The following is a 112,986-nucleotide window of genomic DNA, read 5'->3' on the forward strand; positions in this document are numbered from 1 at the left end:
ATTGGCTACAATGTGATTGAGGAACTGGCCAAGGAGACCTCCAGCATCAGGGTCGTCGACAGGGACGAGAAGAGGGTCAAGGATCTGCTCGATCAGAAATATGAGGCTGAAGTTCGGGATCTGAAGGGCCCGGGACTGCTCGACGGGTTGCCGGTCCCTGACGTGGTCTTTGTCCTCTCGAACGAAAAAGATGCCAACCTTGCGGCGGTTCAGGCCATCAAGGCACGCTATCCTGGCACTGAGATCATTGCGCGGGCGATGGATCCGACCTCGGTCGGGGTGCTTCAGAACGCCGGCGCCGAGTTCGTCCTCTACCCGCAGGAGGTGGTGGCCAAGGCGGCGGTGCACCAGATCCGCAGGCTCCATGCGACGCGGATCGCACAGCGGTTGCAGCATCTCTTTGTGGGCTGGGAGGGGACGCTTGGGATCGTCACCCATAACAATCCGGACCCGGATGCGATCTCCAGTGCGATGGCGCTCGCAGCGATCGCGCGGGTCTCCAGCGATAAGAAGGTGACCTGTCGGATCCTGTACGAGGGGAACATCGGTCATCAGGAGAACCGGGCGTTTGTGAACCTGCTCGACATCAAGATGGAGCGGCTCACCCCGGAGGTGCTTCGGGAGTGCAAGTATCTGGCGCTGGTCGACTCGTCCATCCCCGGGGTCAACAACAGTCTCCCCAAGGGGACGCACGTGCACATTATCATCGATCACCACCGGGCCGAGGAGAGTGAATCGGTACATGCCGACTTCATCGATATCCGTCCAGGTATGGGGGCCACCGCCTCGATGATGACCCAGTACCTGCAGGAGATGGATATCACCATCGATAAGAAGCTCGCCACCGGGCTGCTCTATGGGATCCGAGCCGATACTCGTGATTTCCGTAGGAATGTGACTCCACAGGACCTCAACTATGTCGCTTTTCTCCTTCCCCTGACCGATTCCGATCTGCTCGACCGGATCATGTCCCCGTCTCTCTCCAAGGAGACGCTGGACATCCTCGGCAATGCGATCATGAACCGGGTGATCCGGAGCGGGTACCTCTTCTCCAATGTCGGGTATATCCGGAACCGCGATGCCCTTCCCCAGGCCGCCGACTATCTGATCAACCTCGAAGGGGTGAACACGGCGCTGATCTACGGTATCGGGGATACCGGTATCCTCGTATCAGCGCGGAGCCGGGATGTCCGGATCAACCTAGGAAACGTGATCAGCGAGGCGTTCGGTGAGATCGGGGATGCCGGCGGGCATCCGAACATGGCCGCAGCTGTCATTCCGCTCACCTACTTTGCGATGGTCGAGAACAAGGAGGCGCTCCTGGCGTTGATCATCGATCCGATCCTGAAGAGGTTCGAGAACATTGTCGGGCTGGAGAAGCAAGAGGGGAGAAATGATCTTTAGGGACTGGGAACCCCTGTACCTGGAGATCCTGGACTATTTTTCATTTTCACGCGAAGAGGACGAAGAGGCCGCCCGACTGCTCGCCTCGCTGGTCGCCGTCGACGCCCTCCCTGACTTAAAAAAACTGATCCTGGGGCGGACCGTCACCGTCTGTGGGAACGCCCCGTGCCTGCTCGATCAGATCGATCAGGTGGAGGGGACGATCCTTGCCGCCGATGCCGCCGCCGAGGTGCTGTACACGCATGGAATCCGGCCTGACGCGGTCTTCACCGACCTGGACGGTGCGACCGACTGTTTCCTCTCGATGAACGAGGAGGGGACCGTGATGGTCGTCCATGCGCATGGCGACAACATGCCGCTCCTCTCCCACTGGGTTCCCCGGTTCAGAGGGCCTATGGTGACCACTACCCAGGCGACGCCCTTCGCCGCGGTCCACAACTTCGGAGGATTCAGCGACGGCGACCGGGCGGTCTTCACCGCCGATGCACTCGGGGCGACGAGCATCCGGATCCTCGGGTTCGACCTCGACGATCCCTCCGTCGACCCGGTCAAGCGGGGGAAACTCTTCTGGGCACGCAGGCTGCTCGCCATCCTTGGGTACAACCTCTGATCATGACCTCAAAGGCCGTGCTGCTGGACGGGTACGTGGACGAGCCGGCCTGTCTAGGTGTACCGCCGTACCTCTCTCCCGATGTCAGGGCCGCTGCAGGGGTGCTCTCTCAGCACGGCTACCAGGTCCGGTACCTGACGATCGACCAGCTCCGGACCGACCCGGCCATGGCCAGGGTCCTGACCAGCGCCGATCTGCTCGTGATGATCGCGGGAGTGACGGTGCCCGGGAAGTACCTGGGCGGAACGCCGGCGACCCTGAACGAGATTCAGCAGATCGGGGCGATGACCGGTGCGGCCGAGAAGGTGATCGCCGGACCGATCGGGTTCGGGTTCTCCGGGCAGGGAGGGGAGCGGGCCGTGAAGGCCACGGTCAGGGGGTTCGATACCCTGCTGCCGGGATCGCCCTCAGCCGCGCTTGATGCCCATCTGCAGGGGCTGACCCCCGACGGGACGATGCATTACCTGGATTATGATCGATGGGCTGCTGCAGGGGCTGGCATCATCCCCCAGCACCCGTCGTTCCCAAACCTGGTCTGCGAACTCGAGACGGCCAGGGGGTGTGCTCGGCAGGTGACCGGCGGGTGCTCGTTCTGTACCGAGCCGTTCTACGGGCCCCCCCAGTACCGGTCCGTCGCCGGGGTGCAGGCAGAGGTTGCGGCCCTCGCGAAGGCCGGCGCCCGCCACTTCCGGCTCGGCAGGCAGCCCGACCTGCTGGCCTATCAGAGCGGTAGCGGGGAGTACCCTGAGCCGGATCCCGCGGCGATCGAGGCCCTCTTCTCTGCGATTCGGGAGGCGGCCCCCGACCTGGCCACCCTCCATATCGACAATATGAACCCAGGGACCATCGCCCGTCACCCGGAGGCGTCGGCCGCGGCTCTGGCAGCGATCATCAGCCGTCACACCCCCGGGGACGTGGCCGCGTTCGGGATGGAGACGGCCGATCCGGCGGTGGTCAGGGCCAACAACCTCAAGGCAGCGCCTGAGGAGGTGCTGGAGGCGATCAGGATTGTAAACGCTCTCGGAGCGGTCAGGAACCAGGGGATCCCGGAACTGCTCCCTGGACTGAACTTCGTCTTCGGTCTGGCCGGGGAGACGGCCGCGACCTTCGACCTGGACCGCCGGTTTCTGCGGCAGGTGCTCGACGAGGGGCTGCTCGTGCGGAGGATCAACATCAGGCAGCTGATGCCGTTCGAAGGGACCAGGGCCTATGCCGAGAACACGCTCGGCCTCCACCAGCCCCTCTTCAAAAAGTTCAAGGAGGAGGTCCGGACGACGATCGATCTGCCGATACTCGAAGGGGTCTTCCCACTAGGAACCATCCTCTCAAACCTGATCATCGAGCAGTCGGGCTCCCCCTCGTTCGGGCGGCAGATGGGGACCTATCCGATCCTCGCCGGCGTCCCGCTGCCGTTGCCGGTCGGGACTGTGCTGGACGTGGTGGTGGTCGGCCATGGGATGCGGTCGCTGACGGTTCTGCCCTGCCCGGTTCCGGTGAACACGTTGCCGGCTTCGGCGCTGGTCTCGATCCCCGGGATCGGCAGGAAGCGGGCCCGATCGATCGCCGGGATGAGACCGTTTCGGGACCTCGCCGCCTTCTCAGCGGTGGCCGGCTCGACCCCGATCGATCACCTGCTCCTCTTTTAGAATCAGAGCCCCGGGTCAGACTTCACGGAGCTGCATCACTTTGATGATATCGGTCCTGGTTACAAGCCCGACCAGTTCGGTGTTCTCCAGCACCGGGATCCGCCCGATGTTCCGCTCGGACATCACTCTGAGCGCCTCTGCCACTGGTGCCTGTGGCGGCAGTGAGACCACCTCCCTGGTCATCAGGTCCCGCACCTGCAGGGCGTCCCGGTCGATCGGCGAGGCCCGGTGCAGGTCGGAGAGGGTGATCATCCCGACCACGATCCCCCGGTCGACCACCGGGAACCCGAGATGCTTGGTGGCATACATCTGGTCGAGCATCTCCAGGACCGGGGTCTGTGGAGAGACCGTCATCACTGCAGTGGACATCACGGCCCCGAGGGTCAGGTCCTGCAGCAGGGAGGTGTAGCGGACGGCTGACGACTCCTGGCTGGCTCCGATATAGATGAAGAACGCGATGATGATCAGGATCGGGTTGAATGCCAGAAACCCGAAGATCCCGAAGAAGACCGCAAAACCTTTGCCGACCTCGCTGGCGATCCTGGTCGCCCTGGTCGCCGGCATCCGCTGGGCAAGGAAGGCCCGCAGTACCCGGCCGCCGTCCATGGGGAAGGCCGGCAGCAGGTTGAACGCGAAGAGGATCACATTGAGCAGCCCGGTGTAAGCGAAGAGGAAGATCAGCACCCCGGCGATCGCCGGCGACTCGACGATCAGCGGGATCAGGTAGATGATCCCGATCGAGAGGATCCCGAGACCGAGGGAGGTGAGTGGCCCGGCCAGGGCCATCGGGAGTTCGACCTTCGGGTCGGGCGTCCCCTCCTCCATCGATGAGACTCCGCCGAAGAGGAAGAGGGTGATGTTGTTGATCCGGATCCCCCGCTTCTTTGCGATCACTGAGTGGGCGACTTCATGGACCAGCACCCCGGCAAAGAGACCGAGGGCGATCAGGGCCCCGAGCAGGTACGGGGCCGGCCCCGTCGTGATCAGGGATGAATCGATCGTGACCGAGAAGATCTGGGCCAGGAGCTGGACGGTCGTTTCGATCTGGCTGCCGATGATCCAGGCGAAGAGGGGGATAACCAGCAGAAATGTGAAGTGAAGATAGATCGGAATTCCTAAAATACGTCCGATTTTGAGCGATCCTTCCATGTGAAAGGATCACCTTTTTTACTTTTATAGTATATACCTTCAACCGATAGTGATGAAGACCCAAGTCACCGAAGTTCTAGGATTGAGCGTATATACCGATAAGGCTGTTTTTGTAGGGGATGTTGATGATGTGGTGATCGATCTCGATGGAAAGAAGATCAAGGCGCTCGCCCTCGGCAATCTGAACCTGGATATCGTCGATATCAAGGGGTACAAGGGGCTTCAGATCCCGTACCGGATGATCCGTTCCATCGGTGACATCATTCTGATCAGACATATGTCAGGGGTCTTCAAACAGACACCGAAATGAACGGGGCCGGGTGGCAGGACTCATCACAGACGACGTTCCTGTTGAACGTACCTTCCCTGACCGATTATAGACTCAAATAGGTCAAAACCGGTCTATTTGGGAAATAACTGCGTTTAACTCTTCGAAGAATCCAGTGGATTCTTCTCATGTCTGCTTCCCTTCAGATGGGTGAACCAGACAGGTATCAATCAGTAGATCTTCGACTTATCTGTGCATTGTTCTATGAATGATAACCGGGAGATCTTCAGTACCCTCGCCGCCATCCCCCCGCTCTGGGTCCGGCTCGACGGACGGGCGTTTCACAGCCTGACGGCAGACCTCGCTCTTGAGCGGCCGTTCGACCTTCGTTTCTCAGAGGCGATGGCGACGACAGCTTCGGCGCTGGTCGGGAGCAGCGGTCTCTCCCCCTGTTTTGCCTATACCTTCTCAGATGAGATCAGCCTCTATTTTACGGGTCTTCCGTTCGGTGGCAGGGTCGAAAAGATCGATTCTGTGGCCGCTTCCTACGCAGCCAGCGCTCTTACGCTGGCCCTCGGGGTGACCTCCCCGCTGTCCTTCGATGCGCGCGTGGTCTTTGCGACCCCGACCTCGGCCCGGGAATACCTGATCAACCGGCAGCAGGAGGCCTGGCGGAACCATATCAATGCCTACTGTCAGCATGCACTGATCAGTGAGGGACTCTCCTCACGGGAGGCGGCATCCCGGCTACGGGGGTTACCGGGGAAGGCCCTGCACGACCTGATGCATGAGCGGGGGGTGAACCTCGCCGAGACGCCGGCCTGGCACCGGCGGGGGCTGATGGCCAGGACTGCGGACGTGACCGTGTCGGGTTATAATCCGATCAAAAAAGAGAAGGTGACGACCATTCGGCATCGGGTCGTCATCGACCGCGACCTGCCGCTCTTCTCGTCACCAGAGGGAGAGGTTTTCCTCTCCTCAGTTCTCGGCCTTTGAGAGGCCCATCGTCATAGTGACCTCTTCGACCTCCCAGGTCTGGGAGGCCAGCCAGGTCTGCTCAGCGAGAGGACCGTCATGGATCATCAGGGCCGTCGCCCGGACGTCATCGCTGATCCGACTGATCCACGGCTGGACCAGGTCGACGACCTGCTGGTCGGCGATGGCGACCTCGGCGGTGATCAGATCTTCGACCTTCAGCCCGGCCTGTCTGCGCATCTCCTGCAGCCGGCGGGTCACCTCCCGTCCATAGCCCTCTCCTTCGAGTTCTGGCGAGAGGGTCACGTCCACGTAGACGGTTGCATCCTGCATCGGGGCAGTGAAGACATTCTCTGGCAGGTGTTCGGCGAAGGTCACCTCTGCGCCGGTGATCGTGTAGGAGTTTCCGGCGGCATCGGTCAGCACCACCTTGCGGCCGGCGTCCATCTCACCCTTCAGCCAGGCCGCGTCCGCCTGCTCGATCAATCCCTTGACAACCGGTCCGTTCCTGCCGTAGGTCGGGCCGATCTTCTTCATCACCGGTTCAGCCTGCCAGCCGATCCGATCCCAGCGACCCCTGGCCACCGCCACGATCCGACTGTTCGCACGGGACCTGCAGATCTTGTTGTTCGCCTCGATGGCTGATGCGACTGTTTCACTTTCCGTCACGACCACGCACTCGGCCACCGGCCACCGGAGCTTCCGCTTGCCGGCCTGCCGGGCGTTGGCGACCCCGTCATCGAACGACCTGATGATCGCCGTCGCCTCCTCGAGGTTCCTGTCGATCAGTCCCTGGTCTCCACTCTCCCAGTCGAGCATATGGACACTCTCCGGATCCCCCTGTTGTTTCAGGTTCTGGTAACAGGTCTCGGCGATATGAGGGGCGAACGGGGCGATCAGCACCAGCAGTTTCCGCATCACGTAATACATCGTCTCATAGGCGTCCTGCTTACCCTGATCCTCCCCTTCCAGCCACATCCTGGGCCTGACCAGCTGCACATACCAGCGGGAGAGGTCCTCGAGGATGAACGAGAGGATCGCCCTGGTCGCCCGATGGAGCGTGCATTCGTTCATCGCCTGGGTCACCGTCACGGCCAGCGAGTTGACCGTCGATATGATCCAGCGGTCCTCTGATGGCATCGCTGCGTATCGCCTGGTGATATACTCCCCGTTCCATATCTCTTCATTAGATTCGGGAACGAACCCATCGAGGCTCATATAGGTGAGTGGGAACCGGTAGACGTTCCAGAGCACATTGATCGTCCGGTGGACCGTCTTGACCCCGTCCCAGTTGAACTTCAGGTCGTCCCAGGGCGCGTTGGCCGAAAGGACATAGAACCTGAGTACATCAACCCCGTACTTCGCGACGACCTCCTCGGGGGTGATCATGTTGCCGAGGCTCTTGCTCATCTTTTTACTGTCCGCGTCCAGGGCGAACCCGTGCATCAGCACTCGTTTGTACGGGGCCTTGTCAAACGCACAGGTCGACGCCCCGAGCTGCGAGTAGAACCATCCGCGGGTCTGGTCCTGCCCCTCAATGATCAGGTCGGCCGGCCAGAGGCGGTCGAACTGATCATGCTCGGCAGGGAAGTCCAGAGTGGCCCAGGATGCCACCGCCGAGTCGAACCAGACATCGAAGATGTCCTTGACCCGGTGCATCGCTCCCCCGCATTCACAGGGGATCGTGATCTGGTCCACGTACGGGCGGTGTGGGTTCGGCACCGGGACGCCGCCGGCCTCCTCGAGTTCATGGATCGTGCCGATAACCCGCCGCTTTCTACAGGAATTGCACTGCCAGACCGGGATAGGGATCCCCCAGTACCGCTGCCGGGAGATACACCAGTCGCGGGCCTCCCCAACCCAGTCTGCGAACCGTGCACTTCCTGCCCAGTCGGGATACCAGGTGACCTGCTTGATCTCCTCGAGCATCTGCTCCTTCACCTGAACGATCTTCAAAAACCACTGTTCGGTGGCCCTGAAGATGATCGGGGTCTTGCAACGCCAGCAGTGGCCGTACCGGTGGACGACCTCCTGCTCGGCGAGCAGGTGATCCCCGAGCGCCTCGAGCACCTGTCCGTTCGCCTCCCTGACCGGGAGCCCGGCGAAGATTCCTGCTTCGGGGGTGAACTGGCCTGCACCGTCCACCGGGCAGAGCATCGCGAGCTTTTCCCGCACCCCGACCAGGTAATCGTCCCAGCCGTGGCCTGGTGCGATATGGACCAGCCCGGTGTTCTCAAGCGCGACATAGTCGGCGGTCACGACCCGGTGTTCGACCGTCGCCTGCACCGGCACCTGCTCGACCAGCGGCGAGGTGTAGGTGAGCCCGACCAGTTCGGTCCCTTTCTGCGTGGAGATGATCGAGAAGTCCTGGTATCGCCCCTTCTTCAACACCGGTTTCACCAGATCCTCGGCGATCCAGAGCACCTCCTCGACCCCGTTCCTGACGGCCCTGACCCGGGCATAGATGATCTCCGGGTGGACGGCGACGGCGACGTTGGCCGGGAGCGTCCAGGGGGTCGTGGTCCAGATCACCAGGTATTCATGCTCCTTTCCGGTCACCGGGAACTTCACAAAGACTGAAGGGTCGTGCTCGTCCCAGTATTCCACCTCTGCGTCGGCTATGGCGGTCCCGCACCGAGGGCACCAGTTCACGACCCTGTGTCCGATCTCCAGCATCCCCCGCTTGTCGGCCTGCTGTAAGGCCCACCAGGCCGCCTCGATGTACGAGGGTTTCAGGGTCTGGTACGGGTTGTCGAAGTCCATCCAGATCCCGAGCTTCTTGAACTGGGCGCTCATCACGTCCCGGTTTGTCTCTGCAAAGCTCCGGCACTCCTCGATGAACCGCTCGATCCCGAACTGCTCGATATCCTTCTTGGAGACGAACCCGAGTTTCTTCTCCACCTGCACCTCGATTGGGAGGCCGTGCATGTCGTAACCTGCCCGGGCGATCACGTTCCTGCCGGTCATCCGGTGGAACCGGAGGAGGCTGTCCTTGATGATCTTGTTCCAGGCGGTACCGAGATGGATATGACCAGTGGTGTACGGCGGACCGTCGACGAAGAAGAACGGCCGGTCACAGGCATGGCGCTGCAACACCTGCCGGAAGGTCTCATGTGTATGCCAGTATCCCTGCACCCGCTCCTCGAGTTCAGCGGGGTTGTAACTCCCGGTGACTTCCTTCACCATGTTCTCTCACGATCCATAGAATGAAGATACGTAGTATCTGAGAGTGAAAGTAGTTTTTTGCCTGCAGGCCTCCTATCACAGCAGGATAGTATGCAGATCGCAGTGATTGGGGCAGCCCAGTGCAGTGACGATGAGGAGGAGGCGGCCGTCCGTGTCGGCCGGGCGATCGCTACAGGCGGGGCCGTCCTCCTCTGCGGTGGGGGCGGGGGCGTGATGGAAGCGGCATCCCGGGGCGCCGCCGGGTGCGGAGGGCTGGTGATCGGGATCCTCCCGGACACCGGTGATGGAAACCCGTATCTCTCGGTGGCGATCAGGACCGGTCTTGGACACGCACGAAACGTGGTGCTGGTCCAGTCGGCCGATGCCGTGGTGGCGATCGGGGGGTCGTACGGCACGCTCAGCGAGATCGCGATCGCGGCCAAGACGAAAAAAGAGGTGTTCGGGTACCGGACCTGGGACCTGCCCTGTGTGATCAGATGCGAGGGTCCGGAAGAGGCTGTGGACGGGGCACTTCGCGCAGCACGCCTGTCTCCGCGGTCCGATATCCCCCCATCCGGGTGAGCACCGAGAGGAAGGCCGGTGACCTGACCGCCCGGATCAGGGTCTGGACACGGGGATCGTCGAGCATCCGCTTCTCGATGGCCAGTTCGTACCGCTCGGTGGCCAGGGGCTGGAACTTCAGGTCCAGGGCTGCGGCGGCACTGTAGACGCAGAGGCCGAGATCGGCCTCGCCTGACCTGACGGCGACTGCAACCGCCAGATGGGTGGTCACCTCATGATCGTAGCCCCGGATCGTGGCCGGATCGATCTGATGTTCGTGCAGGTAGTGGTCGAGGAGCATCCTGGTCCCTGACCCCTGCTGACGGTTCACAAAAGTATACTTCCCGATATCCTCGATCGAGAGGCCAGTCGTCGAGACGAACCCCTGCTCCCGCTCCGCCACGCAGAGGAGGACCAGGTCGTCCTCTGGCAGGTACTGCTGCAGGTAGGGGATGTTGTAGGTCCCGTCCGGGGCCAGGAGGTGCATCGGAGCGGCATGGCACTGGTGCTGCCGCAGGGTCAACAGGCCGCCCATCGAGCCGACATGGGTAGAGTGGATGATCACCCCCTCGCCGCTGACCAGCGAGGCCAGGTGGTCGATCGCAGGGTCGTGGCTGCCGATGATCAGCAGCGCCCGTTCAGCCAGGGCCTCGGAGACAGTCAGCTGCACCCGAACCTCGTCGCCGGCCATGATCCCTTCCTGGTCGGCGGCGAGCTGCAGATAACCGTTCGAGCGGACCATGCTCATCTGGACGCCCGCACCCCGGGACTGGGGGACGGCCACCCACCGACCATCGATCTCGCCTGCCGAGACGAGCACGAACTCGTCAGATCCGACTTCCTTCTGCACGGTCCTGGTGAGCGAGGCCTGGATCGCCGGGTACTCGGGCGGTTGCAGCCCATAATCCTGCAGGGCAGGGATCACCAGTTCGCGCATCACCGTCAGCGCGGAGAGCGGGTATCCCGGGAGACCGATCACCGGCTTTCCCTGAATACTGCCGATGATCACCGGCTTCCCCGGCTTGATGGCGACCCCATGGACCAGCACCTCCCCCAGGTCCCCAATCACCTCGGCTGTGAAGTCCTTGGTCCCGGCCGATGATCCGGCCGAGATGATCAGGAGGTCGTTCTCGCCAACCCCGCGGACGATCGCCTCCCGGATCAGATCCTGGTCGTCGATCGTGATTGGGTACAGGTGCGTGGAGACCTCCATCGATCGCAGCCAGGCGGCGGCAAAGAAGCAGTTGCTTTCGACCACCTGGCCGGGTTTTGGCCTCTGTCCGTGCTCGATCACCTCACTGCCCGTCGGAATCAATCCGATCTGAAATTCGAGCACCTCGATCCCGGTCACCCCATAGCCTGCCAGAGCCCCCAGGTCGGTCGGGACGATCAGGTGTGCGGCCGGCAGGATCATCTCGGTCTCGCTGATCTCCTCGCCGGCCGGGCGGATGTGCTGCCAGGGCGCCGCCGCTTTTCTGATCGTGTAGGTTTCGCCCTCGATCCAGACGTCCTCGATCATGATCACGGCATCGTACCTCGGGGGGACCACGTTGCCAGTGTTCACCCTGAGAGCATCGGGGAGCGTCACCGGATGCTGTTCGCTCGCTTTGACAGTATCGGCACTCCTGACTGCGATCCCGTCCATCGCTGAAAGGTGGATCTGCGGCACCGAATAGGCGGCCATGATCGGCTCGGCCGTCACCCGTCCGACGGCCTCTTCGAGCGGAACGACCTCGGTCTTTTTGGTGGCCGGCATCAGGGTCGCCAGAACCCTGCGGGCCTCTGCCAGCGAGACCACCTGCAGGTATCGGGTCACCACAGCAGCACCTCCACCGGTGTGCCGGCCTCCATCCCTTCAGCCCCTGCCGGGATCCTGATCAGCCCGTCGGACCTGACCAGCGTGTTCAGCAGCCCGGACTTTCCGAAGAGTGGAGTGGCGACGGTTTTCTTCCCATCATCCCGGTCGAGGCTGACCCTGATATAGTCCTCCCGCCCCCGGGTGGAGGGGATGTTCACATTCAGCACGGCTGTCTCCACCCTGGACGGCCGGGGACCTCCCCCGGTAAGCCCGCCGAAGAGGTGGATACCGAGGACCATCAGCACTACATAGGCCGAGGCCGGGTGGCCGGGGAGGCCGATCACCGGGACGGCGCCGGCCTTCCCGATGATCGTCGGTTTTCCTGGAGCAAGGGCAACCCCATGCACCAGCACCGATCCTGCCCTGGCGATGACCGTCGCGCCATGGTCTCGGGCATCCTTGGAGGATCCTCCTGAGATCAGCACCCCGTCCGTCTCGACGGCTGCCCGGTTCAGCACCTCTGCGAGCGCCTCCTCCTCGTCCCTGACGATTCCGTACGATCGTGTCCTGCATCCACAACTCTCAGCGACCGTCCTGCAGAGATAACTGTTCACGTCCCGCACCTGACTTCCCGAAGGCGTGGTCCCGACCGGTACCACCTCGTTGCCGGTGGAGATGATCCCGATCAGGGGCCTTCTGTAGACCTCGACCCGGGTCCGACCGACCGCGGCCAGGGCACCGACATCCTGCGGTGAGAGGCGTGTCCCGCCAGGGAGAACCTGTTCTCCTGCTTTGAAGTCCTCCCCCTGCAGGATCAGGTTCTCGCCTGGGGCCACCGGCTTCTGAACCAGTACCTGGTCGCCGAGCTCCTCGGTGTACTCGATCATCACCATCGCATCGGCCCCTGGAGGGATCATCCCGCCGGTCGGGACATAGACACACTCCCCGCGCCTGATCGGAGCGGTGGTTCCCTCCCCCATCAGCACGCGGCCGGTGCACCGGAGTATCGTCGGTAATGCTTCGCCCGCTCCGCTCGTCTCCGCCGCGATGACGGCGTATCCATCCATCACGGATCTGGTGAACCCCGGGATGTCCAGGTCAGCCGTCACATCCTCTGCGAGCACCCGGCCTCCGGCCTCTTCCAGGGGGATAGTCTCTGTGGAAACAGGCCTGGCGATCGAGGTTATAGTCTGCACCGCCTCCTGTACGCTGACCACCTGCAGAAATTTTGGCATCAGAAACAGCCCAGCTGGCACCCTCTGATCTTCACCCCGTGTTCGTTGCAGTAGGCCCCCAGGTCCGCCCTGCTGATACCGTACTCTTCGGCGATCCGAAAAGCCTCCGGACACCTGATCTCGGTTGTGATTCCCATCTCTTTGAGGATCTCTTCGATCTTGTTTGCATCCATACTACCAATCGTACAGGCAGTTCAGGAACATAGGTTTTACGGAGGGTCGAGGGTGAAAGGTTCATCATCGCTGAAGATAAATTATTAATAAATAGTATTGGCCGTTTTTCCGGCAGGACGTACAGTATGTTTATTCACACCCATCGTCGCCGCAGTCCCCGGTCCCGGGGGCCAATTGATGATGGTTCAGTCTCCGAGCTTTATCTCTTTGATCAGGCGCCAGCGGCGATGCTGATCGTCGATCTCCTGAACTGGAGGATCGCCCGGGCCAACCGGGCTGCAGCTGTCCTGCTCGGGTACACCAGCGATCATCTCGCCGGCATGCGGGCAGGTCTTCTCTTCACCGTCGATACTACCCAGCTCAAGCGGTTGCTGGCCGGCACCGACGGCAGTACACGCGAGGTATCGGTCATTCGGGGTGACGGTACCCCCGGTCTGCTCTGGCTCTCATCGACCAAGGTCACCCGGGTCGGATTGAATGAGGCAATGGTCGCTCTGAACGCCCCGCTCTGTGACCCCGGGTTCCGGCAGCAGCTCGACCTTGCAGATTTCAAGGAGTTTGCCGCAGGGCTCCCTCAGGGGGTCTATGAGATGGACACCCGGTTCATCTTGACCTTTATCAATCGGGCGGCGCTGGTGATGTTCGGTCTCACTGTCGAGGATGTGAACCAGGGAATCTGCGTGGTAGATTGGTTGGTTCCTGAACAGCGGGAGGAGGTTATCGCGGTGCTGAGTGGGAGTCTTAACGGGATCCGGACCCCTCGACATGACTGGCTGGCCAGGCGGAAGGACGGGTCCACCTTCCCGGTGATGATCTATGCGACGCCCATCGTGCAGCATGGTCGAATCGTCGGCAACCGGGGGCTGGTGATCGACATCTCTGAACTGAAGCAGTCACAGGAGGCGCTTGAGACGGCCAACCGGAAACTGAACCTGCTCTCCCGTGTGACCAGGCATGACATCCAGAATCAGGTGACCTCCCTGCTTGGCTACCTGACCCTCGTCGAGGAGTCGGTCGGCGATCCGGGGCAGATCAGTCACCTTAAAAAAGGGAGAACCGCCGCAGAGGCGATCGGCAGGCAGATCGCGTTCGCCAGGGATTATCAGGAGATCGGGGTGAACGCCCCTGAGTGGCAGCACCTCGGCACCGTCCTCGCCCGAGCCAGAACAGGATGGACATCGGGGGATGTTGCGATCACCATCGAGGACGCCGACCTGCAGGTCTACGCAGATCCGATGCTCGAGAAGATCTTCTCGAACCTGATCGACAATGCGCTTAGATACGGAGGGTCGATCACCAGGATCCGGTTCTCTGCCGCCGTCACTGATGCCGGCTGCCAGATCCTCTGCGCTGACGACGGCCAGGGGGTTCCGGAGGATCAGAAGGAACTGATCTTTCTGGAAGGGGTTGGCCATCACACCGGTTTCGGCCTCTTTCTTGCGCGCGAGATCCTGCAGTTGACTGGGATCACCATCGCCGAGACTGGGACCTTTGGGGAAGGGGCCGTCTTCACCATCAGTGTACCTGATGGGGGATACCGCACAACAGTACAGGAATTATGAAGATAACACTGGTCAACTCGCGGCTGGACCCGGCTGGAGTGACGATACGAGAACAGATTCAGGTGCTGCTGGCCGATCCTGAGTACCAGCGGGAGGGGATAGACTGGGAGTTTCTGGAGATCGATGGGAGGTTGATCCATCAGGAACGGATCGATACGGGCCTCAACAGTGACCTGCTGATCTTTCTCTCGCGCCACACCTCCAGGCGGCCGGTCCCCGTGCTGACAGTCCATCCGACCGGGAATCCGGGCGAGGCGCTGCTCGGGGGTGAAGCGGGATCGTTCGCCCCGGCCGCTCCTGGATGGATGCAGGCGGTCCTTCAAAACCTGGTCCGGCTGGTCCCGGATGGCTATCAGGCTTCGTACGAGGTGACACATCACGGTCCGACCACCCTATCGACACCCTCGTTCTTTGTGGAGATTGGCTCCACTGATCATGAATGGTCAGACCCGGTGGCAGGGGCAGCGGTGGCAGAGGCCGTGCTGACTGCCGCACCGGTCGATCCGATCAGCCTGATCGGGTTTGGGGGGACGCACTATGCCCCCCGGGAGACGGCGGTGGCCCTGGAGACCCGCGGGGCCTTCGGGCATATCCTCCACTCACGAGAGATCGGCGGACTGACCGGATCGCTGCTCGCAAAGATCGCTACGGCCGCAGAAGCGGAGGCGGTCTATATCGACCGGAAGGCGATCGATCGTCCCGCCCTCGATCATCTGTATGCCCTCCTCGAGGAGACCGATCTCCCGGTGCTCGGTGAGAAGGAACTCCATCAGATTGGATCCCTCTCCTGGCAGGAGTACCGTTCCCTCCGACAGATAGCTGGGGATGCAGCGCCTGGTGCACATCTGGTCATCGGCACCCTGCCTGGTGGGGGGACGCCGGTCACCGCGACCGTCCCGGCCGATCTCCTCGCCCAGGCTATCAGTGCAGATCAGGGGAGGGTCATGACCGCGATCGGCAGGATGCCGGTGGTCGGTCTGACTGGGAGAGGGGGTCTTCTCTTACCAATTATTATCACCTATGAACGGTATAGATCTCAGATCATACATGATTTAATAACCCTGTGTGTAAAAACCATACGTGAAGAGCAGCATGCTGTCATCGACGGTGACCGGCTGATCATCAAAAAAGAACGATTTGATCCCGGATTGGCAGCCAGTTTGGGCGTGCCACCCGGGGCCCTGTTTGGGATGCTGAAGGGCGGGCAGGCGGTCAGGGTCGGTGATCAGGTGATCAAGCCTGAAATGGTCCGGTCGTGTACGGTCACAGCGATACATCTGCGGGGGTTGGAGAGGTATACATGAGATCAATTGTTGAAGAGGCGCTTTCTAGAGTGAGAGATAACGACATTACGACGGAATACTCTCAGAATAATGAAGATCTTGAGGAGGTTCTGCGCGACCTCAAGACCGAGGTCGCAGTGATCGGCTGTGGTGGCGGGGGATCGAACACGATCACCCGTATGATGGAGGAGGGTATCCATGGTGCACGGCTGATCGCAATTAACACCGATGCCCAGCACCTGAGCAGGATCCAGGCGGATTCCCGGATTCTGATCGGCAGGCAGCGAACCCGTGGGCTCGGGGCCGGCTCCCTCCCGCAGATCGGTGAGGAAGCGGCGCTTGAGACCGAGGAGGACATCAGGCGTGCTGTCGTGGGCTGCGATATGGTCTTTATCACGGCCGGGCTCGGTGGAGGCACCGGGACCGGCTCTGCACCGGTGGTTGCCAAGGCCGCCCATGAGGAGGGTGCACTGACGATCGCTGTCGTCACCCTTCCGTTCGTTGCAGAGGGTGCGATCAGGATGGAGAATGCAGAGGCCGGGCTTGAGCGGCTCCGCGATGTTGCCGATACGGTGATCGTGGTTCCGAACGACAGGCTGCTTGAGGTAGTTCCCCGTCTTCCCCTCTATGCCGCCTTCAAGGTATCAGACGAGGTGCTGATGCGGGCGGTCAAGGGTATCACTGAACTGATCACGATGCCCGGGCTCGTGAATCTGGACTTTGCCGATGTTCGGACCGTCATGGAGCGCGGAGGCGTGGCCATGATCGGGATGGGCGAGAGTGATTCCGAGGACAAGGCGATCGATTCAGTGAAGAAGGCGCTCCGCTCCCCCCTGCTGGATGTTGAGATATCCGGTGCGACGGCGGCCCTGGTCAATGTGGTCGGTGGCCCGGATATGACGATGGAGGAGGCAGAAGGGGTCGTGCAGGAGGTCTACAACCGGATCGACCCGTCTGCGCGGATCATCTGGGGGGCCCAGGTCGACCCTGACATGGAACACAAGATGCGTACGATGCTGGTTGTGACCGGTGTTCAGTCGGCCCAGATCTACGGTAGAAGTGAGAAGAAGTCACCTGCGATGAACAGGCAGTTCGATATCGATTTCTTAAAGTGAGTCTCTATGGATCTGAATATCAAGGATGTCAATATCAAGGCCCTCAATATCAACGAGGAGCTCTTCAGAAAGTACTGGCGTGTGCTCAAACTCGCCAGAACCCCCTCGCGTGAGGAGTTCATTAAGATCGCCATCGTCGCGGCAGCGGGTGTCGTGATTATTGGACTGATCGGGTTTATCATCTACGAATTGATGCTGGTGTTGCCACAGTGACCGAGTCTGAAGGTGCTGAAGAGGAGACGACGCTCCATTACTTTGCGATCAAGACCACCTCCAAGCAGGAGCGGACTGTCGCCGATAATATCAAGAAGGCGGTGGATCAGACCGATATCAAGGTCTATTCGGTCATGGCCCCGAAGGAACTGCAGGGGTATGTGCTGGTCGAGACCCCTGAGAAACTGAACCGGATGGAGCAGTTGATCGAGCGGGTTCCCCATGCCCGTGCCATTCTGCGCGGTGAGACTGCTCTTGCCGAGGTCGCTCACTTTCTCGTGCCCAAACCGGTGGTCAGCGGTATCGTTGAAGGGACGATCATCGAGCTGATTGCAGGGCCGTTCAAGGGTGAGAAGGCCATCGTTAAACGGGTTGATTCAGGTAAAGAAGAGATCACGGTCGAGCTGTACGAGAGTATGGTTCCAATCCCGATCACGGTCCGCGGAGATAATGTCCGCGTGATCGATCGGGGTGAAGATCGGTAATGACCGTTCCACTCCTATCCTCTTTTCATTGATAGCTTTAAGTCCCCATACCATCAACCCTAGTAAACCCAAGCTTTGTACCCTTTCAGGGACAGCATGGTGATACTATGGCAGAAACGGTCGAGGTATTGGTACCAGGCGGAAGGGCAACCGCAGGACCCCCAATTGGTCCTGCATTGGGACCTCTCGGAATCAACGTGAAGGCAGTCGTCGACGACATCAACAAGAAGACGGCTGAGTTCAATGGCATGCAGGTGCCGGTGAAGATCGAGGTGGACGACAAAAAGAATGTCACCATCTCAGTCGGGATTCCCCCGACCACCGCGCTTGTCATGAAAGAAGTTGGTATCGAGAAGGGATCTGCGGAGCCCAACTCCATAATCGTTGGAGACCTGCCTATTGAGGCCGCTGTGCGCATCGCCCGCATGAAGCTGGATGACATGCTCTCATATGAGCTGAAGACCGCTGTAAAAGAGGTCATCGGCACCTGTGTGAGTGTTGGCGTCACCGTCGACGGCAAGAAACCAAAAGAGATTCTTGCCGCGATCAGCGCGGGGCAGTACGACAGCGTCCTTGAGGCATAGATGTGTATAACAACCCATAGGAGATCCCGGCATGGGGTCGCGAACTATGGAGGTATCAGATGGTTGAAAGGGCAAAAATAATTGAAGCGGTTACCGCGGCAATTGAGAAGGCGCCAGAACGGAAGTTCTCTGAGGGTGTAGATATCACCATCAATCTCAAGAATATCGATATGGCGCAGCCGAAAAATCGTATCGATGAGACAATCCTTCTTCCACAGGGTACAGGCAGAAAAATCGAGATCGCGGTGCTGGGTAAGGGTGAGATCACCACCCAGGCCAAGGAAGCAGGTGCTGACCTGATCATGGGTCCTGAAGAGATTGAACGTCTCGGCGGGGAACCCAGAGAGGCGCGAAAGATCGCGAATCAGTACCGGTTCTTCCTTGCAGAGACCGCGGTGATGCCGCTTGTGGGGCGGTGGCTGGGCCCAAGGCTCGGTCCCCGCGGAAGGATGCCTATGCCGATCCCACAGGGGACTGATATCCGCCCGATCGTCGAGCGGCTCAGAAACTCTGTGAAGATTCGGACAAAGGACAAGAAGGTCTTCCATGCGAAGGTCGGCTCAACAGAGATGAACAACGAGCAGATCGCCGAGAACATCGATGCGGTCCTGAAGAGGATCGAATCCGTGCTCGAGCAGGGTTCGTTGAATGTCAGATCTGTCTATGTCAAGACCTCAATGGGTCCAGCCGTGAGGGTGGTCTGAAGTGTCACTGTACACGCACCACCTTCCAGAATGGAAGCGGGAAGAGGTCGAGGATGTCAAGAAGCATATCGGGCAGTTCACCCTTGTGGGTCTGGTCGACATGCACGGCATCCCGGCGACGCAGCTCCAGCAGATCCGAAGGAATCTGCGTGGAATTGCGACGATCAAGATGACCCGGAACACGCTGGTGCTCCATGCACTGGCTGAGATCGGTGGGGATCTCGAGGCAATCAAGGATTATATCTCTGGCAACAGTGCGATGATCTTTACCAACGAGAACCCCTTCAAGCTCTACAAACTGCTGGCCAAGACGCAGACCAAGATGGCTGCCAAGGCCGGACAGATTGCACCTGAGGACATCGTGGTCCCCAAGGGACCGACCTCGTTCAAGCCAGGCCCCATCGTCGGAGAACTGCAGCAGGCAGGGATCCCGGCAGCGATCGAGGCAGGCAAGGTCAAGATCAAGGAGACCAAGACCGTCGTCAAGGCGGGCGGGGTCATCAATGCCAAGCTCGCGACGGTGCTCGCCAAGCTCGACATCAAGCCGGTGGATGTTGGCCTGATGTTACAGGCCGCCTTCTATCAGGGGTCTATCTTCGAGCCGTCGACGCTGAACATCGATGAGTCGGTCTTCATGGGTCAGATCGCACAGGCAGCCACTGAGGCATTCAACCTGTCAGTGAACGCGGCGTTCCCGACTGCTGATACGATCGGTGCAATCGTCACCAAGGCGGCCAGAGAGGCACGGAGCCTTGGTATCGAAGCACCGGTCTATGAGCAGGATCTGATCGATGCGATCATCGGAAAAGCGTACAGAGAGATGGCAGCCGTGAAGGGCGCCATCGGTGAAAATTGAAATATTGAGATTAAAGGGTGAACTGAAATGGAATATATCTATGCTGCACTCCTGCTTCACAAGGCAGGCAAGGACGTAAGTGAAGAGAACGTAAAGGCAGTCCTGACTGCCGCCGGCATCGCTGCCGACGAGTCCCGGATCAAGGCGCTGGTCGCCTCGCTCGAGGGTGTCGACATCGAGGATGCCATCTCCAAGGCAGCCGCAGCTCCAGTCGCTGTTGCAGCCGCACCGGCAGCAGCCGGCGCAGCACCTGCAGCCGCAGAAGAGGAGCCGGAAGAGGACAAGAAGGAAGAGGAAGAGAGCGGAATGGCAGGGCTCGGTGCCCTGTTCGGGTAATCCCCTCTCATTCTTTCATATCCACGTCAGGTTCATCTCTTCTCATTCATTGTTACGTCTGTTCGCACCGCATCAACTCGGTCGCTCTTTTTCCATTCATCTTCCCGGTCCAATCAGTTCTATCGCCAATTTCTGGTACCATGGTCCCTGAGAACATGTACGAATGCTTCGCTCTTTCATAGGTCAACGTTCAACCGGCGATAGGTATGGAGGACGAAAAAAACTGATTCTCCTGCATTCGGAAGGATAAAATTGAAAAAAAGAGTTCAGATAGTTCCCCCGAACTTCTGAGATCTGGGAGTGAATGCCCCTTCCACCAGGTCACGGTTGAAGACGGGTGGCACCTGACCGGTCTTTGCATAGATATACAATGCCACCACAAAGATTCCCTGCATCGCCGAGGCAAGGATGGCGAGGATTGCTATGAGCACGACATAGATGGCGACTGCTGCAAAGAAGACGAGGATATCGTTCAGCAGCAGAGTGGCGAGCATCAGTAAGAACCCGATAATACCGATGGCAACGAAGACGAGCCCGATGGAGAGGCTGCCGACTGCGCTCTCGCCCCAGGTCTTCTTGAACAACCCGAGCGATCCCTTCATTGCATCGAATACGCCTCTGTCCTCAAAGACCAGCACCGGGACGACGAACATGGTGATGAGGCTCCAGACCCCGCCGACCAGTCCTCCGACGATCTGCCCGATGGTACCTTCACGGTCTTCGATCAGGCGAAGGATCAGACCCACCGTGGCGGCGATGATCGCCCAGGCGAGGATGGAGCCGAGGTGCTTGCCGGCTGCAGCAAGTCCTCCCCCGACGGTCATCGCATTCCCCTGCAGTTTTGCGTAGACGCAACTGATCAGGCCGACATTGAAGAAGATCACCACAAAGTAACTGACGAGGTAGAAGAGGAACAGGAGGATGATCCCGGTGATCGAATTGGTCTCCAGCGAGAATGCGCCTTTCGAGAAGATCAGCGGCAGAATAAACGTGGCGATCACAATCAGCATGACGATCCCTGACAATATCGGAAATACGAGGAGTTTCTTGTCCTCCATCAGGATACGCCAGCTCATTTTTACGAGTTCAATACTGCGCGAAATACGTTCAAACATATTGTTTCGTTTGGATTTGTGGGGGAAATGGTTTTCCAGAATCCGATGGGGCTATCCATCATGAGAGGGGGTATTTCAGCGGCCTCATAGGATAGAACGATGCACCCCAGGGGGACTCTGTCGATCAGAGAGAAGAGATGAAAACCCTGCGAACAGCTGGCGATATCCGCCTTGAGCGAACCGCTGTTCGTGATCGTCGCCTTTTCACCGGTCAGGTCCGGGGTTGTGATCGTAACCGTGCCGGCTGAAGGTGCTGACACTGAATTATCGTCAAGGTTTTCACTCCGACTTGGTGCAGCAAGTATGAGTCCGTCGATAGAAATTGAAATTTAGTCAGTATCCTCGTCTGTGATGGTGCAGTCAGGATTCATGTTTACCTAAAAAACCCGTAATAATTATCGGGTCGTTTTTGCAATTGTTACAGCAATAATGCCTACCTTGAAGGAGTCTGTCTACGACATCCTTGATTACGATCCCGAGTGCGGCCTCGTCGAGAAGATTGTCACTATCGGTCTGATTATTCTCATTATCACCAATGTCATTGCGGTGATCCTCCAGACCGAACCCGGGATCGGCACGGAGTACGCGACCTTTTTTAACGTCTTTGAGGTGTTCTCGGTTGGTATCTTCACCATCGAATATCTTCTCCGGTTGTGGAGCATCACCGTCGATCTGCGCTATCGCGAGCCCGTCCGGGGACGGCTTCGGTTCATGGTCACACCGTTCGCTCTCATCGATGTGCTCGCCGTCCTTCCCTTCTACGTGCCGTTTTTCTTACCGGTGGACCTTCGGACGCTACGTCTCTTCCGCCTGCTCCGTGTCCTCCGTCTTTTCAAGACAGGGCGGTATTCACAGGCCTTTGATATCTTTATCCGGGTCTTTCGAAACAAACAGGCTGAACTTCTCGTCACTGTCGCTGTCGCCCTGGTCCTGCTCATCATCTCCTCGAGCCTGATGTACTCGGTCGAGCACGATGTTCAGCCCGACAAATTCCCGAGTATCATCGGAACCATGTGGTGGGCGATGGCGACCCTCACCACGATCGGATATGGTGATGTCACCCCGATAACTCCACTCGGCAAACTCCTCTCAGGGTGCATCGCGGTCCTCGGAATCGCGCTCTTCGGTCTTCCGGCCGGTATCTTCGCCTCTGGATTTATGGAAGAGATACAGAGGAAAACTCAGCATCCCGTTATCTGCCCGCATTGCGGGAAGTTGATCGACGAACAGAACAGAGAGAGGGAGACCTGACCCACTCAGCCGGTCATCGTGGAGATCACCATGTTGTTCGGTCCCTTCTTGGGGGTATCGCCGGTGATGTGATCCGCGACCCGAGCTCCCAGCAGAGGCTCGTTCCTGTCACCGGGCCGTTGCCCGTCTGTGGTGTCACCATCGACCCGGCGTGAGTATGAATGACGGGAATGTGAAGACTGGATCGAGTCCACCGTGGGGGAACGTCATCACGAACTTCATCCCATCGGGCTTGTATCGGGTCTTCACCAGAATGGACGGTTATGGACTGTGATCAGGAGGTGGGAAGATGTTTACATCCTCCCGATGATAGAAAAATGAAATTTCTGGAAGAGTGGCAGTGGTGTGGTGTGCTCACGCTGGTGTCAGGTTTCCTCCATTGGTCAGGGTGTAGGTCTTTCCGTCGAGGGTGCTGTTCTGGGTGAGGTTCTTGTCATAAGTGACGGTGAACCCGTTTCCGATGATGTTGGTTATGACGTTGCCCGAGATCCCGCTGGAATCAGTCAGGGCGGTCAGGGTCGAGTTGCCGGTCACCGACCAGGTGCTGGTCGAATTGAGGGTCAGGGATGCATTGGTGATGGCGCCGTTCAGGGTCGATCCATTCGTCAGGGTGGCTGCGATCGAGCTGATGTTGTCTGCGACCAGGGAGCCGTTCAGGGTCTCACCGTCTGCGGTGAAGTTGACGATCCCGCCGTTCGTTCCGTTCGTTCCCCACTGGGATCCGCCTGCCGCCTTGACGAGCGTGCCTGATGCAGCGGTGACGTTCACCCCGGTCAGGTTGATGTTCGCGTCGGTGTTGGTGACATAGAAGGCCGGTCCTGCGGTTGCGGTGTAGGTACCGCCGTTGATCGTAACATTCCCGGTTCCGGTCGCCGCATCGCCCGAGGCACTCTGGTAGACCATGATGCCGCCGGTCTTCTCAACGCCGCCCGAGAGAGTGGTGTTCTTCAGATTGATGGAGTTGAACCCTTCGATGACGCCGGCTTCCGTGCCGTTCGAGATGATCGTCGCGTCAGTCACATTGATAACACCGGTGGAGTAGATACCTGGAGAGTCGGTCCCTGAGGAGTTGATCGTTCCCCTGGTCACGTTCACCGTTCCACTCCCCCGGTCGGTGGCGAGGGGTGCTCCGTGCGATCCCGTGGTCGAGATGTTCACGTCGACGAGGTTCAGGGCCGCACCGAGGGTGGCCATCACACCGTGGCCGCCGTCACCGGATGCCGTGATATTGATCCCGAAGAGGTTGATCGTGGTTCCGTTTCCTGTCGGGATGGCGCCGTTCGCACCCGACCCGGTCGTGGTGATGTTCCCGCCGGTGATCGTAACTGTGCTGCCGTTGTTAGCCAGGACAGCCCCGTTGAGGCCATAGAAACTGCTGGCATCGGACGATGACGTGTTGCCGGAGGTCAGGATCGTGGCGTTGGTCAGGGTCAGGTTTCCGTTGTTGGTGACATAGATCGCAGACTGGTTGGTCGTGCTGGCGGTGTAGGTTCCGTTCGATTCTGCGATCGTCTGGTTATCGACGGTGAAGGCTCCACTGAGGGTATAGTCGGCTGTGCCGGTGCTTCCGCCAGGTTGACCCATCATGCCGTCTCCGGTGCTGCCGGGTGGGTTTCCTGGAGGGGTGCCGGAGATGTTGTCTGGCGGGGCTCCTGGCGGCGTCCCTGAGGGAGCCATGGAACTGTTACTCGGAGCTATCGTGGTGTCGGCAACCCCGGTGGTCTTAACCGGGGATGTCGTGTCTGTTGCCGCGGCTGACCCGACCAGTGCTGCAATGAGGAGCATCAGCAGGATGGACGCGGAAAATATCCGTTTTTTTGTCATAGGTGAACGCCTTCTTTACACTTCTTTGTACCGTTCTGTTCTCGATGAATGCTCGATCACCAGAAGATCGGCAGGACCTGCCTTTTCTTCGTGATTCGGGTTTCCTTCTTTGAGACCTCCCCTGGGAGGTTGCTACACCTACCCTGTCCGTGGGGGCGTCTTATATAATTCCGGGATGCCGGCGGGTCTTCTCCTCTGATCGGTGGACTATTATCAGGACCTGATGGTCAAGGGAATCGATCATCCGGTCATACTTCTTTGTCTTACAACCGGTTTAGCCTAAAGAAAGCAAGAGCGGAAGAATGAAAAATGAAGGAAAATTTATGAGTCTCATGCGATAAACCTGTATGTTCCGTGTGGGATGAACATTTCGAATCTGGCTCCTTTCCCATAAATGCCATCCTCCCAGAACCCTATATTCGTTATGCCGAGGATCTCCCGGCTGAGAAAAAGTCCCATGCCGGAATTATTTCCAACGCCATGCTCGAAAATATAACACTTGATATCGTCAGGAATACCCGGGCCGTCATCTTCGCAGATGAGTGACAGCCCGTTATTGGATTTAACAAGGAAGAATTTTATCGTGGTGAGGTTTTTACCATACCTGATTGCGTTGTCCACGAGATTATGGAACACCTTCTCCAGCAATGGGTCTGCATATATTTCAACACTTTCCAGGTCTATGATAAATTGTTTCCCCGATTGTTTGAAGTTTATCAGTATTCGTTGCAGCAGGTCTTCGACATTCTGCCATGCCGGCAGGTTGACGCCCACCTCCTGGTACTCCTTGGTAAACGCAATCTGCCGCTGGATACTTTTTGTAAGATTTTTAATATCCTGGAACAACTGCCTGCGTTCATCTTCAGAATCGGTGACATTTGCCATATCTACACAACCAAGTAACCCGGTAATGGTGTTGAGAATGTCATGTCTGGTGATATTATTCATCAGGTTCAATTTTTTATTGGCGAGTTCGATCGCATCTTCCGCCCGTTTGCGTTCGGAGATGTCCCGTCCGATACTCAGTACACCAATGAGCGCTCCCTGATCATTGTACATTGGTGTTTTAATGGTATCCATCAGGGCACAATGACCTTCGTCTGCGAATGTGATCCAATCTTCATTGCGGATGGGTCTGCCCGACACCATGGCCTTCAGATCCTGTTCATGGAAGGAATCAGCCAGTTTCCGATCTAAAAAGTCGTAATCAGTTTTTCCCACGATCTCAGATTCGTTTGCACCGAAAAAACGCTCGAACATGGGGTTGCAAGAGAGATATGCCCCTTTCGTATCTTTCAGCCAGATCAGGTCCGGGATGGTATCCACCAGCGTATGCAGACGGACTTCACTATTGCGCAGTGCCTCCTCAGTCTGCTTGCGCCCGGTGATATCAATCAGGAAATTCATCGTGGCGGGACGCCCTTCCCAGGTGATAGTAACAGCGCTGATCTCATTCCAGATAGTGCTCCCATCCTTTCCGGTCAGTCGGAATGAATACTTGGAGGGAGTCTCTTCACCCATCATTCGCTTATGGAATCGTTCCACCGTCATAGCACGGTCATCTGGGTGAATGAGCGCGAAAAATGGGATGGAGAGAAGTTCCTGTTCTGAATACCCAGTTCGTTCAACTATTCGATGATTGACCTGCCGTAGCATATCGTCCTGTACCACGACGATTGATTCATTTGAGTGTTCTATCAAATACCGATAATCATCCTCGTTCTCCCGAAACGAATCAACTGACTTCTTCCGGGATGTTGCCTGCTTGATCTTGTTAGCGAGTTCGGCATACTGTGCGCCCGGTTCGCCACCTTTCTGGATATAGAAGTCTCCTCCACAGTTTATCGCCTGGATGACCACTTCTTCCCTGCCCTTACCGGTAAACAGAATGAATGGGATCTGTTCAAAGCGTCTCCGCACCTCAACAAGGAACTGAATGCCATTCATCTCTGGCATCTGGTAATCGGAGATGATGACGTCATACCGCTCCGAGTTCAACTGCTCCAGTGCCACCCTGGCGGACGTAAGCGTATCAACAACAAATCCTCTCTCCCTCTCAAGGAACAGTTTGCCGATCTCAAGAAGACCCGGTTCATCATCCACGTAGAGAACCCGGATTTCCGCCGCCATGACACTCAGCATTGTGTCTCCGGGAACACATACTTTTGTGTTAAAAAGGTACTGTGGTGCATTCTCCCTCCAAGAATACCTTCTATTTTATCACTCGTCTCCTTTCTCAGTCATTGCCTGGATAGGAAAATAACCCCCTGGTAGTTCATCTGTGCTTCGCAGAGTATGCCATTTATCGATGATGCTCTGATGTATTCATACCTATTCTCTGGTACACGAGAAGTTACGTGAGTTCTGTAACACCGCACGGAATATTAATGACGAAGAAGGACAGCGAATATGTGAGGTGACCTGAACAGTCACAAAAGAAAATTTAGGAAGAGTGGTCGGATTGAGATCTCGTTTCTATTCGTCTTCACACTGATCTCCCCTGTTCTCACCAGTGTAATTATGTATCATTTTTTTATTATGGTTACTCTGGAGTCAGTGTCCTCCCTTTTATCCATGTGTACACCTTACCTCCGTGGAGGTGATCCGATCTGGATGATCCCCTCGTCACTGGGTCATCCCGTCCGTGTTGTGGCGGTTGTTCGAGGTGTGAGGTTGTCAGTTCTTCCGTTGCAGCCCTCCTGCGACCGGGCTGTGAAAATAAGGCGTGGCCGGCTGTGATCATCGGCCGCAGCCTGGCCCACCGTCCTGATCCGAAGGTCGCCTAGACTGCAGTGTAGCCGCCGTCGACCAGCAGACTGGGTGCCTGTGATGAAGGGGGCATCGTCGCTGGCCATGAATGTAATCGCCTTAGCCACCTCTTTCGGTCGGCCGAGACGACCTATCGGATGCAGACTCGCCAGGTGCTTCTTGACCTCGTCCGGGATGTTTTTGAGTAGGGGCGTGTCGATGTACCCTGGGCAGACAAAGTTCGCAGGGATCCCCTGTGCAGCCTAACTCACACTGAGCGACCTGGTCAGCAGGTGATCCCACCCTTGCTCCCGCAATATGCCGGAATCCCCGGCAGCGCGACGAAACTGAGAATGGAACCGGTATTGACGATCGCTCCGCCGTGCCCCTGCTTCAGCCTCTGCGTCACTGCATACTTGTCACAGAGGAAGATTTCCTTTAAATTCACGTCGATGACTTGGTTCCGGTCGGCCAGATCCAGTTCGTGGATCTCCCCTCCTGCGTTCATGCCGGAGTTGGCGACGAATACGTCCAGTTTTCCATAGGTCTCAACGGCCTTTGCAATTCAGATTCTTAACCTCGCCGGCACCGGCGATATCGAATCGATCTTCAATACATTCAGAGTACTATCGCTACTGGCCCTTCTTCGCTTCCCGCACGAATGCACGGATCAGTTCCGGGTCCTTGATTCCGGGCGCAATCTCGACTCCGCTGGCCACATCAACCATATATGGGTTTATGCTATCGATCGCCTCCCGAACATTCCCTGGATGCAGCCCGCCGGCGAGGATCACCGGAACGGTCGCGTGGGCGACGGCGTTGGCTGCGACCGCCGGGTCGAAGGGCATCCCCCTCCCCATCGAGGTGTCGACGATCAGGGCGTCGCAGTCATTCTGTAGCGGCATCCCCGGCCCGATCACCCGGATCACCTTTACGCCGGCGTTGGGGGGGACCGTGAGGTCGGCTGAGATCTGCACCGCGTCAGGGCCGATGGCGAGGATCGCTGCCAGGTCTTCGGGCGAGTCGGTGTGCGTCACGACTACGTGGACCACCCCCGGCCCGGCAGCCGAGAAGACCGCCTTTGCCTGTTCTCTGTCGATCGATCGCTTCGAGCTGGGGCTGCACATCACGACTCCGACCGCGTCTGCCCCGGCCTCTGCAGCACACCGGGCGTCCTCTGGGCGTGTCAGCCCGCAGATCTTCACCTTCATGTCAATCCATCTCCGCGTAATCTATCGCCGTATATACTGTTCAATGAGGCTGGCGTACACCATCTCGAGCCGCTCGGCAGACCTGGCTGCACTGTACTCCTCTTCCACATGCCTCCGCGCCTGCTCGCAGAACGTCCGGTACTCGTCCTGGTCCATCCAGTAGAACCGCTCGATCGAGGCGGCTAGTTGATCCACGTCCCGCTCCGGGGTCAGCAGGCCGGTCCTGTCGTTCACGACGACCTCCGGAATATCGCAGTGGTCGGTCGCGATCACTGGCATCCCGGTGGCCTCTGCATCGATCAGCACCACCGGGGCTCCCCCCTCACAGTCACGATCACTGGCATGGCGGCTTGGATGGATGAAGACCTGGTACCTGAGCATGAACTGGTGCAGGGTGGCGAAGTCCACCCAGTCCAGAAACGTCACGGCATCCTCGGCCCCGGCCCTCCGGACCACGGCATCCAACCGTTGCCGGCGTTTCTCCGAGCCGGGGGCTGCTATCGTCAGTGTCATATTGGGGCAGTGTTGGAGAGCCTTGAGAAAGGCCCTGACCGTGTCGATATGCCCCTTCTTCTCGATCAGTCGTGCGATCTGCAGCAGGTGAAGCTCTCCCGCCTGCTTCTTTCGGATCTGCCAGGGGATCGTCTCCACCTCGACTCCAAGGTGGACCACGGTGGCCTTCTCTTCCGGACACCCCATCGCCCTGAGCAGACCGATCCCATGCTCTCCCTCGCAGATGAACAGGTCTGCCTGATCGATCAGATCCTGGTACCGTGGCCTCCACTCCGGTTGCGTGAACGGCAGCCACTCATAGTCGAGTCCGTAGAAGGAGACCACATGTGGGAGGTGGAGCCTTTTTGCGATCGGCAGCGAGTACCACCCGACATTGGCGAAGTGCGAGTGGATCAGTTTGCACCCCTGGTGCCTGGCCTGCTGTTCCAGAAACCAGGGGTAGGTCACCCCTCGCAGTTTCTTAATGTACCGGTTCAACCACTGCACCATCGGCGATCCCGGATGGACGCTGAGCGGGTGAATTGGGGAGAGGATGTAGGTGAACCTGGGATCATAGAGGTCGTTGTGCAGGTAGGTCTCTGCACCGATCACCATCCTTGTTCTGGTGCAGTGCGAAAGGAGCCGGTACACCCAGTTCTCCGATGGGTCGAGGTACTGATGAAAGATCTGCAGGGCGCAGAGTTGCTTATCTGAAGAAGCACGTCGAGATGACATGAGAAAGTCCGTTTTTTTCTTCTGTTCGTTTCAGTGTTTTTTTATATCTGCTGTCCTCTGATACCACGCCAGATTTCATCGACGACCTTCCGCTGGAAGAGGAGGATGAGCACCCCATAGATCAGTACCCCGGCCAGGATCTCAAGCCCGGCAGAGAGGAGCAGCGCTTCATCCGGGAGGATCGATCCGACGATCCAGACCCCGATCGCCATCACCGTGCTCATCATACAGGCCGCCCCCATGCTCTGCAGGTACTCTCTGCAGCAGGGGCCGACGACCCGTCTGATCAGCAGCCAGTAACTGAGCGCAAAGTACAGGATCTGGAGGAGGAGGCAGGCGACGGCGACCCCAACCATCCCCCCGAAGTACGCCCCGAGCACGACCCCCGGCACCTGTGTCACCATCTCGATCAGGTTCCAGACAAACCCGAGCCGTGCATGTCCTTTGGCGTACAGAAGCGATCCCACGGGATTGCCAGTCGAGCGGATCAACCCGACGCCTGCCAGGATCTGTGCGATCAGCACGCTCGGCATCCATTGGGGTCCGAAGAAGGTCGGGATCACCACCGGGGCGGTGACGGCGAAGCCGAAGAAGAGCGGGAAGTTGATCAGTGCGAGGATCTGCATCACCTCCATATATCCCTGCCTGAGCATCCCGATCTCGTTCTGCAGTTTGGCAAAGATTGGATACGAGACCCGGGTGATGATCGGGTTGATGATCGAGATCGGGTAGATGATCAGGTTGAAGGCGAGTGTATAGAAGCCGAGCAGTTCCGGCCCGAGCAGCCGTCCGATCAGGATCTTGTCGATATTCTTATTGAAGTAGTTCAGGGACCGCTCTCCCATCTGATACATCCCGAACGAGAGGTACCCCCGCAGATGTGCAGGGCTGAAGGTGAGGGCTGGCCTCCACCGGCGCCAGCCGATCGCGATCAGTACCGCGGCCCGGACGGTTGCATTGGCCAGTTCCCCGGCCACCAGCGAGAGTACCCCGAAACCGAGCAGGGCTCCCCCGATCGCCACCATCGTTCCAGCCACCGTCGCGATGATCTCCACCTGGGCGAGCCGGTCAAAGATCAGTTCCTTCTGAAGCAGGATCTGAAACTGCTGTCCGAACGGCGTGATCAGAAAGACCAGAGAGGTCAGGAGGATCAGTTGTTCGAGGGAGGGCTGCGCAAAGAACCCGGTGATCAGCGGGGTCAGCAGCACCATCAGGAGATAGAGTCCGATCCCGGCCATCACGTTCAGCCAGTACAGGCTCGACTGCTCCTCCTGGGTGGTGTCCTGCCGGAAGATCAGGGCCTGCGAGACCCCCATGTCGGCATACGAGTTCGCAAACCCAACCACCACCAGCACCATTCCCATCAGTCCGAAGTCGGCAGGGGTGAGCACCCTGGCCAGCACGACCAATTGCACCAGCTGCAGCAGGCTTGCAACTGCCGCTGAGACAGAGGTCCATTTTGCTCCAGATACCGCGACCTGTCGGAATGACATTGAATGTTAATACCCTGCTGTTCTGGCAATCGACCAGTCAACGGTTGAGGATTCGGTGCACTGCGTCGATCACATCGGTCACATCCTGATCGGTCAGCCTTGCAGAGAGTGGCAGCGAGACCGTCTGCCGGCCGATCTCCATCGCAACCGGGAACATCTCTGGATGCCAGCCATACTGTTGCTGATAGAATGGATGTTCCGGGATCGACATGTAGTGAACACCGACACCGATCTTTGCAGCGGTCATCTCATTGAGGAACTGGTCCCTGCTGATGCCGGCCTGCTCCTCATCGATCAGTATGGTGTACAGATGGTAGGCATGGCGTTGATCGACTGGGACTGGAACCGGCAGTGTGATCGGCAGATCTGCTGTCGCCTCAGCCAGTTTTTCTCGACCCGCGCGAGCTGATGAATACCGAGCGCGGCCTGGATGTCCATCATATTATACTTGTATCCATCGGTCACCACCTGGTAGTGCTTGAACCCCTTGTCAGAATACCGCTTCCAGGCGTTCCCGCTCATACCATGGATCGCCATGACCCTGATCCGGTCGAGGGCCGCAGGCTCTCGTGCCAGCACCATCCCCCCTTCCCCGGTTGCGACGTTCTTGGTCACATAGAAACTGAAGCAGCCATAGTCGCCGAAGGTCCCGGCCTTCCTCCCCCGGTACTCCCCTTCGATCGCGTGGGCGCAGTCCTCGATCACCTTCAGATCGTGCTCTTTCGCAATCGTCATCAGGGGATCCATATCGCAGACCCTACCGGCAAAGTGAACCGGCAGGATCGCCCGGGTCTTATCGGTGACCGCAGCCTCGACCGCAACAGGGTCGATGTTCATCGTCTCTGGGTCGACATCCACCAGCACAGGTGTCCCGCCAGCATGGATGATCGCGTTTACGGTTGCACAGAAGGTCATCGCGGTCGTGATCACCTCGTCGCCGGGTCCGATCCCTGCAGCGAGCAGACTCAGATGGAGGGCCGCGGTGCAGGAGTTGACTGCGGCTGCCTGGCCTGTCCCTTTGTAGGTGGCAAAGTCCCGTTCAAAGCGAGTCACCTTCGGTCCTGTGCTGAGCCATCCGGTCTCCAGACAGTCGACGACTTCAGTGATCTCATCGCTCTCAATCTCTGGCGCACCAAAAATGAGGAAAGTATCTCTTGGCATCCATACACCGGTCCAATAATTGATATACACTCTATCAGGGGTTGAAGATATTGAAGGAGCAGTGGTCCGGCACGGACCAACCGCCCCTCCCGGATCTCGGCGAGGTGGATCGCGACCCCGGCAACCTCTGCAGGGTAGTGGGTGACATGGATAATCCTCAGCCCTGCTCGCGGACGATCGTCTGGATCATCGCTGCACACTCCTCCCGGGTCTTCTGGTCGAGGGTCGAGAAGGGCTCGTCGAGGAGGAGCATCCGGGGAGTCGGTCGGCGAGGTGCTCGATCCCGAGCAGCCTGAGCGACTCGTTGGAGTCATCGCTCTGGTGCTGCATCCTGGGGCCGAACCCGACGTTCTCCAGGACCGTCATATGCGGAAAGAGGGCGTCGTCCTGGTACACCAGCCCGACCTTCCGGTCCTGGACCCCGGGCCGGTGGCCATCAGGGCGAAGAGGGCGAGCAGGATCAGCCCAATCACCAGTCCATCGGCGAGGGTGAATGAGATGATCAGGGGATCTGCTCTTCTTCTCTGCATCTGCTAAGGGTTTTTGGGATCGCAGATACAAAAACATAACTGGTTTTTTCTTCCTGGGATCTGTACGTCCGAAGCCTCCCTGGATGAAATAGTAAAATTCTGTTAAATATCGCTTTAAGTTTGGATCTATACTTTATCTATCCTTTTTCAGCCGATCAGAATCATTATATTCTAACCGACAGAAGATCTAAGATGAAATTTCTGAAGGCGATCATAGCACTTGTGCTCTTCACCCTCATCTGCGTCTCATCTGCAGGTGCATCAGGGATTGTGAAGTTTCACATCCCTGCGATCTCGAACGCTGCCGTGGGCGACACGGTGGATGCAACGCTGTACGTGGACAACAATCTGAACCCGCTCAGCAGCGACATCGCGCTGAACTTGGATTGGAACAATGAGGTGATCCAGTATGTGGGCACCGACTTCTCTGCAGGGCATACCACCTCGGCTGAGCCGGTCGGCTCCCACCAGTTAACTCTCAACATCGCCGACAGTACCAACGGCATCGCAGCCGGCGATGTGCCGGCGGCCCATATCAAATTCAAGGTTGTCGGCCCGGGCACCTCTCCGGTCGTGGTCAATATCAATAAGGTCACCGACCTATCAGGCACAGACATCACCAGCAAGGCGGTCGCATCGAACGGAGCAGTGACGGCCACCGGCACCGCCTCCGCGACGACCACACCCCAGACCACAGCCACCGTGACTACGTCGACAACTTCACCCACCACGACCACTTCATCCTCGACGACGGCCACGACCCCGGTCCAGGGTCAGATCATCAGTGCAGGCCCAGCGACGGTTCCGGCCAACACCGGTATCTTTGCGGTATCGAGCGTAGGAAACGTAGCGGTCGGCCAGACCGGCATTGTGACCCTGTACGTCGACAACGCCTGGAACCCTCATTTTGGGGACACTTATGTCGACCTCTACTGGGACGCCTCGGTCGCCCAGTATCTCTCCTCTGAGGTCAAGGTCTCCTCCAACACCACCGCCATAGAGGGAGGGGACGGCCATCTGCGGGTCGCTCTCGGAGACTTCAGGAACGGTTACCCGACCGGCATCTATCCGATCGCGACGATCAACCTGAAGGCTCTCAAGGACGGGACCACGCCCCTGACCATCACGATCGACCATGTCCGGTACTGGTCCTCCGACCTCTCGACCTTCACGGACATCACCTCGAGTGCGAGCGCAGTGAGCGGGGTATTCTCGACCGGCGCCATAGCAACGCCCACCCAGGTGGTCAGCACCGTGACCGGGAATCCGGTGACCACCACAACCCAGTACATCGCCCCATCCGGTCCGGTCTCGTTTGGAGACTCCAGCTCCTCAAGCAGTGGTGACGTCTATACCGGTGTCGGTGGCGAGCCCACCATCAAAACGATCCCCACCACTGTGGTGACTACGGTGCCGACCACCACAGTTGTCACCCCGGTCCCCACCAATCAAACGATCGAGGAGCCCACCATCACCATCGAGACCACCGCCCCGCCGATTGAAGTCCAGACGATCGCTACCACCGTCCCAACCACCCAGAAGTCCGGGGCCGGCTTTGGGATGATCACCCTGCTGGGCCTCACCGCCGCTGGGCTGCTCTTCCTGGCAGCGCGGAAGGACTGAATGGATATATCTTTTTTTAATCTTTCTCATCTTCATTCCAGTTCCTATCCTGTGAAAAAGTCAACCGGATCCACTGTACTTGATTCGCCTGGACGCAGACCAGCATTTTTTTAAAACTCCTGACAGAATGAAGTTGAGTTGGGAGATGGGCGGATGATCAGCAGCAGAGGGGAGAATTCGTATCGATATATCGAGATGGTGGCACTGGTGCTCGGACTCCCGCTTCCGCTGGTTATCTCGGCATCCGCGGTTGCGACCACCGAGGTGCACCTGGTCTCTCCCCCTCTCCGGGGCTGAGGACGAACAGGTATCTGACGAGTACTATGCTGCAGGTGTCGCCTGCGGAAGTCACAGTGCCTCGTATACCGACGCCCAGGGGAGGATCTGGACCGGTAATGCCGCTCTGGCGGCTCGTAGGGCTGGTCGACGATGCAACGACCCATGACGATCTGATCGGGGTCTACAACGACACGCTGGCCGACGCCGGTTATACCGTCTCGGTGATCGCCGGTAATGGCTACACCCAGGACTCCACGAGTCAGGAGATCAAGCGGAGCAAGGGTTATATCCTTGCGAACACGATGAACAGCACACCCCTTCCGATGCAGATCAACGGAAAGAACACCTGGCCGCTGAAGCTGGTCGGGACCAATACAACTGGGGAAGAGAGCATCGGGAATGTCACCATGATCAAACTTACTGGGCTGCCTGCGTCAGAACCGACACCCACCGCGAATGTCACTCCACAGCCGGCCGGCTCGGATGGGGCGACCACCCTCTTTGACGGGACGGTCTCTCTCAGGACCGGCACCTTCAACGCCACAGCCTACAACTCGGGCACCACGTACAGCGTCGATGCGCTGACCCCACAGGGTGCGCTCAATGCGGCAACCCGGGTAGCTGGGTTCACCTACAACGTAACCGACAAGAAGTGGGCGACGATGGGGACGATGCTCCTCGACGGGGTTGGGACCTCCAACAAGGACTCCACCCATGGTTGGGCGTACACCCTCAATGGGGCTGCTATGAACGACTTCTCCTCACCGCAGGGTATCGGTGTGTACCGCCTCCATGACGGGGATAAACTCGTCTTCTATTATGGCGCCACCGGCGGTTCTGTGGAGAGTGCGACAGCCGTGATCCGGATCACCGTTCATATCCCACAGCAGACCGTCATCTATGATGGCGATGTGACGCTGGTCAGCGGGAACTTCTCTGCCCAGGCCTACAACTCGGGTCAGATGCATACCGTGAATGTGCTGACCCCGCATGGGGCCCTCGAAGCGGCTTCACAGCCCGGTGGGTTCACTTACAATGCCTCTGACAAGAAGTGGTCCACCCTCGGGACGATGCTTATCGACAGGATCGGGCAGTTCCCACACGACAAGACCGCCGGCACGGCCTGGGCCTACCAGGTGAACGGCGTGACAAAGAATAACTTCTCTGCAGCAGAGGGGATCAGCACCTACCCCCTCAAGAACGGGGATCTGCTCACCTTCTTCTTCGGAACGAGTGGTGGTAGTCCGGATAGCGCGACCGCGATCGTCAGTATCAGGGTTCATATCAGCACCGGCGGTACCTACTCGCTCAAACTGAATGGAACCACCACCCAGATGATCGACAGGCAAACCTTCGAGAACGCCGTGGCGGCAGGGTATGCGGTCACCTACCAGGATCTCAGCGGAACCTGGCAGGGGCTCCCCCTCCGGTACCTGGCCGGTCTGGTCGACGACACCCAGGCAGACACCTTCAATGAAACCCTGGCATCCCTTGGATACACCGTCAAGGTCTCTTCAGGGGATGGGTACAACACCACCCTTCAGAGTGGACAGATCGCGAACAGCAGTGATTACATCATTGCAAACACCCTGAACGGGCAGCCACTTACTGACCAGCAGTGGCCGCTCCGGCTTGTCGGTGCAGGGATCGTGCCGAGGAGCAGTGTCGCCAAGGTGGCGACGATCGATCTGATCGGGATCCCCTCGGTGACCCCGACCGTCACCTCCCCAATCGTCATCGGCGGGAATTAGGGATGGTATACGATCCACTGTAATGTGGACGGTGCGACAGCCACTTCGACCAGACGACGAAGGGGACGATCACACCAGGGGATCCTGAAGATACAGGTTTACACCTGGAACACCCTACAGAACTTATACTGTTCAGAAGGGTGGATATACCACCGTCTCTGGGGCCATCACTGACTCTCCCAGGAAGGATAATAACGTGGATATAATCGCGAACCTGACCCCTGCCTCAGTACAGACCCCGTACAACGGTCCCCACAACCTCCCTGGCAAGATCGAGGCCGAGGACTATGACCTTGGCGGCGAAGGGGTCGGTTATCACTCCTTATGGACCGTCAACCTCGGGGGGTGTCTATCGGAACGACGGTGTCGGTATCGAGTACAACACTTGGGAGAAGAGCAATAACGTCGGTTGGATCCGGGACGGAGCATGGCTTGCCTACACGGTCAGTGTTGGTCATGCCAGCACCTATACCCTGTAGGCCCGGATCTCAAGCCCCCCCTTGTCCAGCCGGCAGATTAACGTGGCAGTGGACGGCCAACAGGCTGCTGTGATCTATGTTCTGAACACCGATGAATACGACCGTTTCACCACCGTCCAGACCACGATCGCCCTCCCGGCAGGGGTCCCCCTGCGGCGGTCAGACACAGTCGTCCCATCGACCGCCCCGCACCCCGATGCTGCCGCGGCATTTGCTACAGCCCTGATCAACGCCACTGGTGAAGGGCGGCCGAACTGGCCGGCGCTCCCCTCCCTGGTGGAGCATACCTTCTGATCAGTCCATCTTCTTTCCGCCGTACACAACCTGCCCGAACGAGACGCAGCCGTCTCCGGGCGGGTAGCGATCATTCATTCGGAAGGTCAGCCCATGCTTGCAGACGATGGTATGGATCGTCTCGCGGATCATCGCATTGATTGCGACCCCGCCGCTGAGGGCCACCACCGAAAGTCCCTGTTCGTCTGCAGCCCTGACTGCCATCCCGGCGATTCCCCTGGCCAGGTTGAACTGGATCGAGGCCGCCAGGTCAGCCCGCTGCTGCTGCCCGCTCCTCGTCCCTGGCCGGTCGAGGCTTCGGTACTCATTGAAAGCCTTCCTGACCAGTGCCCTCGTGGAGAGGACTTCAGCCCCGTCTTCCGTCCGATACTCGAGATCCCAGGAATGCGGAGTCCCCTCGGCTGCCACCGATTCGAGGACCATCGCCGGCTCGCCATCATAGGTCCGTTCCCTGCAGATCCCGAGGAGCGCAGCCATCGCATCCAGCACCCGGCCGGTGGAGGAGGTGAGCGGGGTGTTGATCTGCTTTGCCACCTGCTGCTGCAGGGCTCTGCGCTCGACCTCTGACCAACCCCGTTCGTCGAGCAGGTCAAGGACTGTGTCGTCCGGCAGCAGCCCGTAGAGCATCCGTTCCGGGAACCGGGTGGCCAGGTCCCCGCCCGGCATCGACACCGACTCCAGGTGACCGACCCTATCCAGATGCAGGGTCTCGCCGGCAAAGATCTCGCCGCCCCAGATCGTCCGGTCGTCCCCGTACCCGACCCCGTCGATGGCGATTCCGACGCAGGGCTCCTGGGTGGTGGCCGCGATATGGGCCCGGTGGTGCTGGACGGCGATCACCTCGGCTCCGAGTTCGTCTCCGAGCCGTTCGGCGAACCTGGTCGAGAGGAACCGGGGGTGGAGGTCATGGACGATCAGATCGTACTCTGCCCCGAGCAGCCCGCCCAGGGTCTCGATGGTCTGCTCCAGGTACTGCAGGGTCTTTGGGTTTCTGACGTTCCCGATATGGGGGGAGGTGATTGCGAACCCATCCCGGTAGATCGTCGCGTTCACGTTCAGCTCGGCCCCGACCCCAAGGATACATCGATCGCCGAGCGGGATCCTAGTTCGCAGCGGTGCATACCCCCGCGAGAGTCTGATCAGGTACCCGTCCCTGATCACCGAGTCGTCGCACCGGTTCACGATCCTCCGGTCATGGGAGAGGAAGCAGTCAGCGACCCCGGAGAGATGGGTGACCGCCTCTGAGAGATCGGTGATCATCGGATATCCGGGCATGTTTGCGCTGGTCATCACCAGCAGGTCGGTTGCATGGTCTGCGAGGGCGGAGAAGAGGAGGTGATGGAGGCCGGTGTACGGGAGCATACATCCGATCGTATGGAGATTGGAGATCCCCTTCAGGGCATTTCTGTCGCGTTTCACCAGCACCACGATCGGGTGTTCGATCCCGGTCAGTGCCTGCTGCTCACCCTCGTTGATCTGCGCGATCCGATCGGCGCGGGCTGGGGTTACCATCACGGCAAACGGTTGTTTGGTTCGTCCGAGCCGCTCCTTTAATTGGGGTGCAGCTGCCTCGGTGCAGGCGATGTGGAATCCTCCGATCCCCTTCAGGGCGACGATCTCTCCTGCTGCAAGCCTGGCGGCGGCCTCGTCGATCGGCTCCTCCTCACCGATCTCATCGCCGTTCCTGTCGTACAGCCTGACGCCGGGGCCACACGTTGGACAGGCGATCGTCTGGGCGTGATGTCGGCGGGAGGCCGGGTTGGAGTACTCGGCTCTGCAGTCCTCGCAGACCGGGAACGTGTCCATCGTGGTCCGCTGCCGGTCATAGGGGAGCTGGTCGAGGATGCTGTACCGCGGCCCGCAGTTCACGCATGAGGTGGCCCAGTATCGATAATATCGGCTCTCCGGGTTCGTGATGTCGGCGAGGCATTCGTCACAGATCGCAATGTCAGGTGGGATCATCCCGGAGCGCGCGCCCTCGCTGCTCGTAAGGATCGAAAAATTGTTGAAAGGGGCTGGCCCGATCAGTGGAGTGACGGTGACACTGTCGATCACTGCCCGTGTCGGTCCATGTCTGATGGCAGCGACGAACTGGTCAAAATGGTCACCTATTGCCAGAATCTCGACTTCACTGCCGATATTTTTGACGGTTCCTCTGATATTAAGCGCGACCGCCGCGGCGTAGACATACGGGCGGAAGCCGACACCCTGCACGATTCCCCGTACCCTGATGGTCCCGCAGTCTTCACTCAAGTCTGAAACCTTTATTGATTTATACGACAATATATACTGAGGGTTTTTGCTTGACAGGCCATATTCGAATAGTCAATGATCCTGTTGAACTGGTTCCGCTTCTCATAACGTTCAATGACTCCAAATATAAACAGATCTATGAGTTACTGAACAAGACCTGGTTATCTGAGGAGGAACTGGAACAGCAACTGCATCATGAAGGCGTCGGAGAGTGCATTCAACTCTTAAAGAAAGGGAACCTGGTTGAGGAGCAATGGCGGATGCCGGCACCGGGCCAGAAGCCTGTACGTGAGTATCGAGCGACGTACAGCAAGTTTCGGGCAAATTTTCAGTGTACAATGGATGACCTATCCGACCTTCTGTATCTGTCTATCTCCAACGATGAAACACTCAGGGCTGTTGTCGAACAGCTCGAGGGCGAGATCGAGCAGGGACAGGGGAATGTCTCGATCAATGATCTGGCGCGCAAGTTCGATGTCAGCCCGATGTTCATCAGGGGCCTCGCCAAGCGGAGCCATAAGATGGATGTAAAAGGGCAGGGACTGGTGCTGCTTGACGGAACCAGATAACGTCCGGTCAACCACTATTTTACGGTCCAAGCGTGAGGTCACACGCTTTCAGATCCTGGTCGAGGTCGCCGAACATCAGCCGGCGGTCAGACAGCTCGAGATCGCCGAGAAACTCGGGGTGACCCCACAGGCGGTATCAGAGTATATTCGCGAACTGGTCGAGGACGGGATGGTCAGCGCCTATGGCCGGGGACGGTACGAGGTGACTCGGACCGGCATCGAGTGGGTGCTGAACAATGCCGAGGAACTTGAGACCTATGCTCGGCATATCAGGCGGGACCTGATCCAGCAGGTCTCGGTCTGGACTGCGATCGCCGACGCCAATCTCCACAAAGGTGAAGTGGTCGGTGTGTACATGAAGGACGGGTGGCTGTATGCTGGCAGAGGGGATCAGTCTGCAAGTGGGCAGGTGATCGAGGAGACTGTCACTGGCGAGGATGTCGGGGTGACCCGGCTGAATGGAATCATCGACCACCATGAAGGAGTGATCCATGTCTGCAAGGTTCCCAGGATCCAGCGGGGGGGCTCCCGCATGGTCAATCCCGATGCCCTGCAGGAGGTGCTCGAGGGTGTCAAGGTCGTTGCAGCAGTCGGACTGGAGGCATATATCGCCCTGAAGACCAGAGGTCGAACGGCGGACATGTTCTTTGGCGCCCGCGAAGGGGTGATCGAGGCGGCATTCCATGGTCTGGACTGCGCGATGTTCATCGTCGACGAGGAGTTCACCGAATTTCTTAAGAGGCTGGAGGACGTCGGGCTGACCTACAGGATCCATGATCTGATCAGAGCATGATCATCATAGTACAACCACAGCGGGCAGATTACCGGCTGATATTCACCGATGGGAGACATGTCAGAGCGGTCGGTGTGGTCGTGCTGGCAGAGACCCCTAAAGGGATCCGGCCGAAGGACTACCGTCTCCGGCGGGCCGGGAGCCGTGAATATCGGAACACCCCGAGCAAGGAACTGGTCGCTCTTCTTCGGTCGTCGACGGTCCACATGACCAGAAACGATCAGGCCTTCGGCTCGTTTCTGCAGGACATCCAGGTGAAGTGGATGCCGGTCCACTGTTGCCGGCTCTGTCTGCTCGAGGACAAGGTGACCCCAATCGATCAGGGGCAGGCGGTGAAGTACGGCAGGGAACTGATCTGCCTCCCCTGCGCCCGCCGTGAGATGCGGCGCGAACTGGTTCATCTGAACCACATGGGGCGTGGAGCCCTCGGCCATCTCGACGACCTGCTCGCCAGGTACCGGGACCTGGACCGGGTGATCGCGACCCTTCTACCTGACAAGAAGCAGGGTAAACAGACCCTCTTCGATCGGATCGAAGCGCAGCCCATCCAGCAAACCACCCGTATTGAGGAACTGCCGCTGCCACGGAAGTTCGTCGATGTCGCACAGGTTGAGTCTCTGATGCCGGCGCAGCAGCTGGCTGTCGAGGCCGGACTGCTCTTTGGTAAGGATCTGCTCGTCGTCTCGGCCACGGCCAGCGGCAAGACCTTCATCGGGGAGATGGCCGGGCTGAAAAACTATCTGGAAGGGCGGGGGAGACTCCTCTTCCTGGTTCCGCTGGTCGCGCTGGCAACACAGAAGTACAGGCGTTTTTCTGAACGCTACAGGGATATCGCACAGACATCGCTGCAGATCGGGCAGTCGAGGATCCACCTCCGCGAGACGAAGGTTGACGCGGTGCGCGATCCCCGGTCCCCTATCCTGGTCGGGACGTACGAGGGGGTCGACCACCAGCTCCGGCTCGGCCGAAACCTCGGCGATATCGGAACTGTGGTAATCGATGAGGTACAGATGCTCGAGGATCAGGATCGGGGCCACCGGCTTGACGGTCTGATCGCACGGCTGAAGTACCAGGCCCCGAACGCCCAATTCCTGTACCTCTCGGCGACGATCGGGTCGCCGAAGGTGCTGGCCAAGAAGTTGAACGCGACGCTGGTCCAGTATGCCGACCGGCCGGTCGCGCTGGACCGGCACCTGATGTTTCTCGAGAAGAAGGAGAAGATCCCGGCGATTAAGCGGTTGATCGAGGAGGAGTACAAGAAGATCTCCTCCAAGGGCTACCACGGCCAGTCGATCGTCTTTACCAACTCCCGGGCTCGTTGTCATCTGATTGCAGATAAGGTTGGCAAGCATGTGGCGGCCTACCATGCCGGGTTGACCTCACAGGAGCGGCGGGAGGTGGAGGATAAGTTCACCCGGGGCAAGCTGGCCGGCGTGATCACCACCGCTGCCCTCGGGGCTGGAGTGGACTTTCCCGCCTCACAGGTGGTCTTCGACGCCCTTGCCATGGGGATCTCCTGGTTGAGCGTGCAGGAGTTCAGCCAGATGTCCGGGCGGGCCGGCAGACCCGACTTCCACGACCAGGGGAGGGTGGTGATCCTTGCGGAGCCCGGGGCTACCTACTCGCGGGAGGCGCAGGGAACTGAGGAGGAGGTGGCGCTCCGGCTGCTGAAGGGTGAGATGGAGGAGGTCGCGCCCGAGTACGATCTCGAAGCCTCGTCCGAGGAGTTCGTGGCGAATGCGATCGTCTGCAGGGGCGATCTTGAGGCGTTACAGCGGATCGAGAGGATGATGGTCGGGTCCACCGAGCCCGTCCTCGACCTGATGCTCGGCAACCGCCTGATCAAACGGGAGAACGGGAAGATCCAGCTGACCGATCTCTCGCGGGTGATGGCCTCGCACTTCATCGGGGTCGAACGGCTGCTCGGGATCCTCAAATTAGTCGAGAAGGTGGACGACCCGATCGAGATCCTCACCGAGCTCCACTGCGAAGAAGTGTGATGTGAAAGAGTGAAGATTAATCTTGTTCGTCTCCAATGAGTACAGTACCTGACCTGAGGTCAGGGGATGAATGCAATGGGAGCAACAATAGCGGAGAAGATATTCTCAACCCGATGCGGAAGGCCGGTCCACGCAGGTGACGTGGTGATGGCTCCGATAGATGCAGCGATGATCCATGATATCACAGGCCCGCTTGCCATTCAGACTTTTTACCAGATGGGTGGCACCAGGGTTTTTGACCCAAAGAAGGTGATCATGCTCTTTGATCATCAGATCCCTGCAGACTCCATTGCAGCAGCAGGAAACCATCAACTGATGCGAAAGTTTGCAGCAGAACAGGGGATCCACAACTATGACCTCCACGAGGGGGTCTGCCATCAGGTGGTTCTTGAAAAGGGAAGGGCTGGGCCTGGTGAGATCGTGGTCGGGTCCGACTCGCACACCTGCATGTATGGTGCCGCAGGGGCGTTTGCAACCGGAATAGGGTCGACCGATATGGGTTTTGTCCTGAAGTTCGGGGCCCTCTACTTCCGGGTGCCCGAGACGATCAGGATGACTATCGACGGTGCCTTCCAGCGCCGGGTCGGTCCCAAGGATCTGATCCTCTCGATCATCGGGGATATCGGTGCTGACGGGGCCACCTATAAGGCGGTGGAGTTTGCAGGGTCGACGATCCGGGGGATGGAGATGCCTGGGCGGATGACTCTTTCGAATATGGCCATCGAGATGGGGGGCAAGGCCGGGATCGTCCCGCCTGATCAGGTGACCTGGGATTACCTGAAGTCAAGGCGGCAGGTCACGCCGTTTGAACTGGACAGTGACGAGGACGCGACCTTTGCCGATCAGCGACGGTATGATGTGACGAACCTTGTACCCAAAGTCGCCGTCCCGCACAACGTGGACCACGTGGTCGACGTGACTGAAGTGGCAGGGACGCACCTCGACCAGGTTTTCATCGGATCGTGCACCAACGGGCGGTTCGAGGATCTTGCAGAGGCCGCGGCCGTCCTCGGCGATCGGAATTTCTCCGAGGATCTCCGTGTGCTCGTCATCCCGGCATCAAGGGATGAATACTTGAAGACGCTGCGGGCCGGGCTGATCGAGCGGTTCGTCGAGGCCGGGGCGATGGTCGAGGCGCCGTGCTGCGGGCCGTGTATGGGCGGATCGTTCGGGCTGATCGGCCCGGGCGAGGCTTCTCTCTCCACCTCGAACCGGAACTTTAGGGGCCGGCAGGGGTCGGCCGAGGGATCGGTGTACCTGGCCTCGGCGGCGACGGCTGCAGCGAGTGCGATCACCGGTGTGATCACCGATCCGAGGGAGGTGTGAGATGAAAGCCTGGAAGTTCGGGGATGACATCGATACCGATGCGATCATCCCGGGACGATATCTGATCATCAATAAACCCGAAGAGCTCGCATTGCATGCGTTCGAGGGGACCCGCGACGAGTTCGCGAAGGAGGTCAAGCCCGGGGATGTTGTGGTCGGGGAGAAGAACTTCGGCTGCGGCTCCTCGCGTGAGCACGCTCCACTAGCCCTCAAAGGGGCTGGTGTCCGGTACGTGATCGCCATCACGTTCGCACGGATCTTCTACCGGAACGCCATCAATGTCGGGTTGCTGCCACTGGTCTGTCCGGATGCAGCGAAGATAACAGATAAGGCGGAGATCAGCGTCGACCTGGCGGCCGGCACGATCACCGCCGACGGGGTTGCGTACCGGCTTGAACCGGTACCGGCCTTCATGCAGGAGATCGTCGATGCCGGCGGTCTCGTCGAATACGGAAAAAATCTTAAGGAGGTGCAGGTATGTACAGAGTCGCATCAATAGGCGGGGATGGGATCGGTCCCGAGATCCTCGTCGAAGGAAGGAAAGTGCTGGATGCCGCTGGAGAGCGGTTCGGATTTGATATCCAGTGGGATGAATACGACCTTGGGGCAGAGCGGTATCTGGCCGACGGCACGCTGCTGACCGAGGATGATCTCAAGGAGATCGGTAAACATAAGGCCATCTACTTTGGTTCGATCGGGGACCCGCGGGTCCAGCCCGGGGTGCTCGAGAAGGGGATCCTCCTCGCACTCAGGTTCTACTTCGACCAGTATGTGAACCTCCGCCCGATCAAGCTCCTTCCCGGGGTCTCGACCCCGCTGGCAGGGAAGGGACCGGAGGATATCGACTTTGTCGTGGTCAGGGAGAACACCGAGGACTTCTATGTCGGTCTCGGCGGCCGGGTGAAGGGGCCGGGGATCTCCAGACAGGAACTGGTTCTGGCCAGGGAACTCTATAATGTGAAGTTCGGGCTGGATATCGAGTCGGATGCCGATGAGATTGCCTACCAGGTTGGGGTCGTCTCCAAACAGGGATCCCGCCGGGTGATCTCGTACGCCTTTGATATGGCTGAGCGGCGGAACAAGAAGCTCGCGTCGGTGGACAAGGCGAATGTCCTCTCTGATGTCTATGGACTCTGGAGAGAGGTCTTCACCTCGGTCGGTGCTGATCATCCCTCGGTCGCGACCGAGTTCATGTTCGTCGACGCGGTTACGATGTGGTTCGTCAAGAACCCAGAATGGTTCGATGTGGTCGTGACCCCGAACATGTTCGGGGATATCATCACCGACCTCGGGGCGATGATCCAGGGCGGCCTCGGCCTCGCCCCTGGCGGGAATATCAATCCGGTGGGGACCTCGATGTTCGAGCCGATCCATGGGTCTGCACCTAAATATAAGGGTCAGAACCGTGCGAACCCGATCGCCACCATCTGGGCCGGTTCGCTCCTCCTCGATCACCTCGGGGAGCAGGAGGCCGCTGCAGCCGTGGTCAGTGCCATCGCCACCTCGATCACCGATGGTGTGGTGACGAAGGATATGAGCGGCTCGACAGGTACCAGCGGTGTCGGCGATCATATCGCCGCCCTGGTCCGGGATGGGAACCAGTGATCCCCCTCTTCCTGTGCAGCAGAAGGTGCCATGTCTGAGATGGTGAACTGGCTTGCCGCACACTTTGCGACATGCCCGGTGACCCCGGCCATGGTGATGGACGCGACCGTCCATATGCGCAAGGCTGAGCGGAAGAAACTCTTCTCCCCGGACATCCCGTCCATGCGGACCGCCGAAGGGCGGTGGTATGAAGCGGTGATCTACGAGACGATGCTTCACCTTGCCGAGCAGACACCCCTGATCAGCGGTATCGCCCGCAAAGGGGCTGATGCTCCGCCGGTCAGGTCGAATGTCAGACTCGGACAGAACGGACTCTTCTACTCGAACATTGGAGATATCAAGATCAGGGGGAACGGGCAGGACCTGGCTGAGTTCGATCTTCTCTTTCTCGATCAGAATAACCAGATCGCGTTCGGGGAGATTGTCACCTCCCCGACCGATATGAAGGACTTTGAGATCGAGATCCAGTTCAAGAAACGGTTGATCGGGTATATCTACGGTCAGGTCTCGGTCCCGTTCATCCTTGTCTCGTCGGTGGACGTCTCCAACCATCCAATTATCAAGAGGCTCTGTAAAGAGCCGGACAATGTGGTGATCTGCACCGACTCCTGCGAATCGATCAAGACACTCTTCGACAAGCGGCCGGTCGGGAAACAGGCCCCGCGGAAGGCGCCGGCCAGCACCAAACTCTTCCGGGCTGACCAGATCCCGGTGAAGCGACCGTTCGACTATAAGATGCTTCATGACGAGCGGCGACAGCGTGTGCTGGAACTGGTTCGGACCCATGCCCCCCGGGAGGCCTATACCGCCCCAGATGACCTGCCTCAGATCGTCAAGAAGGTCCTCTTTGGTGGGCTGTACCCGTCGGCAGCACGGGCACTCTGTAAATCCTACCCGCTCAGCATCAAGGGGAAGGAGATGATCTGTTCAGAACTCGCCGGCAAGTACGCCAAGGTGGTGCTGGCTGTGGACCTGCCGGAGCTGGCTCCGATACTCTATCTTCGGACCCGGCAGCGACGGGAGTATCTGAAGATGATCCCTGACAAGACCGGTGGGTTTCGGTTCGAGAGTATCCGGACCCCGCACATGGCAGGGTTCTTCCTCTGGCTGGAGTCGATCCAGCCAACCCTCGGCGCCCAACTCGCAGGGGAGATCGCTGAGGCCTTCATCGGTCAGAACAGGGAGAAGACGTTGGTCAAATCTGGTGTCAAGTCTCCGGGTAGATCCCAGGCCAAGGCGCCGGTCAAGACCCCAGTAAGGGCGCCGGTTCGGCATCCCCCCCGGGAGAAGGTTCTCCCGATCCATGGATAAAAATGAGAGTCCAGGGGTTCTCTCAGGACCCCTCGATCAGTTCTTCGACAATACCATGCACTTCGTCCTATTCGTTCGCGAGCGTAGCGTTCACTGCGCTGATCGCTTTCAGATCGCCGATTTGCTGAAAGACTGCAGCCGTCATCCATCTGCAGCATTCGTACTCGTCGCTGAGGCCCTCGATCTGGGGTTCCACTCACGGGATATCTCCGATCTTCTGAAGTGTCCAGATGGCTGGCATCTTCGCCTCATTGGGACCCTCTGAAATGATGGTGATCAGCGGTTCGACTGCGGGGGTGTTCACCTCCCCAAGGGCCACGACGGTCTTCCATCTGGTCTCCCGGTCCCGGATTTGTAGCACCATGTTTCACGGCAACATCGGCGAGCGACCTCACTCGATCAGCACCAGCCCGACCGACTGGAGGTCACCATGCAGGATCTTCCCGTACTCGAGGTTTCCTGAGCGGGATCGTGTGGGGGTATCGGGCCGCTGTTGTTGTGAAGACGTCGATGCTGGCGGTCTCTGTGCTCGGCCTGACCTCGCAGGCTCTCTCGACCGATCCGGTCTGCTCCTCTGCCACGGCAGGTCTTGCAGTAACTGTATTGGGTATGCCCCGAACTCGAAGACCTTGATACCAACCGTCATAGGAGGTGGTCTTCTCAATAGTCCAGACTGTGATGTTCACCCCATCAGATCAGATCAGCGTAAAACAGGTGAACGTCGTCCGGGATATCATCCGGCCCAATCGCCGGATGCCCCGGCACCCCATCGAACCGAAGGAGCAGTCCCCCTGAGGAGCTGTCGACCAATCCTCTGCACCCATACCGACTCTGAACCCGGCCCACTTGGACCACCACGTCCCTGGCACTGATCTCGGCGCCACTGCTCTGATGGAGGACGTGACCTTCTTGTGACCTTCTTCAGTGCTTCACTCTCTCTGTTTCAGTTCATTCTGTTGTTCTACCGTCGCTCAGGTGGTGGAAGGAGATGAAAGTGCCTCGTCTCAATTTCAGGTTTTTCCTCTCGTGTCCTTTTTGTTCTTCTGCCCTTCTTCGGCTTTTGCAGGATCCAGACTGCAGGATCTGCCTCAAATTGATGAGGCGGCCATATTGTGGCTCAAAGAAATGTCTTCCAATATTGCTCTAAAATCTGTGATCGAAGGGATTGGTAGGATTTATATGATTATTGCGAATACTGATATCACTGTTCTGCAATTTGTGAGTGGGAGGCCGCTGGCAATGATTGAACCATTTGCATGAAGAGGAGCACACAGTCGGTTTTTTCTCATGAACCGGAAAACCAAACAACATTTTGAGGTTTTCTATCCATGCAGCAAACAATTCCTCTCTTTTTACACCAAGCATGATCTGCAACCTCATTCCATTAAAGAGTGCAATCACTGCGATCGAGAGTCTCCGTGGATCAATATCAGAATCGATTAGACCTTTCTCCTGCCAATCTGTAATTTTTCGAGCTGTTTTAATGATCTCCTCTTCCATCCTCTGGATGGAGAAGGCTCTGAACTCTTCCTTGCGATAGGTCATCGAGATGATGTCGAAGTATAGGGATTGAACACAGGGATCGGGAACAATGACCATCTCGAAGATTGATAACCATGCATCCAATGGGCAATTCTCATGGTCAGGTTCATAGATCATGCTATGGAATTTTGTATGATTCTCCTTTGCACTTTCAATGATCAACTCATCCTTTGTTTTAAAATATCTATATAAAGCTGGTTTTGTAACACCAAGTCTCCGGGCGATCTCATCCATTGTTGTATTGCAATAGCCTTTCTCATAAAGCACCTCCAGACCTGCCAGTAATATTTTTTTTCTGGCTTCTTCCCGATATTCTGATACAATCTTAGTCATATATTCCTCAGTACCTTATGCCTCGGAGGGTCATAGAAGTATTTATTATTCGTTTTAGTTACCTTGTAGTAACTTTAATAACCAAAGGAAACATAATCTACCAAAATTCCCGAACGTAAACTACTGAAAACAAAGATCTGGACAAACTGAACGTTTGAGGAATGGGAGAATGATCATATGCAATTTAAAAGCACTCAACAGGACGAGAGATGTGTGGCATTTACTGGAGGCAGAATCCTCACTATGGGCTCACCAGAAGAGGTGGACTCTGTTATCTTTCAATCGGGAAAGATCATCAAGACTGGACCTTCAAAGATACTTGATGAATTTATTCCGGAAGATATAATCAATCTCCATGGAAGAACGCTGGTTCCGGGTTTTATCGATGCTCATCTTCATCTCTCATTCGGATGTTTCCTTCCAGAATGGGCTGATCTGAATGGGTGTGCGAGCAAAGAAGAGATCCTGGCAAGAATGAAGAAATATGCGGAAACTTATCCTCAAAAGGAATGGATTGTCGGGTTCCCATGGCTTAATTCATTATATGATGGTACTGGTCTCTCTCGTGCGGATCTGGATGCCATTTTTCCTGATAGATCTGTTGTACTGATACATACTACATTTCACTCAATGCTGGTAAATTCACAGGCTCTTAAACACGCGGAGATCACTCGTGAATCTCCTGATCCAAGATCTGGCTTCATAGAAAGGGATAAAAATGGCGAATTATCAGGTACTTTGATTGAATCAGCCTGTATTCCACTTTATATTCAAATATTAGCGTTCGATTCCACGACATATGCGGATCTGATCGAAAGAAGTGGTAGGGAACTACATCAGTTTGGAATTACAGCTATTCATGATCCCGGCGTGACTCCTGATGCGGAATCTGCATATTCACAACTGAATGCAGAAAAACGACTCCCCGTTTCGGTTCTTATGATGCCCCATGGGATGACTCTCTTGGATAACCAGGTTGGTGAGCGGCTGCAGGGACCCATTTCTGGAGAAGGTGATGAATGGTTACGGACCGGCCCGGTAAAAGTATTTGGAGATGGAGTTCTCATGGAATCAACTGCGATTTCAGTAACGATCAATGGAGAGAAGATAGCAAGTGGAACGTATCGGAATGATTTTCAGGATGTTCTCATCGATGCTGTCTCCCATGGATTTCAGGTCTGTGTGCATTGTCTTGGAAATCTGACAGTCGACGCTTCATTAGATTGTTTTGAATCTGCAAGGAAACATGCCCCGCCAGGCTTCGTTATCCGACCCCGGCTTGAACATCTCAACATCCTCAGTCAGGATCAGATTGATCGACTTGCTTCCCTAAATGGATGCGCCTGTGTCCAGCCTCAATTTCTTATGCGGGCCGGACATTTGAATAAAACTCGATTTGAGGGGACGAAGTGGTTTGCTTATGCTGATATGAGAGATGCGGGAGTGGTTCTCGCTGCTGGCAGTGATTATCCGGGAGGATTTATGGATGCCCGGGATGTGATTGCGTGCTGCAGGATGGGAGCAACGATGAATGATGGGCAAGGAAATACGATCTCCCCCGAACAGGCTCTCCCATTTGAACAGTGGCTGTGGATGTACACTGCTGGAAGTGCGTATGTCGGAGGTCAGGAATGTGAACGGGGAATGATTCAAGAAGGATTGGTTGCAGATTTTGTAATTCTTGAGGGAGATCTGAACCCTGATAACCCGCCGGTTGTTGCTGAAACCTGGATAGCAGGCAGACGGGTCTATCTCCGGACTAGAAATGAGAACAAAACGCCCGTTCCAGGTTTTGATCATGAATAAAGAGGGAACTATTCATCTTGTTAGGTTGGTGTGCAGGGGATCGTTATGACTTTTCCCAACGGTGAACGCCACCTCCGGCTCCGGGGATTCTTCTTCGGCCTTATCCCCATAATTCTCATGGGTGCTGTCCTCTTCATTGGGGCAGGCACCTTCGCGTGGCTCGCAGCGTGGGCGATCCTCGGTGTCCTACTGGTAACGACGGCTATCATCTCCTTCACATGCAGCACAGATCTCATCCAAGAACGCACGCTGGAGCAGGAAGGGGTAAAAGAGTATGACAGAAAAATGCTCTGGCTCCTGAACCTTGTCGGGTTTCTGACGCTCTTCATTGCCGGCCTCGATCTTCGGTTCGGTTGGACCGGGCAGATCAGTTTTTCTCTCCAGGTCGTGGGATTTATTCTGTTTCTCCTTGGATACTGCCTCTTCTCTTGGGCGATGCTCTCGAATAGGTTCTTCTCGCGGATCGTCCGGATACAGGACGAAAAAGGGCATAATCCCGTCACCACCGGCCCTTATCGCTTCGTGAGGCATCCCAGTTACCTGGGATTCATCGTCATCGTACTTGTACAGCCAATCGTTCTCGGCTCTCTCTTGGCGTTGATCCCGGCCCTTGTCACGGCAGCAGTGATCGTATGGCGGACCAGTCTTGAGGACAGGACGCTGGTGCTCGAACTCAAAGGCTACGAAGCCTATGCGCGGCAGGTTCGGTACCGGCTCGTCCCGGGGGTGTGGTGAAAAGGATCATGGCACAGGATTCTCAGGAAACAAGCGGGGGGCAGGCGGTCTCATGACTCACACCAATGGGATAACCACGACGAATTGTTCATAAAACAGCGCGGAGTCGGTAGCATTACTGATATGAGCAGTAGATAATCCGGATCAGAGCGGTTTTTTGATGATAGATGCAGCAGAAGGTCCCGGGTGGGCTGGTCCGGTCGTCATTATCCCGGCCAGTTAATATTCCCGAACCTCCTGTATCAATGGCATTATCCGGACTTGTTGGGTCTTTGAGATAGATCAGAAGAGACACAATAGGAGAAGGAAGTGGTCATCACAGGTTTGTCGACAGGCTGTCCCTGCATGTCACTCATATTCCACTCACCTCAGGACTGGTGGTCCCTTTTATCTGCTTGTCGGGGGGTTGGTTTTGATCGCACACAGCAGCGTGACCGCAATCTTTATCTGTAATTTCCTCAATCAGTGGAGGTACTGGTATGAAATCACTGATCGTAACATCTATGGCGTTTAACGAGGGAGCGATGATCCCGATTGCCTATACCTGCGATGGAGAGGACATCTCCCCTGAACTGGTGTGGGCCGACACCCCCTTGGGAACCATCAGTATCGCGGTGATCGTTGAGGACCCCGACGCCCCGGGCGGGGTCTTCATCCACTGGGTGCTGTACAACCTCCCCGGGGGTACTGCCAGCCTCATGACCGGTGTCCCAAAAGTCCCGCACCTCCCCGACGGGTCAGAGCAGGGGATGAACAGTTTCGGCCGCTCTTCATATCGGGGGCCCTGCCCGCCGAAGGGGCAACGGCATCGCTACTTCTTCCGGGTTTTTGCCCTGGACCAAAAGGTGAACATCCGGGGCAGTACGACGGCCGAACACCTCAAGACTGCCATGAAGGGGCATGTTCTTGCAGAGGGATACTTGATGGGGACCTACCAGCGGGTTGATCGATGAACATGGAATCCTCACCATCGAAAAATTCCCGGCATCCATTCAGACAGGTCAATATATTTTAGATTTAGTTAACTTGCTGATTAATCATATCAGAATAAAACATATTATATGGTGGTTGGTCATCACCGGAGATGCCGCTCAAACTGCACTCTGTGGGGAGAGGTAGTTCTGAAAGGCTTTTGGTGAATGGCTCTCTGACAGCACAGATTCCATGGGTATCTGCAGAGTCTTCTCATTAAGAAGGCACTGTTCAGATAGACTCCGGCCACCGGAAAAGATACGTACCCTTGTCACTGCTCGCTACAGTGATTGTAAGATACATAAATCAGGTTATTGGTTTTGTCACTGAGGGAGGGATTGATCCTTCTATATCAATCTCTCTTCAACCAGAAACTTCTGATAGCAGATTGTCTCTTCTTCTCATATCCTGTCTCTGGTACGGAGCAACCCCCGATTAAGCCCTTGTTTCATCAAGAGTTGAAATATTTCTGGAGAAGTATCAACGAACTTGGTCGAGATCTTTCCATCATCGGTATCTTTCAATAAGTAATTTGGGCAAAAAAGAGAGACGAACTCTGCCAAAGCAGATCAGTCGCCTTCTGTTCGAGGATCATTGTACCCAAAAAAGGGAGGATCCATCTCCTGTTTGAATCTGTGCCTGGATCAGGCCTTATCTGCTGGTGTGAAGACGTTCAGATAGATCTGATCGCTGCCGGTCTTACCAAGTCTGGCTCGTTCGCTCTTCTCGTCGACGAGGGCAAGGAGAGGCAGGGACATGTCTGCACCTGGCTTGTAACCGAAGAGATCCTCGAGCTCGACCTGTTGAGCGTGCATGAAGAGGGAGTTTGGTATCTCCATGGGGCAGATCTCCTCGCACTGGCCGCAGTTCACACAGGAATCGGCGATATGTGCGAACCGGATCAAGTGGAACATGAATGGCACCGGCAGTACTCCCGGCGCGACCAGTTCCGGCTTCTTGGTGGAGCATTCCACACAGTAACATATCGGACACTGATCGATGCACTGGTAGCACTTGATGCAGCGTGACGTCTCCTTCAGGATCTTATCGAGCCGCTCCTTTCCCGTACCGAGGTTTCCAAAGTCCTTGGCCCGCCACTTGTCACCGAGCTTCAGCATGGCACCTTCGATCTTGCCACGGATCGCGATACCCTTCGGTTCTGCCGCCTGCACGTTCATAACACCGGCTTTCTGGGCTGCATTGAGCAGTTCTGCACCTTTCTCACTGCAGACCTCGACGAAGGTCGCCTTGCCTGCCTTATCTCCGATGACACCCCAGTTTCCTGCTGCGAGATCGGCCTGACGTGGAACCTTCGCCTTGCACCGCCGGCAGTTGGTCCTGCGGCCGTAGCCCTCCTCCTCAAGTTCATCGACGGTGATCCCCTTATGGCCACCTTCGTATTCGATGATGAACTGGCCCTTGTCGATCTCCTCCTTGTGGACATCGTTCGGGTCGACACCGTATTTCTTCTCGATCATCTCGCGTGCGACCCCTGGGTTGACTGAACCACCACAGTTCACCCCGATCATCAGGATGTTATCCATATTGATCTGTTTCCGCTTGGCCAGTTCGTACATGGCCATGGCATCACAGCCCTTCACAGTGACCCCGATCTTCTTGTCCTTTGCACCATCCAGGTACTTCTTGATCAACTTCGGAAGGAGGAGAGTACCACAGTGAAGGGACCCTGCCGTCTTTTCGAGGTCAGCCGGGTCGGTGATCAGAGTTGGGACCGCATCGTACAGATCCACACCCTTCTTCACGGTGAAGACCGCATCGACGATCTTGTTCTCAAGCGCGAACTTCCAGAGGCCGGTAACCGCCCCTCCACATTCGGCCTTGTCAGCAATGCCTGCATCGTTAGTCCAGGCGTAGACCATATCTCCTTTTGCTACCATCAGTTCGCCTCCGTTACTTTCTGAATCGAAACACCACAGTGCTTCAACTCCGGCATCTTGGATAATGGGTCGAGTGCCGTGTTGGTGAGCATGTTCGCCGAAGCGTTTCCAAAGTGCATCGCCATGTAAAGAACGCCCTTGCCAATTTCGTCGGTCACTCTGGCGTGGGATTCGACTTCACCTCTCCTGCTTTTGAGGAGGACCTTATCGCCGTTTGCGATCCCGAGTTCTTTCGCGTCCTCAGGGTTGATCTGGACATAACCTTCTGGAACTTCGTAGTCCAGCACTGCTGCCCGTCCTGTCTGGGAGCGGGAATGATAATGGAAGATCAGTCTCCCGGTCATCAAGGTGAAGGGGTACTCAGCGTCAGCTACCTCTGCCGGCTGCCTGTATTCAAGCCCGAAGAAGGTTCCAAGTCCGTCTTCTGATCCGAACCGTTCCTTGTGCAGGATCGGGGTGCCAGGGTGCTCGACCGTTGGGCATGGCCAGTGTACAGACTCCGGCTTCTCCATCCGCTCGTAGGTGATCCCGAACATCGAAGGGGTGACCTTCCGCATGTCGTCCCAGATCTCCTCGGCTGAGGTGAATTCGAATCCTTTTAAGCCGAGTTTCTGTCCGAGCATGGAGAAGATCTCCCAGTCGGCCTTGGCGTCACCAGGTGGTGGTACTGCCTTGCGAACACGGTTCACACGCCGTTCTGCGCTGGTGAATGTGCCGTCCTTCTCGGCAAAGCATGCCCCTGGCAGGATCACATCGGCATACTGAGCGGTCTCGGTCATGAAGATGTCCTGAACCACCAGGAAGTCGAGTTTCTTTAAGGATTCGATCACATGGTTGGTGTTTGGATACGTGACGACCGGGTTCAGGGCAAAGATGAACATGGACTTGATCTCGTCGCCACAGGCGTTGATCTGCTCGGTCAGGGTGGTACCGTACCAGTCTGGCAGGTCGGTGACCCCCCAGGCCTCCTCCATCTTCTTCCGTGCTGCAGGGTCTGCAACCTTTTGATATCCTGAGAATACGTTTGGATATGCTCCCATGTCGCAGGCACCCTGGACATTGTTCTGTCCACGGTATGGGTTGACACCAACACCCTCCCGGCCGATATTGCCGCAGAGCATGGCGAGGTTACCGAGTGAACGGACATTGTCTGTTCCGGTAGTTTGCTCGGTGATCCCGAGGCAGTAGATGATCACGGCGTTCTTGGCGTCAGCATACTCGAAGGCGATCTTCTTGACCGTCTCGAGCGGGACACCATGGATTGCTTCTGCATCGGCGTAGTTCTCCACCGTCTTCTTCAGGTCTTCAAAGCCCTTGGTCCTCTTTTCGATGAACGCAGTGTCGTGCTTACCTTCCTTAATGATCCAGTACATCATCGAGTTGAGCAGGGCGATGTGTGTGGAGGGGTTGTACCGAAGGTAGGTGTCGGCCAGTCTGGCTGTCGGGGTGTACCGTGGGTCAGCCACGATCAGCTTAGCACCCTTCTGGTGGGCCTGGACGATCCTGCGTGCTGCGAGTGGATGTGCCTCGACTGCGTTCGACCCCATCATGAAGATCAGGTCCGTGTTGAGCAGGTCGGCGAACGAGTTGGTGGCCGCTCCTGAACCAAACGAGAGCGAAAGCCCTGCGACCGACGGACCATGGCAGATCCTCGCGCAGTTGTCGACGTTGTTGGTCTTGAAGGCCATCCTGGCCAGTTTCTGGAGCAGGTAGCACTCCTCGTTGGGGGTGCGGCATGAGACCTGGAACCCTAAGCCGTGGGGCCCATACTTGTCTGAGGTCTCCTTCATCTTGCTCGCGACCAGGTCCAGCGCCTCATCCCATGAGGCCTCGACGAACTTCCCATCCTTCTTGATCAGTGGGGTGGTGAGTCGATCTGGGCTGTGGACATGTTCCCAACAGGTTGCACCCTTTGGACAGAGTTTGCCCTGGTTCACTGGAGTCCGCTTGTAGGGCTCCACGCCTACCACCTTGTCGTCCTTGACGACGAGGTTAAGCCCGCAACCAACGCCACAGTACGGGCAGGTGGTGGGTACATATTTCAGTGTCTCTGATTCGGTTGTACTCATGTAACATCGTCTCCTTATGTCTGCTCTGTGCGATCAGACCGTTTTTAGAGATTATAAATCAAAATTTTTTCTGGAATTATTTAGTCCTTCCCTACCTAGTTAACTATAAATGCTGTACTAACTTAACTCAAAACCCACCCGGATTATACAAAAAATTTAAGAAACGAATATGCCGCGCAGTTATCGGGTCTCATCGACTGGGATATCCCCGACATCCCCGCAGGGTGATTGAGTCGATCTTCATTTGTACTCATCTCATTTCCACTCGGGAGAGGAGGTTCGCTGGAAGAGAAAAGATGTAAATTACGTGGTCATCCAATACCTGTGCATGTCGCGTACTGGCGAGAGAAACTTTGACGACTTCCTGTCCCAGGCTGAGAGGCTGGGCGTTCCACCCCGGTTGAGAGAGGAGATGGCACTGTGTGGGGAGTTCCACACCTATCCAGCACCAGGGCTGATCATTGGGGTCTCTATGGTCGAGTATGCCCGTGAACTGCTCTCGATCCGGCCTGGGGAGAAGATCTATGCGGTCTGTGAGACACCCAAGTGTCTGCCCGACGCTCTTCAGGTGATCCTGCACTGCACCTGTGGCAACAACCGGTTGCGGATCGTTCGGGCCGGGCGGTTCGCGTTCACTGTCAACCGGGCGTCTGAGGAGTCAATGGCACGGGGCTTCAGGATCTTTGTCGACCAGGAGAAACTGAAGACCTGGCCGACGCTGCTGGCCTGGTTCACTCATGACTCCTGCTTTGATAAGAAGACGATGACGGACCGCCTCTTTGAAGAGATCCTGACTGCCGGCCAGCAGATCCTCTCCAGTGAACGGGTCAGGGTGCCGGTTCATAAGAAGGAGTGGTGGTCAACGAAGATCTGTGAGTCCTGCGGGCAGATGGTCCCGTCCACCTTTATGTCTGGGGGTGTATGTGCTGCGTGTGCAGACAAATACTATGAACTGGAGTGATCCCTGTCACTGAGCCCCGGGGGCAAGACAGCCTTGGTTCCTTTTTTGGATATAATTGAAAACTTGAATCCATGATCTGCTTTATTTTTAAAACCCTTAGAAAGGGTCTATGAATATATATACATTTCTATTTTTATCCTGATCGCGATGATCAAAGGGACCTCCGAACCTCTTCCCACATGTGCGGACGTATAATAATTGTTCAATAATGAGGAAAGTATATCGTGTCTGGAATTAAGCATGCCCAATATGGAACAAAATTCACCGGGCAAAAAAGTACTCCGAAGAAGTAATCTCTCTCTCTTTTTCACTATTGGGTTGACAGCCCTTTTAATATCCACGATAATCCCCTGTGTGATGGGTGCTTCAACCGTAGATTTGGGATCGGCCTCCAACTTTGCAATTCTGGCAAAATCCGGAATCACAAACACCGGGACGACACAGATCACAGGGAATATCGGAGTGAGTCCAATCGCTGCGTCGTCTATGACGGGATTTGGCCTCACCATGGATCCTTCGAATCTTTTTTCGACGTCATCTCAGGTCAATGGAAGGGTTTATGCATCCGATTATGCGCCGGCCACCGCATCTATGATGACTACATCAGTAAGCGCCATGGAAGCAGCGTACACTGATGCTGCCGGGCGAGTTCCCACGGTAAACGATCTGGGAGCTGGAGATATTGGTGGCATGAACCTCATTCCGGGTGTCTATCGTTGGAGTTCTGGGGTGACAGTATCAACAGATGTCACCCTCTCGGGCGGACCAGATGATATATGGATCTTCCAGGTAGCAGGAACTCTGGGTATCAGTTCTGGCCAGCATGTTATCCTCAGCGGCGGTGCACAGGCAAAGAATGTCTTCTGGGTGGTCGCAGGCCAGACGACACTGGGAACGAACTCTAATTTCAGTGGAAATATTCTGGATCAAACCGGGATTGCACTTCAAACTGGGGCAATATTAAACGGCAGAGCCTTGGCCCAGACCCTGGTTACCCTAGATTCGAATACAGTGAATGGCCCGATCATACCAGTGACCACAACACCAACAACAATCCCACCCACAACAGTGACACCGACAACAACGGTGACGCCTACGCCGACTTCGACTGCAACGACTACACCGACCACAACATCAACAACAATCCCACCCACAACAGTGACACCGACAACAACGGTGACACCTACGCCGACCTCGACTGCAACGACTACGCCGACTACAACATCAACAACTACGGTGACACCGACTTCGACCACAGTACCAACGACAGCGCCTACGCCGACCTCGACTGCAACGACTACACCGACCACAACATCAACATCTACGGTGACACCGACTTCGACCACAGTACCAACGACAGCGCCTACGCCGACCTCAACATCAACAACTACGGTGACACCGATCAATACACCTACAACAACACCGTCATCAAATCCAACGACACAGGCAACAATAGTCCCAACCACACAGACCAACGTCCCGGTTAAATCTACTATCACGACTGCAGTGCCGACACAGACAGTGGCACCAACCCTGACCCAGGCCCCAGTGCAGACCACGCCAGTCGACCAGATCACCCAGCCGATCGGGACAAATCCAACCCCTGGGACTGATAGTTACCAGCCACCACTGGTGAAACCGATCGGTCCCCCTAGTGTGATAACCCAGCCGATCGTCATTACCCAACCCGGCTATTATGTGATTGACACGGATGTTCACAACACAACCGCCCCGATATATATCGATATCCGCACCTCGAACGTGACCATTGAAGGGAATGGTCACACCATCGATGGTGTTGACAGTGACAATTCCTTTGGGATCCGGGTTCTTGGGAACGGCACACTCACGGGGATCACCATCCAAAACATCACGTTGCGCGACTTCGCCAATGGTATCAGCCTGTACGACACAACTCACTCCCGGATCATTTGGGTGAACTCATCGAGCAACACCTATAATGGGATTATGATCATCGGTGGAGGTGACAACTATCTTGGAAACAACATCATCCACCAGGACGATGACGGGATCTACCTGGCTGCGACCGACCGGACGCTTGTGATCAACAATACGGTAACTGAAAATCACCGCGGTTCAGGGATCCACCTCTCTCAGAACTGCCTGGATGTGAACATGACCGGTAATCTCCTCGAAGGGGATGATGAAGGATTTGAGATAGAGGATGCCGTGAACGCGACGATTCAGCATAACAGGATCTCCTCGAGTACGTATTTCGGCCTGAACCTAACAACTGCGAAGAACCTCACGGTCGTGGATAACTACCTCGATAACAGGGTGAATGTCAACCTCCCGAACGACACGGTTAATGTCATCTGGAACCTGCCGGCCAGCACTGGAGAGAACATCATCGGAAACAACGTCACTGGTGGTAACTACTGGGGGGGGCTGGATGGAACTGGCTTCTCAGACATCGCCGCTGACAATAACAACGACGGGTTCGCAGACACCCCCTATATCATCGGCGGCATCGGAACCGATCAGCTCCCTCTCGTTCGGTTTACTCACGTTCAGATTGAGACGAATGTGACAGATGCCCGGACAAATTCAGAACCTGTCGTTCAGGAACTCGACCCGATCACTCAGGGCACGACCACACTCTCTTTTGGTTTGCAGAAGGTGTATCCGATTGGAAGTAGTTTCAGCCGTTAGATACTCTCAACTTCTCATTTCTCTCTTTTTAAATAATCAGTCGGAATTAGAGGCATGAGTCATGGTAGTTTTAGAATAGACACTGTGAATGAAGATGAACAAATGGCCAGAGAACGATCTCCCCTTAACCTGGTCACCATGCCTGATCGAGCATCTCTGTCGCCTGTACCAGAAGCCGGCATGAAGAGGAACTGTCGTTCACTGCAATGGTGGCTATCAGCACCTGTTCCGGAACGATCCCTTTGATTGGTATCTGATAACGGATGCAGATCCCGTTCATCAGTGGCTCAAGTGTCCTCAGGATTAGATCTTTACGGTCCTCTATCGGGGTACTCCCGATGGTGCCTGGTGTGGGTGGAGGGATCCAGATCACTCCAGAGGCTGGTCCCGTCCTCCCATTGCCGATCAGCCTGCTGATCGAGTATAGAGCAGGAAACCCGGGCAGTGCCGTGATCACCTCTTCGACGGTAGGATTCCGGAGCATGCAGTGATCGCTCTCCAGTTCGCCGATCACCACGGCCGGGAAGGAGAATGTCTTGAACCCCTCGATCACCAGGTAGTCAGTTCCCATGTCTGCGAGGTGCCGGATCAATTCAGGAAGTGCCGTCTCCCTGGTGATCATCACCGCCTTCTCCTCGTCCACTCCGACAGCCGTCTTCACACCGGTCTGAAAGAGTACTGTACTGTCCTTCCCTTCTTCGAGTTTGAAGGTGTGGTGACCGAGATGCTTGAGTGCAGCTACTGTTCCCTTCTGCTGCAGTGCAGTACAGAGTACCTGGTTGAATGTGGTCTTTCCGGAGTTTGATCTACCGATAACCTGGATGATCTTCATATTTCTCCTTCCTGTCAATACCTAAGACTGCCGGTGCAATAAAGGGCACCAACTCTCTTAAAATAGGGGGGCAGCCGGGTCAGAGTCCATGTCTGATCTTCCCGACTGCTGCGCAGTAGATCAGGAACTGGGTCTTTCCATCGAGTCCCAGGAGACGGTTCATATAATCGTCCTGGAATGACTCGATGGCACAGACCCCGCAGTCGATCGGGCCTGCGGCGAGGTAGAGGTTCTGGCAGACATGCCCTGCATCGATGTAGATGTCCCGGTATCCTCGGGGACCGTACCGCCAGGTGGTCCTGTACGGGACGGCAGTCCAGAGGAACGTCACGGCGCTCCGCAGCACCATCTGTTGCTCCATGCACCCCTCGGTGACTGCGAGTGCGATCTCTGGGTGGGAGTTGATCAGCTCAAGTGTATGTTCGAGGGCCAGGTACCGGTAGATCCCTGGTTCAAGCCCTTCGACACAGTTGACGAGCAGGTAGGTCTCGAGGGGATGAGCGGCACCGGCCGATGGGGCGGTCCGTAATGTATATTGTTCGAGGACCACCTCCTGCACCCCCTGCGTACACCAGAGGAGGTAAGCGAGTTCCTCCAGCGAGAGTGGTTCTTCGTTGTCGAACCATCGCACACTCCTCCTCTTCTCGATCGCAACCCGTAGATCCACCGGTCTGACTGTGATCGCTTCAGGTCGCGGGAGAGGGATCGGTGTCGATTCAGGAGATGGGGGGAGTTCCAGAGGAGGTCTGGGGATCCCTTTGATCTGATCCGGACGGAACGAGGAGGGGTACGCTGTTATCTCTCGGAACACCTGTCCGCAATCGTCTGCCTGCTCATCCTCTCTGCTCTCTCTGGTCATACTCTTCTCCACCTCGTATGTTCTAATCTATGCTTTATCTACTACACTGGCGAGTTCAGCAGAGGCAGCGGCCTTCCGCTTTGCCTTCTTCTGTTCGTGAGCAGCCTGTATACGCTCTTCCCTTGCAGAAACGAGATCGGCAGGTGCAGCCGTCTTTACGTAGAGATTTGCGTAGACCACCTCGCCCTTTGCCTTCTTGTGGTACTCACCGAGGTCACCGATGTAGTGATCAAAGATCAACGCCTCTCCGTCGACCTCCTTCTGAACGCCTCTCTCCACCAGTTTGTAGCCTGGGAGCATATATTTTATCGAGCCGAGGACATAGATATCCCCTTTGACCATCTGTCCGCCGACGCGTCCCTCGACATCACCCTTGACGATCACGGTTCCGCCGTTGCCATGGGTGGAGACATGGATGAATGCGTTCCCTTCGACGATGATCGTCCCGCCGTTGATGGCAGTGCCGATATCGTTCCCGGTGTTTCCTTTCACCCTGATGAGGCCGCCTTTCATGCCTCGCCAGTCGCCGCGGTAGGCAGCTCCAAGATAATTGCCTGCATCTCCGTCGACCTGCAGTTCTCCGCCTTCCATGGCCATTCCTGCGAAAGCGTCGACGTTCCCCTTGACGTGGATCAGGCCGCCCAGCATCCAGCCGCCGGTATACATGTCGGCGTTCCCCTCGATGATGATCTCACCTGCGGTCATCTTCTGACCGATCCGCTTGACCTTGCGGGGGTTACCGGTCACGACGATCCTCGTCTCTGCCGCGGTGGCCCCGGATTCTCCGGTGATCTCAAAGTAGTCGCCGAGGGTGCTCTTCTGATTCCCCTCATAGATCTCCAGGGCTGCGATGCTCTCTAAAGACTTACCCGCGAAATTATCGGGGGTTATCATATATGCGTCAAGGAAGAGTTCAGGCTCTTCCCCTATTGTCAGTGTAACTGTCTTCATCCCCTTTTCACCTCACGCAGCGTGGCTCTCGACCTCGATCACATGTGGGTTTGGAACCAGGTAGTCCTTGACCTCATAGTTGCTCAGGCTGATCGTGTAGTTTTTCAAGAATTTCTCCTCGATGTCCCGGAGCACCTGTCTGGGCAGTGGTGTCTTTGCATTCACCCAGAGGGTCCGCTTGTGACCCTGGTTGATGATCATTCCGTTCTCAAGGATGACCACACCTGACTTGATGAAGTGGTCTGCCATCCCGAAGGCCTGCTCGATCTTCTCGGGATCCTCAGGCATGTCGTTCGGATTGAGGTTGTAGATGGCGACGTTGCCATCCATCCCTGGCAGCAGGCCACCGTACATGTCGTAGAGACCGAGTGCTCGGGCTGGGCCGGACCTTGTCATCTCTGCTATCTCGTACAGCGACAGTTCACGTTCCATGGATGCGAGGTTTGTGGCATCGATCACCTTCTGGCTCCACTTGAAGGCGTCGAGCTGCTGCTTTCGTGCCTTAGCACTCATCAGCCACTTGATGATCCGTGGGTACCTGATGAACGGCCCTGCGTTCGGGTGATCGGTGGTGATGAAGGTTCTGGACATATCCTTGGCGAAGAGTGCCAGTTCAAGCCCGATGGCCCACTGGATCCCGCAGACTTTGATGTTCGGGCTGTACACGTACGGCACGACCCCTGCCGAGGTCTCGAGCTCGACATCGACGTTCGCCCACTTCAGGTTGTTCAACTCTGTCAGGTGGTGCTCGAACGGTCCGTCGGCGGTCATCGTTGTTGTCTCGTCGAGGGTTACGCACCCGAGATCGATCGTCAGGTTCTTCGCACTGTTTACGTAATCCATGACCTCTTTGGCCTTGGACTCGAAGTTCAGCCAGCTGTCCCCACCGTAGGCATGAAACTGGACATGTGTGTGGTGCAGCACCTGTTCACGCTTGAACTTGTTCTCTGTCTTCATCCCCTCGGCGATCTTCAGGGACTCGAGGGTGGTCGTGTAGTTGCCCGGGTTTCCGAGGTTGTTGGTGTGGAGGTGGACCGAGTGCGGGAGTCCTAAGTACTCGTTCGCCTCGATCAGCCCTTTCACGATCTCTGCAGGGGTGATGTCGAAGTATGGGACAGGATCATCCATCCGGAGACAGTTCAGCCCCCATCCCCAGGCCTCGCTGCCCCCGGGGTTGACACACTTGACCCCATAACCCTTGGTCTGCTGGAGGATCCAGGCGATATATGCAGCTGTGTTCTCAACCTGATGGTTCTTCAGGTACTCGAGGACGAACCAGTTGTTTCCAAAGACCGGTAATGCAGCCTCATCGATGATCGGGGTGTCATGGATCTCCTCGTGGACGTGGGGGGCATGGATCGGGGGCATCGCAGCCTCCATCACGAATGCATACCCCATCCGGGCATAGTCATACCCGGTCTTGAAGGTGCTTGGGACTGAGAATCCCATCTCAACCCGGTTCAACCCCTGCCGCGCATGGCTCTTGAAGAGTTTGTCCTCAGGCCGCATCAACCGGCCGACGTTCACCTTCGGACCCGCGATGTGGGAGTGAATATCCACCCCACCCGACATCACGGTCTTGCCGGTCGCGTCGATCACACGTGCCTTGTTCGAGACCTCTTCGACGATCACTCCATCTCTGATGGCGATGTCCTTCCTCTCACCATTGATCCCTGATGCGGGGTCGACGACGAATCCGTTCTTGATCAGTAACTCTGACATATTGCGGCCCCTCACTCTGCTGCGGTCCCCTCTGGGGAGTTGTGTGCTACGCTCCAGTCTGGAGTGGTTCCGGTCAGTTCACAGACCCGCTTGTAGATCCGGTCGAAGAGGATCTCATCGGTGATCACCCCTTCCGGCGGCTCGATCACCTGTTTAAACTGGATCGGAACGTTGTCCATTCGGTAGACGACCCCACCGGTTTCGACACCGACGACGGCGACCGGGATGTGGAGGTCTGAGATCTCACTGGCCATGTTGATGTTCGGATCGATGGTGACGAATGGGTGTTTGCGGAGCGCTTTCACTGCCGGGATCGGAAAGTGAGCTCCTGCATCGGTGCCGATATTGATGAAGAAGTCTTGGTCTCCCCGCATCGCAAGATCGATCGAACTGGTCTCGCCCGGGTTCATGTGGACGATGTCCTTGGTCAGGTCGATGCAGTACGGGAACCCGAACTGCCAGGACCAGACCTGTCCGGGACCAGCGATGTTGTAGTGGCCACGCATAGCCATGATCGTCCACTTGGTGAACTCATTCAGATCCCTGGTCATGCTGATGGCGATGTCCACGTTGTGGTTTCTGCCATCTGAATGGCAGAGTCCCATCCCATAGAAGATCGCACCGAACCGGGCATTCTTCATGATCTCCACCGCTTCGAGGATCTTCTCGCGCTCGATCCCTGCGACGACCTCAGGAATTGTTTCGCCGCGGAGCACGGTCCTGAACGCGTCGAAGAGTTCGTAGTCGTGCCCCTGCTGCACCATCAGATGGATGTCGGCCGCCTTGGCGGTGTCGGTGAACCGGGGATCAATCACGATGCACTTTCGGGCCATGTAGCCCTTGTTGGTGAAGAAACCGCGCGGGAAGAGGGAGTACCGGGACATATGCCTGGGATGCGCATGGGCTGCATTTGAGCCCCAGTAGACGACCACATCTGCCCTGTTCTTCACTTCACCGAGGGTGCAGCTTGGATAGCCGTTATCAAAGATGGCCAGGAATGAGGGGCCGTGGCAGATCGAGGCGCAGTTGTCCAGAACCGCTCCTGTCTTTTCTGCAAGCCGTGCACAGGCGCTCATTCCCTCGCAGTTGGTCGACCCGAAACCATAGATCAGCGGCTTCTTTGCTGCGATCATTCCCTTTGCGACCCAGTCGATCGCCTCTTCGTACGAGATATCCTTATGGGTCCCGTCCGGCTGCCTGAGTCGGGGGAGTCTTATCCGTCCTGGCTTTGTGGCATGGTGGAAGATCTCGTTACCTATCACACAGGCATTTGCCACATCGAGGATCATCTTTCCGTCATCAGAGACCGTGACCTCAAGGTCATCACAGGATGAACCGCAGTACGGACATCCGACATTCTTTATCACTTTCGGCATCAGTTCTCACCTTTCCATAATCCAACGGCACCCTGAACCAGTTCCAGGGCTCCCTTCACCCGCTCCTCCGGAGCAGGTTCAATCGTCACCGGGAATCCACTGTACTGCGGGACGCCGGTTGACTGGGTCCGCGGGGGAACGACCTGGTTGGCCCAGACTCCCTGGCGGATATGTGAAAGCCCGGGTGGACAGTACTGGCCTGCTTCCACCGCTTTCACGATGACATCGCCTGACTCGCTGGTTACACGCACATTGGTGTTCCTCATGATGCCGAGTCTCTTGATATCCTCGATGTTCATCTCGACGATGGAGCATACCTCATAGTACTCAGGGGATGTCTTCCCCTTCTCCATCGCTACGCCTTCCTCAACAGCCCGTTGGGTGATCATATTGACTTGAATCTTGTTCCCCATACTTCACCATTTGAGAGTTTTTTTGAACGATCGCGTCCCGGGTGGGTAATACCTGGCAGGGACTGCTATTCACACCGGATGTTTCAATGGAATTCTGCGTACGTTCGTGTACGTTTGAAATATTTGCGAATACCAACTCATAAAATCCTAAATTAACTTAATCTATTGATTTTAATAAATAACCATAAAAGTAAATTAATCTATGTTATCCATCTACCCTGATGCCACCATCTTTAGAGGGTTGGGGTGATCTGGTTTACCAGGGGATCTCATCGGACGGTCCAACCCCCGGGCAGGGGGGAAGATGATAGATCTCTCCGGTGAAATCGGTGATGTATCCTGACCTCTCCAGTGCCTCTCTATACTCTGGAGATGAGATCGCTGCGATCATGCTCGCTATCGGTTCATCTCGACTCAGATCCTCATCGATCAGCAGATCGTAGGAGATGAAACCCAGGGGCACGAATGAGAGACCGAACGGTGCAGCACTCTGGCTGGTCCCGATCCCGGCATCGACGAGGCCATCACTGACGGTCTGTGCAATTCCACCAATATGCTTCATCACCTCTTCGGTCTTGATCTGTGCGGATGCGTTGGCTAACCTGCAGCGTCTGAGTGCGTTCTCAAAAACCTCCTCCTCTGGAGAACTGGCTGGCATCTCGATGATCGTCCGCCCTGCAAGATCCTCGATACCGAGACCTTCCTTTGAAACGATCCCTACCTGCAATTTTGCAAGATGAAGGGTGACCAGACCCTGGCCTCCGAATGGTACTCTGATCATTGGCCGTGGGGGGCCCTGACTTGGTATTGGGGAGTCGATCATCGTGGCATGGCAGATCCTCTGGAGCAGCCCCTGGATTCCATTCTCTCTCCTGCAGAAGCAGGGGAGCAGCGTACCACCCCACGCTTTGACCGCTGACCCGAGCAGGTCGAGGGGTTCTCCATGGACTCCTGCAATCAGCAGGGTCCGTTCCACCTCATCCATGCCAGCCGTCACCACTGCATCGACGGCTGAACCGGCCTCGTACCCTTCTACTGAGGCTGGAATGTGCAGATATCCATTGGACCGTACCAGGGACATCTGAACAGATGCACCACGCGACTGGTGGAGTCCGACATATCGTCCACTCACCCGACCGATGGAGAGGTTGATGAACTCATCAAAACCACAGTCTGAGACAGTGTTCTGTCCTAATTCTACCCTGCAGAGTTGCCCTGCCTGTGGCTTGACGGCCCCCCATGTCCGAAGGAGCGGGATGACCAGTTCACGCAGGACCAGATGTGCAGCAAGGGGATATCCTGGCAGTCCAATCACAGGCTTATCATCTATCTTCGCGAGGAGGGCTGGTTTGCCTGGCTTGATCGCAACCCCATGGAAGAGCACCTCGCCGAGTTCGGCAAGGGCGGTTTCACAGTAATCCCTGGTTCCAGCGGATGAGCCGCCGGTAACGATCACCAGGTCATGCACCCCAAGAGCAGTGGTGACCTTCTCCTTGATCAGGTCAGGATCGTCAGGGATATGAGGATAACGCGTGCAGACCACCCCTCTCCCCCCGAGCATCGCTTCTATCAGTATACTATTACTCTCCACAACTTGCCCCGGTCCGGGGAGCGTGCCTGAGACAATCAGTTCGGAACCGGTTGGAATCACCCCGATTGAGATCTGTTTCACCTCGACTTCGGTGATCCCGCAGGCGGCGAGCACCCCGATGTCAGTCGGTCGGATCAGGTGGTCTCTGGGGAGGATCAGTTCTCCTCCAGAGAGGTCCTCCCCTTTTTTTCTGATGTTCATCCCTGGAGCGATGCCCTTTCTGATATGGGGTCTGCCGTCCTCAAGCCAGCAGTCCTCGATCATCACGACCGCATCGCACCCCCGGGGGATCGGATTTCCTGTGTTGACCGGTACGGCCGTAGAGAGAGAGATCGGGACCTGATCCCTGGCTCCCGTGGTCTCCCGGCTACAGATAGCAAACCCATCCATTGCGGCGACATCGGCGCTTGGGACGGTATACCCGGCATACACTGGCGCAGTGGTGATCATCCCTTTTGCCTGGAGAATCGGAACCTGTGCGGTCCGTTCGGGCGGAGGAAACGAGGTGATCATACATTCTATAGCCTGCCCCAGTGTGACCTGATCAAGATAGCGTTTCATCTCTGTATCCCCTATACTATTTACTCAACCATGCGATCTCCATGTCGCAGGAGGGAGGGTGGGGCCGCCTTTCAAGGAACAGGTGTAAGATCGCAATGAAGTTATTATGATTAACTTCTATGGATTAAAAAAACTTCATATTACCCCCTCTCTTCCACTGCCTGGAGGGGGATGGATCTGCTTTTTTGAGAGCGCAGGATACTTATGCCCAGACACCTCTGTGCTCCAGTTCGCTCATTGTTCCTGAGTTCGAGCACGCCTTCCTGACCTGCTCTTTAAAGATATCGAAGTCCAGGTCATCGAGCTGGTCAGGGAGCTGTCTGTCACTGTAGGCATTTCGGTAGACCCAGGTGATGATCATCTCGATCACGTCGACCACCGCACCGGGTGAAGTGACCGTCACCAGGTGACGGCCCACCAGCGGATGCCTGCCCCGCCGGCCGCCGACGGTGATCTGGTACTCTGGTGGGTCAGCCTTGATGATCTCGAATGGGCAGGGGGATACACACATTCCGCAGAGCATACACCGCTCCTGATCGAGGACCACTTTCCCACCGCTGATCCGGATCGCCTCCTCCTTACAGTGATGGGCGCAGGTGCCACACCCGGTGCAGAGCCCCTCCTCCCTGACTGGTCGGATCGTCCCGGTGATTCCAATCTCGTTCAGCCGCTCGCTCATACATCCATTCGGACAGGCGGAGATGGCAATCCTGACTTTTACTGGCAGATCGCGCCCGAAGAACCTGCGGTCGATCTCGGCGGCCAGTTCCCTGGTCTCGATGTTGGCGAACCTGCACCGGTCAGTCCCCGGACATGCGGTGATATTCACCACCTCCTGTTTCTCCGCCCCGAGCGGTGTCCCGTTTCGTTCCAGGCTCTTTACCAGTGGTTCGATCGCCCTCGGGTCGACCTGCGGGAGTTCCATCGTCTGACGAGTGGTCATGTGCACCACCGGAACGCCGTGCTTTCGTGCGATCCTGGCGATCCCACTCATCTGGTCAGGGGTGATCTCTCCAGCCGGGATGCGGAGACGGACGATGCAGCGGTCTGGATCCTGTGATGGGATCACCCCGCCGCGTGAGAGGAGATGTTTCGTGCCGTTCTTCATGCAACAGCTGGTTTGGGGTGTATGATATAATAAGTGATGTACTCTGCAGAGCGTCTATCAGAATCTGGTGACTGTTGGCATCGACCTACCTTCCTCTACGGGAGATGTTGAGAAGGGGGGATTAAACTCCTTTGGGGGAGGTAAAAAGGGATGTTGAAATCAAATTTCCCTGTGTTCAACCAGAAAATATCGGGGGGTGAAACCGGGCAATGATACCATTTTCATCTCTATTGAATTTATGAGATGCATATGATTATATAAAATAATGGCTCTGTTGAAATGCTTCAACTATGATGACAATCACGACTGATTGAACCACCTTCGTGTGGTTATGAAGGATCATTTTGACCTTGATCTCCTTGACCTGGTACCAATATTTTCGTGCCTTGAGGTCCTCTCCAAATCTTCTTTTGATGACTGAAAACGCTGTTTCAACTTTGTTTCTCTCACGATAGCGTTCTGAATCGAAATTTACATATATCTCTTGTCTGTATTTCCCCGAATGGATCTTCCCTTTCTTGGTTCTGACAGGTATCACCGAATCAGCACCTATCTCTTCCCTGATCTGTCGATGAAGTTTATCAGAATCGTACCCTTTATCCATCATATAACGCTCGGTTTTTCTGATCCTCTTGCACTGCCGGAGGAGTGGTTCAGCGTGTTTCGTGTTGTGAACTGGTTTTAGCGAGATCTTGGAGAAGAGGATTACCTGATTGCAGGTATCTACTGCAATCGACGTTTTCACGAAGTTTTTTCGGGTCTTTCCTGTACGCTAGGAGTAATAATGACTGGCGTACGAACTGGTGAATCCTGAAGAATCAATGGCAGTTATTGGAACAATCTCACCTCCTGAATAAAACAGTTTCAAGGTTTCATTCAAGAATCTCGAAGAAATATCGAAGGATTTCGGGCCATGAATTTATGGATGGTCGAGTAGTGGGGAACCAGGTCCAGTTGGAGGATGACTTTGATCCTGCCCATCAGATTGATGAGTTCGATCACATCGCGATAGTCAGTGCCAAGTGCTTCACGAAAGAGAAGGATCGCCATGAGTTGATGCTGAGTATACGTTTTCTTAGAATATTTGCAGGAATAAAGAGGTAAATGGGAGGATCGAAGTACTGAACAGATGTATCTGATAAGTTTGATATACCGGTTCGTTGACATTATCTCTGTTCCTTGTTGTTTGTTTGAACATTAACTCAAGGAGCAACGATTCTTATTAGATATTTGCAATAATACCAGAGGGTTTCAACAGGGCCAAAATAATGACCCTCTGCACTGTGGTGAAGACCATAAAGATCAGTGCGCGAAATCAGATAGCAGGAATTGTGAAGGCGATCAAGAAAGGGCCAGTGAGCACAGAAGTAGAGATCACCATAGCCGGGGATAATGAACTTGTCTCATCGATCACCACCACTTCTGCAGAAAACCTGAACCTGAAGGAAGGGTCGAAGGTCTTCCCGATTGTGAAAGCATCCGAAGTAATGATGGGGATCGATTAACCCTTTCTCATTTTTTGATTTTTAAGGACATTCAGTCCTCCTCGATCCGTTTATCACTATGGGTATTGTAGTTAATTTCAAATGCTTGTGAGGTAGATACGAGCTTCTAGGCCAAGCGATTTAAAAACATTTAATTAATTCCTAACCAAAGTTAAGACTAATGCTTGTGCCAGGTTCTCCATCTGGAACAGGGAGAAATGATGATATGAGTGATTCAAAGCGCAATATTTCAAAGATGTGGTCTGTCGCATGTGCAGCGGTGCTGATCCTGTCAGTCCTCCTTGTATGCGGATGTACAACCACCTCAAGTTCGTCTTCCAACCAGAGTGTCACGTCAGCGACCACGCATCAGGCGACATCAGTCGTCACCACCACAGTAGCCGCAGCGAACAACACCTCCGTGGCCGCAGCGAATACCACGGCAAAGGCCGGCACGCATGATTTGACGGTCTATGCCGCGGCCTCCCTTACGGATGCTTCAAAAACCCTCGGCTCGACCTTCGAGCAGTCACACCCAGATGTCTCGGTGAAGTTCAACCTCGCCGGCACCCAGGTGCTCAGAAGCCAGGTCGAGAATGGAGCCAGCGCCGATGTCTTCCTCTCAGCTGGGACTGCTCACATGACGGCGCTGAAGGGCGAGGGGTACATAAACAACACCTCGGTCAACAACTTCACGGTCAACTACCTGACGGTGGCCCTGCCCTCGAACAACCCCGGTAACATCAGCACGCTGCAGGACCTTGCGATCCCTGGTAAGAAGATCGTGATGGGAACGGCGGACGTGCCGGTCGGGACTGCAACCAGGACATTGATCAGCAAACTGACCAACGACACCGCCTATGGCCAGGATTATCAGACCAAAGTGATGAGCAACGTGATCAGTTACGAGACTGAAGTGACCGGCATCGTCTCCAAGGTGATGCTCGGTGAGGCAGACGCAGGATTCGTCTACACCTCGTCGCTGACCGGCGACCAGGCAAGCCAGATGAAGTTCGTCAAGATCCCGGACAAGTACAATGATAAGACTGTCTATCAGTCAGGCGTGCTGAAGAACAGTACCCAGGCCAGCGATGCAGGGGACTTTGTAACCTTCCTTTCATCCGCTGATGGGCAGGCAATCCTGAAGCAGTACGGATTCGTGCAGGGGTAAGGTGTGATTGGGAACGGGGGGTCTGACCGGCCTGCAGCAGGTGGCGGCCGGGGGAGGGTTTGGAGCGCTCGACTCCTCCTCTCCTCGCCCCTCCTCGCCAGAGTGCTCGCACTTCTGCTGACGCTGGCGGTCTGTGGGTACCTGATCCTTCCCCTCGCCGCCCTCTTCACCCGGACGACCCTCGCCCTCTTCTTAGGGTCGCTGCAGGATCCCACTGTCCTGGACGCCCTGTATCTGAGTATGTACACGGCCATAGCAACGATGGTGGTCGTTGTGTTAATCGGCACCCCGTTCTCCTATCTTCATGCCCGGCATGCCTATCCCGGACGGTTCGTGGTCGATGCTCTGATCGATCTCCCGCTCCTTCTTCCGCCGGCGGTGGCAGGGCTTGCCCTCCTGCTGACGTTCGGGAGGAACGGCCTCCTCGGACAGTACCTCAACCTCTTCGGGGTGAATATCGCATTCACGACCGTGGCTGTGGTGATGGCCCAGATCTTCGTCGCCTCTCCGTTCTACCTCCGGCAGGCCAGGACCTCCTTCGACGGGGTCGACCAGCGGTACGAGCAGATCTCCTGGACGCTCGGGGCATCGCCGGTCAGGACCTTCTTTGCCATCACCCTTCCCCTGGCGGGGTCGGGGCTGCTCTCGGGGGCGATCATGACCTTTGCACGGGCTCTTGGGGAGTTCGGGGCGACGATCATGTTCGCCGGCAACCTGCAGGGGAGGACCCAGACGATGCCCCTGGCGATCTATTCAACGATGCAGTCGAACCTGAACGGGGCTGTCACGATCGCGATTCTGATGGTGATCTTCTCCTTTGGCGTGATGATGGCCGTGAAGGTGTTGACTCTGGGTGAGCAGCATGCTTGAGTGTATGGTCAGAAAAAAACTCCGGTCGTTCACCCTTGATATCAGGTTCCAGGCACCCTCGGGATGTATTACGGCATTGATGGGGGAGAACGGGGCGGGAAAGACGACGATCTTTCATCTGATTGCAGGGCTCCTCTCCCCTGACAACGGGCGGATCAGCCTGGTGGAGAACCTCCTCTTCGATGGGGATACGGGGTTCCAGGCCCCGGTCTGCACCCGCCGAATCGGGTATATCACCCAGAAAACCACGGTCTTTCCCCATCTGACTGTCTTTGAGAATGTCGCCTATGGTCTACGGTCGCTTGGTTATCCCCGGGCTGAGATCAAAACCCAGGTTGCTGGCTGGCTCTCAAAACTCGAAATCTCCGATCTCGCAGACGTGAAAGCAGGGAACCTTTCCGGTGGTCAGCAGCAGCGGGTGGCGATCGCCCGAGCCTTTGCCATACATCCTTCGCTGCTGCTGCTTGATGAACCCTACGAATCGCTGGATGCCCACAGCCGGTCGCTTCTCACCACAGTGGTCAGGGAGTATGTGCACGAGCATCAGATCCCCTGTCTCTGTGTCACGCACCATGTCGAGGAGGCACAGGAACTCTGTGACCGGGTGCTGATGATCGAGAAAGGGCAACTGGTCTGGAAAGGTCTTCCATCCGACCTTGAGGGGGGATGTTCCTGCCCCCGGCCCATCACTCCCCAGTCGGGATCCAGTGGGCTCAGATCTCGGTGAACTCTCCTGTCCGGGGAGCTTCGTGTCCGATGAACCTGAGTACCTCCTCGATGTCAGGAACATCATGAATAGGATAAATTTTTGCAAAGATGACCGTCCGATCCTCATCCAGGACGATGTTGGCCCGCTCGGAGAATCCATTCTTTTCACGGAAGAGCCCGTACCTGGTCGCGACCTCGCCGTGCGGCCAGAAGTCGGCGAGGAGGCGGGTATCCCTGATACCAAGCGATCGTGCCCAGGCGATCTTGGACTGGACAGAGTCAATGCTGATCCCGACCGCGATGGTGTCCAGGGATCGGAGATCGTCCAGGTGTGCCTCCAATGCGCTCATCTGCGCTGCACAGGGCGGGGTCCAGGCCAGCGGGTGGAACGAGAGGAGCACCCGCTTACCTGCAGCATCTGAGAGGTGAAACTCATCGCCGTGCTGGTCCTTGATGGAGAGTTCAGGCCCCTGCTCTCCTATCCGTATCATCTCTGCCATGGGCTGATAATGGATTGTTAAGCGTAATAATCTTATGGAATGTGTTCTTTTGATCTGTCTTTGAATTTGGGTTCCAGGGATCTCCGCATCCTGGTTACATAGACTCTGAGTGCCTCGATCATTCGATCTGTATCATGAGTATGCTCCTCGATGATCGATGCGATGGCAGATCCGACGATCGCCGCGTCGCCCCCGGCTGCAGCGATCGCCTGCATGTGCTCAGGGCGCGAGATCCCAAACCCGACGGCTAGCGGAAGGGTGGTCCTGCTCCGTATCCGTTCGAGCAGATCTCCGACTCCTGTGGCGAGGTGATCCCGGGCTCCGGTAACACCTGCCACCGAGACCACATACAGGAACCCGCTCCCTGCAGACCCGACCAGCTCGAGTCGTCGGTCGGTGGTGGTCGGGGTGGCCATCACGATCTGACAGAGACCGTACCGATCGGCCGCCGTCCGGGCCACGCCGATCTCTTCTGCAGGGAGATCCACGATCAGAATCCCGTCGGCCCCAACATCGGCGGCTTCCCGGTAGAATCGGTCGATACCACGCCGGAATACCGGGTTGTAGTAAGTCAGGATCATGATCGGTACCGCCGACCGTTCCCGTATCCCCCTGATGATCGAGAAGAGCGTATCCGGTGTGGTCCCTGCTTCGAGAGCTCGCTGGTCGGCTCGCTGGATCACCGGGCCGTCGGCGCTCGGATCGGAGAAGGGCATCCCGAGTTCGACGATGTCGGCCCCGGCGGTGGCCAGCGCCTCGGCGACCTTGACGCTGGTCTCTGGATCCGGGTCGCCGGCTACGGTGAAGGCGATGAACGCCGGCCGATTTCGTCCAGTAAAGACCTGATCTATCCTGTTCATAAGGCGATACCCCCCATCTTTGCGATCTGGGCCAGGTCCTTGTCCCCACGGCCGGAGAGGGTGATCACCATGCTCTGATCTGGTCCGAGCTCCTTCGCTACCTTCCGGGCATGCGCGACCGCATGGGCGGATTCGAGAGCGGGAATGATCCCCTCCATCCGGGAGAGGTACCGGAACGCGGCCAGCGCCTCGTCATCGGTCACAGAGGTGTACTCGATCCTGCCGGTCTCCCTGTGCATGCTGTGTTCGGGACCGACACCTGGGTAATCCAGACCGGCTGCGATCGAGTGGGTCTCCTCGATCTGTCCGTCTTCGTCCTGCAGCAGGTACGAGAGTGCCCCATGGAGCACCCCCGGTGTCCCCCTGCAGAGGGTGGCCCCGTGTTCTCCTGGCCCGGTCCCCTTGCCACCGGCCTCGACACCAACCAATCTGACCGATGGGTCGTTCACGAACGGGTGGAACATCCCGATTGCGTTCGAGCCGCCGCCGACGCAGGCGATGGCCATATCCGGCAGCCGGCCGTAGCGGGAGAGGAACTGTTCGCGGGTCTCGTTCCCGATCACCGCCTGGAAGTCCCGGACCATCGTCGGATATGGGTGGGGTCCGACTACCGAGCCGAGGACATAGTGGGTGGTGTCCAGTTCGCTGACCCATCCCCGCAGCGCCTCGTTGACTGCATCCTTCAGGGTTCTGGTTCCGGTTTTTGCCGGGATCACCTCGGCCCCCATCAACTGCATCCGAAAGACGTTCAACTGTTGCCGTTCGATATCGACCTCGCCCATATAGACCTGTACTGGCATCCCAAGTACTGCACCAACGATGGCCGTCGCGACCCCGTGCTGCCCGGCCCCTGTCTCGGCTATCAGCCGTGTCTTGCCCATGGACTTTGCGAGCAGCCCCTGGCCGAGGGTGTTGTTCAGTTTGTGTGCCCCACCGTGCATCAGGTCCTCCCGTTTCAGGTAGACCTTACAGCCGAGATCCGCCGACATCCGCGGGCAGAAGGTGAGCTGGGTCGGCCTCCCGGCGTACTCGGTCAGCATCTGCCTGAGTGCCGTGACAAAGGCCGGGTCGTTCCGGGCCCTGATGTAAGCCGCCTCAAGTTCATCGAGTGCCGCGATCATCGTCTCAGGGACATATCGCCCTCCAAATTCTCCAAATCTTCCGTTATCCATGGTATCGTCCGTCAATCTCTGGTCTCCCTCTTCTCATTCTCATCATTTTCCCCCTGATAGCCTGCATGGATGAACCCTTTCAGGGCCGTCACCGGGTCCGGCGCGGCCATCACCGCCGTCCCGATCAGAAATGCGTCGGCGAACGGAGTCAGTTCCATCAGGTTCCCGGGGGTTTTGATCCCGCTCTCGCTGATCACCACCCGGCCGGCTCCGGCAGCCAGGTGCGCCAGCCTTCTGGTGACAGATCGGTCGATCTGAAGGGTGGCCAGATCCCGATTGTTGATCCCGATCAGCGGGGTGCTGGTCGCGAGTGCTGAGTCCATTTCCTCTTCTGTGTGCACCTCGACCAGCGGCTCCAGCCCGGCATCCAGGGCTGCCCTGACGAAGGTGGGGAGGTCATCCCCGAGGAGGCGTGCGATCAACAGCACGGCGTCGGCGCTGATCGCCTGTGTCTCGGCGATCTGCCGGAGGTCGGTGATGAAGTCCTTTCGGAGGATCGGGATGGTGGTTCTGGCCCGCACCTGCTGTAGGGCCTCCACCGACCCCCCGAACAGTTCCGGTTCGGTCAGCACCGAGAGGCCGACGCAGCCGCCTCCGGCCAGCGCTGCCCCAAGTTCTCCTGGGTCCGGGATCATCCTGATCGCTCCCATGGACGGGGATGCAGGTTTGATTTCCGCGATCACGGCGTGCCGATTGGAGGCGTTTCTGATCGCCCCGGCCAGGCTGACCGGCCGATGGGCGGAGGGTGGATATCCCCCGGTTGGGAGGTGGGCGCCCCTCACCCGGGAGGCCGCTGCCAGGTGATCGAGGATCATGTCTCACCTCTGCTGGTCGAGATCAGTGTCTGAAGGGTGACAGCCGCTGCCCCCGAGTCGATCGATGTCGCGGCCAGCCTGACTCCTTCATTGAGGTCAACAGCCCTGCCACCGAGATAGATCGCCGCCGCCGCATTGAGGAGGGTGATCTCCCGGCACGCCCCCCCTTCTCCATCGAGGATACCCTTGATGATTGCGGCGCTGGTGTGGACGTCCCCGCCCTGCAGTTCGGCGATGTTCACTGGGGGAATCCCGAACTGTTCCGGAGTCAGGGTGTATCGGAGGATCTCGGTCCCCTTCACCTCTACCACCTCAGTGGCGGTTGCTGTGCTGATCTCGTCGAGTCCTCCGCCGCAGACAATCATCGCATGATCGACACCGAGGGTCTGCAGCACCGGGGGGAGCAGGTCGAGGAGTGACGGTTCCGGCACCCCGAGGAGCTGCGCGTCGGCCCCTGCCGGATTGGTCAGCGGGCCGAGGATGTTGAAGACGGTCCGAATCCCGATCTCCTTACGGGCCGCTGCGACATGCTTCATCGCAGGGTGATGGGTCTGGGCGAAGAGGAAGACGATCCCTGCCTGTTCCAGGGTCGCCTGCTCCTGCGCCGGCGTCATCGCCAGGTTTACACCGAGTTCCTCGAGCACATCAGCCGATCCGCATCGCCCTGAAGCCGAACGGTTACCGTGTTTGACGATCCGGACCCCTGCTCCTGCCGCGACGATCGCCGCAGCCGTACTGATGTTGAAGGTTCCTGCCTGGTCTCCTCCGGTGCCGCAGGTGTCGACAAGCCGTCCCTGCCCACCTCTGACCTGGAACTGCACGGCATGGACACGCATCACCGCTGCAAAGGCCGCGACCTCGGCGGGGCTCTCTCCTTTCATCCGGAGTGCCGTCAGAAACGAACCTATCTGGGCATTGGTGGCCGCCCCTGTCATGATCGCCTCCATCGCCCCTGCAGCCATCTGTTCAGGAAGGTCCTGTCCGGCGATCACCCTGGCCAGCGCCTCCTTGATCATACGCTCCTCCTGCCGAGGTACGGCTGCTCCAGAAAGTTTCTGATCAGTGCCTCCCCTGCCGGGGAGAGGATACTCTCCGGGTGGAACTGGACCCCTTCAATTGGGAACTCCCGGTGGCGCACCCCCATCACCTCGTCATCGTCCAGACTGGTCGCCGATATGATCAGCGAGTCCGGGAACATGTCTTTGTCTGCGACCAGCGAGTGGTACCTGGTCGCGGTGAACGGTGATGGGAGGCCGGCGAAGACTCCTGTCTGGTCGTGGACGATCGGGGAAGTCTTTCCGTGCATCAGTATCCTGGCCCGGACGATCCGGCTGCCGAAGGTGGCGCAGATTGCCTGATGGCCCAGGCAGACCCCGAGGGTCGGGACGGTGTGACTCAGCGTTTCGAGCACGGTCCGATACAGAGTCGAATCTTCAGGCTTTCCCGGCCCGGGGGAGAGGAGGATCCGATCGCAGCCAGCGGCCGCAGCAAAAGTATCCTCTGTGGTGGCATCCTTTGTGATCACTGATACCACGGCACCGAGCATGCCGAGGAGCTGGCAGAGGTTGTAGGTGAACGAGTCGAAACTGTCGATCACGAGCACCTTCATACACTCCCTCCTGCCAGGTCGAGTGCCTGCATCATCGCTGCTGCCTTTGCTTCGGTCTCCTTCCACTCGTGCTCCGGCACCGAGTCGGCGACGATCCCTGCACCGACCTGTATCGCAGCGATCCCGTCTCTGATCACGACCGTCCGTATGGCAATGGCAAAGTCCAGGGTCCGATCGAAGCCGATGTACCCGACTGCCCCAGCATAGAGGCCGCGATCCTGCGGTTCAAGATCGTTGATGATCTCCATTGCTCTGACTTTTGGAGCCCCTGAAACGGTCCCTGCAGGGAAGCAGGAGGTGAACGCATCGAAGCAGGTCAGGTGATCGGCGAGGGTGCCCTGGACGGTCGAGACGATGTGCTGGACATGGGAGAAGCGCTCGATCGTCATGAAGTCCCTGACCCTGACCGAGCCGTAGGTGCTGACCCTGCCGATGTCATTTCTGGCCAGGTCTACGAGCATCAGATGTTCAGCTCGTTCTTTGGGATCGTTGAGCAGGTCCGTGGCCAGTGCCAGGTCCTCCTCCTCGTTCTTTCCCCGTCGTCTGGTCCCGGCTATCGGAACGGTGGTGACTGTTCTCCCCTCCACCCGAACCAGCATCTCAGGGCTCGAACCTGCGATCTGGTGGTCCTGAAAGTCCAGGTAGTAGAGGTAGGGTCCCGGGTTGATCGCCCGTTGGGCACGGTAGAGGAGGAATGGATCCCCGGCATACGGGCAGGTGATCTGCCGCGAGATGACGGCCTGCAGGATGTCGCCTGCATGGATATGCTCTCTGGCTTTGAGGACCGCGTCTTGGTAGGCTGCGGGTGAGAGGGAGGAGATGTAGGTCTCCGCGTTTCTCCTCCTCTCCTCTGGAAAGATCTGGCGGGGTGTCTCTTTCCGAAGTTGGTCCAGGGTTTTGCAGAGGAGGCGTAGATGCTCACGGGCCTGTTCGTAGGCTGCACCAGCGTCCTGTTCCTGACCGAGCATGGGGGTCGTGAAGAGGGTGATGGTCCCTGCAAGGTGTTCGAAGACGGCTCCCCCGGTGACCAGCATGAAGGTGCCGAGGAACGGTTCCTCCCTGATCTGTCGTAATGAGGGCCTGAGTCCTGGATGGATCTGTGGTGCCAGTTCATATGAGAATGAACCGATCATCCCGCCGGCAAATGGGGGAACCCGTATCCCTGCATAGGTGAACCGGCTCATCACCGATTCGAGCTGTTCTACTGGATTCCTTCCTTTTGGTGCCGTGGCGATCGCGATGAATCGAGAATCTCCGTCAAGCTCCACTCCTCCATTGCCTCTGAACTGGATTTTCAGAGGCGGGTCGATGGCGATGAACGAGTAGCGTGCCAGTCTGGTCGGTCCTTCGACCGATTCGAGCAGTGCTCCCACCCCTTTTGCCAGCGCACGGTACCCCACGGCCGGCGAGAGGTCATCGATCGGGATCGTGCAGGTAAGAGGGATCAGCAGCGGCTTCGCCAGGTCTCTTGCCAGGGTGGTGTACTCCTCCTTAGAGAGGTTCATCTTCAATTCATCCTCAAAGTTTTGATGTACATTTGTGATCTTCATTGTACATAAGTACGAACAGTGTTACATAAAAATGCTTTGATGTGTATATATTCTGAGAAGGGAAAAAGAGAAATTGGTATAGGCAGCACTCAGTGCTGCTGCCGTCCGCGCTCGATCAGGTTTCCGATCAGGGTTAAGGAGGCCCCTTCCTCGGGGGATCTGAGCGTGGCCTTCTCGATCGTCATCTGCCGTCTGGATCCATCGGGGAACTGCAGGGTTGCCTCGTATGTGCTGGTGGACGGTTCCAGAAATAGGTCGTCGTCCCCCTGCTCGTACACTGCTAGGTCCTCTGCAGGGAAGACGTCAGCCGTCTTGGCTCCGATGATCACGGCCCGGGATCGCCCGACCATCTCTTCAAAGGCCTGGTTGCATTCGAGGAACCGCCGGTCCGGATTCAGACAGTAGATCGGGCGAGGGAAGGCATCGATGAAGTGGTGGACAAACAGGTACTGCCGTTTCAGTGTATCTTCGGCCTCCTTCCATTCGGTCATATCGGTCAGCACGATATATGCGATATGATCCCCCTCATGATCGATTGAGGAGAGGCGGGCGGAGAGGTACCGCCGTTTTCCGCTCTTCTGGACGATCCAGAATCGAAGCTCTTTGGGCACCCCGCCTGACTGATTGTATTCATCGACCAGGGGCCTGACCCGCTCTTGCTCTTCAGAAGCAATCACATCAAGGGCAGTCATCGCAAAGATCTCGTCACGCGGATAACCGAGGATTGCGGCAGCCCGCTCGTTGACGTAGACCATCTCCCGGTCCCTGCTGATGACCAGCCCATCCTGAATGTTCTCAGCCATCCCCCGAAAGAGCGCTTCGCTCTGTTTCAGTGCCTGCTCTGCCTGCTTCTGGGCGGTGATATCCTCAAGGATCACAGTCATCCCCTGTGTCCCATCATCGAATACCGTCGCAACAGCTTTTAATTTAAATATTCTGGCCGGGTCGGTGGGAATCTCAAGTTCGTCCGCGACTTCCTCCCCGTTCAGTGCAGCGAGCAGTTGTAGGACGAGGTCATGGACCGCTGGGTTTGGGACTGGCAGGTATTCCAGTTGCCGTCCGACTACCTCTCCGCGCTCAATCTGCAGGAACTGTAGGAACTGGTCGTTGATCTGTCCGATCCGGTGCTCCTGGTCGAGGACCATGATCATCTCAGAGGGAAAGGAGAGGAGGGCGCTGAGTGGAATCCGCTGGGAGAGGGTGAAGACTTTGGCCATCCCGTAGTTCCTCATCTCGACATGACCGGAGACTCGCAGAATGTCCAAGTACCTCCCGACAGAGTGTTTATTCTTTCCGAGGGCGCGTGCAATCTCGGTCACACTCATCCCCTGCGGTATCTGCTTCAGGATCTCCCTGATCCTCCGCAGTTCCTCTGAAGGTGGTTTCATCCATATTCAATTGGGGTCTGAAAATTTAAAGATATATGAAATGTGTAACCAGTATGTGGGGCCTTCACTTGAATCAATTATGTGTAACCTATAACGCATTAATTTAAATATTGAAGCCTCTAACCTCTATACCAGCGATCTCGTCAGCGTGCTGATCTGATCAGATGGAATGAAGCTTATGTCAGCGAATAGATATTCATCAGGTACAGTCTGGGTTCTCTCCCTGCTGCTGCTCATCGCCTGCGTGCTGGTCTCTCCAGCCATGGCCGGTACCAAGTATCTCTCCGGCGGCCCGTCGCTCTCAGCGGCGGTCACCGGCACCAACGAACTGATCTCCGGCCAGACCGTGCCATTGCAGGTGACGGTCCAGAACAGTGGTCTGATCGACTCCAAGTTCTCCCAGACCGGACTGGTCGACCGGACCGATCTACCGAACACCGCCAAGACGGTGACGGTCGGGCTTGGTTCCGGTAGCGCACCGGTCACGATCCAGTCGGATCCGCAGATGATCGGGGATATCCTCGGAGGTGCTTCCGGGCAGTCCAAGTTCAATGTTAAGGTCGAAGCCGATGCTCCATCAGGCACCTACACCCTGCCGGTCTCAGTGAATTACACCTATCTCGAGTCTGCAGAACAGGTCGGGACCGATTCGCTGAACTATAACTATGTGACCAAGAGCCTGATCATCCCCCTGACCGTCACGATCAGGTCCGAAGTGATCGTCGACGTCCAGAAGATCTCGGCAGAGCAGTTGAACGTCGGCACTGAGGGATATCTGAACCTGACCCTGCAGAACACCGGGAACGAGAATGGTAAGAATGCCATCGTGAAGATCGTCAGAAACGGTGCCAGCCCGATCACCCCGACCGACTCCTCGGTCTACATCGGTGACTTTGCAAAGGGCGCCGTCGTGAACTGCAGGTACCGGGTCGCGGTCTCCACCGAGGCAGCCGCCCAGACCTACCCGGTCGACGTCATCGTCGCCTATGAGGACCATGACGGGATTAACAGGACCTCCCGGCTCCAGACGATCGGCGTCCCGATCGGCGGCAAGATAGACTTCAAGGTCAGCTCTGAGGCACCATCGATCAACCCCGGCCAGAAGAAGGTGCTCGATGTCCAGTACACCAACGTCGGTGCGACCACCGTCTACAGCGCCCAAGCCCGACTCTCAGCGGTGGACCCGTTCACCTCCAACGATGACACGGCCTACCTTGGGGATATAAAGCCCGGCGACTCGGTGATGGCACACTTCGAGGTATCGACCACATCAGACGCGACCATCAAGCAGTACGGCCTCGACTCTGAGATACGGTACCGCGATGCACTCGACAACTCCCAGATCTCGGATACCATGAAGGTCCCGGTGAACGTCGTGGCCAAGACAGGGACCAGTGCAATCCTCGGCAACCCGATTATCCTTGCCGTGATCGCGGCCATCATAATCGGTGTCGGCTACTTCCTCTACACCAGGAAGAAGGGGTCAGCGTGAGCAACGCTCTCTCCAGAGCCTCCCCTTCAGGTATGATCTCTTCAGGAGATGTTCTCCATGCGTTCAGTGTTTGAACCGATCGGTCATCTGATATCCCGACACCCGGGTGCCGTAGCGGTAGGCTTCCTCTGCCTGCTGCTGATCACCCTCTATGGGACGACGATGATCACGATGAACACGGGGTCCAGCACCTATATGGACAAGTCGACCGAGGCTGGGATCCTCTTCGATACCTATACCCGGACCTTTGACTCCAATGCGGTGGTGCTGCTGGTCGAGTCCTCAGACGTGCTCAGCCCCGACATCGTCCGGTATATGGACCAGGTCGAAACGGCGCTCCGTGAGCAGCAATACATCGGGCAGGTCAGTTCTGTCTCTGATCTGATGCGCCAGATGAACCAGGGAAACCTCCCGACCTCTGAAGGGGAGATCCTCGCCATTGAGCAGAATGTTCCGGCCAGTGTCCTTTCACAGTATGTTCCTTCGAAGGACACGACGATGGTGAAGATCAGTCTGCAACAGGGTATCTCTGACGACCGCTCCACCAGTGTGCTTGGGAATATCCAGTCGGTGATCTCGTCGGTCGAAAAACCCCCAGGTGTCACCATCTCGATGACCGGGAACGCTGCGTTTAATAAACAAATGCAGAGTGAAATCGGGAAATCTACCGCGGTGCTGGTTGCTGCTGCGATGCTCCTGATGGTCCTGACACTCGGACTCCTCTTCTCCTATGTGAGCCAGAGGTTCCTGCCGGTGCTGGTCGTCGCGTTCGGGCTGATCATGACGTTTGGGACCATGGGGCTCGCTGGGATCCAGATGAACCTGGCGGTGGTCGGAGCATTCCCGATCATCATAGGGCTCGGGATCGATTATGCGATCCAGTTTCATGCCCGGTTCGACGAGGAGGCCGGGCAATCGTCCCGGGAAGAGGCTGCATTTACCACGATCACCAAAACTGGCCCTGCTGTCCTCTATGCGATGCTCGCGACCTCGCTCGGGTTTGCAGCCCTCTCGATCTCCCCGGTTCCGATGGTAAGGTCCTTCGGATTCGTTGCGATCCTCGGGGTGATGTTCTGCTATCTGTCGTCCCTGATCTGCGTGCCGATGATCGCACTGTTGACCAAGTACACGCCCAAAAGAAGCCACCAGCCCTCTGCCGGTGCCGGTGGATACAGTCGGTTCCTTGCATCGATGGCGGTGAAGATCGCCCATAATCCGGTGCCTGTGATCCTGATTGCGGCCCTGGTGGCCTTTGCCGGAGTGCAACTCGACAGCAGCATTCCGATCGATACCAATCAGAACACCTTTGTCCCCGGGGACATGCCGGCCCGACTCAGCCTGAACAAAGTCACCTCGATGATCGGCTCCACTGATCCGCTCCCTCTCTATGTGTCCGGCGTCGGACTCAATGATCCGGAGGTTCTCAAATGGATGGACACGTTTGAGAGTACTGAGATGACGAAACACAGCGAGATGCTGGGGGTCACGAGCATCGCCAGTGTCATCAAGGAGTACAATGGTGGGGTGCTGCCGACGACCTCTGCAGGTGTGGACGCCGTGATGGCCAGGATTCCCTCCTCGGTCAAGGACCAGTACCTGGATGGAACGAGTGCGGCCCTGATCACCTTCAGCACTGTCCAGATGGAGATGCCTGAGAAGAACTCGCTGAAAGAGCAGATTCTCAGTGAGATCACGTTCTCTGAGCCGCCGGTAGGGATTCAGGTCAAACCGACCGGGAACTTCGACCTGTTCACCTCGCTGATCAATGATATCGCGTCAGGGAAGGACAGGATGACCGGGCTCGGGTTCGGGCTGATCCTCGCCTTCCTGCTGCTCGTCTATCGGAAGCTCGATGCCGCGACTCCGCTGATCCCGATCATCTTCATCGTCGGCTGGAACCCGGTGGCGATGACGATCCTCGGCCTCGACTACACCCCGATCACCGCGGTGCTCGGGTCGATGACGATCGGGGTCGCCGCAGAGTACACGATCCTGATCATGGAGCGGTACCTCGAGGAGCGAGAGAAGACCGGGGATGTCTATGATGCGATCCAGCAGAGTGTCCAGAAGATCGGGACCGCGATCACCGTATCCGGCCTGGCGACCTTCTTTGGGTTCTCTGCGCTGATCCTCTCCTCCTTCCCGGTGATCAGCAACTTCGGGATATCGACCATCGTCGCGGTCCTCTTCTCGTTGATCGGCGCGATCGTCGTGATGCCGGCGGGCCTGTCGCTGATGGATACATTAGAGCGGTATGTGCAGAGGCACCGGGCAGGAGCGGCTCATCCGACTGCCTGACCCTCCTTTTTTTCTGTTTTAAGATGGTCCGGGCCGAATTGAAGAAGACAATACTGACCCAAAGTGAACCAGGAGAACTCTTTTATCATTCATGATTACAATTGGGATTGATTGGAACAGTGTACCACCTGGGAGGTGCACAAATGGTTTGTTCCCTGGAAAGAGGGAATTCCAGCAGTATCATGACGAACCAGCCGGTACCGTTGACCGGGGATCTCGTGTCCATGCCTATGATAAAAAAAGGAGGCCCTCTTCTGTGTTGATCGTACTTGAATCGATCTGATTTAGATCTTATCTTTGTTGGAGATATAGTTCAACGGTTTCTGTCTCTTGCCCTTCACCAGATCAAGACCCTGTGTCCTTTTCAAATGTTTTATTTCGTTCTGCAGATCTTCAATGATCTCCACTAACCGGGATATCATCTCCGGGTCAGAATTTCTGGCGATCGTATCAGGGGTAATTTCCTTCAGATATTCACTATCTACTGATTTCATACGGCCGATCATACATGAATGGGGTTCTATGGATAAGTAATCTGGGGATCAGTCCCTGATTCCTTCCTTCTCCCATAACGATGGTGACGTGTGATGAGTTCATAGGGAAAAATGGGGATGTGCCTGACTTGTAACCATATCGAATGCGATAATGATTACTTCAGGGCCGCTATGCCGGCGAAATCGATGGCGTTGATGAAGGCATCATAGTCCGCTTTCGTGCCGTTCTGGATGGATACATACACCATGAATCGATCGTTCACGGAGACCCAGGTGCCAAAGGTCTTCCCTGCTATAGAGTGTGTCTCCCATGCCGGGTTCCCCTTTATTGTAGTACTCTTAAAATAACCGTCACTGGTCTCTGCATCTTTAAAACTATTCCAGATGTTCTTGTAACCGACCTGTCGACCAACTGTATCCTGGTACGTGACCGATGCCGTTGTCTCTTTGTTCGTGGTGCTGACATATGTCGCCGCCGATGATGTCCAGGCATTGTTATCCTGGTCCAGTCTGGTCGACCCCACCGGTTGCTGATCCGTCACCCAGCCGGCGGGTGCCGGGGGAAAGAGGGCGTTCAGCGTTTTGACGTCCACGGCCTGACCGGACGTCCCGCTCTGTGCTGCTGTTGGTGTCGTTCCGACTGCTGCTGTAGGGGACTGCCCTGCGGTCATGGTTGTGACTGGTGTTGTCGTCTGAGATGGGTTCGATGAGGTACATCCAGCTATCATCATCAGACCGGCAAGGATCAGGATCAGCAGAAGGGTCAGACTTTTCTTATACTGTTGTAGTACTCGTGCCATACAGACCACCTCGATGGTCAGTTCTGTCAATGATATCTCAATGGATTAAGATTCCGTATTGTATGGCGGGAAAAATTAATGGGAATTGGGCATCTCTCTCTTTCTCTCAATGAAGAGAGAATATCTCCTGTAGAACCACTTCTTCGTCAGTTCAACAAGGATGAGATATCCGATGACCAGTCCGGCAAGTACTGCAAAGAACGACACAGGAGGATGGACGAAACCAAAGAGCGTTCCTATGACGGTAAAGGGGAGGATACAGGCGATGGCCACGATCACCAGGGTGCTCGCAAGGAGAAGCATACTCGGTCTGCTCTTATAGAAAGGAACGATCCTGGTCCTGATCACAAAAATGATCAGAGTCTGGGTGCAGATCGATTCGATAAACCATGCGGTCTGAAAGAGTGCTGCATCAGCTTTGAAGATGAAGAGCAGGATAAAGAACGTGATGAAGTCGAAGATGGAACTGATCGGGCCGAAGGCAAAGATAAATTTTTTAATAAATTCAATGTCCCATTTCTTCGGTGTACCGAGATAGGATTCATCGACATTGTCGGTTGGAATGGTGGATTCCGATATGTCATAGAGGAGATTATTGAGCAGAATCTGAATAGGGAGCATGGGGAGGAACCCGAGGAAGAATGATGCCCCGGCCACGCTGAACATATTCCCGAAGTTCGAACTCGTGCCCATCAGGATATACTTCATCGTATTGCTGAATGTCTTCCTTCCTTCCAGCACTCCCTCGTGCAGGACTCGGAGATCATTCTTGAGGAGAATGATGTCTGCTGATTCCTTTGCGATGTCCACCGCGTTCTCAACCGAGATCCCGACGTCCGCCTCCCGGATCGACGGGGCGTCGTTGATACCGTCACCCATGAAACCGACGACATGGCCATTTCGTTTCAGGGAGTTCATGACACGGTTCTTCTGAACCGGGGTCATTCGGGAGAAGATCGTAATATTCCCCACCACTCGGGAGAGGGTCTCCTGATCCATATCTTCTATCTGATTGCCCGAGAGCACACCCTTGACCGCCAGGCCGATCAGTTCACAGGTCTTCTGGGTGACGAGTTCGTCGTCGCCGGTAAGAATCTTCAATTCTATGCCTGATGCGGCCAATAACTTCACCGATTCCTTTGCACTCTCCTTTGGGGGATCGATGAAGGTGACGAGCCCTAACATGGTCATCTCCTGCTCATCGCCGGCTGAATACCGGCTCTGATCCACTGTCATGGTGCGGTAGCATACAGCAAGTGTCCGGAACCCTTCCCTGCTCTGATTATTATATAACCCAAGAATCTGTTCCCGATCGGCATCGGTCAACCTGGTGACGATACCGTTCTTTTCCACAGAGGTGCATATCGCCATGGTCTCCTCTGGTGCCCCTTTTGTGATCAGCAGGTGACCTGATGCTCCGGATACCACCACTGATGTTCGCCGGCGAATGAAATCGAAGGGAATCTCATCAATCTTCCGATATGTTCCGAGATCTTCTGGTTGAAAGGCGATGATCGCCTCGTCGAGGGTATTCTTCAGACCAGTATGGAAATAACTGTTGATATACGAGAAGAGCAGAACCTTTTCACTGTCATTTCCCCCGGTGTCCAGATGTTTCATGAGGGCGATCTTATTATCCGTCAACGTACCCGTTTTATCGGTACAGAGCACATCCATGCTTCCGAAGTTCTGGATCGATTCCGGGTGCTTGACGATGGCCCCCTTCGTCGACATGGCAATGGCTCCCTTTGTCATATTCAAGGACAGGATCATCGGGAGAAGTTCGGGTGTCATGCCGACGGCAAGGGCCACCGAGAAGAGAAGTGACTGAAGGATGTCCTGCTTGAAGAGTGCATTGACAAAGAATACCAGGATGACGAGGCTGAAGACAAACTTTGACATCAGGTAACTGAACTGTTTGAGCCCGTGCTCAAAATCAGTCTCAGGAGGTCGCTCAACCAGCGTCTTCGCTATCTTTCCGTATTCTGTGGAAAGTCCGGTTTTGGTAATGATGGCCCGTGCAGTTCCGCTAATGACCGAGGTCCCGAGAAATACATAATTATCTGCCTGGGCCAGAGGTTTTCCTGGATCCTGAAGTGTTTCACTCTTGGAGACGGGGTACGGTTCACCGGTCAGTGACGATTCATTGACAAAAAAATCTCGTGCAGTGAGCAACCTGGCATCGGCAGGGATCATATCCCCTGCTGTGAGTGAGATGAGGTCACCAGGGACCAGGTCGCCAATGGGGATCTCCTGCTCTTCTCCATCCCTCTGCACACTTGCCTGAGTGATGATCTTTTTTATCAGCAACGCTGCAGCATTTTCTGCCTTGTATCTCTGGAAAAAATCGAGAACGACACTGATCAGAATAATACTGATGATGATCACCGCATTGGTGACCTCGCCAACCGTTATTGAGATCAGAGCGGCAAACAGCAGGATGAGAACAAGAGGATTGGTGAATTGTTCTAAAAACTGGAGAAGTGCTGAATGCTTTTTCTTACCTGAGATATCATTTCGTCCATACTGCAGCCTCTGTGTTTCGGCCTCCCCGGTGGTCAGTCCTTCTGCAGATGAAGTGAGCGCTGAGTACAGATCTTCAATCGGAAGGGTGTGGAAGTTCGCACCGGATTGTATACCATTTTTTGAGTCAGTACCCATAGGAAAAGCCTTCAGTGCCCTGGTATCAGATCCTTTGAGGAAGTACTTACATCTTTTTAAAAAAGATCCATAGAGGGGTCATTCCATTGGAGGTCTCTTAGTCACTTCAGCCAGGTGATTACCTCCTCGGCAGGTGGTCGGATTGAGGGGGGCAACTCTTCGACGGGGTATCCGATGGCACATCCCATCAATGCCCATTTTCCAATTTCAAGGCCCAGAACCTTGCAAAACTCCTCATTGTCAGCCATCTGGGCCGTGATGGAGACGAGTTGAAATCCGAGGCCGAGATCTGTCGCTTTCAACCACATGTTCTCCATGCAATGGGCAAGGGATTGTTGTTCCACGGGTGGGATCCCCTTCTTCTCAGCGGCTATAATAGTGAGTGGAGCTGTGCCGACGCCGGGTACAGATCCCATCCTCTTCATCATGGCGAGACGGTTCATAAATCCGGCTGCCTGAACCTGAAGTTCTTGATTCTTCGCCATGGCATCTTCGAGATCGGTTATTGTTCTCATAACCTCTCCGAAGATCAGTGGGATCACTGCGGCCATCGTTTCTGAATCCTTTCGAATAACAAAGAATCTTCGGAAGTAATCCTTATCGTTGCCTACTGCGGCGGCGGCAAAAGGAGCATGGAGGCCGGCATGGATGATATCCACAATCATCTCATCTGAAGGGATATCCTGTTTAAATCTCCGATGAGTCCGTCGTTCCAACAGAATCCTGTCGAGAACATCATTGCTCGTTTCGTTGTTCATAACGATCAGAGTACTATCATTTCTTTTATAGTGTGTAGTGTTGAGCGCACCGTCCTTGCTCTAAGGGAAATGGACTCTCTTCCGGCCGGCAGTTTCTTTCAACCTCTTCACTACTCTGCTTCTATCGGATTGGTGATGAGCGATGAATATTGAGGAATGTCTCGCTATTCTTTTAAGAGCCCTCCCCTCTCGCGGCGCTCGGCCTGACGTCGGAGAGCCCTGAACTGGTCCTCTTCCGTATCGCAACAGGGGAGGCCTACGTCTGGACGATGACGACAATCTTTGAGAAGAAGCACAAAATTCGGTTTGGGGGCTGAAGTGTTCTTCAATCTGATCATGTCCAAAACCAGATGATGCTTGCCGGGGAGCTGAATCGTTTCGATGATAAAAAGATGGTCGGTTCCCTCGATCGGTTAGAACTCTCTGATCCTGGCCGACAGACCGGGCGAGTCGACCACATCCACGGTTCCATGCTCGATGTAGAATACCTCAAAGACCGGATTATCTGCCCTCTGGTAGATACTCCTCACGAGATCGTTGCCAGCGATGATCCGCTCTTTGATCGATCGGTCACCACTGAATACCACGTCACCACTGATCCGCATCGTTTTAGTCTCTTTTGAGACCGAACAGAACTCAACCGATGGATCCTCCTGTAACTGGTGGAACATATTCTTGGCGTTTGCCGTGCAGAAATACAGCCGCCCGTTCTCCTCCAGCATGAACAGGACCGGTCTGACCCGTGGCTTTCCATGATCGATGGTGGCAAGGCTTACCACTGGGTTTTCCTGGAGAAATGATACAATCTCTGAAACTGTTCCCTGTTCATCAGCCTCACTGAAGTTCCTCTGGAGTGCTGGGCTGAACATGGTGACCAATTATTAGATCTCTAATTATTATACGCTTCCTCACCGATCCCCTGAGTGAACCGTGCATACCTCGAGGTTAATAGTTCTTCAAAGAACGTTGCATCCTCATCAGAGAGGTCTCCATAGACAATCGTGTTCAACTTCTCGGAGATCTCACGAAAAGCTGGCTCTAACGTTCTCCCTGAATCAGTGAGGGTGACATAGGTGACCCGGCCATCGGTCTCACTCTTCGCCCGTTCCACATATCCGCACGCTTCGAGTTTGTTCACAAGGATCGTCACCGTCGGCCTGGTCCGGTGGATCTTCTCTGCCAGGTCGTTCATGGTGCATCGTTCTTCAAAAAAGAGGTGATAGAAAATGTCCCCATGGGACGGGACCAGCCCTTCGACCCCATGCTCTTTCAGTTCGGTGATGATGAACTGGTTCGCCTCCTCCCGAATTTTGCTGATCTGTGATACCGCGTTCCTGGTGACCATAGCAATTTTATTAGATCTCAAACTATTATCAACACATGGATGGTGTCAAGGCGGATAACTGGGCCTCTATTCCGGAGATCACACTATCTATATCGCCTGGCAAATGGTATGGTGAGCATGGATCAACAGAGATGTATCCCGGGGTGACCAGGGCATTTCCGGTCATCAGGGTCAGTGGGGACCAGGTCAGTGAGGGATATATCAGTTCTCTGACGCAGATCATCAGCATCAGCATCGATCTTCCACTGATCAGGGTCACTGCGTCATGCGGTCAGGACAGACCCTCACCGGGCAGTTCTCGAAGAACTGTTCTGGGGGATCCTGCCGGGATCTGCTTCCTGTCGGTCTCCTTCTTGATGGCTGAGACGATCCTCGAATCCATGGATAGGGTCAATGACTATTCAGTCATCTGGAAGCGGACCGCGGGGGGATGCACTGCAGCCTGATTCTTCAGGAGGGTGGGGAGGTGGTCTGTGGTGTCGAGGATATGGGAAGGCATACGACAGTGGACAAGGCCGTCGGCATCGCCCTCTTGCAGGGGGTCAACCTTGGTCGCTGTTACCTCGTCTGTTCTGGCCGGCTCCCGATCGATATGGTTGCAAAGGTATACCGGGCCGGTATCCCGGTGATGGTCAGTAACAATGCCGCCTTTGCTGGTGGGATCGGATTTGCAGAGCTGGTCAACATGACGCTCGCTGGCTCTGTCCGCCCCCCCGGATGACGCTCTATACCGGGGCGCATCGCATCCGGTTTTCATCAGAGTAACTGAAAAATGACTTGGAGGAGGATCGGTGATCCTTTATTCAGAGGTGCGAGACTGTTCTGGGATAATCCTGCTCAATGGATTGGAGGACACTGATAATTGCTGAGGACGTATCGGAACGACCGTCATTCGATGATCGCGGGATCTGTTCTGATCAAGGCAGACGGTAAAAAAGGAAAAACACCGGGAACTGGGATATGGTGAGGTCCAGTCGGTTGAATTCTCATATCCGTTACCCGGTAGAATCATAAGAACTCTATCACATACTCGGCATGCAGGTGATGGGTGCCATCATCATCTGGTCTGGGGAACGCTGTGATATGGTGTCTATAAGATTATATTTATCGATCTTGTACGAGTCTGTATTTTTTCCGGCAGGTAATGATGTGGGACGGGTTCGGGTGAGAATCCCTCCAGAAATACCCAGGAGGGTGATCAATGCCAGAACGCCCCGGTCATTCCTCTCCGGTAAGTGCCCCTCGTGCACTTTTTCAGCGAATACGAACACCGTGAGGACCAGTGTGAGGACCCAGAGTGTAATCACTGAAGTGACGAGTTTATTTCGTTTCGATTTCATGCTCAATTCTACATTCACAATGGTGAATGGATGGTACAGCATAGGATGGCTCTCTATTTAGTGCCTGATCTGTCGACATAATTTGCCGCAATTCTTTTGAATATGGTCGTATCTGAACGATAGGAGAAGAACGTTATCTAGAGAGTGTCATCATCTCTGATCTCTCAAGGATCAGTCAGGAATCATAAAAGAGCCATGGCCCGGAATCGAACCGGGATATGCTGATCTGCAGTCAGCTGCGTAGCCATTCCGCCACCGTGGCATGGTTGTTCACAATTGTGACTTCAACATACTATCGTTGTCGCGGTGAATATTTATAGGGTTTTTTACTGGCAAATTTTTCCGGTTCCTCTTTTGTCGCGGGAACTGGATGTTGTCATTTCGAAACCCTGTCACTTTTTTTATGACGGTGAATGGAGAGAACAGAAGAGGATTGCTCATTTTCTAGAGCATGGTCGTTTGAACCAGTGGATTGGGCCAAAAAAGGAATCAAACCCGATCGAAGAAGAATAGCCACCCGTCTTTTAAAAGAAGACGTCATCCTTTATTCGATCTCTCCAGCCCGAATGAAGAGGATCAGGATGCCAACCATTCCCAGTGCAAAGAGGAGAAAGGCAGCAGAGTATCCGCAGACCGGGATGATCATCCCGAGGAGAGCGGTCCCGACCCCTGCACCCCCGAAGAGCCCGAGCCCCACAAGGGCAGAGGGGAGCCCTTTCGATCCGGGTGCGATATCGAAGACGAGCGTGGCGATGGTCGACTGCATACAGATGTAGCCGAGACCAAGACCTGCTGCTGCAATCCATCCGGTCCCCCACCCCGGGAATAATGCCAGCAGGAGGGTCGAGAGTGTTGCCACGCCGGCCCCACCCGTGACCATCGCTCTGCGCCCGATCCTCTCTTCGAGGAACCCGGCCTGTGTTCCTCCGATCAGGCAGGAGAAGCCGAAGAACATCACGATACAGCCGATCTGCAGATAATCAAGTCCGACGATCTGGTGGAGGAATGCCCCAAGAAAGCTATACACCCCGATGAGGAGGAGCCCGATGAGGAAGGCCATCGGGAAGAGCCTGGATCTTCTGTCCTTGCAGATGGAGCGTAATTCGTCCTGTACAGACCTGACTGAAGATTCTGGAAGGGTCTTTGGAATCCGCTGGAGGAGCAGGACAACGATGACGGCGATGACAGAGAAGATCAGGAATGCAATCCGCCAGGAGAGGGTGGTAGCAAGGATCCCCTCGACGCCGACACTCAGCCCCTGACCGAAGAATACGATCCCCATGAAGATTCCGACATAACGCTGACGCTCTGATTCCGGCACGGTGTCCCCGATGAGTGCGAGGGAGACGGCGATGATACCGGCGGCGAAGAACCCGGTGCATGCCCGCCAGATGGTCAGGGATGTCAGAGATTCTGCAAAAGCGCATGCTCCGGACCCGAGTGCAAAGCCAGCGAGGATGCACTGGAGCACCTGGACCTTTCCTACCCGGTCGCCGATCACCCCGAAGACCGGCTGCATGAACCCGTAGGGGATCAGGTATGCGGTCAGGATCACGCCGGCGAGGGGGATGGCGATGCCGAAGTCTGAGGCGATGGCGGGGAGGACCGGGGAGATGAACCAGTTGTCCGCGGCTGATATGAACCCGGCGAGGCCGAGGATGGTGATGAGGGTACGGGGTGAAACCATGGACCCTTCTGGTTTCACTCAGCAGCACCCTGTCGATCTGATCATAACGATCAGATTAGCTCTTCTCCACGATCAAGGATCTGGTGAACCGGAGGGATCTCTACAGTGCCGGCTCAAAGAGGTACATCCCCCATCCGGCGTACTCCCGCCCGTAGCCGAGGTACTCGTCCTGCACCTGGTGCAGGTACTCGGCAACCTCTCCGTACTCCGGGTGATCGGGGTTCGCCTTCAGCCAGGTCCTGCAACACTGCCAGATGCCGGTCTCGTATCGCTCCCAGTCCGCATCATCGGCCCTCACCAGGAAACTGAGATCGAACCCCGCCTCACCGGCGATCCGAGCCAGTTCGAACTCGGTCAGAATGTCCTCCCAGTCGCGGGCGAACTCCGGTGGCACCAGTTCGGTCTTCCAGTACCGCTCGCCGAGGAGCACCGCCCCGTTGTCGGTGGTGAGGGTGGTCAGCGTCTCCAGAGCGTCGGCCAGGCCGCCGTAGATGAATGCGGCACCCATACAGACGACCAGGTCATACCGGGCCTCCGGGGTGTAGGTGGATGCATCGGTACAGATGATCCTGACCCTGTCGCCGAGCCCCTCTTTGGCAAGCATCCGCTCTGCCCAGGCGCATGCCTCTGGCCTGATCTCGAGGCCCGTGCCGGTGATCCCGAACTTTTCAGCGAGGATCGCAAGGACCGTCCCGTTGCCGGCCCCGACCTCGAGCACCTGCATCCCCGGTTTCAGCCCTGCCGCCTCCCCGACCGCGACGATCTTCTCAGGTGTGACCGGGTTCATGATCGCCAGCGCTCCCTGGGAGAGGGTGACCAAGTCTAAAAAATCCATGGGTACAAGTTGTTTTCGCCCCTCATTATTCCACCCTCCCACCTGGATGGAGGTGGTGGATAACAGCAGGAGTTCAGGACTTCTGACCCGCATCAGCGCCGGTGTTGATGATCGCCTGCACCCTGCCGACTCGACCGTCGGTCAGCCGGACCTTGATCCCATGCGGATGCGTCGCCGAGTTGGTCAGGATCGCACTGACCACACCGCGGGTCAGGGTCCCGCTCCGCTGGTCCTGCTTCTGTACCACGTCGACGGTTATCCCCGCCTTGATTGCACTTCTGGTTGTGGCCTGCCGCTCCGGTCCCATCAGAAGAGATTGGATGGTCGGGTTGAACTCTGTTCCTCACCGGTGAGCCCGGGCGTGGTCGATGGAGGCGTTCAGCACCGCTTCGATCAGGGCCAGCGCACCCTCAACCCCAGCTGACGGTCTCGCCGAAAGCCTCACCTGCCCCCGGATCGGGGGTGCGTAACCGACGAAGGCTGCGCCCGGGCAGAGCCTTTCTTCGAATGAGGAGCCGAGGACCAGGTCGGGGCCGGCTCTCTCAAGCAACCGGGCGACCTGATCGAGTCCGGTGGCCTCGCTGACACCGGGGCCAGCTTCTGGTGGCGGTGTGCCGCGGACCCCAATCGCGACTACCTCTGCACCCAGGTACTGCTTCAGCAGATCAGTGGCTGCCATGGCATACGCATACCCCCCAAAGACCGCAACCGTCGGGGGGTCGAACCGCACCAGGTACTTGTCGCAGGCACGGACGATCCGTTCCTCTGCGTCGGTGATCTCGTTGACGATCGCCTCGCAGTCCACCCCGGGGTCCCGATCGGCCAGTCTGGCAAAGGTCGTTCTGACCTGGTTGAGGCCGAGGAGCGACCCGCAGGAGTCGCCTGCCGGGGCGGCGAGGTCTGGATTGGTGCTGACCGAATACCGGGAAGCCTGGTCGACCGCCGATATCGTATCGGCGGCGAAGATCGTCCCTGGTCCGACCCCGGCCAGCCTGAGCAACCGGATTGCCTCGTCTCGGTTCCCCCGCCAGAACGGGTCGATCCGGGAGATTCCGTCGATTCCGATCCCGTCCGCCTCTGGGTCGACCTGTGGGGCCAGCGCAGCAAGGGCGGTGAGATACCCGGCGTCGGCCCCGCCGGTGAACCCGGGGCAGTCGATCACCATCACCGGCAGATCGCCGAAGAGCGAGGAGAGATCCTCACCCATGATCGCCGGCACACATGTGTTCATAACGGCGAGCCGGGGATACCGTGGGGCCAGTTCCTGTACAAGGGAGAGGAGTCGCTCTTCGGCACCGAAGACCACCTCCTCCTCAGTCAGATAGGTGCAGAACAGGTCTTTTGAATGGAGGAGCGAGGCCGGGTGATAGAAACATCCGCTCGCCCCGTGGACGATCACTCCGATACCGGAAAATCCGCAGAGGCAGGCGGCCGCCCCGGTCATCGCACATGGGACCAGCGGTCCAGCACAGCCGGGACCAGGGCCTGACTTCGGTTCTTCAGGCATCGATCGTCCGCCTCCACTGCTGCAGCATCCGGCGGATGCCGGCGGTCCCGACCGGGAGCGGCACCGGAAGCCGGACCGGTGCGCCATCGCTACTGATGATGAGACCGAGTCGGTCTACCAATTCTGCAGTGAATCGGTCGGAGGGCTGGCTGAACCGGACCCGGGCGCCTCTGATCCGCTCGAACTGATCGAGCATCTGAGCCTGGAAGATCTCCTCCTCCTCGACTGCGGTGGTGCCGTCGACAGCACAGCGGTCAGCCGTCTCCTGGACGAATCGGAGAGTTCCCGCAAGGCCGACCGGGAACCCTTCCAGGTACGGGATGGAGAACTGCTGCTGCAGTTCCTCGCCGAACGCGACAAGCGAAGGTTCACGGAGGATGTTCAGGTCAGCCCTCCCAAGCCTGGCGATCTCGTCGGTACTGATCCCCCTGACAAACCTGAGGTTCACTTCGATCCCTGCCCGATCGAGCAACCGGGTCACCTCGGCAGCGTTCTCATCCACTTCGTACTCCAGGTTCTTCTCCCCGATAAGGTTCACGCGAGGTTCAACTCCTTGCCCATCCCTCTTCTCCTGGCCTGTCGGTGCGAGGCCGGCCAAGGCTGAGAGGGCGTTGAAAAACCCGGTCGAGAAGACCCCTCCCAGAAACCCCTGGGTCTTCACCGGGATCACCGGAACCGGCCAGTCCTGTCCACAGATCGAATCGATATCGTCGCCGATGGCAGCGGTCACGCAGGTGCCGAGGACCATGACAGAGGTGTACCCGTCCCTGACGGCGTTTCTGATTACGGCGGTCAACTGCTCCTCGCCGCCGAAGATGATCTCCTCTTCGCCAATCCGGTCAGAGCAGAGCGCAGGAAGCGGGCCGCTCTCATGGTCGAGCAGCGTCGCATAGATCAGCGAAAGGTTATGATGGGCACAGCCCGCCGGGCCATGGATAATACTGATCCCATCGGTGATCGCGGTCGTGACCGAGAGTGCTCCGGTCAGCGTGCACCCTTCATATCGATATGTACTTGAATGCGAGGTCTTCGAGTTCATCCAGCTCTAAAGGTTTCGGGATCGTCAGTGTGGTGTTCGTCAGCACCACCTCTGCAAGGGTTCGGTACGTTGCGGCCTGGGCTGAGTCGGGGGCATATTCAAGCACTGTCTGCTTGTGCACCTCGGCCAGCTGCACGATGCGGTCGCGGGGGATATAGGCGACCAGGTTGCTGCCGACCCGTTCGGCGAACTCCCTGACCAGATCCTCCTCGCGGTCGATGTTCTTGGCATTGCAGATCACCCCTGCGAGCCGGCAGGTACACTTCGGTCGCTGGGAAAGCCGGTTGATCGCCTTGCAGATGTTGTTGGCTGCGTACAGGGACATCAACTCGCCTGAGGTGACCAGGTAGATCTCCTCGGCGTACCCCTCGCGCATCGGCATCGCAAACCCGCCACAGACCACATCCCCGAGGACGTCGTAGACGACCACGTCGGCTGAGAATGCTTCGAGTTTCTCGAGCACCTGGAAGGTCGCGATGATCCCACGGCCGGCGCAGCCGATCCCCGGTTCAGGTCCACCGGCTTCGACGCAGCGTATACCCCGATATCCGGTGTACACTACATCGTCGATGGTCAGGTTGGTCCCTCCGCGTTCCCGAATCAGGTCGAGCACGGTCGGTATCCAGGTGCCATGCATCAGCATCCGGGTACTATCGTGCTTGGGATCGCATCCGATCTGGAGGACACCGAGCCCTTGCTCAGCGAGTGCTGCGGAGAGGTTGGCCGAGGTCGTAGACTTGCCGATACCGCCCTTGCCGTACAGGGCAATCTGCTTCATTGCATATCGGTTGGTCTCCGGAAATATTCAACCTGCTGGTGTTAACCCAAAATAAGTTGTGTTCTCCCGGGTAGGTCAGGCATGAATCATCGTCAGCATCATCTTGAACCTGCTGACCGCCTCGACGGCATGGGGCTTCTCTGCCGGCATGATCATCATCTCCCCGGCGGTAAGGGTGAACGGTTCACCCTCGATTGTAATCCGGGCCTCCCCCTCAAGAATCATCACGATCGCGTCATACGGGGCCGTATGCTCGGAGAGCCCCTCCCCCTGGTCGAACGCGAAGAGGGTGATGGTGCCGCTCTTCTTAAAGACCATCATCCTGCTGACGACCGACCCGGTTTGGTACCCGACCAGGTCAGCTGGTTTGAGGATCTGTCCTGATAGATCTTCACGCTGCTCATCTGTCATAATTCATTGCTTACTGCCCAGCAGGGAAGAACCTTGCCCGGACTGACCATCGGGATGCTGGAGAGGAAGAGGAGAGGATCAATCTTCTGCATTCAGGTAATCATACAGGAACGCTGCGATCAGGGCCCCTGCAATCGGCCCGATGACATAGATTGGGTAGTTCGCCCAGAGGTTGGAGCCGCCGAGCAGCAGGTCGCCGAGGAACGGCCCGAAGGTTCGTGCCGGGTTTAAGGAGGCACCGGAAATGTTCCCTATGGTCGTGATCATCCCGGCCACGGTCAACCCGATGATCAGCCCGGCGAACCCTTCAGGCGCCCGCTTGTCGACGGCGACCCCCATGATCGTCAGCATCAGCACGAACGTCCCGAGCAGTTCAGCCAGGATCGCAGCACCCATCCCGATCCCCGGGAATGGGGCAGTGGCCCCGAGCCCGCCGATCATAACGGCGTCCATGCCGGCTGTCGCTGCAAAGAGCAGGCTGCCGACGGAGGCGCCGATCAGCTGTGCGATGATATAGGCGACCATATCACCTGTCGGGAACCGCTTCGTCGCCCAGAGGGCGATCGAGACGGCTGGGTTGAGGTGGGCCCCTGAGATCCGGCCGAAGGCATAGATCACTGCAGCGATCACAATTCCGAAGGCCAGCCCTATTGCGAGCCAGTCACCCAGACCCCCGAGGGCCCCGATACCGATGTTGAACTTGTTGGGGGGGGTGGCCCCGTGCGCGATCATCAACGTGACCGCCGCCGCCCCCGCCCCGAAGTAGACGAGCAGGAGTGTCCCGACCATCTCGGCGAGGGACCGTTTCATCAGTGATGGCATGATCAGGCCTTCCGATAGACGCTGACGCATTCAGGGCAGAGCATCCGGGGAATCTTCTTCGGGAGTTTTTTGGAGGGGAATGGATAGCCTCCCTCCCAGGTCTCGACCTCTTCCCTGATAACATGGTCCATGCAGACACCCATCCCGCAGACGACGCAGGTCGCCACTGCGTCAGTATCCTTTCCCTGCTGCGCACAGATATAACACTTCATCTCTAGACCGCCTCTTTCCACTGGCAATACTGGTGCCTAAAATCGATCAGAGCTGCTGAGGCGCAGTTCTTGCATCCCCTGACAGGGGCTGCCGGGTCTTCCTTGTGGAGTGCGATGATGTTGGTCATCATCGTGGCTGTTACTGGTTCACTGGTCAGTAGGCATGGGTAGTCGGCCAGCCGCATCAGGGCTGAGAACCGGACCGTTATCGCACAGGCTGGGTAGGCATACCGCTGCGGGTTCATCAGCACTTCGCTCTCTCTAATCGGGGAGAGGTCCACCGGGAAGTCCCCCACCTTGGGGGCCAGCAGGTCTGAGGTACAACATTGCCCCCGCCTGGCCTTGTCCAGGTACTTCCAGCCGCGGTAGATCATATCCATGAAGTCGCAGTTGTGCAGTTCGGCTGCCGCTCCCCTGGTCGGGTTCAACTGTACATAGTTGTGGTACCGCTTGGTCAGCAGGTCCACGACCATGATCGCATTGAACCCATCCAGTTCAAGGATGTATTCGGTGGCACAGGCCGAGGAACCGGTGGCGAGGGCCAGCACATCGTACTCGCTCTTGAACTTTGGCAGCGAGGCGCGGAGGGACTTTTCCATCACCTCGGTGGCCGCCTCGATGGTGGCCATGATCACATCGTCCTTGCACATGTTGAAGGTGGACTGGGAGATGTGGTGGGCGATATCGCCGACACAGTAGGCTGGGATAGTCAGGATGTTCCCGTAGTGAACACCATCATCGATTGCAGCCTTCACTGCCCCCTCCATCTTCTGTCGATAGCCGGCCATGTACTTTCTCTGATCGAATGAGGTCATGCCGGCCGCGTCCATCAACTTCGCCTGTGCCTCGACCGGTTCATGGTAGATCGACTGGAACATGGCGATCTCCCGCTGGATGGCGTCCGAGAGCGTCGCCCCTTCCTCGATGGCGTGGGCGAAGACATCCCCGACTCCGTACGAGGTGTTCATTCCCCAGGACTTGGCTGCGAGGATCGCCTGCTTGTGGGCGTCGGGGATGTCTGTGGTCTTTAGGATCCGGTTCACCACGTTGCTGGTTGACCCCGGGACCAGGGCAAAGTCCACCACACAGGTCGGACCGTAGAACCCGCCGTACCGGCGTGTGGACTCGAGCCCCATCAGCGCTTCAGATTTCCCGATCCGGGCTACGAATGTGTCAACACTCTTCTTGAATGCAGGATCCTGGTCACAGAGGATCTCGAGGACCACCGGTGTCTGGTAGTGCTCGACGAACGGGTCGTCCTCAGGCCGGATAGTGTTTGTCAGCCCCTCAAGTGTCGAGAAGTGTGCCTTCACAGAGCCTGTATGGAGATCGATCACCGACTGTGCCTGTCCCTCGGCTACGGTCATCTTCTTCACCGCGTCGAGGTAGGCCTCGGCGTCCTTGAGCACAAACTGTGTTCCACGCTTCCTCTTCACGGTCTCGACATCGGCGCGCTGAGCTGCCATCGCCTCGTCGATCATCTTCTCGTACAGTGCTGTCATGTTTATCTCCTCTCTGCAGGATCATTGGTATCATGATCCCGCGACATAGTGATCACGTTCCTCCTCTTTTAACCTTCTCTTCTGTTACGATCAGTGCTACCCCGGATGCGATCGCCGCCTTCCTGACCGCATCAGCGACGGCCCTGGCCACCCCCCTGTTCAGAACCGAGGGGAGGATCCGGTCCAGGGAGGGATGCCTGACCATAGAGGCCAGGGCGGTGGCGGCGGCCAGTTTCATCTCGTCGGTGACCCTGGCCGCCCTCGCATCCAGGGCACCCCGGAAGAAGCCGGGAAAGACGAGGACATTATTGATCTGGTTTGGAAAGTCACTTCTACCGGTGCCAACCACCGCTGCCCCCGCCCGGACCGCTTCGTCGGGCAGGATCTCAGGGACTGGGTTAGCCATGGCGAAGACGATAGGGTCGCTGTTCATCGACCGGATCATCTCCCCGGTCACCACCCCGGGGCCGGAGACCCCGATGCAGACATCGGCCCCGTTCAGGGCGTCGGCGATCGATCCGGTTCGGCCGGCCGGGTTCGTCTCCTCACCGATGATGAATTTGTACTTGTTACTGTACAGCCCGGGCCGGTTGCGGTGGATGATCCCTTCCCGATCACAGACAAGGAGTTCCCGGATCGGCTGGCAGACCCGGCTCTCGTACCCGATACACCGGAGGAGCCTGGTGATGGCGAAACCTGCCGCTCCTGCCCCGATGACGACGATCCTAAGGTCTTCGACTTTCTTCCCTGTCGCGGTGCAGGCGTTTTTTAGGGCTGCCAGCACCACGATGGCAGTACCGTGCTGGTCGTCGTGCATCACCGGGATGTTAAGGTCCTGCAGTTCCTCCTCGATCTCAAAGCAACGGGGGGCCGCGATGTCCTCAAGGTTGATCCCCCCGAAGACCGGAGCCAGATTCCGGATCTGTTTGACGATGTCGTCGGACTGTTCTGCAAAACAGATTGGGAACGCATCGATCCCGGCGAACCGCTTGAAGAGAGCGGCCTTCCCCTCCATCACTGGAATGGCGGCGGTCCCGCCGATGTTCCCGAAGCCGAGGACGGCTGAGCCGTCGGTGACGACTGCCACGGTGTTCCCTTTGATCGTATAGGTGTACGCCAGCGAAGGATCCCGTTCCAATTCTCTGCAGACCGCGGCGACCCCCGGGGTGTAAGCACGGCCGAGGTCTTCGCGGGTGTTGAGCGGCACTGTCGCCTGGACGGCGAGTTTGCCGTGGTAGGTCCTGTGCAGGGTGAGGGCCTCAGCGTAGACATCCTTCTTCTCTTCACGGTCTGTCATGTTTCTCCTGTTTCCCTGAGTGGGGGCTGGAGGGTTAAGGGTTCGCCCTGGTTGTTATAGCCAGGTCCGTTTCGGGAGGAGGGCTGCACCTAACGCGAGCACCGGTCCAATGATCACTCCAGCCCAGGTGACGAGGCCGACGGTCCCAACCATGAGCATCAACAGTCTGAACCGTCCCGGGGTCGAATCGCCGGCCTTCACCGAGGTTCTGATCGCGATCGACCCCACCCCAAGAGCGATCCCGGCCAGGACCAGCGGAACCACGATTGATGGGCCGACCGGGGCGAGGCGGAGGGCGATCCCGGTCTGAAGGATCGTTTCGACACCGGAACCGAGGAAGATGAGCCCGGCGATGAGGCCTACCCCGGCTGCAGGGATCATGCGTTCCCTTCTCTGCCTCATAAAAAAGAGGAGAAGGCCGACTGCAAGCACCACCAGATACGGTCCGCCGATCAGCAGGAACGACTGTCCCTGCCAGAGTCGGATCCCGATCACGTCGACAGGGATACGGACCCACTCGATCGGGGAGAAGGACTCAAGCGTGCCGGATGCAAGGGTGTACGGCCCGGTCTCGCCGGGGGTGTAGACGGCGATCACATAGATGCCGTCAGCCGGAGCTGGGGCCGAGTAGTTCGCTGTCCGGAACCCGGCGATCGGGGTGAACGGTTCGAAGTCAGCGGTGGTCGGGCGCACCCCTCTGACCACCACGGCCCCTTCGCCGGCGGGCAATTTCACGGACTCAGGTACGGTTCCCTGCTGTACGATATCAGGACCGGCGATCACCAGCCACGGGGCGAAGGTCTCTCCAACGGGGGTCGAGACTGAGAACCGGAGAAGATCGCCTTTCTGCAGGTCGACCGTGTAGTAATCCGCCTCGCCAGCCTCGTGGAGGGTACCATAGATCGCATAGGAGATGGTCCGGTCCTGGATCTGTGTGGCCGTGGTCAGGGTGGTGTGATCCCCTTGTAGGACCGGGACATGGGCAGCCGCCGGCAGGACCAGCATCAGAATCAGCAGCACGAGCACTGCCTGGAGAGCGTGGCGCATACCTGCTATCGGGACGGTGTAAATATATTAATCTGTGGGTTTTTCTGCAGGGATGCCAGGTCAGAGTATGTTAGAAATAAATAACATTAAAACCGATAAATGTTAGAAATAAATAACATCAAGGAGTTTACCATGAAACAGAGAAACCTCAACCGGCTGGTCGTCGGGGTACTGATGATCATCAGCGGCATCGCTGCACTGGTGCTGAATACGGGTGAAACGGCCGTCGGTACCACCCTGTTCTTCGCAGGGTGTGCCTTCCTGGCGGTCGGGATCGTCCGGCACCGGCAGTATGGTGATGATCTTGAATCTGACGAACGGTCCAGAAAGACCGGCGCCTACGGCCTTTCGTATGCCTGGCTTACCGGCCTCTTCTTTATGTTCGCCCTCTTCTGGCTGGACTACCTGAACCTGCTCAGGCTGGGCACCCAGGGCGCTCTCGCCCTCTCAATCGTCGTCCTCGCCTTATCAGGCCGCCTGTACCAGGTGTACCTGTTCTGGAGAGGGGATGTCGAATGATCGGCGTGCCGGTGATGAAGCGTAGAAACCCCTTCTCAATCATCGCCGGCGGGCTCTTCCTGCTCTGCGGGATCCTGGCCCTTACCATGCGATGGGGAAACTCCGTTATCGGGGGCTTCCTGCTGCTGGTGGGGCTCTGCTTCCTGGCGGTTGGATTCGCCCGACCGGGAATGTTTGGGGAGAACCCCGAGTCCACGCTCTTTGGATTATGGGCCGATGAACGGTCGAAACAGATTGGTGCCCTTGGCCTCTCATATGCCTGGCTTACCGGCCTTCTCTTCATGCTCGGTCTCTTCTGGCTGGACTCCATGAGCATACTCAGACTCGGAACACCGGTCTCTCTGGCCCTGTCGATCGTGGTGCTGGTCTTCTCGGCCCGCCTGTACCAGATGTACCTGTTTTGGAGAGGAGACCTGTGACAAAAACTATCAGTTACTGGTGTGCAAGGCTATGCAGACCAGAATAAAAGAGTACCGGGCCCGGGCAGGCCTGACCCAGGAAGACCTGGCCAGAAGTGTTGGGGTGCGGCGGGAGACGATCGTCTTCCTCGAACAGGGGAAGTACAACCCATCGCTCAAACTCGCCCATGATGTCGCCGTGGTTTTCCACGCCACGATCGACGACCTCTTCATCTTTAAAGAGGACGAGCCGAAGACCTGATGCACTCTATAAGTCCTGGGGTCTCAGGTACAGGCCGGTCCACCCGCCTCCGTTCGGTGATGTCAGATCTCTTCATCGCCTCGGTTGACCTGGCGAACATCGTCAAGAGGGTCTCATCATCGTTGACATTGGCGAGATAACCGATGGAACTGGCTGTAATCTTCACGGCCTTCTCGATGGCAAAAGTCATCAGTTCCTGGAGCAGGGCCGGGATCATCTGGTTGGATCATTCGATGAGGACCTCATCGGTCTCTCCAAGGCCGGCTCACTCGCTTGACCTTGGACAGGTGACACCCTTGTTATCACAGGGGATGCACCGCTCGAGCTTGTCATCGATCACCCGGTAGGCGTTGGCCAGCACCGACGAGTTGGAGATCAGCCCGGCGAGCAGGATCACCTCGAGGATCTCCTCACGGCTCGCCCCCATCTTCAGGGCGGCCTGCATATGGTATCCAGTGCAGTGGGTGCATTTCAGGGCCGCTCCTACAGCGAGACAGATCAGTTCGACGTACTTCGGATCCAGCGTGCTTGTTTCTGCTACTGTCCCCTTATAGAGCAGGTGCGAGATGAGCACCTCCGGCCGTTCTGCCATCCGCCGGAAGATCAGCGGGACCTTCCCATATTCCTGCTCGATATCCTTCATCCAGTTCACACAGGTCTGATCGACGCCGTTGTTAGCGATCCCCTGCAACAGTTCCTCAAACGTATCTTTCGCCATTGTTTCACACCATACAGTTGGTCTCAGAGAACGGCAGGATTCTGACCATCATATAGTCCCGCATCCGGGAGGGCTCGATCGTGGCGATCGAGCCGAGCGTGATCCCGTCCTCCAGTTCCAGTTCCCGGAGCCGGCCTGCAAACATATCATACGGGAGTTTAACCCGGAGTGCCGCGATCTGCACGGTGATCGGTGTTGGCGAGGTCACCTCCCTGATCTCGGGCACCTTCTCATTGATGACAGCCATCAGTCGTGCCGGTGAGATCGAGAGCGGATCCTTTGCAATATCAGCCCGCCGTTTGTCGAGCACATGGATGATCTCGGCGATGACCGTGTCGAGCTTACCCAGTTCATCGGCCTCCCGCGTCCGGTGCATGAACCGCCCGATCTCTCCGACATATCCGGCCACCGGTGGATCGGTGATCCGCTTCAGGGTCTCCTTGCTCGGTCTTCCGGTCAGGATGATTGGGACTGTTATGCCACGTATGAGCACCGGCATTTTCTTCTTGATACAGGTTTCGAAGTTGCCGAGCAGGTAGACCGCGATGTCGTGCTCATTGATCACGTCCCGCTCCTCGTCGTTCAGCATCGCAATCCGTTTGCCAAAGCCCCTGGCGAGGCCGACCATGTTGGACTTGGCCCCAAGTCTCCGTACATACTCGGCGATGTCACAGGCTGGATGGGGAAGGTGATGAATCTCGAGAGATGGGGTCACGATGGCGATCTCGGTACCGACCAGCGGGGACTCGGTCAGCTCCCCCATCAGCGGTTTTCCGATCTTTCGGATCAGTTCGATGTCGTCCTTCGGGACAAGTGCCAGCAGTACCACCTCGGTCGCGATCAGGTGCTTCTGGATCACGTACCCGCCAAGGTCCTCGATCAGGTCGACGATCTCGTCATGCCGGTAGAGGCCACCCCTGTAGGTGACGGGGACCAGGATCATGGGTGCTCCCCCATCGTGGCCCACTGTTCATTGAGCAGGTCGTCGGCTGGGACAAGGAGCGTGTTCTCGCTCGCCACGTACGAGAACCGGTCGCCGCCGTACCGTTCTCTGCGCACCTTGAACCCTTCGGGCGCGATGTTGGTCATCGCGTAGATCAGATCCTTAAAGAGCGTCTCACTCGGGTCCTTGACGATCATATCCTGCAGATTCGGATCGATCGGCTGATCGGCCGTGATGGTGATGTTGAACCGGTCCGGCTGGTCGACGGCCGACTTGCCGTACTTCTCCCAGAGGATGTCGAGCAGCGGAGCCAGGTAGGTCTCGTCTCCGATCGCGATCGTTGCGGTCTGTCCCTCAACCGCAACCGAGGAGAAGTCGCGGAGGCGCACCTCGGTCGGCAGCTTCCTGAGCACCCCGACCGCAATAAAGATCGGGATCTCCGGGTCGATGTAGATGCGCAGCTTCTCGATCACCCTGACCAGGTTGTGGTCGAGGAGCACGTCCGCAGCGATCTCCTTGTAGACGGCCCCTCCATCAGGTTCGGTCGACTCCACCTCGAAGTACTCAAGACCTGCCATGTTATGCTCCCTTTTCGATGAACCCTGAGGCGAGGAGTGCAGATCCGACCGCTCCGATGTACTGCGAGTACTTCGGGACCAGCACCTCGGTCTGGAGCAGTTCGCCCATCGCATGGACCAGCCCCTCAATCAGGGAGGTCCCTCCGACCATGATCACCGGTTCTCTGATATCCACTTCCTGCAATTGCTGCTCAAAGACCTGCTCGGCGACCGAATGGCAGGCAGCGGCGGCCACGTCCTCTGGCCGTGAGCCGGTGGCCAGGGCGTTCACCAGACTCTGCGTCCCAAAGACGATACAGTAACTGTTCATCGGTACCTTCTCGCCGAATCCTTTCATCGCCAGTGGCCCGAGTTCGGTGATCTCTACACCGAGTCGTTTCGCTGTCATCTCCAGGAACCGGCCGCTTGCGCCGGCACAGATCCCGCCCATTGTGAAGACCCCGGGGATCCCGTCCTGGACCGTGATCGCCTTGTTGTCCATCCCGCCGATATCGATCACCGTCGCAAACCCGTGCTGCCGATCAGCCAGGTAGACAGCTCCCTTGGAGTTGACGGTCAACTCCTCCTGGACCAGGTCGGCCTTGAACGAATTCCCGATCAGGAACCGCCCGTAGCCGGTGCACCCGATCGCCTGGATCTCGTCCATCTTGATCCCGGCCTCTTCGAGGGCCAGGGCGACGACGTCATCGGCACTCTTCTGCACCTCGGTCGTCGGCCTCCAGCCGGTGCCGATGATTTTGTTGTCCTTCATGATCACGGCCTTGGTCGTGGCCGATCCGCTGTCCAGGCCGAGGGTGATCCCTTCCTGCCTCTCTCTCGCCAGCAGGGCCCGCCTCCTCGCGATGGTGGTCAGCGCCTCCATCCTGGTCAACAGCGTCCCCGATGTGGTTCGCTCGGTGAACGAGTAACTGACCACCGGCAGGTGCGAGTTCTCATGGATGTACCGCCTGAGTTCGTTCCTGACGATGGCAGCCTCAGCACAGCGGAAGCAGGTTGCAATGAAGACCGCGTCTGCCTCGACCTGCCCATCGACCAGCGCCCTGGCCCTGGCTATGGCGAGTTTTAAGTCGGCACTCTGCACCTCAAGGCCGAACTCGGTGAATGACTTCTTGATATCGGCGAGTTTGATGTCCGGGAAGAAGATCTCGGCGTCCACGGCATGGGCAGCCTCCTCGATCTCCTTCTGCACACCTGAATACTCGGCCCCGCATGAGAGTTGGGCGATCCTGACTGGCTGGCTCATGCCGACCCTCCAGGTAATGACTTGAGGAACTCCCTGATCGCTTTGACAAATAGGATCCCTTCATCCTCATTCTTGGGGTATTTCAGTTCGAGCAGCGGCATTCCTCGCTTGTGGAGGAGGAACTTGATCAGTTCATCGGTCCTGGCACAGCCCATGCACCCGAACGAAAAATCCGCTTCATTGACGATGATCCCTGCTTCGGCCTCATCGATCATCGGACCGTACAGCGACATCCGCCCCCGGACCCCGGAGGGGATCTCGACGGCCGCGTACCGGAGCCCTTTCTTTGGTTCCTCCGGGGTGATCTGCAGCGGCGGGGATTCCACCCCAGCGGTCTGGATGCGTTCCCTGATGGCGAGGGCTGCGCCGAGCGGCTTGTGCCCCCACCGTGCGACCAGATCTGAAAGGATCAGGCTTGTTGCGGGGTAGATGAATACCTTGGCCATTCTAGGACTCCTGGTTGATGATCTTTCGGAATGTATCGATGTCAAGCGGTTCGTCATTAGAACCGGTCTTCTGTTCACTGTGCCTCTTCTGTTGATCGGTGGAGGCCGGCTCCCGGTCGTCCAGGGTAGTTATCCCCTTGGCGATGAACCGGATCAGCTTCATCTCGTTCTCATGGCCGTAATACCCCGGGCGTGCCCCGCCGAGGTTCGCCCTGCACCGACGGTGATCGCCTGGTGGGAACCCCCGGTCCTTGACGAAGATATGGGTCGGGTCGACGGTCCGGAGATCTGCGATCACATGCTCGACCTCAGTCTCATCCCCGGTGATCTGCAGTCCAAAGCAAGTCTCCTTGATCATCACCCCTTTTGAGATCTCATAAGCTCGCTGAGCCAGATCTGCAGGGGTGGTGTCGGAAGACTCGACAAAGACGTACTTGGTGACGGATCCAGGATAATCTGGAACATATTCGGTCATCGCTTCGCCTCCCGTATATAGACGATCTGTCCCTCTTTGAGGGTTTTGAGTTTATCGGTGTTGATGACCGTGCCGATCAGATTGGTCCCATCGAACGGCTCGGAGGTCGGCCCGAACTCTGAATTTTCACTCAGTCGGATACCAACCATCCCGGCCCCTTTCCGGGCATCATTGGTCAATCCGAGGGCTGCAGCTGGCGCCCTCTCCACCGGGATGTTCTCCGGGGTGATCAGCACCCCGGTTGGGATCTTCGGCTTGAAGAGGAAGACATCCTCAAACGTGAAGAAGAGCGGAAGGGTGCCAATATCATGCCAGAAGAGCCCGGTCAGCCGCCGGAAGATGGCAGTAGAATCCGGAGCGTTCTGGTCGTCGAGGATCAGGTCGATCACCTGTGAGAGCGGGACCGTCTGAAACGCTACCTCCCCGGCCGCCAGCACCTCAAGGGTGGTCGGGGGAGTCTGGTCGATCACCACCCGGTCGGGTTCTTCACTGTCTGCGGTCACCTTCAGTCCGCGTGCCTCACCACTGCTGATCGCCTCGTCGAGCGACCTGCCAAGCATGTCGAACCGCGAGGGGGTCACTTGGATCGCAATCCGTTCCCTGGCCTTTGCAAGTTTGATCAGTTCAAGGCCGTGAGTGACCTGTCCAACGACCGTATGGCTTGCGATCCCGGGCACATCCTCCTTGTAGATGTAGATACACCCGGATCCACTCCCCCGGGTCCTGACCGTGACTGTTCCTTCCCGCCTTCCTTTTGTATGCTCGGACGGAACCTGTGAGCCGGCCATTCGCTCGTCTCGGAGGTGGGTGGAGGCCACCCGGTCTGCAGTCAGGTGCCCGCTGTCCAGAGCCAGCAGCAGGTGCTCCACCGAGGTCGCGGTCCGGGTGCTGATTCCGTCAGGGTCATACCCCTCGGCAGTCACCTCGATGTGGGTGATGATCGCCATCCCGTCCTCAAGAAGGAGGGTGGAGTCATGGGTCGTGAACGACCGGCTTGTATCGGCCCAGGAGAGGATCGGACTGATCGCCTCGATATGGTCTCCAGAGGTCCACCGGTCCAGTACCCCTCTGCCGCTGACGACCCTGCCGATCACGCCGCCGCCCACCGCCGCCCCATGGTCTGCGGTGTGCCGGGTCCTGGAGAAGACCAGGTGGGATTCTGTTGGATTGTAGCCCACACAGCCGAGGATCAGATCGCCCCGTTCATACAGATGTGGTCGCCTCTCGGGTGCCAGATCAGAGACGAACGGCCCAAAGGCCGCACTGTTCCGGTCGGCATAGTGAAGGGGCGGACCCGTGATCTTCAGGATCCAGGTTGGGTCCGCCAGCATCTCGACGACGATCTCGCCACTGGTCGTCTTGATCTGCAGGTTCCTGGTGGTCTCCTGTGCGAACGTGCCCGGGCGTATCACACCGATAACGGTGGATTGGTCCATGTCAGGCAGCAGATCGCCGAGCGTCATCGTCCCGGTGATCTCAGTGCTGACTCCATCCAGAAGGATCGATTCCATACCTTCCCCTTTCACTGGCCTGGTTGGCTGCCTGGCTGATCCATCACCTGGCGTTCGTCCTCGGTCAGGTGCGCCAGCACCGCACTGGTCTCCCCGATCTCGATGATCTTGCCGCCTCGCATCAGGGCTACCCTGTCGCAGATGTCCCGGACAAACTCCATGTCATGCGAGACGATCACAAAGGTCTCATCGATCCCTTCACGGGCGTGTAAGATCGAGTGCTTGACGTCGATCTTTGTGATCGGGTCGATCGTCCCGGTCGGTTCGTCCAGGATCACGAGCGAGGGTTCCCGGATCAGCACCTGTGCCATGGCGACACGGTGCCGTTCTCCCTCGCTGAGGTGACCGGGCAGTCGGTCCAGGATCTCCCTGCTCTTCTCCTCGGTGAACCCGGCCATCTTCAGGGTTACGACTGCCTTGCGCACTGCCAGTTCTTTTGGGAACTCCAGCCCGATCGCATCGGTCAGGTTGTCGATGACAGTTCGGTGTGGGTAGAGGTCGTACTCCTGGTGGAGGAGTCCGATGTAACTCTTCGCCCTGCCGCGGAACTCGATCCCTGGTTTGGTCATATCGATCCACTCATCCCCGACCTTCATTGCCATCTCCCCGGCGGTCGGCTCGACTACCCCGGCGATGATCCGTGAGAGGGTGGTCTTGCCGGCCCCGCTCTTTCCTATGATTCCGAAGATCTCCCCGCGTGAAACATCGAACGTGACCCCGTTGACGGCCCTGACCACCCCGCGGTCCACAGAGATATACCGTTTCTCGATATCACGGGCCATCAGGATCTTCTCCCCCAGTTTCACCTGCTCGAACTGCTCCACGTCAGAGTAGTCCTTCATGAAGGTCTCAATCACCTCTTTTGGCGTTCCAATGGCGGTTATTGCACCGTCAGCGAGGAGGATCGCCCGATCTGCAACGTCCTCGATTACCGATGAGAAGTGGGAGGTGACGATCATCCCCATCTCGCCAGACTCGACTGAACCTTTCAGCATCTTATGGACGACTCCGGCGGTCTCCGGGTCCAGTGTCCCGGTCGGCTCGTCGGCCAGCAGCAGGTATGGTTCCCGGGCCAGCTGGCGGGCCAGCACTACCCGCTGCTTCTCACCTCCGGAGAGATCCCGGGCGATGTGCATCATCCTGTGCGAGAGCCGGACCTCGTCGAGCAGGTCGGCCGCACGGTTGACCGCTTTCTCTGAAGGGTAGTTGATGTCGTCGAGGGCATGGAGCACGTTCTCGATCACCCGGTCATTGCCATACAGGGCGAAGGAACGCTGGAACATGATCGCCGTCCGGTTCATGATCCGTCGTTTGAGGGCCTCATTATCTGGGGCCCAGAGGTCGACGTCCTGCGGTTGCAGCACACCCCCGCAGTGGGGGCAGGCCGAACCTGCTTTGGACTGAACGTCGACATAGTCACAGGTTTCACAGCGGGCGATGTGGTAGATGATCGACCCACTGGTCGGCGGTTCGTCGACACCCCGGATCAGGTGCATCAGCACCGTCTTGCCGGCGCCGCTCCGACCGATAATCCCAACTATCTCTGCCTCTGCGAGAGAGAAACTGATGTTGTTCAAGACACGTTTCCCTTCAAAATCCATGCAGAGGTTCTGAATCGTGATCAATGGGGTCATGCGCTACGTCCTTGTATCTAATTGAGCAGTCAGATCATATTACCTTTTATATCTCCTGGGTGGAGATCTGTAACCGCTGCACAATCGGCACCACCTCGCGGACCTCGGCGATCACCTGGTTGGCGACATCGTACAACCGCTTCGGCCGTTCGCCCGGCTGTTGCCCGGTCAGCACTGCGTAGTCCGCCTTCTTCATCGCTGCGATGTCGTTGATCCCGTCGCCGACCATCACGACGGTGTCGTATTCCTGTTTCAGATCCTCGATGATCCCGGCCTTGATCGAAGGGGTTGCGACCCCAAAGACCCGGTCTCTGGGGATCCCGAGGTAGTCGGCCATCCGTTCGAGCTTGGTCACCCGGTCGCCTGAGGCGATGAAGGTCGGTACCCCCATCTGATGGAGCGTGGTGATCGTCTCCTTTGCCCCGGAGAACGGTCGGCC

Annotated in this window: 115 protein-coding genes, 1 tRNA gene and 4 pseudogenes (2 of these 120 running past the window's edge); 45 read left to right on the top strand and 75 right to left on the bottom strand. The window is 57.1% G+C overall.

Annotation, left to right across the window (positions count from 1 at the left end):
* The 3 genes in view from MPAL_RS00755 to MPAL_RS00765 are tightly spaced (at most 2 nt apart) and all read left to right on the top strand, a layout consistent with a single transcriptional unit that may run on beyond the window.
* On the top strand, positions 1-1,404 hold the 3' portion of the coding sequence (locus tag MPAL_RS00755) for a DHH family phosphoesterase (RefSeq protein ID WP_048144975.1). Its footprint begins 66 nt before the window's first position; 1,404 of the gene's 1,470 nt are visible here — the last part of the coding sequence; the start codon falls outside the window, past its left edge; it ends in the stop codon at positions 1,402-1,404.
* Positions 1,394-2,014, top strand: a complete 621-nt coding sequence (locus MPAL_RS00760) for a 6-hydroxymethylpterin diphosphokinase MptE-like protein (protein WP_012616859.1) — start codon at positions 1,394-1,396, stop codon at positions 2,012-2,014. Before MPAL_RS00755 ends, MPAL_RS00760 begins: the two co-directional genes overlap by 11 nt.
* A 2-nt stretch (positions 2,015-2,016) precedes the next feature.
* On the top strand, positions 2,017-3,660 hold the full coding sequence (locus tag MPAL_RS00765; protein WP_012616860.1) for a radical SAM protein: 1,644 nt from the start codon (positions 2,017-2,019) through the stop codon (positions 3,658-3,660).
* A 15-nt stretch (positions 3,661-3,675) separates the two neighbouring features.
* On the opposite strand, the gene MPAL_RS00770 is transcribed toward MPAL_RS00765, so the two are convergent.
* Entirely contained in the window at positions 3,676-4,809 is a 1,134-nt protein-coding gene (locus MPAL_RS00770; RefSeq protein WP_012616861.1) for a CBS domain-containing protein, read from the bottom strand.
* A gap of 52 nt (positions 4,810-4,861) precedes the next feature.
* On the opposite strand from MPAL_RS00770, the gene MPAL_RS00775 reads away from it, so the two are divergent.
* Positions 4,862-5,119, top strand: a complete 258-nt coding sequence (locus tag MPAL_RS00775) for a PRC-barrel domain-containing protein (RefSeq protein ID WP_012616862.1) — start codon at positions 4,862-4,864, stop codon at positions 5,117-5,119.
* 222 nt (positions 5,120-5,341) lie between these two features.
* Complete coding sequence (locus tag MPAL_RS00780; protein WP_012616863.1) at positions 5,342-6,073, top strand: tRNA(His) guanylyltransferase Thg1 family protein; 732 nt, start codon at positions 5,342-5,344, stop codon at positions 6,071-6,073.
* Here the strand turns inward: MPAL_RS00780 and ileS are convergent.
* A complete protein-coding gene (gene ileS, locus MPAL_RS00785; RefSeq protein WP_012616864.1) occupies positions 6,056-9,238 on the bottom strand; it encodes an isoleucine--tRNA ligase in 3,183 nt (1,060 codons plus the stop codon). The genes MPAL_RS00780 and ileS overlap by 18 nt on opposite strands.
* 90 nt (positions 9,239-9,328) lie before the next feature.
* On the opposite strand from ileS, the gene MPAL_RS00790 reads away from it, so the two are divergent.
* Complete coding sequence (locus MPAL_RS00790; protein ID WP_012616865.1) at positions 9,329-9,799, top strand: TIGR00725 family protein; 471 nt, start codon at positions 9,329-9,331, stop codon at positions 9,797-9,799.
* On the opposite strand, the gene MPAL_RS00795 is transcribed toward MPAL_RS00790, so the two are convergent.
* Genes MPAL_RS00795 through MPAL_RS16430 form a run of 3 tightly spaced genes read right to left on the bottom strand, consistent with a single transcriptional unit; the run spans position 9,711 to position 12,984 of the window.
* Positions 9,711-11,597 carry a molybdopterin biosynthesis protein gene (locus tag MPAL_RS00795; RefSeq protein ID WP_048144977.1) on the bottom strand — a complete coding sequence of 629 codons (1,887 nt, stop codon included), beginning with the start codon at positions 11,595-11,597 and terminating at the stop codon, positions 9,711-9,713. The two genes, MPAL_RS00790 and MPAL_RS00795, sit on opposite strands and share 89 nt — an antisense overlap.
* Entirely contained in the window at positions 11,591-12,811 is a 1,221-nt protein-coding gene (locus tag MPAL_RS00800) for a molybdopterin molybdotransferase MoeA (RefSeq protein WP_012616867.1), read from the bottom strand. Before MPAL_RS00800 ends, MPAL_RS00795 begins: the two co-directional genes overlap by 7 nt.
* A complete protein-coding gene (locus MPAL_RS16430; RefSeq protein WP_012616868.1) occupies positions 12,811-12,984 on the bottom strand; it encodes a hypothetical protein in 174 nt (57 codons plus the stop codon). The genes MPAL_RS00800 and MPAL_RS16430 overlap by 1 nt, the downstream gene beginning before the upstream one ends.
* A 126-nt stretch (positions 12,985-13,110) precedes the next feature.
* Between MPAL_RS16430 and MPAL_RS14045 the strand changes: the two genes are divergently transcribed.
* From MPAL_RS14045 to rpl12p, 9 genes are all read left to right on the top strand, one after another.
* A complete protein-coding gene (locus MPAL_RS14045) occupies positions 13,111-14,547 on the top strand; it encodes a sensor histidine kinase (protein ID WP_012616869.1) in 1,437 nt (478 codons plus the stop codon).
* Positions 14,544-15,851 (top strand): D-aminoacyl-tRNA deacylase, encoded by a 1,308-nt coding sequence (locus MPAL_RS00810; protein ID WP_012616870.1) that lies wholly within the window; start codon positions 14,544-14,546, stop codon positions 15,849-15,851. The genes MPAL_RS14045 and MPAL_RS00810 overlap by 4 nt, the downstream gene beginning before the upstream one ends.
* A complete protein-coding gene (ftsZ, locus tag MPAL_RS00815; RefSeq protein ID WP_012616871.1) occupies positions 15,848-16,945 on the top strand; it encodes a cell division protein FtsZ in 1,098 nt (365 codons plus the stop codon). Before MPAL_RS00810 ends, ftsZ begins: the two co-directional genes overlap by 4 nt.
* Before the next feature lie 6 nt (positions 16,946-16,951).
* Entirely contained in the window at positions 16,952-17,158 is a 207-nt protein-coding gene (locus MPAL_RS00820; RefSeq protein WP_012616872.1) for a protein translocase SEC61 complex subunit gamma, read from the top strand.
* Positions 17,155-17,643 carry a transcription elongation factor Spt5 gene (locus tag MPAL_RS00825; protein WP_012616873.1) on the top strand — a complete coding sequence of 163 codons (489 nt, stop codon included), beginning with the start codon at positions 17,155-17,157 and terminating at the stop codon, positions 17,641-17,643. The genes MPAL_RS00820 and MPAL_RS00825 overlap by 4 nt, the downstream gene beginning before the upstream one ends.
* 107 nt (positions 17,644-17,750) lie before the next feature.
* Complete coding sequence (locus tag MPAL_RS00830; protein WP_012616874.1) at positions 17,751-18,227, top strand: 50S ribosomal protein L11; 477 nt, start codon at positions 17,751-17,753, stop codon at positions 18,225-18,227.
* 59 nt (positions 18,228-18,286) lie between these two features.
* The gene (locus tag MPAL_RS00835) at positions 18,287-18,931 is read left to right on the top strand and encodes a 50S ribosomal protein L1 (protein WP_012616875.1); all 645 of its coding nucleotides are present in this window, start codon (positions 18,287-18,289) and stop codon (positions 18,929-18,931) included.
* A gap of 1 nt (position 18,932) precedes the next feature.
* Positions 18,933-19,787, top strand: coding sequence for a 50S ribosomal protein L10 (locus tag MPAL_RS00840; RefSeq protein WP_012616876.1), 855 nt, complete (start codon positions 18,933-18,935; stop codon positions 19,785-19,787).
* Positions 19,788-19,814: 27 nt separating this feature from the next.
* Positions 19,815-20,123: a 50S ribosomal protein P1 gene (rpl12p, locus tag MPAL_RS00845; RefSeq protein WP_012616877.1), complete on the top strand. Its 309-nt coding sequence runs from the start codon at positions 19,815-19,817 to the stop codon at positions 20,121-20,123.
* Positions 20,124-20,389: 266 nt separating this feature from the next.
* Here rpl12p and MPAL_RS00850 read toward each other — a convergent pair whose 3' ends face one another.
* Complete coding sequence (locus MPAL_RS00850) at positions 20,390-21,238, bottom strand: DUF6159 family protein (protein WP_012616878.1); 849 nt, start codon at positions 21,236-21,238, stop codon at positions 20,390-20,392.
* A 429-nt stretch (positions 21,239-21,667) separates the two neighbouring features.
* Here MPAL_RS00850 and MPAL_RS00855 point away from each other — a divergent pair, with 429 nt between their 5' ends.
* Positions 21,668-22,489, top strand: coding sequence for a potassium channel family protein (locus MPAL_RS00855; RefSeq protein ID WP_012616879.1), 822 nt, complete (start codon positions 21,668-21,670; stop codon positions 22,487-22,489).
* A gap of 5 nt (positions 22,490-22,494) precedes the next feature.
* On the opposite strand, the gene MPAL_RS00860 is transcribed toward MPAL_RS00855, so the two are convergent.
* From MPAL_RS00860 to MPAL_RS16065, 12 genes and pseudogenes are all read right to left on the bottom strand, one after another.
* Positions 22,495-22,683: a hypothetical protein gene (locus tag MPAL_RS00860; RefSeq protein ID WP_048144982.1), complete on the bottom strand. Its 189-nt coding sequence runs from the start codon at positions 22,681-22,683 to the stop codon at positions 22,495-22,497.
* Between the two features lie 160 nt (positions 22,684-22,843).
* Complete coding sequence (locus MPAL_RS00865; RefSeq protein ID WP_012616881.1) at positions 22,844-24,313, bottom strand: beta strand repeat-containing protein; 1,470 nt, start codon at positions 24,311-24,313, stop codon at positions 22,844-22,846.
* A gap of 330 nt (positions 24,314-24,643) precedes the next feature.
* On the bottom strand, positions 24,644-26,455 hold the full coding sequence (locus MPAL_RS14050; protein ID WP_012616882.1) for a hybrid sensor histidine kinase/response regulator: 1,812 nt from the start codon (positions 26,453-26,455) through the stop codon (positions 24,644-24,646).
* 491 nt (positions 26,456-26,946) lie between these two features.
* Entirely contained in the window at positions 26,947-27,189 is a 243-nt protein-coding gene (locus tag MPAL_RS16745; protein WP_236610497.1) for a hypothetical protein, read from the bottom strand.
* Positions 27,190-27,312, bottom strand: a pseudogene (locus MPAL_RS17290) (short-chain dehydrogenase); the annotation flags it as partial.
* Positions 27,313-27,347: 35 nt separating this feature from the next.
* Complete coding sequence (locus MPAL_RS17145) at positions 27,348-27,569, bottom strand: SDR family NAD(P)-dependent oxidoreductase (RefSeq protein ID WP_052292162.1); 222 nt, start codon at positions 27,567-27,569, stop codon at positions 27,348-27,350.
* A gap of 124 nt (positions 27,570-27,693) precedes the next feature.
* Positions 27,694-28,272 carry a phosphoribosylanthranilate isomerase gene (locus MPAL_RS00880; protein ID WP_012616883.1) on the bottom strand — a complete coding sequence of 193 codons (579 nt, stop codon included), beginning with the start codon at positions 28,270-28,272 and terminating at the stop codon, positions 27,694-27,696.
* A 21-nt stretch (positions 28,273-28,293) separates the two neighbouring features.
* On the bottom strand, positions 28,294-29,499 hold the full coding sequence (locus MPAL_RS00885) for a glycosyltransferase family 4 protein (protein WP_012616884.1): 1,206 nt from the start codon (positions 29,497-29,499) through the stop codon (positions 28,294-28,296).
* A 41-nt stretch (positions 29,500-29,540) separates the two neighbouring features.
* A complete protein-coding gene (locus MPAL_RS00890) occupies positions 29,541-30,992 on the bottom strand; it encodes an MOP flippase family protein (RefSeq protein WP_012616885.1) in 1,452 nt (483 codons plus the stop codon).
* 37 nt (positions 30,993-31,029) lie between these two features.
* Positions 31,030-32,153, bottom strand: a pseudogene (locus tag MPAL_RS00895) (DegT/DnrJ/EryC1/StrS family aminotransferase).
* 157 nt (positions 32,154-32,310) lie between these two features.
* Positions 32,311-32,406 (bottom strand): hypothetical protein, encoded by a 96-nt coding sequence (locus MPAL_RS17400; protein ID WP_083766975.1) that lies wholly within the window; start codon positions 32,404-32,406, stop codon positions 32,311-32,313.
* Between the two features lie 109 nt (positions 32,407-32,515).
* The gene (locus tag MPAL_RS16065) at positions 32,516-32,683 is read right to left on the bottom strand and encodes a hypothetical protein (protein WP_158303597.1); all 168 of its coding nucleotides are present in this window, start codon (positions 32,681-32,683) and stop codon (positions 32,516-32,518) included.
* A gap of 192 nt (positions 32,684-32,875) precedes the next feature.
* Between MPAL_RS16065 and MPAL_RS00905 the strand changes: the two genes are divergently transcribed.
* From MPAL_RS00905 to MPAL_RS00920, 5 genes are all read left to right on the top strand, one after another.
* Positions 32,876-34,306 (top strand): hypothetical protein, encoded by a 1,431-nt coding sequence (locus MPAL_RS00905; protein ID WP_012616886.1) that lies wholly within the window; start codon positions 32,876-32,878, stop codon positions 34,304-34,306.
* A gap of 153 nt (positions 34,307-34,459) precedes the next feature.
* A complete protein-coding gene (locus tag MPAL_RS16070) occupies positions 34,460-34,603 on the top strand; it encodes a hypothetical protein (RefSeq protein ID WP_012616887.1) in 144 nt (47 codons plus the stop codon).
* Positions 34,604-34,701: 98 nt separating this feature from the next.
* Positions 34,702-36,336 carry a DUF4430 domain-containing protein gene (locus tag MPAL_RS00910; RefSeq protein WP_012616888.1) on the top strand — a complete coding sequence of 545 codons (1,635 nt, stop codon included), beginning with the start codon at positions 34,702-34,704 and terminating at the stop codon, positions 36,334-36,336.
* A 287-nt stretch (positions 36,337-36,623) separates the two neighbouring features.
* Entirely contained in the window at positions 36,624-36,815 is a 192-nt protein-coding gene (locus tag MPAL_RS00915) for a carbohydrate-binding protein (RefSeq protein WP_048144985.1), read from the top strand.
* Between the two features lie 42 nt (positions 36,816-36,857).
* Positions 36,858-37,109 (top strand): hypothetical protein, encoded by a 252-nt coding sequence (locus MPAL_RS00920; RefSeq protein WP_148208088.1) that lies wholly within the window; start codon positions 36,858-36,860, stop codon positions 37,107-37,109.
* Here the strand turns inward: MPAL_RS00920 and hypF are convergent, their stop codons facing one another.
* Positions 37,110-39,362 (bottom strand): carbamoyltransferase HypF, encoded by a 2,253-nt coding sequence (hypF, locus tag MPAL_RS00925; RefSeq protein WP_012616889.1) that lies wholly within the window; start codon positions 39,360-39,362, stop codon positions 37,110-37,112.
* 50 nt (positions 39,363-39,412) lie between these two features.
* Here hypF and MPAL_RS00930 point away from each other — a divergent pair, with 50 nt between their 5' ends.
* From MPAL_RS00930 to MPAL_RS00960, 7 genes are all read left to right on the top strand, one after another.
* Positions 39,413-39,931: an ArsR family transcriptional regulator gene (locus MPAL_RS00930; protein ID WP_012616890.1), complete on the top strand. Its 519-nt coding sequence runs from the start codon at positions 39,413-39,415 to the stop codon at positions 39,929-39,931.
* The gene (locus MPAL_RS00935) at positions 39,915-40,724 is read left to right on the top strand and encodes a DUF7839 domain-containing protein (protein ID WP_012616891.1); all 810 of its coding nucleotides are present in this window, start codon (positions 39,915-39,917) and stop codon (positions 40,722-40,724) included. Before MPAL_RS00930 ends, MPAL_RS00935 begins: the two co-directional genes overlap by 17 nt.
* Positions 40,721-42,724 (top strand): DEAD/DEAH box helicase, encoded by a 2,004-nt coding sequence (locus MPAL_RS00940; RefSeq protein WP_012616892.1) that lies wholly within the window; start codon positions 40,721-40,723, stop codon positions 42,722-42,724. Before MPAL_RS00935 ends, MPAL_RS00940 begins: the two co-directional genes overlap by 4 nt.
* Positions 42,725-42,799: 75 nt before the next feature.
* Positions 42,800-44,050: a 3-isopropylmalate dehydratase large subunit gene (locus tag MPAL_RS00945; RefSeq protein ID WP_048144990.1), complete on the top strand. Its 1,251-nt coding sequence runs from the start codon at positions 42,800-42,802 to the stop codon at positions 44,048-44,050.
* Between the two features lies 1 nt (position 44,051).
* A complete protein-coding gene (locus tag MPAL_RS00950) occupies positions 44,052-44,549 on the top strand; it encodes a 3-isopropylmalate dehydratase small subunit (protein WP_012616894.1) in 498 nt (165 codons plus the stop codon).
* The gene (locus MPAL_RS00955) at positions 44,528-45,655 is read left to right on the top strand and encodes an isocitrate/isopropylmalate dehydrogenase family protein (protein WP_012616895.1); all 1,128 of its coding nucleotides are present in this window, start codon (positions 44,528-44,530) and stop codon (positions 45,653-45,655) included. The genes MPAL_RS00950 and MPAL_RS00955 overlap by 22 nt, the downstream gene beginning before the upstream one ends.
* 30 nt (positions 45,656-45,685) lie before the next feature.
* The gene (locus MPAL_RS00960) at positions 45,686-46,966 is read left to right on the top strand and encodes a hypothetical protein (RefSeq protein ID WP_012616896.1); all 1,281 of its coding nucleotides are present in this window, start codon (positions 45,686-45,688) and stop codon (positions 46,964-46,966) included.
* Between the two features lie 67 nt (positions 46,967-47,033).
* On the opposite strand, the gene MPAL_RS17150 is transcribed toward MPAL_RS00960, so the two are convergent.
* The 5 genes from MPAL_RS17150 to MPAL_RS00970 all read right to left on the bottom strand — a co-directional run bounded on the left by MPAL_RS17150 (position 47,034) and on the right by MPAL_RS00970 (position 48,841).
* Positions 47,034-47,162: a hypothetical protein gene (locus MPAL_RS17150; RefSeq protein WP_269078471.1), complete on the bottom strand. Its 129-nt coding sequence runs from the start codon at positions 47,160-47,162 to the stop codon at positions 47,034-47,036.
* Positions 47,163-47,330, bottom strand: coding sequence for a hypothetical protein (locus MPAL_RS16075; RefSeq protein WP_158303598.1), 168 nt, complete (start codon positions 47,328-47,330; stop codon positions 47,163-47,165).
* Positions 47,331-47,391: 61 nt separating this feature from the next.
* Entirely contained in the window at positions 47,392-47,652 is a 261-nt protein-coding gene (locus MPAL_RS16480) for a hypothetical protein (RefSeq protein WP_174255657.1), read from the bottom strand.
* A 4-nt stretch (positions 47,653-47,656) separates the two neighbouring features.
* Entirely contained in the window at positions 47,657-47,824 is a 168-nt protein-coding gene (locus MPAL_RS16485) for a hypothetical protein (protein WP_174255658.1), read from the bottom strand.
* Positions 47,825-48,109: 285 nt separating this feature from the next.
* Positions 48,110-48,841 carry a TetR/AcrR family transcriptional regulator gene (locus MPAL_RS00970; RefSeq protein WP_012616897.1) on the bottom strand — a complete coding sequence of 244 codons (732 nt, stop codon included), beginning with the start codon at positions 48,839-48,841 and terminating at the stop codon, positions 48,110-48,112.
* Positions 48,842-49,018: 177 nt separating this feature from the next.
* On the opposite strand from MPAL_RS00970, the gene MPAL_RS00975 reads away from it, so the two are divergent.
* The 3 genes from MPAL_RS00975 to MPAL_RS00985 all read left to right on the top strand — a co-directional run bounded on the left by MPAL_RS00975 (position 49,019) and on the right by MPAL_RS00985 (position 52,335).
* Positions 49,019-50,647 carry an amidohydrolase gene (locus tag MPAL_RS00975; protein ID WP_012616898.1) on the top strand — a complete coding sequence of 543 codons (1,629 nt, stop codon included), beginning with the start codon at positions 49,019-49,021 and terminating at the stop codon, positions 50,645-50,647.
* Between the two features lie 45 nt (positions 50,648-50,692).
* Positions 50,693-51,382 carry a methyltransferase family protein gene (locus tag MPAL_RS00980; RefSeq protein ID WP_012616899.1) on the top strand — a complete coding sequence of 230 codons (690 nt, stop codon included), beginning with the start codon at positions 50,693-50,695 and terminating at the stop codon, positions 51,380-51,382.
* A gap of 479 nt (positions 51,383-51,861) precedes the next feature.
* Positions 51,862-52,335 (top strand): YbhB/YbcL family Raf kinase inhibitor-like protein, encoded by a 474-nt coding sequence (locus MPAL_RS00985; protein WP_012616900.1) that lies wholly within the window; start codon positions 51,862-51,864, stop codon positions 52,333-52,335.
* A 663-nt stretch (positions 52,336-52,998) separates the two neighbouring features.
* On the opposite strand, the gene MPAL_RS00990 is transcribed toward MPAL_RS00985, so the two are convergent.
* Complete coding sequence (locus MPAL_RS00990) at positions 52,999-54,252, bottom strand: Coenzyme F420 hydrogenase/dehydrogenase, beta subunit C-terminal domain (RefSeq protein WP_012616901.1); 1,254 nt, start codon at positions 54,250-54,252, stop codon at positions 52,999-53,001.
* Complete coding sequence (gene fdhF, locus MPAL_RS00995; protein WP_012616902.1) at positions 54,252-56,321, bottom strand: formate dehydrogenase subunit alpha; 2,070 nt, start codon at positions 56,319-56,321, stop codon at positions 54,252-54,254. The genes MPAL_RS00990 and fdhF overlap by 1 nt, the downstream gene beginning before the upstream one ends.
* Before the next feature lie 412 nt (positions 56,322-56,733).
* On the opposite strand from fdhF, the gene MPAL_RS01000 reads away from it, so the two are divergent.
* Positions 56,734-57,282: an FmdE family protein gene (locus MPAL_RS01000; protein ID WP_012616903.1), complete on the top strand. Its 549-nt coding sequence runs from the start codon at positions 56,734-56,736 to the stop codon at positions 57,280-57,282.
* Between the two features lie 107 nt (positions 57,283-57,389).
* Here MPAL_RS01000 and MPAL_RS16755 read toward each other — a convergent pair whose 3' ends face one another.
* Positions 57,390-57,791, bottom strand: coding sequence for a hypothetical protein (locus tag MPAL_RS16755; RefSeq protein ID WP_048144998.1), 402 nt, complete (start codon positions 57,789-57,791; stop codon positions 57,390-57,392).
* Here MPAL_RS16755 and MPAL_RS17405 point away from each other — a divergent pair.
* Positions 57,745-58,239, top strand: a pseudogene (locus MPAL_RS17405) (ice-binding family protein); the annotation flags it as partial. The gene MPAL_RS16755 and the pseudogene MPAL_RS17405 sit on opposite strands and share 47 nt — an antisense overlap.
* Here the strand turns inward: MPAL_RS17405 and MPAL_RS16760 are convergent.
* Positions 58,227-58,748: a hypothetical protein gene (locus MPAL_RS16760; protein ID WP_236610407.1), complete on the bottom strand. Its 522-nt coding sequence runs from the start codon at positions 58,746-58,748 to the stop codon at positions 58,227-58,229. The pseudogene MPAL_RS17405 and the gene MPAL_RS16760 overlap by 13 nt on opposite strands.
* Before the next feature lie 55 nt (positions 58,749-58,803).
* Between MPAL_RS16760 and MPAL_RS16765 the strand changes: the two genes are divergently transcribed.
* The gene (locus tag MPAL_RS16765; RefSeq protein ID WP_048145000.1) at positions 58,804-59,955 is read left to right on the top strand and encodes a NosD domain-containing protein; all 1,152 of its coding nucleotides are present in this window, start codon (positions 58,804-58,806) and stop codon (positions 59,953-59,955) included.
* Between the two features lie 133 nt (positions 59,956-60,088).
* On the opposite strand, the gene mobB is transcribed toward MPAL_RS16765, so the two are convergent.
* The 9 genes and pseudogenes from mobB to MPAL_RS01060 form a co-directional block, all read right to left on the bottom strand.
* Complete coding sequence (mobB, locus tag MPAL_RS14070; RefSeq protein WP_012616905.1) at positions 60,089-60,787, bottom strand: molybdopterin-guanine dinucleotide biosynthesis protein B; 699 nt, start codon at positions 60,785-60,787, stop codon at positions 60,089-60,091.
* Positions 60,788-60,866: 79 nt separating this feature from the next.
* A complete protein-coding gene (locus MPAL_RS01025; protein WP_012616906.1) occupies positions 60,867-61,646 on the bottom strand; it encodes a SagB/ThcOx family dehydrogenase in 780 nt (259 codons plus the stop codon).
* A 27-nt stretch (positions 61,647-61,673) separates the two neighbouring features.
* On the bottom strand, positions 61,674-62,597 hold the full coding sequence (locus MPAL_RS01030; protein ID WP_012616907.1) for a formylmethanofuran dehydrogenase subunit C: 924 nt from the start codon (positions 62,595-62,597) through the stop codon (positions 61,674-61,676).
* Between the two features lie 12 nt (positions 62,598-62,609).
* Positions 62,610-64,319 (bottom strand): formylmethanofuran dehydrogenase subunit A, encoded by a 1,710-nt coding sequence (locus MPAL_RS01035; RefSeq protein WP_012616908.1) that lies wholly within the window; start codon positions 64,317-64,319, stop codon positions 62,610-62,612.
* An 11-nt stretch (positions 64,320-64,330) separates the two neighbouring features.
* Positions 64,331-65,695: a formylmethanofuran dehydrogenase subunit B gene (locus tag MPAL_RS01040; RefSeq protein ID WP_012616909.1), complete on the bottom strand. Its 1,365-nt coding sequence runs from the start codon at positions 65,693-65,695 to the stop codon at positions 64,331-64,333.
* The gene (locus MPAL_RS01045) at positions 65,695-66,084 is read right to left on the bottom strand and encodes a molybdopterin dinucleotide binding domain-containing protein (protein WP_236610408.1); all 390 of its coding nucleotides are present in this window, start codon (positions 66,082-66,084) and stop codon (positions 65,695-65,697) included. Before MPAL_RS01045 ends, MPAL_RS01040 begins: the two co-directional genes overlap by 1 nt.
* 280 nt (positions 66,085-66,364) lie before the next feature.
* On the bottom strand, positions 66,365-68,260 hold the full coding sequence (locus MPAL_RS01050; protein ID WP_012616911.1) for a molybdopterin-binding protein: 1,896 nt from the start codon (positions 68,258-68,260) through the stop codon (positions 66,365-66,367).
* A gap of 202 nt (positions 68,261-68,462) precedes the next feature.
* Positions 68,463-69,368 carry a 4Fe-4S binding protein gene (locus tag MPAL_RS01055; RefSeq protein WP_012616912.1) on the bottom strand — a complete coding sequence of 302 codons (906 nt, stop codon included), beginning with the start codon at positions 69,366-69,368 and terminating at the stop codon, positions 68,463-68,465.
* A 253-nt stretch (positions 69,369-69,621) separates the two neighbouring features.
* Positions 69,622-70,535 (bottom strand): annotated as a pseudogene (locus tag MPAL_RS01060) (IS5 family transposase).
* A gap of 101 nt (positions 70,536-70,636) precedes the next feature.
* On the opposite strand from MPAL_RS01060, the gene MPAL_RS01065 reads away from it, so the two are divergent.
* From MPAL_RS01065 to MPAL_RS01080, 4 genes are all read left to right on the top strand, one after another.
* Positions 70,637-70,873, top strand: a complete 237-nt coding sequence (locus tag MPAL_RS01065) for a TOBE domain-containing protein (protein WP_012616914.1) — start codon at positions 70,637-70,639, stop codon at positions 70,871-70,873.
* A 235-nt stretch (positions 70,874-71,108) separates the two neighbouring features.
* Positions 71,109-72,023: a molybdate ABC transporter substrate-binding protein gene (gene modA, locus MPAL_RS01070; RefSeq protein ID WP_158303599.1), complete on the top strand. Its 915-nt coding sequence runs from the start codon at positions 71,109-71,111 to the stop codon at positions 72,021-72,023.
* A 3-nt stretch (positions 72,024-72,026) separates the two neighbouring features.
* The gene (locus MPAL_RS01075; protein ID WP_012616916.1) at positions 72,027-72,893 is read left to right on the top strand and encodes an ABC transporter permease; all 867 of its coding nucleotides are present in this window, start codon (positions 72,027-72,029) and stop codon (positions 72,891-72,893) included.
* Positions 72,886-73,620, top strand: a complete 735-nt coding sequence (locus MPAL_RS01080; protein WP_012616917.1) for a sulfate/molybdate ABC transporter ATP-binding protein — start codon at positions 72,886-72,888, stop codon at positions 73,618-73,620. The genes MPAL_RS01075 and MPAL_RS01080 overlap by 8 nt, the downstream gene beginning before the upstream one ends.
* Here the strand turns inward: MPAL_RS01080 and MPAL_RS01085 are convergent.
* The 8 genes from MPAL_RS01085 to MPAL_RS01120 form a co-directional block, all read right to left on the bottom strand.
* A complete protein-coding gene (locus MPAL_RS01085) occupies positions 73,607-74,101 on the bottom strand; it encodes a redoxin domain-containing protein (protein WP_012616918.1) in 495 nt (164 codons plus the stop codon). The genes MPAL_RS01080 and MPAL_RS01085 overlap by 14 nt on opposite strands.
* 32 nt (positions 74,102-74,133) lie before the next feature.
* Positions 74,134-74,961, bottom strand: a complete 828-nt coding sequence (trpA, locus tag MPAL_RS01090; RefSeq protein ID WP_012616919.1) for a tryptophan synthase subunit alpha — start codon at positions 74,959-74,961, stop codon at positions 74,134-74,136.
* Entirely contained in the window at positions 74,958-76,133 is a 1,176-nt protein-coding gene (gene trpB / locus MPAL_RS01095; protein WP_012616920.1) for a tryptophan synthase subunit beta, read from the bottom strand. Before trpB ends, trpA begins: the two co-directional genes overlap by 4 nt.
* Before the next feature lie 11 nt (positions 76,134-76,144).
* A complete protein-coding gene (locus tag MPAL_RS01100; RefSeq protein WP_012616921.1) occupies positions 76,145-76,948 on the bottom strand; it encodes an indole-3-glycerol phosphate synthase TrpC in 804 nt (267 codons plus the stop codon).
* The gene (trpD, locus tag MPAL_RS01105; RefSeq protein ID WP_012616922.1) at positions 76,945-77,964 is read right to left on the bottom strand and encodes an anthranilate phosphoribosyltransferase; all 1,020 of its coding nucleotides are present in this window, start codon (positions 77,962-77,964) and stop codon (positions 76,945-76,947) included. The genes MPAL_RS01100 and trpD overlap by 4 nt, the downstream gene beginning before the upstream one ends.
* Positions 77,961-78,557 carry an anthranilate synthase component II gene (locus MPAL_RS01110; RefSeq protein WP_012616923.1) on the bottom strand — a complete coding sequence of 199 codons (597 nt, stop codon included), beginning with the start codon at positions 78,555-78,557 and terminating at the stop codon, positions 77,961-77,963. Before MPAL_RS01110 ends, trpD begins: the two co-directional genes overlap by 4 nt.
* Entirely contained in the window at positions 78,554-80,107 is a 1,554-nt protein-coding gene (locus MPAL_RS01115) for an anthranilate synthase component I family protein (protein WP_012616924.1), read from the bottom strand. Before MPAL_RS01115 ends, MPAL_RS01110 begins: the two co-directional genes overlap by 4 nt.
* An 89-nt stretch (positions 80,108-80,196) precedes the next feature.
* Entirely contained in the window at positions 80,197-81,495 is a 1,299-nt protein-coding gene (locus MPAL_RS01120; protein ID WP_012616925.1) for a PAS domain S-box protein, read from the bottom strand.
* Between the two features lie 169 nt (positions 81,496-81,664).
* Here MPAL_RS01120 and MPAL_RS01125 point away from each other — a divergent pair, with 169 nt between their 5' ends.
* Positions 81,665-82,987, top strand: a complete 1,323-nt coding sequence (locus MPAL_RS01125) for a COG1361 S-layer family protein (protein ID WP_236610409.1) — start codon at positions 81,665-81,667, stop codon at positions 82,985-82,987.
* A 57-nt stretch (positions 82,988-83,044) separates the two neighbouring features.
* Entirely contained in the window at positions 83,045-85,285 is a 2,241-nt protein-coding gene (locus tag MPAL_RS01130; protein ID WP_012616927.1) for an efflux RND transporter permease subunit, read from the top strand.
* Between the two features lie 284 nt (positions 85,286-85,569).
* Here MPAL_RS01130 and MPAL_RS01135 read toward each other — a convergent pair whose 3' ends face one another.
* The 6 genes from MPAL_RS01135 to MPAL_RS01160 form a co-directional block, all read right to left on the bottom strand.
* Positions 85,570-85,779 (bottom strand): hypothetical protein, encoded by a 210-nt coding sequence (locus MPAL_RS01135; protein WP_148208090.1) that lies wholly within the window; start codon positions 85,777-85,779, stop codon positions 85,570-85,572.
* 155 nt (positions 85,780-85,934) lie between these two features.
* A complete protein-coding gene (locus tag MPAL_RS01140; RefSeq protein ID WP_048145004.1) occupies positions 85,935-86,609 on the bottom strand; it encodes a hypothetical protein in 675 nt (224 codons plus the stop codon).
* A gap of 45 nt (positions 86,610-86,654) precedes the next feature.
* Positions 86,655-89,240: a magnesium-translocating P-type ATPase gene (gene mgtA, locus MPAL_RS01145; RefSeq protein ID WP_012616930.1), complete on the bottom strand. Its 2,586-nt coding sequence runs from the start codon at positions 89,238-89,240 to the stop codon at positions 86,655-86,657.
* A 101-nt stretch (positions 89,241-89,341) separates the two neighbouring features.
* Positions 89,342-89,998, bottom strand: a complete 657-nt coding sequence (locus MPAL_RS01150) for a nitroreductase family protein (RefSeq protein WP_012616931.1) — start codon at positions 89,996-89,998, stop codon at positions 89,342-89,344.
* A gap of 413 nt (positions 89,999-90,411) precedes the next feature.
* Positions 90,412-90,867 carry a pyridoxamine 5'-phosphate oxidase family protein gene (locus tag MPAL_RS01155; protein ID WP_012616932.1) on the bottom strand — a complete coding sequence of 152 codons (456 nt, stop codon included), beginning with the start codon at positions 90,865-90,867 and terminating at the stop codon, positions 90,412-90,414.
* Between the two features lie 20 nt (positions 90,868-90,887).
* Positions 90,888-91,343 carry a MarR family winged helix-turn-helix transcriptional regulator gene (locus MPAL_RS01160; protein ID WP_012616933.1) on the bottom strand — a complete coding sequence of 152 codons (456 nt, stop codon included), beginning with the start codon at positions 91,341-91,343 and terminating at the stop codon, positions 90,888-90,890.
* Between the two features lie 35 nt (positions 91,344-91,378).
* Here MPAL_RS01160 and MPAL_RS14075 point away from each other — a divergent pair, with 35 nt between their 5' ends.
* A complete protein-coding gene (locus MPAL_RS14075; protein ID WP_148208091.1) occupies positions 91,379-91,789 on the top strand; it encodes a hypothetical protein in 411 nt (136 codons plus the stop codon).
* Positions 91,774-92,064 (top strand): formate dehydrogenase accessory sulfurtransferase FdhD, encoded by a 291-nt coding sequence (locus MPAL_RS01165; protein ID WP_052292165.1) that lies wholly within the window; start codon positions 91,774-91,776, stop codon positions 92,062-92,064. Before MPAL_RS14075 ends, MPAL_RS01165 begins: the two co-directional genes overlap by 16 nt.
* A gap of 301 nt (positions 92,065-92,365) precedes the next feature.
* Here the strand turns inward: MPAL_RS01165 and MPAL_RS01170 are convergent, their stop codons facing one another.
* From MPAL_RS01170 to MPAL_RS01235, 14 genes are all read right to left on the bottom strand, one after another.
* Positions 92,366-92,725 carry a hypothetical protein gene (locus tag MPAL_RS01170; RefSeq protein WP_012616934.1) on the bottom strand — a complete coding sequence of 120 codons (360 nt, stop codon included), beginning with the start codon at positions 92,723-92,725 and terminating at the stop codon, positions 92,366-92,368.
* Positions 92,726-92,874: 149 nt separating this feature from the next.
* A tRNA-Cys gene (locus tag MPAL_RS01175) sits at positions 92,875-92,945 on the bottom strand.
* A gap of 282 nt (positions 92,946-93,227) precedes the next feature.
* On the bottom strand, positions 93,228-94,370 hold the full coding sequence (locus MPAL_RS01180; RefSeq protein WP_012616935.1) for an MFS transporter: 1,143 nt from the start codon (positions 94,368-94,370) through the stop codon (positions 93,228-93,230).
* Between the two features lie 100 nt (positions 94,371-94,470).
* Positions 94,471-95,205, bottom strand: a complete 735-nt coding sequence (locus MPAL_RS01185; RefSeq protein ID WP_048145540.1) for an SAM-dependent methyltransferase — start codon at positions 95,203-95,205, stop codon at positions 94,471-94,473.
* Positions 95,206-95,278: 73 nt separating this feature from the next.
* Positions 95,279-95,512, bottom strand: coding sequence for a YwbE family protein (locus MPAL_RS01190; RefSeq protein WP_012616937.1), 234 nt, complete (start codon positions 95,510-95,512; stop codon positions 95,279-95,281).
* Positions 95,513-95,548: 36 nt separating this feature from the next.
* Entirely contained in the window at positions 95,549-96,712 is a 1,164-nt protein-coding gene (locus MPAL_RS01195; protein WP_012616938.1) for a nitrogenase component 1, read from the bottom strand.
* Positions 96,705-97,751 (bottom strand): nitrogenase component 1, encoded by a 1,047-nt coding sequence (locus tag MPAL_RS01200; protein WP_012616939.1) that lies wholly within the window; start codon positions 97,749-97,751, stop codon positions 96,705-96,707. Before MPAL_RS01200 ends, MPAL_RS01195 begins: the two co-directional genes overlap by 8 nt.
* A complete protein-coding gene (cfbC, locus tag MPAL_RS01205; RefSeq protein WP_012616940.1) occupies positions 97,711-98,529 on the bottom strand; it encodes a Ni-sirohydrochlorin a,c-diamide reductive cyclase ATP-dependent reductase subunit in 819 nt (272 codons plus the stop codon). The genes MPAL_RS01200 and cfbC overlap by 41 nt, the downstream gene beginning before the upstream one ends.
* Positions 98,530-98,604: 75 nt before the next feature.
* Positions 98,605-98,940, bottom strand: coding sequence for a cupin domain-containing protein (locus MPAL_RS01210; protein WP_012616941.1), 336 nt, complete (start codon positions 98,938-98,940; stop codon positions 98,605-98,607).
* Positions 98,941-99,018: 78 nt separating this feature from the next.
* The gene (locus tag MPAL_RS01215) at positions 99,019-99,762 is read right to left on the bottom strand and encodes an MIP/aquaporin family protein (RefSeq protein ID WP_012616942.1); all 744 of its coding nucleotides are present in this window, start codon (positions 99,760-99,762) and stop codon (positions 99,019-99,021) included.
* Positions 99,763-99,764: 2 nt separating this feature from the next.
* Positions 99,765-99,974, bottom strand: a complete 210-nt coding sequence (locus MPAL_RS01220) for a DUF2180 family protein (protein ID WP_012616943.1) — start codon at positions 99,972-99,974, stop codon at positions 99,765-99,767.
* A 2-nt stretch (positions 99,975-99,976) separates the two neighbouring features.
* On the bottom strand, positions 99,977-101,476 hold the full coding sequence (locus tag MPAL_RS01225) for a DUF2193 domain-containing protein (RefSeq protein WP_012616944.1): 1,500 nt from the start codon (positions 101,474-101,476) through the stop codon (positions 99,977-99,979).
* 52 nt (positions 101,477-101,528) lie between these two features.
* On the bottom strand, positions 101,529-102,773 hold the full coding sequence (locus MPAL_RS01230) for an NAD(P)-dependent malic enzyme (RefSeq protein WP_012616945.1): 1,245 nt from the start codon (positions 102,771-102,773) through the stop codon (positions 101,529-101,531).
* A 54-nt stretch (positions 102,774-102,827) separates the two neighbouring features.
* Positions 102,828-103,820 carry a hypothetical protein gene (locus MPAL_RS01235; protein ID WP_012616946.1) on the bottom strand — a complete coding sequence of 331 codons (993 nt, stop codon included), beginning with the start codon at positions 103,818-103,820 and terminating at the stop codon, positions 102,828-102,830.
* A gap of 132 nt (positions 103,821-103,952) precedes the next feature.
* Between MPAL_RS01235 and MPAL_RS01240 the strand changes: the two genes are divergently transcribed.
* Genes MPAL_RS01240 through MPAL_RS01250 form a run of 3 tightly spaced genes read left to right on the top strand, consistent with a single transcriptional unit; the run spans position 103,953 to position 104,999 of the window.
* On the top strand, positions 103,953-104,339 hold the full coding sequence (locus MPAL_RS01240; RefSeq protein ID WP_012616947.1) for a hypothetical protein: 387 nt from the start codon (positions 103,953-103,955) through the stop codon (positions 104,337-104,339).
* Complete coding sequence (locus MPAL_RS01245) at positions 104,336-104,758, top strand: hypothetical protein (protein WP_012616948.1); 423 nt, start codon at positions 104,336-104,338, stop codon at positions 104,756-104,758. Before MPAL_RS01240 ends, MPAL_RS01245 begins: the two co-directional genes overlap by 4 nt.
* Before the next feature lie 31 nt (positions 104,759-104,789).
* Positions 104,790-104,999 (top strand): helix-turn-helix transcriptional regulator, encoded by a 210-nt coding sequence (locus MPAL_RS01250; RefSeq protein ID WP_012616949.1) that lies wholly within the window; start codon positions 104,790-104,792, stop codon positions 104,997-104,999.
* On the opposite strand, the gene MPAL_RS01255 is transcribed toward MPAL_RS01250, so the two are convergent.
* The 10 genes in view from MPAL_RS01255 to MPAL_RS01300 are tightly spaced (at most 48 nt apart) and all read right to left on the bottom strand, a layout consistent with a single transcriptional unit that may run on beyond the window.
* Positions 104,974-105,216 carry a GAF domain-containing protein gene (locus tag MPAL_RS01255; RefSeq protein ID WP_012616950.1) on the bottom strand — a complete coding sequence of 81 codons (243 nt, stop codon included), beginning with the start codon at positions 105,214-105,216 and terminating at the stop codon, positions 104,974-104,976. The two genes, MPAL_RS01250 and MPAL_RS01255, sit on opposite strands and share 26 nt — an antisense overlap.
* Before the next feature lie 48 nt (positions 105,217-105,264).
* Positions 105,265-105,717 (bottom strand): carboxymuconolactone decarboxylase family protein, encoded by a 453-nt coding sequence (locus MPAL_RS01260; protein WP_012616951.1) that lies wholly within the window; start codon positions 105,715-105,717, stop codon positions 105,265-105,267.
* A 4-nt stretch (positions 105,718-105,721) separates the two neighbouring features.
* Positions 105,722-106,660 carry a methanogenesis marker 7 protein gene (locus MPAL_RS01265; RefSeq protein ID WP_012616952.1) on the bottom strand — a complete coding sequence of 313 codons (939 nt, stop codon included), beginning with the start codon at positions 106,658-106,660 and terminating at the stop codon, positions 105,722-105,724.
* Positions 106,657-107,238, bottom strand: coding sequence for a methanogenesis marker 17 protein (locus MPAL_RS01270; protein WP_012616953.1), 582 nt, complete (start codon positions 107,236-107,238; stop codon positions 106,657-106,659). The genes MPAL_RS01265 and MPAL_RS01270 overlap by 4 nt, the downstream gene beginning before the upstream one ends.
* 1 nt (position 107,239) lies before the next feature.
* The gene (locus MPAL_RS01275) at positions 107,240-108,481 is read right to left on the bottom strand and encodes a methanogenesis marker 15 protein (protein ID WP_012616954.1); all 1,242 of its coding nucleotides are present in this window, start codon (positions 108,479-108,481) and stop codon (positions 107,240-107,242) included.
* Positions 108,478-108,927 carry a methanogenesis marker 5 protein gene (locus MPAL_RS01280; RefSeq protein ID WP_012616955.1) on the bottom strand — a complete coding sequence of 150 codons (450 nt, stop codon included), beginning with the start codon at positions 108,925-108,927 and terminating at the stop codon, positions 108,478-108,480. Before MPAL_RS01280 ends, MPAL_RS01275 begins: the two co-directional genes overlap by 4 nt.
* Position 108,928: 1 nt before the next feature.
* A complete protein-coding gene (locus MPAL_RS01285) occupies positions 108,929-109,402 on the bottom strand; it encodes a methanogenesis marker 6 protein (protein WP_012616956.1) in 474 nt (157 codons plus the stop codon).
* Entirely contained in the window at positions 109,399-110,913 is a 1,515-nt protein-coding gene (gene mmp3 / locus MPAL_RS01290) for a methyl-coenzyme M reductase-associated protein Mmp3 (protein ID WP_012616957.1), read from the bottom strand. The genes MPAL_RS01285 and mmp3 overlap by 4 nt, the downstream gene beginning before the upstream one ends.
* An 11-nt stretch (positions 110,914-110,924) precedes the next feature.
* A complete protein-coding gene (gene atwA, locus MPAL_RS01295; RefSeq protein ID WP_012616958.1) occupies positions 110,925-112,547 on the bottom strand; it encodes a methyl coenzyme M reductase system, component A2 in 1,623 nt (540 codons plus the stop codon).
* A 46-nt stretch (positions 112,548-112,593) separates the two neighbouring features.
* Positions 112,594-112,986, bottom strand: the final stretch of a protein-coding gene (locus tag MPAL_RS01300; protein ID WP_012616959.1) for an HAD family hydrolase. Its footprint extends 432 nt past the window's final position; the window shows 393 of its 825 coding nt (coding positions 433-825); its start codon lies beyond the right edge, outside the window; the stop codon is at positions 112,594-112,596.

This window comes from Methanosphaerula palustris E1-9c (assembly GCF_000021965.1).
Taxonomy (GTDB): domain Archaea; phylum Halobacteriota; class Methanomicrobia; order Methanomicrobiales; family Methanospirillaceae; genus Methanosphaerula; species Methanosphaerula palustris.

What these genes read in the sequence shown, in the direction of transcription:
- trpB (WP_012616920.1), bottom strand. Translation starts at nt 76,133, where the DNA reads ATGGATAACGGAAGATTTGGAGAATTTGGAGGGCGATATGTCCCTGAG.
- MPAL_RS01270 (WP_012616953.1), bottom strand. Translation starts at nt 107,238, where the DNA reads ATGGCAGGTCTTGAGTACTTCGAGGTGGAGTCGACCGAACCTGATGGA.
- MPAL_RS00975 (WP_012616898.1), top strand. Translation starts at nt 49,019, where the DNA reads ATGCAATTTAAAAGCACTCAACAGGACGAGAGATGTGTGGCATTTACT.
- MPAL_RS00955 (WP_012616895.1), top strand. Translation starts at nt 44,528, where the DNA reads ATGTACAGAGTCGCATCAATAGGCGGGGATGGGATCGGTCCCGAGATC.
- MPAL_RS01215 (WP_012616942.1), bottom strand. Translation starts at nt 99,762, where the DNA reads ATGCCATCACTGATGAAACGGTCCCTCGCCGAGATGGTCGGGACACTC.
- MPAL_RS00910 (WP_012616888.1), top strand. Translation starts at nt 34,702, where the DNA reads ATGCCGCTCTGGCGGCTCGTAGGGCTGGTCGACGATGCAACGACCCAT.
- MPAL_RS01260 (WP_012616951.1), bottom strand. Translation starts at nt 105,717, where the DNA reads ATGGCGAAAGATACGTTTGAGGAACTGTTGCAGGGGATCGCTAACAAC.
- MPAL_RS01245 (WP_012616948.1), top strand. Translation starts at nt 104,336, where the DNA reads ATGATCGGCGTGCCGGTGATGAAGCGTAGAAACCCCTTCTCAATCATC.
- MPAL_RS01165 (WP_052292165.1), top strand. Translation starts at nt 91,774, where the DNA reads ATGCACTGCAGCCTGATTCTTCAGGAGGGTGGGGAGGTGGTCTGTGGT.
- MPAL_RS00775 (WP_012616862.1), top strand. Translation starts at nt 4,862, where the DNA reads ATGAAGACCCAAGTCACCGAAGTTCTAGGATTGAGCGTATATACCGAT.
- MPAL_RS01035 (WP_012616908.1), bottom strand. Translation starts at nt 64,319, where the DNA reads ATGTCAGAGTTACTGATCAAGAACGGATTCGTCGTCGACCCCGCATCA.
- MPAL_RS01235 (WP_012616946.1), bottom strand. Translation starts at nt 103,820, where the DNA reads ATGCGCCACGCTCTCCAGGCAGTGCTCGTGCTGCTGATTCTGATGCTG.
- mmp3 (WP_012616957.1), bottom strand. Translation starts at nt 110,913, where the DNA reads ATGGAATCGATCCTTCTGGATGGAGTCAGCACTGAGATCACCGGGACG.
- MPAL_RS14075 (WP_148208091.1), top strand. Translation starts at nt 91,379, where the DNA reads ATGGATGGTGTCAAGGCGGATAACTGGGCCTCTATTCCGGAGATCACA.
- MPAL_RS01255 (WP_012616950.1), bottom strand. Translation starts at nt 105,216, where the DNA reads ATGATCCCGGCCCTGCTCCAGGAACTGATGACTTTTGCCATCGAGAAG.
- MPAL_RS01265 (WP_012616952.1), bottom strand. Translation starts at nt 106,660, where the DNA reads ATGATCCTGGTCCCCGTCACCTACAGGGGTGGCCTCTACCGGCATGAC.
- MPAL_RS01225 (WP_012616944.1), bottom strand. Translation starts at nt 101,476, where the DNA reads ATGACAGCACTGTACGAGAAGATGATCGACGAGGCGATGGCAGCTCAG.
- MPAL_RS00940 (WP_012616892.1), top strand. Translation starts at nt 40,721, where the DNA reads ATGATCATCATAGTACAACCACAGCGGGCAGATTACCGGCTGATATTC.
- trpD (WP_012616922.1), bottom strand. Translation starts at nt 77,964, where the DNA reads ATGATCAAGGAGGCGCTGGCCAGGGTGATCGCCGGACAGGACCTTCCT.
- MPAL_RS01080 (WP_012616917.1), top strand. Translation starts at nt 72,886, where the DNA reads ATGCTTGAGTGTATGGTCAGAAAAAAACTCCGGTCGTTCACCCTTGAT.
- MPAL_RS01030 (WP_012616907.1), bottom strand. Translation starts at nt 62,597, where the DNA reads ATGAAGACAGTTACACTGACAATAGGGGAAGAGCCTGAACTCTTCCTT.
- MPAL_RS14050 (WP_012616882.1), bottom strand. Translation starts at nt 26,455, where the DNA reads ATGCTGAGTGTCATGGCGGCGGAAATCCGGGTTCTCTACGTGGATGAT.
- MPAL_RS01240 (WP_012616947.1), top strand. Translation starts at nt 103,953, where the DNA reads ATGAAACAGAGAAACCTCAACCGGCTGGTCGTCGGGGTACTGATGATC.
- MPAL_RS16070 (WP_012616887.1), top strand. Translation starts at nt 34,460, where the DNA reads ATGATCAGCAGCAGAGGGGAGAATTCGTATCGATATATCGAGATGGTG.
- cfbC (WP_012616940.1), bottom strand. Translation starts at nt 98,529, where the DNA reads ATGAAGCAGATTGCCCTGTACGGCAAGGGCGGTATCGGCAAGTCTACG.
- rpl12p (WP_012616877.1), top strand. Translation starts at nt 19,815, where the DNA reads ATGGAATATATCTATGCTGCACTCCTGCTTCACAAGGCAGGCAAGGAC.
- MPAL_RS01065 (WP_012616914.1), top strand. Translation starts at nt 70,637, where the DNA reads ATGACCCTCTGCACTGTGGTGAAGACCATAAAGATCAGTGCGCGAAAT.
- MPAL_RS01170 (WP_012616934.1), bottom strand. Translation starts at nt 92,725, where the DNA reads ATGCTGTACCATCCATTCACCATTGTGAATGTAGAATTGAGCATGAAA.
- mgtA (WP_012616930.1), bottom strand. Translation starts at nt 89,240, where the DNA reads ATGGGTACTGACTCAAAAAATGGTATACAATCCGGTGCGAACTTCCAC.
- MPAL_RS00915 (WP_048144985.1), top strand. Translation starts at nt 36,624, where the DNA reads ATGACCTTGGCGGCGAAGGGGTCGGTTATCACTCCTTATGGACCGTCA.
- ftsZ (WP_012616871.1), top strand. Translation starts at nt 15,848, where the DNA reads ATGAGATCAATTGTTGAAGAGGCGCTTTCTAGAGTGAGAGATAACGAC.
- MPAL_RS16065 (WP_158303597.1), bottom strand. Translation starts at nt 32,683, where the DNA reads ATGCAGAGAAGAAGAGCAGATCCCCTGATCATCTCATTCACCCTCGCC.
- atwA (WP_012616958.1), bottom strand. Translation starts at nt 112,547, where the DNA reads ATGACCCCATTGATCACGATTCAGAACCTCTGCATGGATTTTGAAGGG.
- MPAL_RS00760 (WP_012616859.1), top strand. Translation starts at nt 1,394, where the DNA reads ATGATCTTTAGGGACTGGGAACCCCTGTACCTGGAGATCCTGGACTAT.
- MPAL_RS00790 (WP_012616865.1), top strand. Translation starts at nt 9,329, where the DNA reads ATGCAGATCGCAGTGATTGGGGCAGCCCAGTGCAGTGACGATGAGGAG.
- MPAL_RS01150 (WP_012616931.1), bottom strand. Translation starts at nt 89,998, where the DNA reads ATGAACAACGAAACGAGCAATGATGTTCTCGACAGGATTCTGTTGGAA.
- MPAL_RS00810 (WP_012616870.1), top strand. Translation starts at nt 14,544, where the DNA reads ATGAAGATAACACTGGTCAACTCGCGGCTGGACCCGGCTGGAGTGACG.
- MPAL_RS01115 (WP_012616924.1), bottom strand. Translation starts at nt 80,107, where the DNA reads ATGAAGATCACAAATGTACATCAAAACTTTGAGGATGAATTGAAGATG.
- MPAL_RS00865 (WP_012616881.1), bottom strand. Translation starts at nt 24,313, where the DNA reads ATGACAAAAAAACGGATATTTTCCGCGTCCATCCTGCTGATGCTCCTC.
- MPAL_RS01210 (WP_012616941.1), bottom strand. Translation starts at nt 98,940, where the DNA reads ATGACAGATGAGCAGCGTGAAGATCTATCAGGACAGATCCTCAAACCA.
- MPAL_RS01200 (WP_012616939.1), bottom strand. Translation starts at nt 97,751, where the DNA reads ATGAACTCGAAGACCTCGCATTCAAGTACATATCGATATGAAGGGTGC.
- MPAL_RS00780 (WP_012616863.1), top strand. Translation starts at nt 5,342, where the DNA reads ATGAATGATAACCGGGAGATCTTCAGTACCCTCGCCGCCATCCCCCCG.
- MPAL_RS01285 (WP_012616956.1), bottom strand. Translation starts at nt 109,402, where the DNA reads ATGACCGAATATGTTCCAGATTATCCTGGATCCGTCACCAAGTACGTC.
- MPAL_RS00960 (WP_012616896.1), top strand. Translation starts at nt 45,686, where the DNA reads ATGTCTGAGATGGTGAACTGGCTTGCCGCACACTTTGCGACATGCCCG.
- MPAL_RS00770 (WP_012616861.1), bottom strand. Translation starts at nt 4,809, where the DNA reads ATGGAAGGATCGCTCAAAATCGGACGTATTTTAGGAATTCCGATCTAT.
- MPAL_RS00765 (WP_012616860.1), top strand. Translation starts at nt 2,017, where the DNA reads ATGACCTCAAAGGCCGTGCTGCTGGACGGGTACGTGGACGAGCCGGCC.
- MPAL_RS00985 (WP_012616900.1), top strand. Translation starts at nt 51,862, where the DNA reads ATGAAATCACTGATCGTAACATCTATGGCGTTTAACGAGGGAGCGATG.
- MPAL_RS01275 (WP_012616954.1), bottom strand. Translation starts at nt 108,481, where the DNA reads ATGAGCCAGCCAGTCAGGATCGCCCAACTCTCATGCGGGGCCGAGTAT.
- MPAL_RS01280 (WP_012616955.1), bottom strand. Translation starts at nt 108,927, where the DNA reads ATGGCCAAGGTATTCATCTACCCCGCAACAAGCCTGATCCTTTCAGAT.
- MPAL_RS01040 (WP_012616909.1), bottom strand. Translation starts at nt 65,695, where the DNA reads ATGCCGAAAGTGATAAAGAATGTCGGATGTCCGTACTGCGGTTCATCC.
- MPAL_RS00835 (WP_012616875.1), top strand. Translation starts at nt 18,287, where the DNA reads ATGGTTGAAAGGGCAAAAATAATTGAAGCGGTTACCGCGGCAATTGAG.
- MPAL_RS00905 (WP_012616886.1), top strand. Translation starts at nt 32,876, where the DNA reads ATGAAATTTCTGAAGGCGATCATAGCACTTGTGCTCTTCACCCTCATC.
- MPAL_RS00850 (WP_012616878.1), bottom strand. Translation starts at nt 21,238, where the DNA reads ATGTTTGAACGTATTTCGCGCAGTATTGAACTCGTAAAAATGAGCTGG.
- MPAL_RS01125 (WP_236610409.1), top strand. Translation starts at nt 81,665, where the DNA reads ATGAAGCTTATGTCAGCGAATAGATATTCATCAGGTACAGTCTGGGTT.
- MPAL_RS01085 (WP_012616918.1), bottom strand. Translation starts at nt 74,101, where the DNA reads ATGGCAGAGATGATACGGATAGGAGAGCAGGGGCCTGAACTCTCCATC.
- MPAL_RS14045 (WP_012616869.1), top strand. Translation starts at nt 13,111, where the DNA reads ATGTTTATTCACACCCATCGTCGCCGCAGTCCCCGGTCCCGGGGGCCA.
- MPAL_RS01100 (WP_012616921.1), bottom strand. Translation starts at nt 76,948, where the DNA reads ATGATCCTCGATCACCTGGCAGCGGCCTCCCGGGTGAGGGGCGCCCAC.
- MPAL_RS01250 (WP_012616949.1), top strand. Translation starts at nt 104,790, where the DNA reads ATGCAGACCAGAATAAAAGAGTACCGGGCCCGGGCAGGCCTGACCCAG.
- MPAL_RS00945 (WP_048144990.1), top strand. Translation starts at nt 42,800, where the DNA reads ATGGGAGCAACAATAGCGGAGAAGATATTCTCAACCCGATGCGGAAGG.
- MPAL_RS01135 (WP_148208090.1), bottom strand. Translation starts at nt 85,779, where the DNA reads ATGAAATCAGTAGATAGTGAATATCTGAAGGAAATTACCCCTGATACG.
- MPAL_RS01110 (WP_012616923.1), bottom strand. Translation starts at nt 78,557, where the DNA reads ATGAAGGTGCTCGTGATCGACAGTTTCGACTCGTTCACCTACAACCTC.
- MPAL_RS01120 (WP_012616925.1), bottom strand. Translation starts at nt 81,495, where the DNA reads ATGAAACCACCTTCAGAGGAACTGCGGAGGATCAGGGAGATCCTGAAG.
- MPAL_RS01160 (WP_012616933.1), bottom strand. Translation starts at nt 91,343, where the DNA reads ATGGTCACCAGGAACGCGGTATCACAGATCAGCAAAATTCGGGAGGAG.
- MPAL_RS00970 (WP_012616897.1), bottom strand. Translation starts at nt 48,841, where the DNA reads ATGACTAAGATTGTATCAGAATATCGGGAAGAAGCCAGAAAAAAAATA.
- MPAL_RS00950 (WP_012616894.1), top strand. Translation starts at nt 44,052, where the DNA reads ATGAAAGCCTGGAAGTTCGGGGATGACATCGATACCGATGCGATCATC.
- mobB (WP_012616905.1), bottom strand. Translation starts at nt 60,787, where the DNA reads ATGAAGATCATCCAGGTTATCGGTAGATCAAACTCCGGAAAGACCACA.
- MPAL_RS17400 (WP_083766975.1), bottom strand. Translation starts at nt 32,406, where the DNA reads ATGCTCCTCCTCGACGAGCCCTTCTCGACCCTCGACCAGAAGACCCGG.
- MPAL_RS00830 (WP_012616874.1), top strand. Translation starts at nt 17,751, where the DNA reads ATGGCAGAAACGGTCGAGGTATTGGTACCAGGCGGAAGGGCAACCGCA.
- MPAL_RS16075 (WP_158303598.1), bottom strand. Translation starts at nt 47,330, where the DNA reads ATGGTGCTACAAATCCGGGACCGGGAGACCAGATGGAAGACCGTCGTG.
- trpA (WP_012616919.1), bottom strand. Translation starts at nt 74,961, where the DNA reads ATGAACAGGATAGATCAGGTCTTTACTGGACGAAATCGGCCGGCGTTC.
- MPAL_RS00855 (WP_012616879.1), top strand. Translation starts at nt 21,668, where the DNA reads ATGCCTACCTTGAAGGAGTCTGTCTACGACATCCTTGATTACGATCCC.
- MPAL_RS00880 (WP_012616883.1), bottom strand. Translation starts at nt 28,272, where the DNA reads ATGAAGGTGAAGATCTGCGGGCTGACACGCCCAGAGGACGCCCGGTGT.
- MPAL_RS01025 (WP_012616906.1), bottom strand. Translation starts at nt 61,646, where the DNA reads ATGACCAGAGAGAGCAGAGAGGATGAGCAGGCAGACGATTGCGGACAG.
- fdhF (WP_012616902.1), bottom strand. Translation starts at nt 56,321, where the DNA reads ATGAGTACAACCGAATCAGAGACACTGAAATATGTACCCACCACCTGC.
- MPAL_RS00990 (WP_012616901.1), bottom strand. Translation starts at nt 54,252, where the DNA reads ATGGTAGCAAAAGGAGATATGGTCTACGCCTGGACTAACGATGCAGGC.
- MPAL_RS00800 (WP_012616867.1), bottom strand. Translation starts at nt 12,811, where the DNA reads ATGCCAAAATTTCTGCAGGTGGTCAGCGTACAGGAGGCGGTGCAGACT.
- MPAL_RS01045 (WP_236610408.1), bottom strand. Translation starts at nt 66,084, where the DNA reads ATGATCACCCAACGGGCTGTTGAGGAAGGCGTAGCGATGGAGAAGGGG.
- MPAL_RS17145 (WP_052292162.1), bottom strand. Translation starts at nt 27,569, where the DNA reads ATGAACGCAGGAGGGGAGATCCACGAACTGGATCTGGCCGACCGGAAC.
- MPAL_RS01230 (WP_012616945.1), bottom strand. Translation starts at nt 102,773, where the DNA reads ATGACAGACCGTGAAGAGAAGAAGGATGTCTACGCTGAGGCCCTCACC.
- MPAL_RS01055 (WP_012616912.1), bottom strand. Translation starts at nt 69,368, where the DNA reads ATGAAGAACGGCACGAAACATCTCCTCTCACGCGGCGGGGTGATCCCA.
- MPAL_RS16430 (WP_012616868.1), bottom strand. Translation starts at nt 12,984, where the DNA reads ATGGATGCAAACAAGATCGAAGAGATCCTCAAAGAGATGGGAATCACA.
- MPAL_RS16755 (WP_048144998.1), bottom strand. Translation starts at nt 57,791, where the DNA reads ATGGTGAGGCCAAATCCCGTCATAGACGACGCAGCGATTGGACTCACT.
- modA (WP_158303599.1), top strand. Translation starts at nt 71,109, where the DNA reads ATGTGGTCTGTCGCATGTGCAGCGGTGCTGATCCTGTCAGTCCTCCTT.
- MPAL_RS01190 (WP_012616937.1), bottom strand. Translation starts at nt 95,512, where the DNA reads ATGGGACCGGAGCGGCAGGCCACAACCAGAAGTGCAATCAAGGCGGGG.
- MPAL_RS01050 (WP_012616911.1), bottom strand. Translation starts at nt 68,260, where the DNA reads ATGAAACGCTATCTTGATCAGGTCACACTGGGGCAGGCTATAGAATGT.
- MPAL_RS00820 (WP_012616872.1), top strand. Translation starts at nt 16,952, where the DNA reads ATGGATCTGAATATCAAGGATGTCAATATCAAGGCCCTCAATATCAAC.
- MPAL_RS01180 (WP_012616935.1), bottom strand. Translation starts at nt 94,370, where the DNA reads ATGGTTTCACCCCGTACCCTCATCACCATCCTCGGCCTCGCCGGGTTC.
- MPAL_RS00890 (WP_012616885.1), bottom strand. Translation starts at nt 30,992, where the DNA reads ATGTCATTCCGACAGGTCGCGGTATCTGGAGCAAAATGGACCTCTGTC.
- MPAL_RS01000 (WP_012616903.1), top strand. Translation starts at nt 56,734, where the DNA reads ATGGCACTGTGTGGGGAGTTCCACACCTATCCAGCACCAGGGCTGATC.
- MPAL_RS01195 (WP_012616938.1), bottom strand. Translation starts at nt 96,712, where the DNA reads ATGCCTGAAGAACCGAAGTCAGGCCCTGGTCCCGGCTGTGCTGGACCG.
- ileS (WP_012616864.1), bottom strand. Translation starts at nt 9,238, where the DNA reads ATGGTGAAGGAAGTCACCGGGAGTTACAACCCCGCTGAACTCGAGGAG.
- MPAL_RS01130 (WP_012616927.1), top strand. Translation starts at nt 83,045, where the DNA reads ATGCGTTCAGTGTTTGAACCGATCGGTCATCTGATATCCCGACACCCG.
- MPAL_RS00885 (WP_012616884.1), bottom strand. Translation starts at nt 29,499, where the DNA reads ATGTCATCTCGACGTGCTTCTTCAGATAAGCAACTCTGCGCCCTGCAG.
- MPAL_RS01220 (WP_012616943.1), bottom strand. Translation starts at nt 99,974, where the DNA reads ATGAAGTGTTATATCTGTGCGCAGCAGGGAAAGGATACTGACGCAGTG.
- MPAL_RS01185 (WP_048145540.1), bottom strand. Translation starts at nt 95,205, where the DNA reads ATGGATTTTTTAGACTTGGTCACCCTCTCCCAGGGAGCGCTGGCGATC.
- MPAL_RS00980 (WP_012616899.1), top strand. Translation starts at nt 50,693, where the DNA reads ATGACTTTTCCCAACGGTGAACGCCACCTCCGGCTCCGGGGATTCTTC.
- MPAL_RS01155 (WP_012616932.1), bottom strand. Translation starts at nt 90,867, where the DNA reads ATGTTCAGCCCAGCACTCCAGAGGAACTTCAGTGAGGCTGATGAACAG.